A 115343-nucleotide genomic window follows, 5' to 3' on the forward strand; every position below is an offset into this window, starting at 1 on the left:
AGACGCTTGGATAAACCGGAGATGCTCATTCTTATGTACGAAGCGAAACGACGCGAAGAGCTATTCTTCGCCCATCACCGATATGACGGCAGTGCTCTCATAGAGCCCTCACTTCGCACTGGCAACAAAAACTAATATATTGGAATTATTACAATTTTTATCTACGGGAGACCTTAGAAGACGATGCCCGTCTATCTCCGCACGACTTGAAACGGCTCACCGACCTCTCGGAAAAACGGAGCGGACGTGCGTTGCGTCCGCTTCCCGACAAGCACGGCGGGCCCAGAGGAAGAGCGGCGGATACCCGATGGGATCTGATCGCCGCTCTATACATGCGAATGAGCATCGCGCTTATCCGAAGATCTTTTCAAAGCTTTCGGCTCGCGCTCCGTCACTATGTTTTCATACGCTTTCAGCGAATATAAACGAGCTTTCGCTCACCAACCTGGCAGGAAGGCCCACGACGTAAACATCGGCGCCGTCCGCGAAGCCGATCAATACATTTTCGCCATGCGTGCCATAGGGTGTAAAGCTCATCTGCGACATCTCGGTTATGCCAAGTGCGGAGACATCGATCAGGTCCTTCGAGAGCTCGAAGTCGTAAATCTTGTCGCTGCCGCCATTCGGCCCGAAGGCAAAAACATCGCTGCCTGTCACCGCGCCCGGCGCGATATCGGCTGCGTCGCCCCACATCTCATCGTCGCTTTCGCCACTGACGATGCGGTCGTTCCCGCCCGTCGCGCCCGCTTCAAGCGTCTCACCGTCACCGTAAAGCCGGGTCTTGTTGCCCGAGGCGCCTCCAATGATGGTATCGTCACCGCCCTTGGCGTTATCGGACAAAGTCTGGGCATCGCCGTACACCACCTGCGGCGCGCCCGAGAAGCCCGAGCCGAGCGCGATCGTGTCGTTTCCTCCGACCGCGTTCTCTGACATGACGCGCGCATCGCCATGAACCGTGGCGAGGCTGTAATCGCCCATAGTGATGGTATCGTTGCCGCCGCGCGATGACCCCGACATGGTTTCAGCGTCACCAAAGACGATATTCTGGCTGAGAAAACTTCCGCCAAGGATCGTATCGTTGCCGCCCACCGCCTGATCGCGCATGGTCATCGCGTCGCCATACATCATATTGCGCGCGAGGCCACCGTTACCGCCCTCGATGTGATCGTTACCGCCCTGGGCCGCGTCCGCGAGAACAAGCGCATCGCCGATGAGGTGGTTCGTGGTGGAATAGGTGGAGGCGCCAGCAAGTCCGACAAGGCTGTCCTCGCCACCGGCACCCTCGCCAACAATATAACGCGCGTCGCCGATCAGCCAATTCTGCGAAGCTGCCTCCACATTGACCGATATACTGTCATTTCCACCGCGCGCCTGATCGAGGATCGATTGGCCAGCATCACCGAAGATCACGAGATTGGCACCGGCATCGGCAAGCGTCTGGTTTCCACCCACCTGAGATCCACTCAGGTCGCCAGGCGTATCGCCATAGACATAGGTGGGGTTTGGGCCCCACGGGTCGGGGATGAACCAGCCCGCGGAATCGACGAGGGTGTCCGAACCATCCTTGAATTCCTGACCCTCGACAAAAGCCTTGGCGATCGCCACGAAATCGACGCCGCCCTGGACATGGCTGGCCCAGAAGCCCACACCACCGGCATCGCCCTCGCGTCCGAGCAAGGTGCTGTAGATGTCGGATACCAGTTCGGCCGGCGTCAGCGCGGCAAGACGTGCCTGGTGCTCCGCCGCGCCCGCGATCTCCTGGGCGATCTGCGCGAAGGTCGCGCCGGCAGCGCTCCGACCGACCCAATAGGCCATACCATCGGGATCGGGATCGCGATTGAGCAGCGTGCGATAGAGCGCCACGATCTCGGTCTGGTCCGTCGCGAACAGGTCCACGGTATGGTCGGAGAAGGCAAGCTTCTGGACATTGGCGATGGTGTCGGTCGCGCCCGTCACCTTGTCGGTGACATAGGCCACCGCGCCATCAACGACGATCAGATAGCGCGTGCGCGGGCCCTCATAGGTCAGCGTATCCGCGCCCAACCCGCCATCAATGAAGTTGCTGCCCTGCAGGTTCGCAAGCGTATCGCCATCCGCGGAACCGGAGATATCACTTATTCCTAAGGTCTGAGATGTAATCGACATGACTAGTCTCCTGGGAGCGCCTTGATCGCGAAGGGCCCATCAATCCCGTCCACCATCGCGGCGAAAATGACTCATCGCGTGCGACAGCGGCCCCGTCGAGCACCATCGCTTGCTGTAACCATATGTTATAGAAGGATTATCAGAGACAATAGGCGGCGCGTCTCAATGTTGGTCAGACGATCTCAGCGGGCATGACTTGCTGCCTGCCACACGCCAGTCGGCGTAAGGCTTTGACTGCGCCGACATTCCTCAACCACGGAAATAATCACAAACGCGTGTAAAAATGAAAAACTTACTTATAAATACTTACACATATTATTACACCGACGCCACACTATGAATTGTTTTTAATCTTCGAGAAAGATTAAACGCCAACATTCCCATTCGTCGAAACAAGCGCGCGGGGCCGCTCGATCTCCATCCGCCAGTCCCGCGGGGAAACACCAAAACGCGCCTTGAACAACTTCCCAAAGGCCGACAAATCCGGAAAGCCGCAGGCCAGAGCTATGGTGCCGACGTTGCCGCCTGTGGCGGCCTCGAGCTTCCTGCGTGCCTTCTGCATACGCAGTTCTCGCAGCGCATCCATAACGGTCGTGTTGTGCTCGGCAAAGGCGCGGTAGAGCGTCGCGCGCGAGCATCCCAACGCATGGGCAATCATGACAGGATCGAGATCACGATCGGGATAATGCGCCGCCATGAACTGGATGGCGCTGGCGTAGAGACCTTTCGTGAGCAACTCCGCTCCAGCTTCTGCGTGCTGCGTGATCCCGCGCAGCATCAGCAAGGCCGTCTCCACCGTCGCGTCGAGCATGGACGCCAGTTCGTTGCGCGCCAAGAAATGCCCGTGCTCTTCAAGGCTCATCATCTGTGTACGCAGGAACGGCGCAAGGCGTTGCCGCTCGAGCGGAAGCGACAAGCCATCCAAAGCGCCACCAATAGCCTCAAGGGCTGCTTGCCGCGGCAACAGAAGATAAAGATCCTTGCCTTTGCTCCAGTGGTAGTGCATCGGCCGGGCCACGTCGTAAAGCGCCATCGAGCCGCTCTCGGCGATCATCCGCGCGTCACCTGGCCCCTCCAACGCGACACGACGGTCGGCCAGCAAGGCGATGACCATGCATTCGCCGAGCCCGGCGCTGCGCGCTTCACGCGAAAACACCGTTTGATAGCCTGATCCTTGGTGACTGCCGAACACGCCGGACTTGCCACGGACGAATTTGACGGTGCCTCTGAGTTCCTCGTCCGGTGGCAAAAGATCAACGGAATGATAGGCGGCCGCGCGCCAGGCCTCATAAAGCGTCGCGGGCTCGAAATCGTCGGTCGAGAGACGATCGAACCTGTAGAGTTCGGGAGCGGGAACCACGGGCTGCGACATGAGAACGCCTGGCACTAAAAGCTAAGCCACAGAGATCATAGCTGCAGCCGGGCCGTTTTGCACGAGCCTCGCTTAGCCGTTCCTGCCTTAATATCAGACGCTTCGCGCAACGACCAAGCCTAGAGGGGACCGCGACCTCCCGCCCCACTCAGGACCGGATTCGCGAGCTATCGGTCCATGGGCTCCCGGGCCGCACCACCCAAGAAATCACGACCGACACCGCATGTCTGTTTGAGCGTCATGCTCCACAAAAGGCACGAGCTTGTCGGCTAGGATCAGCCGCCCTTCACCGCTCCCGCCGTCAATCCGGCGATGATCTGGCGTTGGGCAACAATTGTCAGCAGGAGAACAGGCAGGGTCACGATGAGGGCCGCCGCCGCCAGGGGCCCCCAGCTCAATTGCTCGAAGGAGATCATGTTGTAGACCGCGACCGGCAGGGTGCGTGTCTCCCGGCCCGCGAGCACGATGCCAAACACGAAGTTGTTCCAGGAGAAGATCACCGCCAGGATGAAGGCGACCGTGACACCGGGCTTGGCGATGGGCAGCGCCACGTGGCGAAACACCTGCCAGCGGTTGGCGCCGTCGATGGTCGCCGCCTCCTCGAGTTCCATCGGCGTCGTTTCGAAATAGCCGATCATGATCCAGATGATGATGGGCACGGTAATGACGAGATGGATGATGATCTGCGGCCAGAGCGTACCCATCAGGCCCAGCCACTGGAACAGCAGGAAGAGCGGGATGAGGTAGGACAAGCCCGGGGTCATGCGCGCGATGAGGATGACGATGGCGGAGCGGGTCGCCTTCATCCGCGCGATGCCGTAGCCCGCGGGCACGCCGACGATCAGTCCGAGCAGCGTGGCCGTGCCCGTGACGATCAGGCTGTTGCGGAAGAACAGCGGGAAGCGGTTGGACTCAAGGACCGATGCGTAGTTCTGCCACGCGAAAGTCTCGGGGATCAGGATCGGCGGATACGCCGCGTTGTCGACCTCGTATTTCAGTGACAGCGACAGCATCCAGATGAAGAAGAACAGCGCCGGCGAGACGATGATCGCCACGGCAACCATAAGGAGGACCCGGTCGAGAATGGCACGCAGTGTCATAGGGCGCCTCCCACCTCGGTCCATTTCGTACGCTGCCTGAGCGCCAGCAACAGCACCGACAGGCCAATGACGAGCGCGAAGAAGACAACGGCGATCGCCGATCCATAGCCGATGTCGTAGTAGGCGAAGGCAACGCTATAAAGATACAGATTGATGGTCTCGGAAGCCGTTCCAGGCCCCCCTTGCGTGATCGCATAGATGATATCGAAGCTCTTCAACGCGTCGATGGTGCGGATGATGGCGGCGACCATAAGGAAGGGAGCGATCATCGGCAGGGTTATGTAATAGAACATCTGCCAGCGGCTGGCGCCGTCGATCAATGCGCTCTCATAAGGCTCCGTCGGGATGGCGGCGAGCCCGCCGAGCAGAATGAGCATGACGAGCGGCGTCCACTGCCAGGTCTCCACGAGCACGAGCGAGGGGATGACGGTCCTGGGCTCGAAGACCCAGAGCTGTGGCGGAATGCCGACAAGAGACAGGAGATAGTTCAGCACGCCCAGCTGTGGATGGAACATCATCGTCCATACCAGCGCGATCGCGACCGGCGTCGCCATCATGGGCATGACGAAGATGCCGCGCAGAAAGCCGCGCAGCGGAAACCGCGCGTGGAAGATCACCGCCGACAGGGTGCCGAGCAGAAGCGGAAGCAACACGGAGAGGACCGTGTAATAGAGCGTGTGGATGACAGCGTCCGCGAAACGCGGATCGCGCGGCAGACGCAGGTAATTCGTCAAGCCAACGAAGCTGGAGGATCCGCCGACGGTCCATTCGTGCAGGCTCATCCACAGGGTGAAGACCCACGGAAATACGATGACCGCGCTGACCGTGATGATCGCCGGCAGAACGAACGGCCAATAGGACGGGGGGCGCCAATGCCTGTTGGCGGATTGATGCGTGGTGGAGGCCGGGGCCTCCCTCATGGTGAGCTCACTCATGCGTCACTTGTGCTTGTTGCATCATAAGAATGACGATCGCCCCTCCGACGATCGCCCCCTGCCCGATCGGGGACATCGCGCCGGCGAGAAGCGGCGATCCCACCATCACCGCGCCGTCGTGCAGAATGAGGCGAGCATGCCCCGTCTATCGGCCCGATAGACCCCACCCCAAGGCCATCGGGGCATGCTCGCTGGCGACCCGGCGACGTGGATCCCGCGGATCTGACACGCGCCGATGCCGGGCCGCCCGGTGGCTCAGCCGCGTTCGCTGCGTTCAAGCACGGGCTTGAACTGCTCGGTCGCCTTGGCGAGCTCGGCCGCCGGATCCGCCCCCGACAAGGTGCTCGTCAGCGCCGTGCCGATGATGTCGCGGAACTCCGTGACCGGAATGACCACCGGCAGGCCGAGCCGACTGACCTTCGCCGATCCGACAACCGCATCGACCCAGGCCGCAGGCATTTTCACACCGCCGCGAACCTCCTTGTCATCGAGGATGGAGTTGCGGAACGGCACGCCACCACCAGCCTGCAGAAGGCGCGCGCCCATGAGTTTCGATACGGCCCATTGGCAGTAGAGATAGGCGGCCTCCTTCTTGGTCGACGCGGCGGTGACACCAATGCCGTCCCCGAAGGTGGCTGAAGCCTGCAGCTTGGGACCAGCGGGCATGACCCCGTAGCCGACCTTGCCGACGATGCGCGACTTGGTCGGATCCTCGAGCGGGGGCGCGAAGCCGACGCCATCGAGCCACATGCCGACCTTGCCCTGCAGGAAGGCCGACTGGCACTCCGACCAGTTGAAGCCGGCAACGCCGGGCGGTGCGGCCTTGGTGAGCAGGCGCTGATAAAGCTTGGCGCCCTCGACGGCCTCGGGCTTGTCAGTAAGGAGATTGCCGCTGGCATCGAGGAAATTGCCGCCATAGCCGAGCAGGAAGCTCGCCCATACCGGCACATTGGCATTGCGCAACCCGCGGGCGACGAAGCCATAGGTACCATCCGACGGATTGGTCAGGGCCTCGGCGGCCTTCACCATCTCCTCGAAATTGGTGGGATAGCTCAGGCCCTTCTTTTCAAAGAGGTCCTTGTTCCAATAGACGATCCAGTAGTCCACCGAGAACGGCAGAGAGCGCATCGCTCCGCTCTGGTCCTTGGCGTAGAGCAAGCCGGCGGAGGAGAAATCGGCCTCGGTCAGATCCGGGGCCGTCAAATCCGGATTCTTCATGAACGGCGTGAGATCGGCCAGCCACCCCGCCTTCTCGAACTGCCGCTTCTGCACGTGGTAGCTCAGATGCACAACATCGAAGCTCGGCTTCCCCGAAGTCAGCTCGATAACGGCCTTCTGGCGCTGCTGCTGCTCCGGGATCTGCTCCGACGCGACCTCGATGCCGGTGAGATCCGTGAACTCCTTGACGTGTTTCTCAAGAACCTCGCCCCGCGGGCTCTTGATAAGATTGACCTCAAGCTTCGTGCCGGCAAACTTCTTCCATTGCGGATCGGCGAAGGCCGGCGTTCCCGCCAGACCCAGAGCACCGGCCGCCAAGCTTCCCTTGAGCACCGAGCGGCGCGAGATGCCGTTGTCGAACATCGCTTTCCTCCCCTTTCATTTCATCCCTGACGCGGCACTTTTTTGAGCAGTACCGTCATTCATCACCCAAAAAGGCCAACCCGATAGCCAAGCTGCCGTTTTGATTCAATCTGCAACCCGGCGATGGATTGGTCACCACATCCTTTAGACCTATAGCGAAGGTCAGACGCCGATCCCCGCGAAGACGATGAAACGCCGGGATGTCAAAAACACTTGGACTTCGCATCAGCCTGTCAGGCACCTCCACATCCCAATCAATTACACAAAAAAGAACTGCCGAAGGGCCCCTCTGTCCGCGCGCGTGCCGGCACACCAAGAGCTGAGCTTACGCACTCCTCATGAGACCCGCCCCATCCCGCTGATCCGCAGCAAGCAACATCCGACATGCATGTGTCCAAGCCACGCCGGTGCAGATCCTCCGCAATCGGCACGATCTATTGTTGATCAGGCTGGACGGCCCTTGCAAGCACATTTTCATCCGACTAACATGTTAGTGTGCAGTCAATACAAGCGGGATCTGTTTATCATGCCTGGTCAATTCGGCCTCTCGGTGGCTCTTGCAACTCCTTTTCAGCTTTCTGGAGCGGTCGATAATGGTCTCCTCACGGAGCAGGCATCCTGGTGTCTGGCCAGAGGCTGCAGCAGCATCACCCTGTTCGGCACGACCGGCGAAGGCGCGTCGATTGGGCTTTCGGAGCGCGAGGCAACCTTCGCCGCGCTCGCCAGGGATGGCATCGCCGGGGATCGCATCGTGGGCGGCATAGCCGCAACAGCTGTCACCGACGCGGTCGCGCAGGCAACTCTTGCGCTGGATCACGGCTGCCGCGCGCTCCTCGTTCCACCTCCCTACTTCTTCAAGGGTGTGGCGGAGGACGGGGTTTTCGGCTGGTATGCCGCACTGGTGGAGCGCCTTGGATCCCGGGCGCGTAATATGTTGCTTTACAATATCCCCCAGGTGACAGCGGTTGCGATGCCGTTGTCCTTGATCACACGGCTCATTCGCGCTTTCCCGGAGGCGTTCATCGGCGTCAAGGATTCAGCCGGAGACTGGGCTTATACGGAACAACTCCTGGAGGCGCATCGCGACCGTGTCATTCTGGTCGGTGATGAGCGCAGCCTGGCTCGCGCCGTGAGAAACGGCGGCCAAGGGGCGATATCGGGGCTGGCAAACATATGCCCAGATGCGCTATTGCCCCTAGTGGTGGAGGGGCGCCCCGATCAGCGTGTCGACCTCTTGGTCGAGACGGTCCTTGGCTATCCGGTCATGGCAGCGATCAAGGCGCTCGTCGCCCATCGCAGCGGCGAGCCCGGATGGTTGACCATGCGGCCGCCGTTAACCGCATTGTCGCGCGCCGAGATGGCCCAGCTCGGAGAACGCTGCGATCGGATCTTTTCTGCAACGGCCGCTTGAGAGGAGTGTCGGATGGAGAGGACGGGCGAAGAGCGCGAACCTCCCAAATTGCGCGAGATAGCCTACGACAGCTTCACCCGGCACCTGCTTGCCAACGCCGTACGGCCGGGCCAGTTCGTTTCCCAACGAGAGCTGGTCGAGCTGACGGGCCTGACACTCGGCGCGATCCGTGAACTCGTCCCCCGGCTCGAAGCCGAGGGACTGGTGAAGACGGTGCCGCAGCGCGGCATGCAGGTCGCGCATATCGATCTCGGCCTCATCCGGGATGCCTATCAGTTTCGCCTCTTTCTCGAAAAAGAGGCCGTGGCCCTTTTCGTCGAGACGGCCTCGGATGAGACGATCGCCGCAATCCGCGCCCGGCACGAGGATATCCTCCGGCGTGCGGAACAGGGCGTGACCAGTCCCGATCTCGCCGCGGAGGCGCAGGCTGTCGACTGGGGCTTCCATGACACGATCATCGATGCCTTGAGCAATGAGATCATCGCCAAGGCCTATCGGGTGAACTCCATCAAGATCCGGCTGATCCGGCAGGAGTTGACCCGGATCGACGGTCTCGTCGTGCCTGTCATGAACGAGCATCTCACCGTGATCGCCGCGATGGAGACGCGCGATCCGACCTTGGCCGCAAGCGCGCTTGCCAAACATATCGATAGCGCGCGGCGGCGAGCGCTAGGGTTGCGGTAAGTCTGAACGGACTTGACCGCCGAACTGAAGCGGGGCCTTGACCGGCGGCGCCTGCCACCGGCTCGCACAATTCCGAGCCGGCCACTTCGATCGGGTCGCGATCGGATGCCGAAGCCGTGTTACCCATTGACAGAAAGATAAGCGCCTACCATCTCTTCGCGATGCGCGGAGGAGATCGGGGAGCTCGCCGATGCGCATGGAATTCTTCATGAGGGCCATCGCGCCGCAACGCTGCGTATGCCCTGCATGTGATGAGAGCTTCGTGATGACCGCGCGCGTTTTTGCAGTTACGTCGGCCGTGCTTGTCGCGCTTCTGGCGGCTCCGGCTTTAGCCCAGTCCCGCCCGGCGGATACGACCACACCGGCCCGGCAGCGTCCCACCAGCGAGGACTGGACCAAGCCCACCCGGTCCGAAAAGGATATGGCGGCGCGCTATGCCACATGGGATCGCAAGGCGCGGGAATCGACCAGCGGCATCTGCACGGGCTGCGATGCGTCAACTTCGCTGAAGGCGACGCCTGTGAAGTCACCACGGCAGGCTAGAAAATCCAGACGCTGACAGGGCATTCCCTGCTGGTCCATGGATGCGAATCGGGGCCGATGCATCGCTCGGCCCCGTAGCAGTCGATCTTAGACCTGCTGCAGGTTGACGGCCGCGTCCTTGCCGGTCCGGCGGTCCGCTTCAACCTCATAGGCAATCTTCTGACCTTCGGTAAGGCCTCTCAGGCCCGAGCGCTCCACCGCGCTGACATGGACGAACACGTCCTTGCCGCCATTGTCCGGCTGAATGAAGCCATAGCCCTTTTGGTCGTTGAACCACTTAACTGTTCCGGTAGCCATCTTGTCGTCCTTCTGCAGCGAGCGCCGAGTTGCGCCTGCCTCAACGCGACAGATAGCCCGTGCGTGCGACAATGCCAAATCCTCAATTGTGGCGATGTGGATGTCGGAGCGAGTTTTATCGCCGGAAAGCCTCTTTCCCATGGGCCCTACCGGATTGACGCGATCCATTCCAAAGAAGAATTCGCACTACGATATCAGCAATTTAATTGCATGTTCGGCACGTCACCGCAGAAAACACCGCGAAGATCGCTCGCCATTCCAATTTATCGACGAAATCCCTCTCGATCGCGGAAATGACGGCGCGCCCCGTTGGTTTTGGCCCCGAACAACCACCGCCGGGCACTTCACAATCATATCAGACTGCTTCGAGCCAGACCGTTCAACTCCACGCGGCGCCCGGCAAGGCATCAAGTGGGAATTTGAGATAGCGCCGTCCATTGCTTTCGGGCTCAGGCAGGCGTCCGCCGTTGGTGTTGACCTGCAGCGCGTGGAGAATGAGCTTTGGCATGGGGAGGGTGCGATCGCGCGCCTCGCGGAGAGTCACGAAGTCGCTTTCCGACGCGCTCTTGGCGATATGGCTGTTGCTCTCCCGCTGCTTCGCCACAGAGCTTTCCCAGAGGGCGTCACGTCCGCCGGGCCGATAGTCGTGCCCGGTGAATAGCCGGGTCCCATCCGGCAGGGACAGAATGTCCTGGATCGAACGCCACAAGGCACTGGCGCTGCCGCCCGGAAAATCGGCGCGCGCGGTGCCGCTATCCGGCATGAACAGCGTGTCATGGATGAAGGCGGCGTCGCCGATGACATAGGTGATCGACGCCAGCGTATGGCCGGGCGAGAACATCACGCGCCCCTCGAGGCTACCGATCGCGAACCTGTCGCCCTCGGCGAAAAGCCTGTCCCATTGGGAACCGTCGGTGGGGAGCTCCGGCCAGTTGTAGATCTCCTTCCACAACTGCTGCACATCCCGCACGTGTTCCCCGATCGCGGTCGGCGCCCCGGTCTTCTCCTTTAGGTAACTCGCGGCGGAGAAGTGATCCGCATGGGGATGCGTATCGAGAATCCATACGACCTTGAGCCCATGCTCAGCCACGTAGTCAAGCAAGCGGTCGGCGTTGCGTGTAGCAGTTGCCCCTGACTTCTCGTCGAAGTCCAGCACCGGATCGATGATCGCACAGGACAGCGTCGCGGGGTCGCTGACGACGTACTGGATCGAGCCCGTTATGGCATCGTAGAAGCCCTGTACCTGCGGCTGGCCCATCATCTGTCCCCCCTATGTCCTTGCGGAAACTTTATCCCGGACGCCTGCGAGGCGCGTGCAAGCGTGTGAGGCAAACGGAGCGCGCGGCGTCGACGCCGCGCAAGCGTCGCTTACGGCTGGTTTGCGAACCAGCGATGGACGCCGGAAAGATCGAAGCCGTAGCTCTGACCAAAGGCGTCAACCTCATCGATGGCCATGCGCCCATCGAGGACCTCGCCAATCGCCCAGATTGTCAAGGAGCGCGTGCCAGAACGGCAATGTGCCACAACCGGACCGGGTTGCGCCGTGAGAGCGGCCTGATGTTGGCGCACGAATGCCTCATCGAAGCCATAACCCGCGAACGGCAGATGGCTGTAGGCAAGCCCCAGCGAGGCCGCAGTTGCCGCCGCCTCCGCCGCTGTCGGCTGGCCGGGCTCCTCGCCGTCCGGGCGGTTGTTGACGACGGCCGTAAAGCCGCGCTCCTTCAACGTCGCGAAATCGTCGGGATCAATTTGCGGAGCGACCCACAGCATTTCGTTGATCTGAACTAGCTTCATCGTGAACCTCTCACAAGGTATTGATCACTCGGCGTTTGCGGTTCCGCCGATGGTCGCGCCCCTCAGGCGGCAGTCCATTCGATATGGGCCCGCACAGCGCCGCTGCCCGGCTCCACCCAGCCATGCTTTTCGGCGAAATGGATCATGCCCGAAACCCCATCACGCCACGCCGGATCATCCTTAGGCCCCAGCGCGTTCAGCGCGGTCTGATCGATCCAGACATGATCGGCCCCGTCCACTTGCCCGATTCCGGTGAAGGCGCGGGCCAGCCGCGCGGTATCGCGGGCAGTCCACGGCACCGACACCTTGAAGCCGCGAAAATTCATTGCATCCTCAAGTGTGATCCGATCGTCATGCCCGACAGCGATGATCATCGGCGGCTCCTTTCGCACCTCAAGGTCCGTGCCCGCATCCAGGCGATATCGCCCGGGTTGAACAGTCCAGGGCCGGGCGCCCCATCCTTATCGTGAGCGTATTTCAGCCGAAAGGCGCCAACCGATGGCGCCCGCTGGACACGCCCCGCATGAGGCATAAGTGAGCCCGGCGCCAGCCGCAAGCCTTGGTGCAGTTCCCCCTATCCCAGCGGCCATGCTGCAAACAGACGGACGATGCGCCAAGTGCATGACTTATGCGGCGAGCCGATAGGAGCCATCCTTTCCGGGCATGGCGTTGCGCCGTCTGGTGCTGTAGCGAAGCATCGTTTCAATCGCATAGCCTAGCAGGACATATTGTGATGGCCGACGCCGTTGCCCCGCGACCTCTGACCAGAGGCGATGCCAAGACGCTCGCACTGGCTTCCCTCGGAGGCGCCCTCGAGTTCTACGATTTCATTATCTACGTCTTCTTCGCGGTAGTGATCGGCAAGCTGTTCTTCCCGCCGGACATGCCCGAATGGCTCGAGCAGCTGCAGACCTTCGGCATTTTCGCGGCCGGCTATCTCGCTCGCCCTCTCGGCGGCATCATCCTGGCGCATTTCGGCGACAAGACCGGCCGTAAGCGCATGTTCACGCTGTCAATCTTCATGATGGCGCTGCCAACGCTGATCATCGGCGTCCTGCCGACCTACGAATCGATCGGCTATGCCGCGCCGTTGCTGCTGCTCGTCATGCGCGTGTTCCAGGGGGCGGCCATCGGCGGCGAGGCGCCCGGCGCTTGGGTCTTCGTGTCCGAGCACGTGCCACAGAATCGCGTCGGCCTCGCCTGCGGGTTGCTCACCGGCGGTCTGACGGGCGGCATCCTGCTCGGCTCCCTGATGGCGACACTCATCAACTACGTCTATACCCCGGGGGAAATCCACGATTTCGCCTGGCGCCTGCCGTTCATCCTCGGCGGCGTGTTCGGCTTCGTGGCGATGTATCTGCGCCGCTGGCTGCATGAAACCCCGGTGTTCGAGGCGATGCGGGCCCGCAAGGCGCTCGTGGAGGATCTGCCGTTGAAGCAGGTGCTCCGCGGCTATCGCCCGGCCGTCGTCGTCTCGATGCTGGTGACATGGATGCTGACCGCCATCGTGGTGGTCGTCATCCTGATGACGCCGACCCTGATGCAGCGTCTCCACGGCCTGCCCGCCCTGACGACGCTGGTCGCCAGCATCGCCGCGACGCTCGGCATCACCCTGTCCGCCTTCGCGGTGGGCGCCTTCATCGATCGCTTCGGGCTGGTGAAGGTGACGCTTGCCGGCGGTCCGTTCTTCATCATCACGGCCTATGCCCTCTACATGGGCACCGCGATCAACACCGACTATCTCATCCCCCTGTCGGCGCTCGCCGGCCTCGGCGCGGGTCTTATCAACGTGGTGCCCTACACCATGGTCAGGGCTTTCCCCGACAACGTGCGCTTCACCGGCGTCTCGTTCTCCTACAACGTCGCCTACGCGATCTTTGGGGGGTTGACGCCGGTGGCCGTGCAGCTGCTGCTCGTCACCGATCCGATCGGCCCCATCCACTATGTCGCGGGCGCGACCGTCATCGGCGTCGTCGCCATTGTCGCCTATATGCGCCGGCCCGCCCTCGTCCATGTGGTGAGCGCGACACTGACGCCGGAGCCTGCGACCCGCTAAGCCCTGCGGCCGCTCCACAAATGAAGAGCCCCCCGCGTCAAACGCGGGGGGCTTTTTTCGTTGCGGTTTGACCGGAGCGCGTCACCCGCGCCCATCACGCCCGAGACTATGGCTTTTCTGCCTTCTTTCTCTTCGCGTCGTCTTCGGTGAGTTCGTACCACATGGCATTGAGAACGGCGAAGGCCGCTGCCAGGGGAAGGCCGAGAAGCCAGGAGAAGTACCACATAGCGACTATCCTTTCCCTTGATCAGTAAGCGTGGCCGCTCTCGTCGCGGATGGCCTGTTCGTCGACCTTGCCCCACAGCACCCGATAGACCCACGCGGTATAGGCCAGGATGATCGGCAGGAAGATCACCGTCACGACCAGCATGATGAAGAGCGTGAGGTGGCTGGAAGAGGCGTCCCAGACCGCCAGGCTTGCCCGCGGATCCACCGAGGAGGGAAGGATGAACGGGAACATCGAGACACCGACCGTCGCGATGATCCCGAAGATCGACAGCTTGCTCCACAGCAACGTCCCGATCTCGCGTCCGGCCCTCGCGTTGAAATAGCAGGCGATGGCGCCGATGAAGCCGGCCGCGGGCGCGATCATCATCCATGGGTGGGCGCTGTAGTTCGCGAACCAGCCGCCGCCCCTCTCCACCGTCTTGAGCAGCGGATTGGACGGGCCGACCATGTCGATCGGGCTGGTGATGCGATAGCCGCCGACGAAGAGCCACAGCGCGACGCCGCCGAGCGCGAACAGCAGGATCGTGAGCAGCGAGGCTACCTCACCGACCCGCCGGGCACGCCGTGCGACCGGCCCCTCGGTCTTCAGCACGATCCACGCTGCCCCGTGCATGACGAGCATGGCGACCGACACCAGGCCGCACAGCAGCGCGAAGGGGTTGAGCAAGCCGAAGAACGTGCCGTCGTAGAAGATCCGGAGTTCGTCGTTCAGGCGGAATGGCACGCCCTGCAACACGTTGCCGATGGCCACGCCAAAGATCAGCGCCGGCACGAAGCCGCCGATGAAGAGCGCCCAATCCCAGCACGCGCGCCAGCCGGGGTCCTCGATCTTCGAGCGATACTTGAAGCCGACAGGGCGCAGGATGAGCGCGAACAGGATCGCGAACATCGCGAGGTAGAACCCTGAGAAGGATACCGCATAGAGCTGCGGCCACGCCGCGAAGATCGCGCCGCCTCCCAGGATCAGCCAGACTTGGTTGCCCTCCCAGACCGGGCCGATCGTATTGATCACCACGCGGCGCTCGATATCGTCACGCGCGACGAAGGGCAGGAGTGTCCCGACGCCGAGATCAAAGCCATCCGTGACGGCGAAACCGATGAGGATGACGCCGAGCAGCGCCCACCAGATGACGCGGAGAATGTCGTAGCTAATCAGTTCATGCAGGATCATTGGTATTACTCCGCGGCGACCAGCTTGGCGGGCGCGAGCACCGCTTCGGGCTCGTCATCCGGTTCCGGGCCCTTGCGAATGGCGCGCAGCATCAGCTTCATTTCGATGATCAGCAGGACGGTGTAGATCGCCACGAAGCCGATGATGGTGAGAAGGACCGTGGTGACGCCGAGATCGGAAACGGCGGCCGCTGTCGGCAGAACACCCTCGATGATCCACGGCTGGCGGCCGTATTCCGCGACGAACCAGCCGCATTCGATAGCGATCCACGGCAGGACGATGGACCAGACCGCGACCTTCAGCAGGAACGGGTAGTGGTCAAGCTTCCGGAGAGCCGAGAGCACGAAGAACGTCCCGCTGAGAAGGATGAAGAACATGCCGAGGCCGACCATGATGCGGAAGGTCCAGAACAACGGGGCGACCATGGGCACAGTGTCCCAGGCTGCCTTGTCGATCTGCTCGGGCGTGGCGGTACGCGGATCATCGACGTAGCGCTTCAGGAGGAGCGCATAGCCGAGCCGTGTGCCGTTCTCCTCGAAGGCATTCCGCACGTCAGCCGGGATATTTGTCGTCGAGCCGGCAGCGCGGATCTTCTGCAAGGCGTCGTAGGCCTGGATGCCCTGGTGAATGCGGAGCTTGGCGAGTTCGACCTGCTCCTTGATGCCGGGAATCTCTTCCGTCAACGTCCTCGTGCCGATGAGGCCCATGACCCACGGGATACGGATGGCATAGTGGGTCTCACGTGCTTCCTGATCCGGAATGCCAAACAGGGTGAAGGCGGCGGGCGCGGGCTCGGTCTCCCACATCGCCTCGATGGCGGCGAGCTTCATCTTCTGGTGTTCGGAAGAGAGGTAGCCGCTTTCGTCACCGAGCACGACGACCGAGAGCGAAGCGGCGAGACCGAAAGAGGCCGCGACGGTCATCGAACGCTTGGCCAGTTCGACATGCCGGCCCTTGAGGATATACCAGGCGGAGATGCCGAGGACGAAGAACGACGCGGCGACATAGCCGGCCGAGACCGTATGCACGAACTTGGCCTGCGCCACGCTGTTGAAGAGTACTTCGTAGAAGTCGGCGACTTCCATGCGCATGGTCTGCGGATTGAACTGGGAACCGACGGGGTTCTGCATCCAGCCATTGGCGATGAGGATCCACAGGGCCGAGAAATTGGAGCCCGCCGCGACGGCATAGGTGGCGATGAGATGGCCTACCTTGGACAGCCGGTCCCAGCCGAAGAAAAACAACCCGACGAATGTTGCCTCAAGGAAGAAGGCCATCAGGCCCTCGATCGCCAGGGGCGCGCCGAAGATGTCACCGACATAGTGGCTGTAATAGCTCCAGTTCATCCCGAACTGGAACTCCATGACAATGCCCGTGGCGACGCCCAGCACGAAGTTGATGCCGAAAAGCGTTCCCCAAAACTTGGTCATCTGCCGCCATATCGGACGGCCGGTCATGACATAGACCGTCTCCATGATGGCAAGCAGTACCGAGAGGCCCAGAGTGAGCGGTACAAATAGAAAGTGGTAAAGCGCTGTCAGGGCAAACTGCAGCCGTGACAGCGAGACGATGTCGAGTTCCATCTCATTTCCGCCGGCCCCCGGCGGCCTCTCTCAATCACCGGTGCGGGAGGCACCGGCGGCCGTTCCATAGAGGCAAATCTCAATCCGGCCGCAGGGCGGCGAGCACGGCGTCGAAGTCCGGCTCACCGCGATGCATCACGGCGACAATCTGCCCCTGTTCCATGACAATCACGCGGTCGGCGACTTCCGCCTCGCGCCTGATGTGTGTTGCGATGACGAGCGCGCGCTCTCCGGCTTCCCGGCCTAGCCGGATCAGCACATCGCGCGCCGTCGCCCCGTCGAGCCCTTCGGTCGGCTCATCGAGCAACCAGAGGGGCGTATCGCGCAGGAAGAGGCGCGCCAGCGCCAACCGGCGTGACTGGCCGCCGGAAAGGCCAAGCCCTCCCTCCCCCAATGGCGTGTCCAGCCCCTGCGGGAGCGCGGCAACGTCGACACCGAGCCCCGCGGCGTCGAGCACCCGCATGAGCTCGCCGTCTGGCGCGGCGGGCGCGGCGAGGCGCAGATTATCGCGCAGACTGTCCTGAAAAAGTTCGGTCCTTTGCGTCATCAGGGTCGTCGGCACGGCGACCGCCTCGCCCCGTTCGGGCAGGAGTTCGCCCGACAGGAGCGCGAGGAGCGTCGACTTGCCAGCGCCGCTCGCGCCGACGATGGCCACGCGCTCGCCACGTGCGACAATGAGGTCAATGTCCCGCAAGGTCGCGCGCGCCGCGCCTTCATGACGGGCGTCAACGCCGATCAGTTGGACGGCAAGCCCCTGCCGCGCGGCGGCCGGTTCCACTGGGGCCGCCTGGCGCAGGAGCCGTGGTGCGAGGCGCCGCGCGGCGAGCAGCGTGCGCCCGAATTCAAGAGCGCCACGCCGCAGCGCGCCGAAGGGCTCGACGGCGGCAAGCACGATGAGGATGCCGAGTGCCGCGACCGGCGCGCCAATCGTACCTGCCTCGGCGAGCGCCGCCACAGCGAGCAGCATGCCCGCCAAAGCCAGCGCGGAGGCCAAGCCGTAGCCGACAGTTACCCCCGCCTCAATGCGGTTCAACCTGTCGTCGGCTGCTGTGAGGCGACTGTCGATCGCCGCGAGGTGATCGCGCTGCGCGTTGAGACGACCGACCATGACGAGCTCGGTCTGGCCCGCGACGAGATCAATGGCACCCGCTCGCAGCATCTCGACCGCCTGAGCGCGCCGGCGGGCCGGGCGATAGGCCATGCGCGCGGCGACGAGAGGAATGCCGAGCCCCGCGGCGAGCAACCAGACACCGACAGAGACGCCGAGCCAGGGCGCGATGAAGCCGGTCGCTACCGCCGTGCCGATGGCGGCCGCGACCATTGCGCCAACAGGTACGAGCACCCGCAAGTAAAGGCCGTCAAGCGCATCGATGTCCGCCGTCAACCGGAAGAGGAGCTTGGCCGGACGCAGCGCCAGCGCCCGCGCCGCGCGCGGCCCGGCCCAACCCCGGAACAGACGCTCGCGCAGGGCGGCCAGAACCGACAAGGTTGCGTCATGAGTGGTGAGCCGCTCGCCATAACGCGCGCCAGTGCGCAGCAAGGCGAGGAAACGGATGCCGGCCGCCGGCGCGAAGACATCGAAGGCCATGGCGGTCGTCGCGGTCAACCCCGCCAGCGCGGTCGCCGTGATGAACCATCCCGACAGCCCGAGTAGCGCGACACCGGCGAGAACGGTAACGGCGGCAAGGCCGGCGCCGACGAACAGCATGCGCCGACGCTCAGTGATGAAAAGCCTGATGACCGGCTTGAGATCTCGCAGGATCGCACTCATGCCAGCACCTCCAGAACCTGCGCCTCGACGTCGATGCAGCGATCCATGCGCGCCATCAGCCCCGGATCGTGGGTCGCGACGATCAGCGTGCGGCCCCATGCGAGAGCCAACAGCCCTTCGGTGACCATCGCGGCGGTCTCAGCATCAAGATGGGCGGTCGGCTCGTCCACCAGGATGAGATCGATGTTGGGGTCGATGGCTGCCCGTGCCAGCGCGAGCCGCAGCGCCTCGCCACCCGAGAGCCCAATCCCCCCCTCGCCCAGGGGAAGCGAGCCGTGGGCAGTCGCTACATCACGGAGCGCCGCAACATCGAGCGCCTCATTGAGCCGGGCTTCCGTCAGACCGACGCGTCCGAGGGTGATATTCGCGGTGAGGCTGCCGGCGAAGATATGCGGCCTTTGGCCGATCCAGGCCATGCGCGCCCTGAGATCCGGTGCGGAATCCGCATCGAGCGCGCGGCCATCGATGACGATCCTGCCGTCATCCGGCGCGACGAGCCCGGCCATCAGAGCAAGTAGGGTCGATTTGCCCGTACCGCTGCGGCCCGTGAGCGCCACCCGCTCGCCCGGCGCGATCGCGAATGCGGCATCGGCGATCACCTGCCGTCCAGCACCGGCATGCCCGAAGGCGACCTTTTCGATAACCACCGACGGCCCGCCGTGGCCGGCACGCGTTGCGTGGGCCGCCGGCGCATTCGCTCCGGGAAGGGCGACGCCGGTCGCCCTGAGGTTCTCAAGCGCCGCGAGCGCTGCCTCACCCGATGCCCTGTCATGCCAGACAGCCGACAGGTCGCGCAGCGGCTCGAAAAAGGCCGGTGCGATAAGAAGGACAAACAAGCCCTCGGCGAGGGTCAGCTGGCCGCTCCAGGCGCCGAAATTGAGCTGCCCCAAAAGGTGAAACCCCACATAGACAGCCACCATCGCAACGCCAAGCGCCGCGAACAGCTCCAGCACCGCCGACGATAGAAAGGCGACGCGCAGGACAGCCATGGTACGCTTGCGCAGATCCTCAGCATGGGCCCGCAGCCGCGCGGCGGTCATATCCACAGCGCCAAGGGCGCGGATGGTCGTCAGCCCCCTCAACCTGTCGAGCAGAAAGGCGTTCATGCCGCCGATCTCAACCATCTGCGCCTCGCTCGCCGCCTTGGCACGCCAGCCGATCAAGGCCATGAAAACGGGGATGATCGGGCCGGCGATGAGCAGTGTCAGTGCGGCCACCCAGGAAAAGGCGAGCACCACGAGCAGGATGACAAGCGGCACAACGGTTGCCTTGAACCGTGCCGGTTGGAAGCGCGTGACAAACGGCACGATCGCCTCCGCTTGCTCGGCAAGCGCGCTGGCCGCGAGACCGGACGCCGGCCGCCCCCTGTCCAGCGGGGAACGCCCGGCCAGCGCCATGGCTGCCTCGCGCCGCAGCAAGCTGAGCTCAGCGCGCGCGCCGCGAAAGGCCAGCCTCCCCGCCCATCCATCAAGGGCCGCCCGCAGGCAACCGATGCCGAGCACGATTGCCGCGGGGCCGAACGCATTGCTGAAGCCCGCGCCGGCGGCGATGCCGCCGACACTCCATGCGATGAGGCCAGCCTGCGGCAGCCACAGCAACGCGGACAGGGTCTGCACATAACCGGTTGTCCGCGCCGAGGCGCGGACGCCTGGACGTTGCACGGCCCGCTCATGGGGCTTCTGGACATGCGAGGCGGGAGCCGTCTTCGCGGACTTCCCGGAGTGAGAGGACACGACGCGCGTGCCCTGCTTGCCGCCACCATTGCCGCTGCGAGGACAGGCAAGGTCCGTCATGGCGTCCCCCCTGGCTCACCCCTTGGCGCACCCCTTGGCACGTCCCCGTCACGCGAGCGCTTCGTCCGCCCTAGCGAGACGATCCTGTCCTTTGCCTCGAGCAACTTCGTGACTTTGGAACCGAGGGTCAGCAGTGTCGCCAGGCGCGCCGTCTCCAACTGCTTCACGTCGTCATACCAATTGGTGAGTTGCTCGATGAGCCCGTGCATCTCGGCCATCCTGGCCTGGGCGTGGCGTTCGGCCTCGCTGGCGGGTTGCTGCATGAGGATCTCGCGCAGCACGGACAGCGTTGGATCGACCTCGCGCTTCTTGCGCTCTTCCGCCAGGGTGCGCAGAATCTGCCAGACATCATCAGGCGTGGTGAAGAAATCGCGCCGATCGTTTGGAACATGCTTGAGCAGAACGAGCTTCCAGGCCTGCAACTCCCGCAGGCTCATCGACACATTAGAGCGTGAGATACCGAGCGCGTCCACGATCTCATCGGCACAGAGAGGCTGCGGTGACACGTAGAGCAGCGCATAAACCTGGCCCACGGTCCGGTTGATGCCCCAACGCGAGCCCATCTCGCCGAAATGGAGAACAAAGGCTTGCACGAGGGGGGGCAGGTTCATCACTCATTCCCGTATAGACGGTAATTTCAGAAATTTCTGAAATTTACATATCTGCCCGCCGTCTCGCCGGCAAGTCCTTTCCTCAAGACCCGCGCCGCTCCCACACGATCCCACGTCCTCACTCCGATCGAACCGCCCCATTCCAGGATACGGGAAACGCTAGGTGTCCTACCTGAATGGCGGGTTTCAGCCGAAACTTCCACGCAACTGGGAGCGCATCACCAATGAAAGAGCGCACCCGCCATCAACAACCGCCCCCTAGCTCGAGCGGGCGGATATTATGAGAGCCCGCGTCAGTTTGTATTGATTCTCATCAAATTCAACATTTGCTTTATCCATGGAGAGGCTATTGCTTGATAGATACCGTTCAGGCTCACGTCTGCGCGGCGCGCGTCGCCTTCCGGCGGCTATGAAAGGATATCCCGATGCACAGCCACTCCCTCGGCAGGTGGCAACACGAGCACGTGTTTCTTGGCGAACGACACGAAAGCAATGAAAGACGCACGTGGCTCGTCGTCGGCCTGACTGCCGCGATGATGGTCGCGGAAATTGTCGGCGGCACGATTTTCGGCTCGATGGCGCTCGTCGCTGACGGCTGGCATATGTCGACACATGCGGCGGCACTCGCCATTGCCGCTCTCGCCTATCGCTTCGCGCGCACCCACGCCCATGATGCGCGCTTCTCGTTCGGGACCGGCAAGGTCGGGGAATTAGCGGCTTTCGCCAGCGCCATGATCCTCGCATCGGTCGCGCTCATGATCGGCTATGAGAGCGCGCTCCGGCTCGTTTCGCCGGTAACGATCGATTTCCAGCAGGCACTGCCCATCGCTATTGTCGGCCTTCTGGTCAACCTGGCGAGCGCCTGGCTCCTGCACGACGGCGGAAGCGGCCAGGGCCATCACCACGGTCAGGGCCATCACCATGGTCACAGCCATAACCACGATCATGATCACGACGCCCATGACGCGAGCCATGATCACACAGGGCACAACCACCATGGACATGACAGCAATATCCGAGCCGCTTATGTCCATGTGCTGGCCGACGCGCTGACATCGGTTCTCGCGATTATCGCGCTGACCGGCGGCAGCCTCTATGGCCTGACCTGGCTTGATCCGGCGATGGGCCTCGTCGGCACGGCGGTCATTCTATGGTGGTCCGTCACCCTCATCCGCTCGGCGGGTGCCGTGCTCCTGGACATCGTGCCCAATAAGGCACTGAGCGGGCGCGTTCGCGCAGGCCTTGAAGTCAAGGGCGACCGCGTCGCCGACCTGCATCTCTGGAGGCTCGGCCCGGGCCATACGGGCGTTATCGCAACGGTCGTATCCGACGCGCCCGAGGCCCCGGCCGCTTACAAGGAGCGGTTGCGCCATATTCCTGGCCTGTCCCATGTCACGATCGAGGTACAGGCCTGTCCGGACCATGCCCAGGCGCGACCGGTCTGAAGCGCGCGAGGGCAGAGTTGCGCCGTGTCCTGGCCGACACGGCTGATAGGACATCCCCGCCGATGCGGACGGGGATGTCGAAACGGTATTCACGGTGTGTGTCGCGGTGAATACCCGTATTTGCGCTTAAAGTTGCGATAGAAGGTCGAGACATCATTAAAGCCGCTGTCAAAGGCGATATTGATGATCTTTTTCTCGACGGTCGACGCAAGCTCCTTCCGGGCAGCCTCAAGTCGATAGTGGAGGATTGTGTCCCTCAGAGACAGGCCGGAGTCCTCGAATATCTTGTAGAGTTTGCGCTGTGAGACATTGAAATTGCGCGATATCTTCGCCGCACCGAGATCATGAAGCTCGAGATTGTTCTTGATGTAGTCGATAATCTCGTTTGCAAGGCGCGCCTTGTTGCTACCGTCCTCTCGGGCCACCTGATCGCGCAAGAACGCGCGAAGCATTTCAACGATACTTTGGCGAATAGATAGATCGAGATAACGCGATATATCGCCGTTTGCATATTTTATAAAGAAATCGACAAAGAAAGAAATATAGTCACTCAATGCATTTGAGCTGACCATGACCGACTTGTTGCGTATGAGCGATCGTAGATCGGTGACGCTGAACAGCTCGATCCACGAAATCTGCGTATCCTCCCCTACGGGAAGAATTTCGAGCTGAAACGGCACATCTGCGTGAATGACGGCGACCCCCAGCGGGTCAACTGTCATACTGCGACCATCGCTGGTCAGCTTAGCCTGACCACGAAGCACGTTGATGGCAACGAGGCCCGTGGTCTCTGATGAAACAAGCTTGGCATTGCGTGTCAGTGTTCCCGGTGTCAGCGTCGCGCTGATCACACGCGCATCATCAAACAATGCAACTTGCGTCTGTGCTGAGAACGATGACCCCTGATATATCTCAAAGGCCGACCTCAGGATATCGTTACAGAATTCCTCACGAAATGTTCGATCGTACTCAGAGTAGCCTCTTTCCAGTACTTTTCCCACTTCGCTGGTTATTTCCTGATTTTTCATGACATGCCCTGCTACGCCACTTCGCTAATTGCGAGAGAGGGCAGAAAATCTGGACACGGATGGCACTCACAGCAATGCAATTGCTGCACATAGAATTGCAGACATCGCAATTTGACCCCCAATATCGCTATTTTTGCTACAAAATGACCAATGAATTAATTTTATACTGATATTTATGTCGTATTATTGAAATATCATTACTCGACAATATGAAATATATTTCAAATCAATTGCTCAATTATACCAGATACGGTCAACAAGAGACTGAAATTGGCAACCCTTTCGTCCAGCAATCCGCCCGCGAAAATAGTTCGGCTGGAGCCGCGCAGCTTCCTGAAATCGCGCTGCGAATTCGCGCGTCCATCAACCATCCGGTGGACCTCGGTGCCAAAGATGCGCGTTCCAGCCAGACGAAAGTTGCACAACCAAGGCAGGAGGTGAACACTTTTATGCACGCAATGATATAGATATTTTCCTTGACACACCCTGCTGAGTTTTTGCTCTCGCAGAGCCATCCCTTGGTTCCCGGCCGTCGAAGCGCTATCCTGCACATCATCGCGGACAACAAGCCATGTTGCGCCGAAGCCGTGCGCCGATCCTCACTGTGACCGCGCCTGCGACTGGGCGCCGGTCACACTGACGATGACACAGCTCTTTGCCGATGGCAGCAGCATGACCCGCTCGCCACGCACGGTCATGACGTTGCGCACGCCCACGAGACCATCGAGCGCGCGTCCACCTTCCTTGCCGAGGCTGGTCTCGATCGCTTCACAGCTTCGTGGGCTGGGAATGACCTGCACCAGAACGCCCTCGCATTGGCTCTCGCCGATCGGCGAGGCCACGAGAATGCTGCTGGCCTTGTTGAGCCCGGGCCGGCCCGTATAGTTCAGTCCCATCAGCTGCCAGAACATATGGGCGTTTGGCCGGTCACGATTCCATACCGACTGGACCGCATAATCCGTATCAGCGGCCATGTTTCCAAGGTGGTTGACGATCGGCGCACAGTTCTGCAGCCCGGCCTGCAAGGCGTGCTGGGTATAGAGGGGAACTTGCGCCTGAGGAGGCTCGGCCGCCTCGGCGACGGGCCGGGGGGCGTCGGCCCTTGCCTCCTCCTCAGGCTCGCTTTCCTCCACGGGCGGAGCCAGTGGCTTGGCGGGCGCCGCTGGCTTTGCCTTGACGACAGGCTTTTTGGCGGGCTGAGCCTGTGCCTGTGCCATCTGCTGCGGCACAGCGTCAATGGCGGTCGCATCCTGCGCCATAATCACGGCACCGACCGTACATAAGATAAGGGCAATATAGGCTGTGTATTTGATGATCTTGGGCATTATCCGATCCTTGCGCCATCAGCCGCGCCTTTCGAGGGCGTAAGCGACAAGCCATCCATGCGGCGCACATGCAACTTAAGGTTGATTAACGTTGATCGCACATCCACGCGGATTGCGTGGCATCATCCGCAATCGACATTGCGGGATGCGCCAGCAGCTCGCGATCGCCCCAGAGGCCCACAGTTCGGTCACCATCGGCGATCAACGCCGTTGATCGGGACCGGGCATGTGCGGATCCTGGAGGGAGACGGGTTCGTGCCGTGTTGGACGTTTGCCACGGTGGCAGAATCGGAATCTCCGCCGTGTGATGGTTGGGCGACCTGTTCCGAAAGAGCCGGCTTCGCTCAATGTGGGATTGCCCGTGCGGCATCACGACCCGCGTTCTGCATCTTGCGCGCGAGACATCCGGTGCCCAAGACGTATAAAGTCGATGTTTTGGAACGAGACCTTGTGTCGGCGACCGTTTGAGCAGGCGACAGTCGAGATCACGCTGAAAGACAGCGGCATTCGCAACCAAGGCATGGAATCATGAGCGATATCCCGTTTGACCAGGGCTTTGAGGTCGAGGCTGGCGTCACGATCGAGGTCGCTCCTGGCATCCGGCGCGTGCTCGCGCCGAACCCTAGCCCTTTCACAGGCAAGGGCACCTGCAGCTACATCATCGGGCACGGCCGGGTCGCCATCATAGATCCCGGCCCCGACGACGCGCGCCATGTCAGGACGCTTCTCGCCGCCGTTCGCAACGAGACCGTCACTCACGTGGTCATCACGCACACCCACCGCGACCACTCGCCGGCCGCCGCCGCGATACAGGAAGCGACGGGCGCGACCGTCGTCGGCTGCGGCCCCCATCGGCCATCCAGGCCCTGGGCCGAGGGTGAGGAGCCACGCGGTGAGTCAGGCGCTGACCGTGCGTTCCGGCCAGATGCGGAGATGCTGGACGGCGATGAGATTTCCGGTCCCGGGTGGCATCTGACCGCCGTCGCGACGCCTGGCCATACAGCCAATCATCTCGCTTTCGCCTTTGCTGAAGGGAATGCGCTTTTTTCGGGCGACCACGTCATGGCGTGGTCAACAACGATCGTCGCCCCTCCGGACGGCTCGATGACAGACTACAAGGCATCGCTGGTACGTTTGCAGGAGCGCTCCGAGGGCATCTATTGGCCCGGACATGGCGGGCCAGTGCGCGAGCCGCAGCGTTTCCTTCGGGCGCTCATCCATCACCGTCTGCAGCGCGAGGCCGCAATCCTGGGCCGCATCAGGACCGGCGACAGCTCCATCGCTGATATCGTGCCCCGACTTTACGATGGGCTCAATCCGGCCCTTCTGCCCGCAGCGGCCCTCTCCGTCTTCGCCCATGTCGAGGATCTCGTGGCGCGCCGCCTCGTCGTGACAGACGGACCGGCCACGCTCACGGCGCGGTATCGGCCTGGCGATGCCTAGGACCGTCTGATCTTGCAAGGCCATTGCCAGCCCGGAACGGTCAGCTCGCGGTGCCCCCCTCTCCTTCTTCCGCCGCGTCAGACAGGGCATCAAGGAACTGCTCGATGCGTTCAGCACCGACGGCGAGCGCAAAATCGGCGATGCTGTGGCGCACGACGGTACGAACGTCGACACGCACGCCCTGCGCGCGCGGGAGGAAGCGAATCGTGATGTCCACGGGCAGCCTCAGGAATGGCGTGTAATTGACGGCGTCGATACGGCCGATATCCACACGCCCTGTGCCAGGGCTGACCTCCACGATGTCCCAGCCCAGATCACGGGCCACCTTCAGGGCCGCATTGACAGCCTGAGCCATCGAGACGTCGAGCTCAAGCGGCTCCACGGGGCCCTTGCCCGGTATGGACGCTTGCCGCACCACGCCGGCGGCCAGCGACGGCGTGGCACCGCCACGGGCGGCCAAGGCAGCACGCGAGAGGGAAAAGGACGGTGGCCGGCTCACATCCGTCGCAACATCCTGCGGCCGGCGCTCGCGCAGCCCCTCCACAAGGACGTAGCCTGGCCCAGCCAGCACGACGAGTGCCAACACGATGCCCGCCAGTGCCGCGCCAAGGCCCCGCGCTCCGTCACGCCAGATGACGAGAAAGGCGACCAACGCGAACAGGACGGCCAGCACGGCAATTGCGGGGGCCACCATCATGACCGCGAGGGCGTCCGTGAGCGCGACATGGCCGAAGCGCAGGAGCCCTATCCCGAACACCATTACAACGACTGCGAACAGGCCGATCCAACGACTGGCCAACGCCATCCGTGAAACCGGCTCGTACAACGGTACGCGTCGCATTCCTCTACTCCACATCCGCCGCCCAACCTTGATCCCCCAAAACCGGGCAATCAAGCATCGCGGCTGATCCGCAGCCACGCCTATCCGCGGAAAGCAGGCCTTCAGACCCAGGCCCGCCGAGCCCCATGGCAGATCATTCAAGCAAGGGTTTTAACCAACAGTCGTGGATGGCGCGTGAACAGGATGGTCGAAAAGGATGATACCGACAGCCGAGCGCGCCCGGGCCTCTCTCAAGGTTAAGAAAAAGTAATGCCTGAGGACATCGCGATCGGAACACCGCGCGAATCTTCCACCGACCGGCTCCATAAACCATTCATTATCGATAGGGCGCAAAAAATCAGAAATCCGAAGCTTTCGCCTCCGGATTGCCCAAACTCTGCCAATCCCTCGTCAGCATCATCGGCGATCATCACTGCGACGTGATTGGCGGATGAGCCGCCATCAGCGTCTGTTTGGAATGAAAGACTGGGACAATGACCACCCATACTGAAAAGAACCGCCCTGCCGCGCAGGGCTACCAAGCCCGCCACGCCGAGCGCGTTCCGACGTTCGGATCCATCGGTATTCCGGCGGTAGCGGCGGCGGCAACCGTCACGAAGGGGACGACACCGCGCAGCGTCGACGCGCAGCGCACCCGTTCGAACGGACAGACCGGCTCGCGCTTCGCCAACTGATCGACGCAGCGTCCCTCGGTGTCAGATGCGCGGCAAACGGCCGGGGCGGCGCCCCTGAGTGCGTTGCAACGATCGTTCGGCGACAGGCACAATCGGCGTGATTACATCACCACAACGCGGGAGCCCGGCTCGACGCGGTTGTAGAGATCGATAACGTCGAGATTGCGCATGCGGATGCAGCCCGAGGACACGGCCTGGCCAATCTTGTCGGGCTCGTTCGTGCCGTGGATGCGATAGAGAGTGTCGCGGCCCTTGTCGTCGTAGAGATAAAGCGCGCGCGCACCAAGCGGGTTGTTCGGACCACCAGCGGTTGCGCGCACATGCGGCCAGCGCTCCTTCATCTCGGCAGGCGGGTTCCAATTGGGCCATTCCGCCTTGCGCTGCACGGTCGCGTTGCCGGTCCACCCGTAGGCCTCGTCGCCGACCGCCACGCCATAGCGCATCGCGCGCTTGTTCGGCAGCACGTAATAGAGCTGACGCTCCTTCTGCTTGACGACGATGGTGCCGGGCTTCTCTCCCGTCGGGTCATCGATTTCATAGCGAGCGAAGAGCGGATCGACTGGCGCTTTTGGCATCTGCGCCATCCATTCCGTATCGCGGCTCGATACCGCCGGATCCGGAACCGTCTTGAAATTGCAGCCGGCGAGGACAGACGCTGACAGGAGAACAGCGAGGGACGTCTTGAGGCGCATGTTGGCGGCGGCTCCATAAGGGTGGCGAAACAACCGATTCGCGAATCGTCAACTATGTTTATCAGGCATGTATTACTGTTATGGTTAACGAAACAATCGCCACCGGCACGCGGGTGGCCTGCGTGACGGGCATATCGAAATTCTGACAAAGGCGAATTAAGGACACATCCCCGTTCGTCTCCTCGTCGGAGCCATGGAAGCATCCGGGCAAACGATCGTAAAGTAACCCGTTTGTTCTGGAAAAGGCCAACGGCAGCGGCCAGTTGCCCAGGTTCCGCTATCGACGGCGTGTGTTTTCTGCTCAGTTCGATGCGCCATTAAGCTGTGAAGCGCTGGTCGCGGAGGTGAAGGTGTGACGCTGTATATCACCCATCCAGCCTGTCTCGAACACCGGGTAACGGCTGGGCATCCAGAACGGCCGGATCGCCTGAGGGCGTTGGAGGCGGCCCTGTCGACGGCGCCGTTCGCAAGCCTGCAGCGTGCCAGCGCTCCACGTGCCAGCGAGGACGCTGTCGCACGCGCCCATTCTCAGGCCTATGTCGAGGCGATCGCTCGGCGGACGCCCCAGGAGGGCCTGGTCCAGATCGATTCAGACACGACGCTTTCGCCAGGCAGCTATGAGGCCGCTCTTCGCGCGGCAGGTAGCGTCTTACTGGCGGTGGATGAAGTCCTGCAGGGGCGGACGCGCAACGCCTTCTGCGGCGTGCGGCCTCCGGGGCACCACGCCGAGCGCGAGAAGGCGATGGGCTTCTGCCTGTTCAACAATGCAGCGATCGCGGCTTGCCATGCGCGGGACATCTACGGCCTTGATCGCGTGTGCATCTTCGATTGGGACGTCCATCACGGCAACGGCACGCAGGACATCTTCTGGAGCAACGCCAACGTGCTGTATTGCTCGACCCATGAAATGCCGCTCTACCCTGGAACCGGCGCCCGTTCGGAACGGGGCGAACACGACACGATCGTCAATGTGCCGCTTGCGGCCGGCGACGACGGGGCGGCTTTCCGGGAAGCATGCGACGTCGTGATCCTTCCGCGGATATCGGACTTCAAGCCGGATCTGATCATCCTGTCCGCCGGCTTCGACGCCCATTGGCGCGACCCCTTGGCGAGCCTCAATTTCAACGAGGATGATTTTGCCTGGGCAACGCGAGAGATCATGACCCTTGCCGCGCGACTGTGCGATGGACGCGTGGTTTCTGTCCTTGAGGGTGGGTATGATCTCGAGGGGCTTGCCTGCTCGGCCGCGTCGCATGTCGCGACCCTGATGGAAGCCACCTGAAGGGGACCGCCGTGGCGGCCCCCGGAGCGGCTGAAGGCAGCTAGCTCAAGCCACGTCGACCGGTTCAGTCGATACGATCTCGATTCCAAAACCGGCAATGCCGATATAGGTGCGCGGACCCGAGGCGAGATTGCGGATAGAGGACACACCGAGGTCCTTCAGGATTTGAGCACCAAGGCCGATCTCACGCCATTGCTGCAGGCGCTGCTCTTCGGAGCTTGCCCGGCCAGCCGCGTCGCCAGCGAGGCTGGTTGGCACCCCGGCGGTGCCGTCACGGAGATAAACGAGCACGCCGCGTCCAGCCGATTTGAAATGCTGGAGCGCCGCGTTGATCACCCGTGCGCCTCCGAGAACGTCGGAGAGAATGTCACAACGGTGCAGACGGGTCGGAACCTCCCGGCCGTCGCTGATGTCGCCGTAAACGAAGGCGTAATGCTGCACCGGGTCCATCGACGTCATATAGGCATAGCCCGTGAGCTCGCCGATATCCGTGTGCACGGGGAATGTGGCAACCCGGTCGACGAGTTTTTCGCGCATGCGGCGATAGGCAATGAGATCAGCCACTGAAATGCGCAGGAGATCATGCTTCTCGGCAAAGGCCGCGACCTGCTGGCCGCGCATCACGGTGCCGTCGTCATTGACCAGTTCGGCGAGCACGCCAACCGGCGGCAAACCCGCGAGTTTGCACATGTCGACGCAGGCCTCGGTATGGCCGGAACGCATGAGCACGCCACCTTCGCGCGCGATCAGCGGAAAGACATGGCCAGGCCGCACGAAGTCGTCCGGCGCCTTGTTGTGATTGGCGATCGCCCGCACCGTGTTGGTGCGCTCCTCGGCGGAGATGCCCGTCGTCAGGCCGTCGCGCACATCGACGGAGACCGTGAAGGCCGTGCCGAGCGGCGCGTCGTTGAAGGTCACCATCGGATCGAGCCGCAGCCGCCGTGCCTCGGCCTGCGCGAGAGGGGCGCAAACAATGCCGGAGGTATGCCGGACAATAAATGCCATCTGCTCCGGGGTGCACAAGCTCGCCGCGACGAACAGATCGCCTTCATTTTCACGATCGTCATCATCCGTCACGACAACCATCGCGCCACGACCAAAAGCTTCGATCGCTTCCAAAACGCTATTACGCAAGCGCGCCTCCTCGCTCTCTCGAGCATCGGCTAGAAAATCGTTGGGTGTTACAGCTCCCCGCGTCTCGCGAAAGATCAAACGCGCGGTTTCGCGGCTGAGCCAGGCCGCCTCATTGTTGCAAAGCTGAGTCACCGCAGCGGGAGTGACGCCGATGCGGCGCGCAAACTCCGCCCGGCTCACCCCGTTGAGTGAGATCCAATCGACCAATTTCATCGCAACCGACGCTAACGCCGGCTAACATTTAATGCAAATAAAATTGCACGCCGTGTCATTCGGCGGGTCGTTAAGTATCACTAAATGCCCTGAGGCGCTTGTGGCCATGCTGGCGCGGCCCCAACCTGGCCGCGATGCCGTAGAAAATGGTCAGCCAATACGCAGGCGACCATCGCCTCGCCGACTGGCACGGCGCGGATGCCGACACAAGGATCGTGCCGCCCCTTGGTCATGACATCAACCTCCCGCCCGAAGCGATCGACGGACTGGCGCTCGTTGAGGATCGAGGATGTCGGCTTGACCGCGAAACGCGCGACCACGGGCTGGCCGGTCGAAATGCCACCGAGAATCCCACCGGCATGGTTGGACAAAAACGTCGGCCCGTCATTGCCAGGGCGCATTTCGTCGGCGTTCTCCTCGCCCGACAGCGCCGCGGCGGCGAAGCCCTCACCGATCTCGACCCCTTTGACGGCATTGATGCTCATCAGTGCGGCGGCGAGATCGCTGTCGAGCTTGCCATAGATCGGCGCGCCGAGCCCCGGCGGCACACTTTCCGCCACGACCTCGACGACGGCCCCGACGGACGAGCCGCGCTTGCGCACATCATCGAGGAAATCGGCGAAACGCGCGGCCGCCTCGGCATCGGGGCAAAAGAAGGGATTACGGTCGATCTCGTCCCAATCCCAACGGCTCCGATCGATCGTGTGCGGGCCAACCTGCACAAGCGCGCCGCGCACGGTAAGCCCGGGCACGACCCGTCGCGCGATGGCGCCCGCCGCGACCCGCATCGCGGTCTCGCGCGCCGAGGAGCGCCCGCCGCCGCGATAATCGCGGATGCCATATTTGATGTCATAGGTGAAATCGGCGTGGCCCGGCCGGTAGCGATCCTTGATCTCGCCGTAGTCCTTGGAACGCTGGTCGACGTTTTCGATGAGAAGGCCGATCGAGGTTCCTGTCGTCACCTGCTCGCCAGTCACCTCGTCGGCGAAGACCCCGGAAAGGATCTTGACCGTATCCGGCTCACGCCGCTGCGTCGTGAAGCGGGACTGCCCCGGGCGGCGGCGATCGAGCTGCGCCTGAATATCCGCTTCGGTCAGGGGGATGCGGGGCGGGCAACCGTCCACCACGCAGCCGATAGCCGGTCCATGGCTCTCGCCGAATGTCGTGACGCGAAACAGGTGGCCAAAGCTGTTGTGAGACATGAAGCCCTCTCGATCCCGCGCTTCATAGCGAAGCAGAGGCCAGCGGGTCAAATCGGCGTGAAGCCTCGTGCCCCTATTTCACGGTGAGGACGAAATCTTGGCCGCCGCCGCTCTTGCCACCGCCATCATCGGAATCATAGGTGTAGCGATAAGAAAAGCTATCCTCACCACGGTATCCCTTGTCTGGCGTATACTGCACGACGAGGCCCGGGTAGGACTTGCCATAACAAGGGTGCTTCGGATCCCTGAACCCACGGTTGCCCACCGCGAATGTGACCTTGCCGTGTGCCGGTGCCTTGGTCAGACGCGCCTCAGGCACGGCGCCGCCCAGACAAACCTGCTCGTAAAACACAAAAACCGCGTCCACGGTGGTCGTCTTTCCCGCCGGAACGGAGCCACGCTGTTCGGCGGCCACGGCCACGAGCGGAGCCATCGCTGCTGCGACCAGCAACGGCGTCATCTTCCAATTTTTCACTTATTCCCCCAATACAAATACTCTCGGGCGAGCGGACGTCGCGGCCGATATCAACTGGCGTTGACTTAAGCGCGGCTTGCGGCCATCGCAAGCGTGTTGCCGCAGATCGCATGTGCGTCGGACGCATGACACATGGGAGAGGATATCGGCTGGGCCGGAACAATCGGCGCCCACTGCGCGATACAATCTATACGTCCATTACGGCCAGACTCGTTGAAGATCGGCCGCCTGATACCCACTCATGTCAAGATCAAGGTTTCACATTCGGACCTGGAGCTTGGCAAGCCGCGAGGAGGAAACGAACATGCGGATAGGATTGGCGCGAAGTATCGCGGCTATCGGTATGAGCGCCTTAATCGGCGCAGGCGCCTTGACAGCCCTGACCGCCGCGAGCGCCACCCCGGCGCGGGCGCAGTTCATCAAGCCAGTCCAGGCGCCGCCGGATCCATCGCTCACGGAAGTCCAGTGGCGTGGCCATGGCGGGCCAAGAGGGCCAAGGGGTCCCCATGTCGGGCCGCGTCCGGGCGGGCCACGTTATGGTGGTCCGGGCGTGCGCTACCGACCGCCGCCGCCGGGACGGTATTACGGGCGCCGCTATGGTCCCCCGCCCCGCTACTACGGCCGTCCTTATCCCGCGCCCGGCTATTACTACGGCCCTGGCTACAACCCGGGCGCGGCAGCGGCCGCCGGTGCCGCGGGACTTGCGGCGGGCGCGCTCATCGGCGGCGCGATCGCCTCACAGCAGGCCGCCCCGGTTGTACAGGGCGACACGAACTGGATCGCCTATTGCTCGTCCAAATACAGGTCCTTCGACCCGGCGAGTGGAACCTATCTCGGCTACGACGGCAGACGTCACGTCTGCCAGTGATATCCGCCGGCAGACGGTTCATGACCTGGATCAGGCCGCGAGAGCGGCCTGATGGATTGATGCGGCCGCGGGCACCGCTTGCACCTTCGGCTCCGCGGGCGCTCCGCACCAGGCGCTGTGCGCCGGGATAGCCTCGCCTTTCATGACGAGGGTCAGGGGGCTGAGGCGCGCGAAGTCGCCGACCGTCGTGGCATAGAGCACCGTCGATCCCGCGCCGATGCTGACGCCCTTGCCGATACGGACACATCCGACCTTCATGACCCGGTCCTCATAGAGATGGGTCTGCAGGGCGGACAGGCCATTGATGACGGTAAATTTACCGACATGCACGCAATCGAACTCGGTGACGTCGGTCGTGTCGAGGAATACGCCCTCACCGATCTTGCAGCCGAACACGCGCAGCGCCCATGGCAGGAACGGCGTGCCGCGCAGATGGTCCAGGAGCACCTTGCCGGCGAGGCCCCAGTACATCACGGCGACCGCCTCCGTACGCATGGCCCACCATGACCACATGGGCTTCACGACTGGACGGTAGGTGCCCATCAGTGCCCATTTGATGCCCGCCACGACGAGCATCATCGCGCAGGAAATCACCACGCTGGACGCCACGAACAGGAGCGCCGCCGTGCCGTAGCGGCCGTCGAGCGCCGCGGGCCCCAGCACCTCCACCGCGTAGGTGCCGAAGGTGATGAACAGGGCCATCGGCAAGGACAGGTGGAAGGCCTCGAACACACCACGGCCGAGGCGGCGCCAACGCGAAGGCTCATAGGTCCATGTGGCGCCGACATCGCCGAAGGTCTGGCGGACCGGCAGGCGGATCGGTGGGCTGCCGAACCAGGTATCGCCCGCCGTCATGGCTTCATTAGCCGGCGGCTTGGATTTGATGCCGATCAAGGCGCCTTCAGGAATCACCGCGCCGGGAGGAACAACCGCGTCGTTGCCCACGAACACACGCGCGCCGGTCTTGATGGGCCGCAACGTCATCCATCCGTCCCGGATATCCTCGTCGCCCAGCACCACCTCGTCGGCGATGAAACATTTCTCGCCGATCTCGGTGAGGTCGTAGCGGCCGGCGAGATTGGTCGAGATCTCCGCGTCCTTGCCGATCTTGGCGCCCATCAGGCGGTACCAGCCGCGCATATAGACGGTGGCATAAAGCGACGAGAGCGTCTCGAGCGTCACCTCGGCGGCCAGCGCCACGGTCCATTTGCGCAGGTAGAAGCCGCTATGGACGGAATAGGTGCCGGGGGTGACGCGCGGCAGCACGATCCACCGCAGCGCGACAATCAGCATCACCGTCACGCCGATGAGCGCCATCGCCGTCGGCCAGGCCAGGAACGGCACATAGTAGAGATAGTTCACATGGACGGCCGCGCCGAAAATCTCGTCGAGCCGGTCAAACAGATAGAAGGCCGGGAAGATCGGCAGGAGGCTGATCGGCGGCAGCACGAGAAGTGCGAGCATATACACGACGGCGTTGATACGCCTGCGGACACCGCTCGCAGCCGGCGGCTGGCTCAGTTCAGCGGGATTGACCATCCCGACCTGCCTCGCCGGCGATCCGTCCCAGCTCTCATAGGCTGGAATGGTTGTGCCTTCGCCGACGGATGAGAGATCGGCGAGTTCGACGCCTGTCCCGACATCGACATTCCGGCCGATCACGCACGAGGTACCGATATAGGCGCGCTCGCCGACGGCGATCTCCCCGATGATGAGCTCATTGCCGACGACTTCCGCGTTCGCGAACTTCACCTTGCCGCCCGTGGACGCGCCTGCGCCGATCGTCACAAGATCAATGGCGCCGACCTCGAATTCGCTGATCAGCGCGTCGTCCCCGACCTTCGCGCCGAGCGCCCTGAGGTACACCCGCATGATCGGCGAGCCCTGGAACCACTTCATGTGGACGAGGGAGAGGAGGCGCTGGGTCAGCCACCAGCGAAAATAATAGGTGCCCCATAGGGGGTAACGACCCGGTTTGGTGCGGCCCATCACCAGCCATTTGCCAGCGATCACGATCGCCACCGTGGCGATATTGATCGCGACATAGACACCCAGAAACGTCGAGGCATCGACGAGGAAGGGCGCATCCGCCGCCGTGATCAGCATGTAACTGACGAAAACGCCGAGCCATTGCGCGGTCATCAGTGCCAGAATGAATGGAAGGACCGCCGCCTGGGCGAGACCACAGAGGAAACGGCGCAAGAGAGGCGGCGGCGTGAAGCTGAGATCGAGAGGCTCAGCCGAAGGCCCGGCCGGACGGCGCAGATCGAGATTTGCCGCCATCGCGCGCAGCGTGCGCTGTCCATAGACGTCGTTGAGGGTGAGCCCCGCCAGCGCCGGCGTCTCGCGCACCGCCGACACGAAGCGGGCGGCAATCAACGAATGGCCACCAAGCTCCATGAAGAAATCGGCGTCGAGCGGAATCGCGGTATTCGGGAACACCCGTTTCGCCGCTGCCATGAGGGTCGCCTCGGTCTCGCTCCGCGGCTCGTCATCGACCTCGGCGGTCGCGGCGGCCAGCGGCATGGCCCGCAGGACCTTGCGGTCGATCTTGCCGGACGACATCGTCGGCAATTCACCGACCATCTCGATATGCGAGGGCACCATGTAGGCCGGCAGGCTCGCGCCGAGGGCAAGGCGAAGCCCCGCACCCGTCATCACCGCGTCGGGATGCTGCACGACGAAGCCGACGAGGCGCTCAATGTCATTGTCGGTCCGCAGCACGACGGCCGCCCGCGCCACGCCGGGCTCGGCGACCAGCCGCGCCTCGATTTCCCCAAGCTCCACACGGAAGCCACGGATCTTGACCTGATCGTCGATACGGCCATGGAAATGAATGCGGCCCATCTCGTCGATGCTCGCGGCATCGCCCGAGCGATAGAGGATCGGGTCCTGGCCCGCGAATGGATTGGCGATGAACTTCTGCGCCGTCAGTTCCGGCCGCGCGAGATATCCCTGCGCCACGCCGGGTCCCCCGATCAGGAGTTCGCCAGGCAGGCCGACCGGCAGGAGATTGAGGTCCTCATCGACGATGTAGCAGCTGTAGTTCGGCAGGGGGCGGCCGATAGTGACCACCTCTCCCGGGTGCACGTCGGCAAGCGTCGCCACCACGGTCGCTTCCGTCGGTCCGTAGCTGTTGACGATCCGCCGGCCGGGCGCCGACCAGCGGGTGGCAACCGACGGCGGGCAGGCTTCGCCACCCAGAATGATCAGCCTGAGGCTTGGAATGTCGCGGGTGAGCATCGACAAGAGGGTCGGCACCGTATCGAGCACGGTGATGCCGTTCTCAGCCATCACGTCGGGAAGCCGCTCGGGATCGTCCATGATCGCGCGGGTCGCCACGAAGAGGGTGGCTCCAACGAGATAAGGAACCCAGATTTCTTCCATGCTGAGGTCGAAGGCGACCGACGCGCCCTGAAAGACGACGTCGTCCGCATCTATACCGTAGACGTCACCGGCCGAACGCAGAAAATGGCAGATGTTGCGGTGGGTGATGACGATGCCTTTGGGCGTCCCCGTCGAACCCGAGGTGTAAATGAGGTAGGCCGGGTGATCGGGCGTCAGGCCACGGCGGCGCGGCTCTGGCGGCGCGCTCTTGGTGGTATCTGCGATGGCGACCCCATCCCAGACGGGGCAATCAACGCCACCGAGACGCGACGCCCAATCCGCCGAAGTCAGTATGCCTCTCGCCTTCGCGTCGGCAAGACACACGGCGATGCGCTCGACCGGCGCGTCGGCGTCGAACGGCAGCCAGGCAGCCCCCGCCTTCGTGATGGCGATCTGCGCAATGAGCAACGCGGCCCCTCGCGGCATCCACAGACCGACCACATCACCCGGACCACAGCCATGCGCCATCAAGCCGTAGGCGATGGCATTGGCCTTAGCCTCCACGCGGCTGTAGCTCCATACCTCCGCGCCATCGATGATGGCGATCCGGTAGCCCCGCAGGCGCACGGTATTGCTAAAAATATCGCTCAGCGTCTCATCGCGCAGAAACTCCGGCCGCTCGTCTCCAAAAAGACACGAACTCGGGAGATCAACGACTTCCGCTTTCATTTCAGGCGTATGGCTGGGCGACATATTGTTCATAACACTTGGCCTTTTAAGAGATTTGGCGCACGCAAACGCACCCCGATCGCTGGAAGCGAACGCGAATATTGATCTCCAGACTCTCGGGATTGCCGATAACTTCGCGTCGGCGGCGCCGTCACCTCATATCAGTCGGCCCATCAAGGATCGTGACAGGCACCCATGCGCACTGATCGATATGACCAGCTCGTGCCTCATTCTTGAGCTCGGCCGGCTGAACACTGCATGAACGAAGTCGATCTCGGCCGTTCATCTTGGCGCATGAGAAAAAGGCCGCGCAACGGTGGCGCGGCCCGAAACATCATCGCAATACTGGAAATATGTCGCGCTGCCGATCAGCTTTCCGGGGTCCAATGGGCGGCGCCATCGCGGAAGACCAGCACCCGCCCCTGCCAGATTGGCACCGAGGGGGCCTCGGCCGTGGAGAGATCCGTCAACATTGTCAGGAGCGCGCGTGCGACACCGCCATGCGAGACCACAAGGGTATCCCGCGTGATATCCGCGATGAACGGCCTCAGCCGTTCGACGACCATCACGTAGCTCTCGCCGTTACGCGGCATGAAGCCGAAGCGGTCCTTGTCGCGGGCGGCAGCACCGGCATTGTCGCGGGAGCGGACCTCTTTCCAGGTCATACCTTCCCAGATGCCGAAGGAGACTTCCCGCAAACGCTCGTCCCGGCGGAAATCGTCGACCGGAAGGCCGGCGGCAGCCCGCAGGCGCTCCATCGTCTCGCGGGTGCGCGAAAGGGGGCTCGCGACATAGTCGAGCTCGGCGAAGCCGGGCACCAGATCCGGCAGGAAGCGCCCAACCTCGTCCGCCTGGCGGCGTCCACGATCGTTCAGCGATGTATCACGCTGCCCTTGCAGGCGACCCTCCGCATTCCAGTCGGTCTCGCCGTGGCGGACGAAATAGATCGTCGGGGCCACGCCTCAATCCTTGCCGAGCACGATATCGGGCGCGTCGGGGTTCTTCATGCCGACGACATGGTAGCCCGCGTCCACATGGGTCACCTCGCCGGTGATGCCGCGTCCCATGTCGGAGAGCAGGAAGGCAGCGCTTTCGCCCACCTCCTCGATGGTAACCGTGCGTCTCAGGGGCGAGTTGTACTCGTTCCACTTCAGGATGTAGCGGAAATCGCCGATGCCGGAGGCCGCGAGCGTCTTGATCGGCCCGGCCGAGATCGCGTTGACGCGGATGTTCTGCGGGCCGAGATCGGCCGCCAGATAGCGAACGCTCGCCTCTAGCGCTGCCTTGGCGACGCCCATGACATTATAATGGGGCATCCATTTCTCGGCGCCGTAGTAGGTCAGCGTCAGGATGGAGCCACCGTCGGTCATCAGCTTCTCCGCCCGCTGGGCCACCGCCGTCAGCGAATAGCAGGAGATGAGCAGCGACTTGGTGAAGTTCTCCTCGCTCGTGTCGAGATAGCGCCCGGTCAGCTCGTCCTTGTCGGAGAAGGCGATGGCATGCACGATGAAATCGAGCTTGCCCCATTTTTCCTCGATCGCCGCGAAGACAGCGTCGATGGTGGCACCGTCCGTGACGTCGCAATGGCCGGCGACGAAGGCCCCGAGTTCGGCGGCCAACGGCTCCACGCGCTTCTTCAGCGCGTCGCCCTGATAGGTCAGGGCAAGCTCTGCACCATGGGCACGGGCGGCCCTGGCAATACCCCAGGCAATCGAGCGGTTGTTGGCAACCCCCATGATCAATCCGCGTTTACCGGAGAGGATGGACGAAGTGCTTTGGGTGTTATCAGCCATGGCCATGAAACGTTGTGGATACGAAGGGCGAGGAATCAACGATCGTCGACAGAAACGCAAGGCATCATTAGCTGAGGGTTGCCGACGACGGAAGCCTCAGCGGCAGCTCCGCCGTTCACAGCATGCGACCATCTGCAACAGTCGATCACGAATTTGGCCGCGGTCGACATTTTCCTCCCTTTTCGCACAGGTCTTTCGTTCGCTTCAGCGCCAATAAGGATTTGTTAATAATCAAGGGGCGTGGCTTCGCACCTGTCATGCGCCCATTGCAGAGGCCGCCGTTAATGGGAATGCTATAAGCGCGCCATAAATAATTGTGCAATGCAACATAACGTATCCTCATCATGTCTCATGCCGTAGCCGGCCAGCAAACCAATGCCGGCGCCGCGTCGACGCACCAGGCAGGCGCGTCGCCCCAGTCCCTCCTCGCGCTCGCGCTCGGAACCGCAGGGGTCGTCTATGGCGATATCGGCACGAGCCCCCTCTATGCCTTTCGTGAGGCGCTGGCCCATGCCGGGCCGGGCGGACTGGAGAACAAGGTCCTCGGCGTGCTTTCGCTGATCCTGTGGACGCTCGCCCTCGTCGTCACCGTTAAATATGTGATCGTGCTGCTGCGTGCCGACAACAATGGCGAGGGTGGAACGCTGTCCCTGGTGGCGCTTCTGCAGCATGCGAAAGGCGGCCGCAGTGGTTTCGTCATCCTGCTCGGCATCATCGGCGCTGCTCTGTTCTATGGCGATGCTGTCATCACGCCGGCGATTTCCGTGCTCTCGGCCGTGGAAGGCCTGAAGCTGATCACGCCGGTATTCGAGCCCTATATCCTGCCGCTGACGGTCGTTCTACTCGTTGCGATTTTTGCCATTCAGTATCGGGGCACGGCACGCGTCGCCGCGCTGTTCGGGCCGATCATGGTGGTCTGGTTCCTGATCCTTGCAGTGGGCGGGCTTGGCGGCCTCGTGTCGAACCCGGAGGTGCTGGCCGCGCTTGATCCGCGCTTCGGGATCGCGTTCCTTGCCGAGCACGGCACGATCGGCTTCGTCACTCTCGGCGCGGTCTTCCTCGCCGTCACGGGCGCTGAAGCGCTCTACGCGGATCTCGGGCATTTCGGCCGGGCACCCATCCGGCTGACGTGGCTCGGGCTCGTCTTCCCGGCGCTCGCCCTCAACTACCTCGGGCAGGCCGCCGTCGTTCTGGACGATCCGAGCGCCGCGTCCGATCCGTTCTTTCTTCTCTTTCCCGAGTGGGCTCTCATCCCGGTCGTCGTGTGCGCGACGGGCGCCACTGTCATCGCGTCGCAAGCGGTGATCACCGGCGCATTCTCCCTCAGCCGCCAGGCCATTCAGCTCGGCCTTATCCCGCGCCTCACGATCAGCCACACGTCCGATAGCCATGCCGGGCAGATCTACATGCCGCGCATCAACATGATGCTGCTCGTCGGCGTGCTCTGCGCGGTCTTCGCCTTCCGCTCCTCGGCGGGCCTCGCATCCGCCTATGGCATCGCCGTGACCGGCACGATGGTCGTCACGACCATGCTCGCCTTCCTCGTCGTCTGGCGGGTCTGGCGCTGGAGCTTCCTCGCCACGGCCGCCCTGTTTTCACCGCTGTTCGTGCTCGACGTCACTTTCCTCTCCGCCAACCTCAGCAAGATGGGCCACGGCGGTCTCTTCCCGCTCGTCGTCAGCGCCGGCCTCATCGTCGTGATGCTGACCTGGCGGCGCGGGGTGCGGGTGGTCTCCGAGAAAACGCGCCATGCGGAAGTCTCGATGGAGGAACTGGCACGGCTGCTGGAACTCAGCCATCCGCATCGCGTCAAGGGCACCGCCGTGTTCCTGACCGGCGAGCCGGAGACCGCTCCGCGCGCGTTGTTGCACAATCTCAAGCACAACAAGGTCCTGCATGAGAAGAACGTCATCCTGACGGTGACGACGTCGGATCGTCCACGCGTTCCCGACGCGGAGCGCATTGAGATCACCCCCGTCAACGACGATTTCACGCAGGTCACCATGACCTTCGGCTATGCGGAAACGCCGAACGTGCCCCAAGGCCTCGCCATCGCACGGACATGCGGCTGGCGCAGCGACATCATGTCGACGTCGTTCTTCCTGTCGCGACGCTCGTTGCGGCGGGGGCCGCAATCGAAACTGCCGCGCTGGCAGGCCGCGCTGTTCATCCATCTGGCGCGCAATGCGGCTGATGCGACGGACTTCTTCCAGATCCCCACCGGCCGCACCCTGGAAGTGGGTGTGCAGGTGCCCCTGTAGGGCAATCGACAATCAGCTGTGGATCCGTTTCCGGCCCGCTTACCTCTCCCCGGCGGGGAGAGGTCGCGCCGAAGGCGCGGGTAAGGGGGACGCCTACCGGAGAACGCAATCCCCTCACCCCAACCCTCTCCCCGGCGGGAGAGGGAGAAACAGCGGCCTTCTCACATCAGATGGACGATAGCGGCACCCCGCTCAATCGGCGGTCTGCTCTGTATCGGCGCGGCGTTTGCGCATCAGGCTCTCAAGCTCGAGATCCGGCTCCTTCGGCAGCTCGATATCGATCGTGACGATCAGGTCGCCAGCTCCGTCCTTCGTCGGAAGGCCCTTGCCGCGCAGGCGGAAATTGCGTCCCCCGCTCGAACGTGGCGGGATGGTCATGTCGACCGCGCCTTGCAGGGTGGGCACGCGGACCGTCGCCCCGAGAACAGCATCCTCCAGCTTGACCGGCAGGCGCGTGCGCAGGGTCGTCCCATCCACCTTGAAGCGCTCATGGGGCGCGATGTGAACCGTCAGCAACGCGTCGCCCGCCTCGCCGCCGAACGGGCTTTGCTCACCGAGACCCTTCAGGCGAATGACCTTGCCGTCCGTGATGCCCTTGGGGATCGTGACTTCGATCTCTCGGTTCGGCGGCAGCAAGATGCGGCGCTTGGCGCCGGACACGGCGTCTTCCAGCGAGACAGTCAGGCTCGCGGCGACATCCTGACCGCGTGGCGGCTGGCGGCGGGCGCGCTGGCCGCCGGCTGCGCCGGAACGCCCCGCCCCCTCCCCGAACAGGTCAGCAAATATATCCTGGGGATCGAAGCCACCGGTCGAACGGCGGAAACCATGGCCACCGCCGGTCGAGAAGTTGAAGTTCTCAAAGCCGCCGTCATGGGGACCCGCGCCAAAACCCTCGAATCCTTGGAAGCGGGGCTTGCCCTCGGCATCGATCTCGCCACGGTCGAACTGGCCGCGCTTCTCGCTGTCGCTCAACAGGTCATAAGCCGCCGTCAGCTCGGAGAATTTTTCCTGCGCCTTGGGGTCGCTCGTGTTGCGATCAGGATGATAGGTCTTGGCAAGGCGCCGAAACGCCTTCTTGATGTCCGCCTCGGTCGCCGTTTTACTGAGCCCGAGAATATCATAAGGGTCGCGCATGGGTCCTCACTGCCGTGCAACCTGAAAGGCTGGCACCGGCCCCCATATGGGGCGATTGTTGCACAAATGCAACGCGTCTTACGCGCCCGAATGGCTTTATGTCGGCTTTTTTGCCGGCCCGGCCTCAACGACCGACCATTCTCCTCCCGATGGACGGCACGCCTTACCTTGCAGCTTTCGCGGCCCGGTCTGCAAGACGAGATCCGCAAAAAAATCGCGGCAGACGTCATCGCCCTTGACATACGGCTGACCGGCAGGCGCGAAACTGCCGGACAACGCCGTCTCCGGATTGCTCCATGGGGCCGCTTCACCGTTGCCGATAGGGTCGAGGGCAACGGCCATCGCGCTTTTCGCCCGGCGCCAGTCCTCCGCCGTCAATTCCGGTGAAAGCGGTGAAGGCTGCTGGGCCGCCGTCGGGACCGAAGCCGTGACGTCGTCGTCCATCAGGCCAGCAACGGGAAAAGAAAGGCTGCAGCCACCAGCGATAAGTGAAATAGCGATAGCGCTGAACGCCAGAACAGGCCGCCTTATTGTCTGCCTTGCCTCGCCACGCTTGCTATTTCCCTTATAATCCAGCACTGACAGACTGCGCATAACGCGCCCTTCCACGCACTCTACATCCAAAGGAATTTAGGCTTTGGAACCGTTAATTAGCCGTGACTTTTCGGGCGACAACGACCCTTTCCAGCTCTTTTCATCCTGGCTGAGGGACGCAGAGGCGAGCGAGCCGAATGATCCAAACGCGATGGCCCTCGCGACGGTTGACAGTGACGGTTTGCCAGACCTCAGGATGGTCCTTCTGAAGGGGCATGACGAACAGGGGTTCGTCTTCTACACCAACGAGGACAGCGCCAAGGGGCGGGAACTCACGGACAATCCGCGCGCCGCGCTGCTGTTCCACTGGAAGAGCCTGCGCCGCCAAGTCCGCGTGCGCGGCCCGGTCGAGGCCGTCCCGGACGCAGAATCGGATGAATATTTCGCGTCCAGGCCCCGCGGCAGCCAGATCGGCGCCTGGGCCTCGAAGCAGTCACAGCCCCTCGAGAGCCGCTTCGCCCTTGAAAAGGCGGTTGCGAGCTTCACGGCTAAGTTCGGCCTCGGCGCGGTGCCTCGGCCGCCGCACTGGCACGGTTTCCGGCTCGTGCCATCGGCCATCGAGTTCTGGCACGATCGCCCGTTCCGGCTGCATGACCGCATCCGCTTTTCCCGCAGCGCGAAGGATGCGCCGTGGAGCAAGGACCGGCTCTACCCCTGAGATCAGTCAAAAGAATACACCTTTCGGCAGCGCGGATGCGCATCCTGAGACGGAAGGCCTCACGGCCTGACGGTGGCCTCCGGGGTCGAATTCGCGCATTCTACGCGGCAGCAACCAGCCGCGGCCGGTACGGTCGACAGGCGAGCAGAGAGCGATGGCCCAGATGTCCAACCAAGCACGGCGCATCATGCTGCTGACGGGAGCCAGCCGCGGCATCGGCCACGCGACGGTCAAGCGTTTCTCGGCCGCAGGTTGGCGCGTCATCACCTGCTCGCGCCACGGGTTTCCGGAGCAATGCCCCTGGGAAATGGGGCCAGAGGATCACATCCAGGTCGACCTCGCCGACACTGACAATACCGCGGCCGCGATCGCCGAGATCCGGCATCGGCTCGAAGCCGAGGGCGGCGTGCTGCACGCGCTCGTCAACAACGCCGCCATTTCGCCCAAGGGCGACGGAGGCAGCCGGCTCGGCGCCCTCGAAACCTCGATCGAGGATTGGCAGCGCGTTTTCCGCGTGAATTTCTTCGCCCCTATCATGCTGGCGCGCGGGCTCGCTGATGAACTGGCGAACGCCCGCGGCTCGGTGGTCAACGTCACGTCCATTGCGGGCAGCCGTGTCCATCCTTTCGCCGGTTCGGCCTACGCGACATCAAAGGCGGCGCTCGCCGCCCTGACGCGGGAAATGGCGGCGGACTTCGGCCCCTTGGGCATTCGCGTCAACGCGATCTCACCGGGCGAGATCGACACGTCGATCCTCTCGCCAGGCACCGAGAAGCTCATCGGCCAGATCCCCATGCGCCGGCTCGGCACGCCGGACGAAGTCGCGAAAGCCATCTATTTCCTGTGCACGGACGCGTCGTCCTACGTGGCCGGCGCTGAATTGCACATCAACGGCGGCCAGCACGTCTGAGGCCGGCCGGCCGATGGAAGGGATCGCGCAATGACCGCCTCCGCCGGAGACCCGGCCTCGGGCCGGGAGAACGGCCGGCTCTATCCGGCAGCGCCCCGGCTCGCGGCAAGCGTTGCGGTGTTTCGCGACGGCAAGGTCTTGCTCGCTGCGAGGCGATATCCACCCATGGCGGACGTCTGGAGCCTCCCGGGCGGCCACGTGGAACTTGGGGAAACCCTGGAAGCCGCCGCGCTGCGGGAGCTCGTGGAGGAAGTGGGCGTCAGGGCGACAATTCTCGGCTTCGCCGGTCATGCGGAGGTCATTGAGCGCGACAGCACGGGCGTAAAGCGCCATTTCGTCGTGGCAGCCTTTGCGGCAAGCTGGCAAAGCGGTGAAGGAGCCGCGATCGCGGAAGTCGCTGCGGTGGACTGGGTTGACCCGTATGATCTCGGGGAGCGGGCGGTCACACCGGGGTTGCGTGATATCGTGGCCCGCGCCGCTCTCATTGTTGAACGTGGCGCGCCGATAGCCGGGCGCCATGATGGGTCCATTTGAAACGCCAGGTTTTTGAAACGCCAAGTTCGAGGCCAGATCGAGTGCACGAACGTCACGCGACCCCCTTGCGGCCGCTGAGCCCCCGGCCCCATCGCAAATGGAGCGGCTATCCCGTCCCGGCGGCTGTCGCGGTCGCCTTCCTTATCGCGCTGCCGACGCCTGCCGCTTTGGCGCTCGGCCGCGGCGATGGCCCCTCCTTCGGCACGGCGAGGTCGGAACCGGCTCTCGCGGCCAACACGGCTCCAGCCGCGCGGGATAAAAGCGCGCAGGAGCAGGGTAACGGCAAGAACGGCGCGGCATCGCCGCCGGCGGATGCCCCGGCGTCCGCGCCCGAGGAGCGGCCACTCTATGAGGGCCAGATGCTGCGGCTCGCCGAGGTGCTGGGCGCCCTCTCCTTCCTCCGCAATTTGTGTGGCGCGAACGATGCTCCACAATGGTATGAGAAAATGCGCGCGCTGATCGACGCCGAGGCGAGTACCGCCGCGGAACGCGAGCGTCTGGCGGGAGCGTATAATCGCGGTTTCAACGGCTACGCCCTCACCTACAGGCGCTGCAACGCATCGGCGGAAGCGGCCATCACGCGTTTCCTCGATGAGGGCGCGCGGCTCGCAGCCACCATAAGCTCGCGCTTTGGTGGTTGAATAAGGTCATTTCCAGGCGCCAAGCCGCGTGACTGTCGTTTTTATGCATCAGGGTAAACATGTTTGCGGCGCGCCGGCCGATTTCCTGTGTGTCGTTAACCGCCTCGCAACAACTGGCTGGCGCCGGTCATGCTTCCTGCGTAAGCTCGAATCCGTTGCGTTTTTTCCCTCTTCAGGACCATCGGTTTCACGCATGGACGATTCTCAGCCCCATCTCGATATGATTGACACGAGCGAGGAAAAGCGGGCTGCCCTGGCTTATCTCAGCGAGGCCTTCGCGGAGGCACAGCTCGACGGCCTCGATGGCGACTGCGTGGCTCACGCCGCCTTGTTCACCGCCTTCCACGAACTCGTCACGACCTATGGCGAGGAAGCCGTCGCCCGATTCGCGGAAAATCTGCCGACCCGCATCCGTGGCGGCGGGTTTACGAGCGGCTTGAGGCATTAGAAGCCGTCAGGGTCATATCCGACGCTTTCTTCCCGAAGCTTGAGGTTACCGATCGCTAGACCTATGTGTCAGCGACCATGCCGCTTCGTCGCATGGTGCTCGTCGGTCAGGCCCAGTCGTGGAAGGAGTTCATCATGCCGTCAGCTTTCCTGGCGGATCGCGGAGTCATCCGCATCTCCGGCGCCGATGCCCTCGATTTCCTGCAGAACATTCTAACCTGTCGCCTGGACGATCTTGAGCCGAACGTGGGCCGTCTCGGTGCCCTGTTGTCGCCCCAGGGCAAGATCTTGTTCGACGGCTTGTTCACGCCAGCCCCCGAGGGCGGGTTCTTCGTCGATACGACACAAGCCTCGATCCCTGATTTTCTCAAGCGCCTCACGCTTTACAAGCTGCGCAGCAAGGTTCTCCTCGAGGATCTGTCGGCGACGCTCGCGATCGCGGCCGGATGGGACGGCGCGGAGGCGCCGATCGGCACCCTGCTGACCTATGACGACACCCGCGCCCCAGGTCTCGGCCGCCGTTTCATCGGCGAGCGGGCAGCCTATGCCAACGCGAGCCTCCTGGATGCGAGCGCCTATCATGCCCATCGCATCGCCACGGGCGTCCCGGAAGGCGGACAGGATTTCGCCTTCGGCGATGCCTTCCCGCACGAGACGATGATGGATCAGATGGGCGGTGTTGTCTTCGACAAGGGCTGCTACATCGGCCAGGAGGTCGTTTCACGCATGCACCACCGCGGCACCGCGCGCACGCGCATCGTGATCGTCACCTTTGCGGATGGCGACGCGCCCGTCGGACAAACGCCGGTGGAGGCTGGCGGCAAGCTGGTCGGCCATCTCGGTTCTCATGCGGGCTCCGTCGGGCTCGCCATGCTGCGGCTCGACCGGGTGGTCGACGCGCAGGCCGCAGGCCTGCCGCTTTTAGCCGACGGACGGCCGCTGACGGTCGCCTTGCCCGGCTATGCCAGCATCGCCTTCCCCACAACCGCCGCAAACGATGGGCCGGCGCCATGAATGACACCACGGACAATGCCGCCCCCAATGGGCTCGTCGATCATCCCGACGGCAAGCGGCGCTGCTGGTGGCCGGGTTTCGACCCGCTCTACGTCACCTACCACGACACCGAATGGGGGGTGCCGGAGTTCGACGACCGGGCCCTGTTCGAGAAGCTTATTCTCGACGGCTTTCAGGCCGGACTGTCCTGGATCACCATTCTCAGGCGCCGCGAGGGCTTCCGCGAGGCCTTCGCGGGCTTTGACCCGGAGGTGATCGTTCGCTTCGACGAGGCCAAGCGCGCGGCGTTGATGGAGGACACCCGCATCATCCGCAACCGGGCCAAGATTGAGGGCACCGTGAAGAGCGCGCGCGCCTGGCTCGACATCATGGAAAACGGTGGTTTTTCACGGTTTCTCTGGGATATCGCCGGGGGGCGGCCGCAGCAGAGCAATCTCCGCTCGCGCGCCGAGGTGCAGGCGGAGACGGAGACCTCGCGCCGGATGTCGAAAGCCCTGAAGGCGGCGGGCTTCACCTTCTGCGGCCCCACCATCACCTACGCCTTCATGCAGGCGGTCGGCATGGTCAACGACCATCTGGTGGGCTGCTATCGCCACGCCGAATGCGCGGAGCTCGCCGACCATATGCCCGAGGGCTTCCGTTCGTGACAACACAGGGCGGATCGTCGGGGACGCGGTCGGGAAGCAAGGCGGCGCGCGCCTGGCAGCGCATGCTGTCCGGCCGGCGGCTCGATCTGCTCGACCCATCGCCGCTCGATATCGAGATCGAGGACATCGCGCACGGGCTCGCGCGGGTTGCCCGCTGGAACGGCCAGACCAGCGGGCCGCAGATCTATTCCGTCGCCCAGCATTCCCTTCTGGTCGAAGCCATCGCCTGCCACATGGTTTCGTCCAAGACCGCCTCTGCTGCGCATTGGCAGCTTGGCGTGCTGCTGCACGACGCCGCAGAATATGTCATCGGGGACATGATCTCGCCCTTCAAGACAGTCATGGGCGGCACCTATCGCGAGGTGGAGGCCCGACTCATGGCCGCCATCCATCTGCGCTTCGGCCTGCCGGCGACGCTCAGGTCCGACGTGCGCGATCTCACCAAACGGGCCGACCAGCAGGCGGCCTATCTGGAAGCGACACGGCTTGCCGGCTTCGACCGCGCCGAGGCCGTGAAATTCTTCGGCCGGCCGGCCGCCCTTCCGCAGTCCGCCCTGTCCTATCTCGCCCCGTGGAGCGCGGATGAGGCGAAAGCGCGCTTTCTGGCACGCTTCCAGAGCGTGAGCGCAACAACCGGCCTAACGCTTAACAGCGGCCCCGTCGCGACTTCTGATTGAAACGGAAACGCGGCTTTATAGATGCGTGCATGGCCCCTTAATCCCATGTTGCTAAACCAATCCCTTCTAGAGATCTGACCGTACACACGAATCGCCTTATGGTCGCACCTTGACCGCTTTGAATGTGACCAGTTTGGATCGACCCATGCCTGCCATCCATGTCTGCCCCTTGTCCCGCCTCTCGGAGACTGTGGCGGCCTCCTCAGCCAGTCATCTCATTTCGCTGACGAGCGGCGATACCACCACGGCTACCCCAGACGCCATCGCGGCCGGCCATCATCTCAGCATCCGTATGAGCGACATCGTCGCGCCTCTCGATGGCCATGTGCTGCCCGACGTCGAACATGTGGACGCCTTGCTCGCCTTCGTCCACGATTGGCCGCGCGAGCACCCGCTCGTCATTCACTGCTTCGCGGGCATCAGCCGTTCCACGGCCGCGGCTCTCGTGTCGTTCTGTGCCCTGAACGCCAATCAGGACGCAGAAGAGGCGGCCAAGGCCTTGCGTCTGGCCTCCCCGTCCGCGACGCCGAATATCCGTTTCATCGAGGTTGCCGATGCGCGCCTCGGCTATGAGGGACGACTGGTCGCCGCCACCAATGCCATCGGCCGCGGCTGCGAGGCGTTCGAGGGCGAGCCCTTCGTCCTTCCGTTGCATAACGCCTGAGCGCGAAGCGAGGTATGGAGCCCTCCACCCCGTTGTCCACAGCCATCGAGATCGGCCTCGCGGCCGCGATCGTCGTGGTCAAGGGAGATGTGCCGCAAATCCTCGTCGCACGTGGCGGCGATGCGACGCCGGGCCTGCCGTTCGGTGTCTTCGATCCGCTCGCCCATCGCACCTTCGAGATCGGCCTCAGGGCCTGGGTGAAGGAGCAAACCGGCTTCAGCCTGGGCTATGTCGAGCAGCTCTATACCTTCGGTGATCGTGGCCGGCACGCCCGGCGCGGCGATGGCGAGCCGCACGAGGTGTCGGTGGGCTATCTCGCGTTGACCCGCCTCGGCGCGGAGGCCAGCGAGGTGCCGACGACCGCACGCCTCCTGCCCTGGTATCATTTTTTCCCCTGGGAAGACTGGCGCAGCGGCAAGCCCGAATGCCTCGCCGCGATCCTCCCGGCGCTCGATGAGTGGGCCGCCGACGCCATCGCCGACCGGGAGGAGATCGAGCGGCGCGGCCTGTCCCGCCGCGAGCGGCTGAAGCTCAGCTTCGGCACGGCAAGCATCCCCTGGGACGAGGAAAAGGCGCTCGACCGCTATGAACTGCTCTATGAAGCCGGCCTTGTCGGGGAAGCGCTACGCGACGGGCGGCGGAGCGCCGAGGCGCGCGCTAGCTTGCCTCCGGCGGGCGAGATGATGCGCTACGACCACCGCCGCATTCTGGCGACCGCGATCAGCCGTCTGCGCGCCAAGCTCAAGTATCGACCGCTCATCTTCGAGCTGATGCCACCCACTTTCACGCTGACCGCCCTGCAGCGCACCGTCGAGGCCATCGCCGGCCGGCACCTTCACAAGCAGAATTTCCGGCGCTTCGTAGAAGGCACCGCGCTCGTCGAGCCGACGGGCGACATGGCGCCGACGGCGGGGCGTCCGGCCGCCGTGTTTCGCTTCCGCCGCGAGGTGCTGCAGGAAAGGCCTTCGCTTGGCCTGCGCCTGGGCGGGCGGGGCTGACGCGGTGCACGGCGGCACCATGAATTTCGCGGGTTTGAGGTAGAACGAAGCCATGGAATGGGTACTGCTCGGGCTCCTGATATTGGCCCTGCCGATCATGACGATCGCCAGTTTCATCATGGCGTTAGGCCTCAGGCAGCGCACGCGTCTCCTCGAGGAGAAGGTCGAGGGGCTGGAGCGGTCTCTCGCTCTCGGCGAACGCCCCGCGCAAGCACCAATCGTGCCCTCCCCGACGCAGGAAGAGTTGGAGCCGCCCGCAGAGGAAACGGCAGAGGCGCCGGAGGCAAAGGCGGACGCCGTCCCGCCGGAGCCCGCGCCTGAATCCGATGCTCCCGAATGGTCGCAAGCCGCCCGCGAGGACACCCCCGACGAACAGGCTGCAGCACCTGCGGAACCGCGGCCCGGTCTGGAGGAGCGGCCTGGCCTAGAAGAACGGCTTGGCTCGCGCTGGGCCGTGTGGGTCGGCGGCATCGCGCTGGCGCTCGGTGGTTTCCTGCTGGTGCGCTTTTCCGTCGAACAGGGCTATTTCGGCCCTGGCGTGCGCGTCATGGGCGCCGCCCTTCTCGCGCTCGCGCTGATCGCCGCCGGCGAATGGTTTCGCCGGCGCGAGCGCGCGGAAGCGTTTGCGGGCATCCCCTCGGCGCATGTGCCAAGTGTGCTGACGGCGGCGGGAACCGCCTCGGCCTTCGCGACGGTCTATGCGTCCTACGCGCTCTACGACTTCATCAGCCCCGCGACAGCCTTCGTGCTGCTCGGCCTCGTCTCCCTGGCGACGTTGACGGCTTCGGTGCTGCATGGTCCGGCGCTGGCGGCTCTCGGGCTTCTCGCCGCCCTCGTCTCACCGCTTCTCGTCTCCACGGAGGAGCCCGAGCCCTGGGCGCTTGTCATCTATCTCCTCTTCCCCGTAGCGGCCTCCTATGCCCTCGCACGCTTGCGCCTGTGGAAATGGCTCGCGGTCTCGGCCGCGATAGGCGCCTCGCTCTGGGGCGCCTTCCTCGTGCTCGCCTTCACGACGGGTCATGCACCGGCCCTGCTGACGCATATCGTCCTCCAGGCCCTGCTCGCCGTCGCGCTTCTTGTCGTGGACCCGAACCGCGGCGTGGACGACGAGAGAGCCTACCCGGACAGGCTCGGCCTCTTGGTGCTGGTCGTCTTCGCGGCCCTGGCGGGGCTCGCCATGACGGTATCGCTCGACGGCGGCACCCGCGCGCTCTTCGGCGGGATCATGGTCGCCCTCTACATGATGACCGCGGTCCGCATCGCGCCGGCAGCCGGCGCGGCCGCGCTCGCCGCCGCCATAGCCGGCGCCGGGCTCTTCCTCTGGCCCGTTGCCAGGGAAGCCCTCGCCGAACCGCAGAACGTGCTGCCCGGCGGCGCGGGCAGCGTGCCCATGCCCGAGGCGCTCAACCTCTATCTCACCTTCGCGATAGCCAGCGGCGCGGCCGTGGCGCTGGCGAGCCTCTGGCGTATCCTCGTCGGCGCACGCCTGCCCGTCGTGACGATCGCCTGCTACGCGGGCGCGGCGACGGTCGGGCCGCTTGCCCTTCTCGTCATCGCCTATTGGCGTGTCGCCGGTTTCGACAAGAGCATCCCCTTCGCCTTCGTCGCGGCCGCCCTTGGCCTTGCCGCGACCTATGCCGCGCGCCTGACGCGCTCACGGGAAACGGAAGCGCCGGTCCTGGCGCTCGGCACCGGCGCCTTTGCCTCCGCGGCCGTCGCGGCGCTGGCGCTCGGCCTCACCTTCGCGCTCGACAAGGGCATGCTGACGGTCGCCTTCGCGCTCGCGGCGATCGGCACCGCCTGGATCGGCTGGCTTTGCCGCATCCCGGCCCTGCGCTACGTCGTCGGCGCGATCGGCGCCCTTGTCCTCGGCCGCGTCATCTGGGACCCGGCCATCGCAGGCAGCGATCTGGGCACCACGCCGATCCTGAACTGGCTGCTCTGGGGCTATGGTGTGCCGGCGGTCAGCTTTGGCCTCGCCGCGGTCGTGCTGGCCCGGCATCGCCGGGACGCCATCACGCAGCTCTGCGAAAGCCTCTCGATCGTCTTCGCGGCGCTGCTCGTCTTCTTCCAGATCCGCCATGCGCTCAATGGCGGCGACATCCTGCGGGAATCCTCCAGCCTGATCGAGGCGGGTTTGATGGTGACATCGAGCCTGCTGTTCTCGCTGGTAATGGTGCGCTTCGACGCGCGCCGGAGGGACCCGGTCTATCGCATCGCTTCGCTGGCTTTCGGCGTTTTCTCGCTGGCCGTGTCCTTCGGCCTGCTGGCCGTCATCGATAACCCGGCCTTCTCGGGCGATCCCATTCCGGGCGGGGCGATCTTCAACGGGCTTCTGCTGGGCTATCTCATCCCGGCGATCGCCGCCTTCGCGGTGGCCTGGTATGCGCGGCCGAGCAGACCGACGTGGTATGTCTACACCGCTGCCGGGCTCGGCCTCTTCCTGCATCTCCTCTATATGCTGCTTGAGATCCGGCGGCTGTTCCAGGGACCGGTGGTCAGCCTGTGGCGCATGACCAGCGAAACCGAGCTCTGGGTTTATTCCCTGGCGCTGCTCGCCATGGGGGTCCTGCTACTCGCCATCGGGCTTATCTGGCGGCTTCGGCTCGCCCGGCTTCTCTCCGGCGCCTATATACTGACCGCCGTGCTCAAGGTCTTCCTGGTCGACATGGCGAATTTGGAGGGCGCGCTCAGGGCACTTTCCTTCATCGGGCTCGGCCTCGTCCTGGTCGGCATCGGCCTAGCCTACCAGAAGCTTCTCCTGAGGGCACGCCCTCATAATCCCATGCCACAGCCAGGCACGCAGCCGCCCGCGCCGCCGCAATAATGCCGCGTGGACCAGCGACAAGGTGGAACGGCTCCAAGCTTGCAACTTGGGGCCTAAACGGGCGATAACGCGCACCATGACCAAAGACGTTTCCAAGGATCCATCCCCTCGCGCTGCCAACCAGGCCGACCTTGCCGCCCTTCCTTTCGAGCGGGCGCTGGCCGAGCTGGAGCAGATCGTCGCGCGCCTCGAGCGAGGCGATGTGGCGCTTGAGGAATCGCTCACCATCTATGAGCGTGGCGAGGCTCTGAAGGCGCATTGCGAGGCCCTGCTCCGACGGGCCGAGCAGCGCATCGAGAAGATTACCCTGTCGTCCGACGGGCGCGCGACGGGTACGGAACCGCTCGACGTCGAGACATAACCAGTCGTCCGACCGGATCGCCCTCCCTTCCAGCCAGGCGGGCCGATCGTTTTTTGCGTGAGGACCATCGCCGTGCCGGCAGCCACCCCACTTCTGGACACGATCGCCCTGCCCGAGGACCTCAGGCGCTTGCCTGACTCGGCCCTGCGACAGGTCGCCGACGAGTTGCGGCAGGAGACGATCAGCGCCGTCTCGATCACCGGCGGCCATCTCGGCGCGGGCCTCGGCGTCGTCGAATTGACTGTCGCGCTCCATCACGTGTTCGACACGCCGCGAGACCGGATCATCTGGGACGTCGGCCATCAGGCCTATCCGCACAAGATCCTGACCGGACGGCGCGATCGCATCCGAACCTTGCGCAAGCCCGGCGGGCTTTCCGGCTTCACCCGCCGCTCCGAGAGCGAGTACGACCCCTTCGGCGCCGCCCATTCCTCGACCTCGATTTCCGCCGGCCTCGGCATGGCCGTCGCGCAGACGCTTGACGATGCGGGCGGCAAGGTCGCGGGTGAAAAGCCGCGCAACGTGGTCGCCGTCATCGGCGACGGGGCCATGTCGGCGGGCATGGCCTATGAGGCGATGAACAATGCCGGCGCCATGAACGCGCGGCTCATCGTCATCCTCAACGACAACGACATGTCGATCGCGCCGCCGGCCGGCGCCATGTCGGCCTATCTCGCGCGCCTCGTCTCCGGTGGTACCTACCGCTCCATCCGCGAGGTCGGCAAACAGCTCGCCCGTCACCTGCCGAAGTTCCTCTATGAAAAGGCACAGCGCGCCGAGGAGTTCGCGCGTGGGTTCTGGACCGGCGGCACGCTTTTCGAAGAGCTCGGCTTCTATTATGTCGGCCCGATCGACGGCCACAACCTCGACCATCTCCTGCCGGTGCTGCGCAACGCGCGCGACGCGACCTCCGGGCCGATCCTCGTCCACGTGGTTACCCAGAAGGGCAAGGGCTACGCGCCGGCCGAGGCCTCGGCCGACAAATACCATGGAGTCGGGACCTTCGATGTCGTCACCGGCGTCCAGGCCAAGCCCAAGAGCAACGCGCCCGCCTATACCAAGGTCTTCGCGGAGAGCTTGATCGCGGCCGCCCGCGCGGATGAGAAGATCGTCGCCGTCACCGCCGCGATGCCGTCGGGCACGGGGCTCGATCTGTTCGGCCAGGCCTTCCCGACGCGCACCTTCGACGTCGGCATCGCCGAGCAGCATGCGGTCACTTTCGCGGCCGGCCTCGCGACGGAAGGCTACAAGCCCTTTTGCGCCATATATTCCACCTTCCTGCAGCGCGCCTATGACCAGGTGGTCCACGACGTCTCCATCCAGAAGCTGCCGGTGCGCTTCGCCATCGATCGCGCCGGCCTCGTGGGCGCCGACGGCGCGACTCATGCCGGCTCGTTCGACATCGCCTTCCTCGGCTGCCTGCCCGACATGGTGGTGATGGCCGCCGCCGACGAGGCGGAACTCGTCCATATGGTCGCAACCGCCGCCGCCTACGACGAGGGGCCGATCGCCTTCCGCTACCCGCGCGGCGATGGCGTGGGCGTCGACATGCCGGAGAAGGGCGTGCCGCTCCTCATCGGAAAAGGACGCGTCCTGCGCGAAGGTACGCGCGTCGCGCTGTTGTCGCTCGGCACGCGGCTCGCCGATTCCCTGAAGGCGGCCGAGATTCTCGAGGCGCGCGGCATCTCCACGACCGTCGCCGACGCGCGTTTCGCCAAGCCGCTGGATCTCGACCTGATCCGCCGGCTCGCCCACGCGCATGAATGCCTCGTCACCATCGAGGAAGGCTCCGTCGGCGGCTTCGGCGCCTTCGTGCTGCAGAGCCTCGCCGCCGAAGGCGCGCTCGACCGTGGCCTGAAGGTGCGCACCCTCACGCTGCCCGACGCCTATATCGACCACGGCAGGCCGGAGGCGATGTACGCGGATGCGGGCCTCGATGCGGCGGGTATCGTTGCGCAGGTGTTCGCGGCGCTCGGGCAGGCCGAGGTGGCGCGCAGCGCGTGAGGATACAGGGATGGCCACGCGGCATCGCCCACGTCCGCAGCCACTCCTCCCAACTTGCAATGTCTTGCCTCACGCTCCATTCTTCCTCTCCGGCACGAGGAAGAAAGCCATGGCCCTCAACATCAAATCCGCTGAGACCGAGCGGCTTGCCCGCGATGTTGCGGCCCTGACCGGCGATACGATTACGGAAGCCGTGCGCAAGGGCCTTCTCTTGTTGCAGGAGGAGGCGCGTTCCGCGCGTGAGGCCGAGATTGAGCGCAAGATGCAGGCGATCCGCGACATTCAGGAGCGCGTGCGGAAGAAGCTTGGTGGTCAGAAACTCGTCATCACCAAAGACGATTTCGACGCCCTATGGGATGAGTAGCCAAGGTCGCCCGATACCATGATCGTCGTCGATTCTTCAGCGCTGATCGCCATCCTGCTGAATGAGGACGGCGCGTTGGACTATATGCGGATATTGATGACATCTGCTGTCGGCCTGTCGGCTTTCACGTGGTTCGAAGCACGCACAGAGTTGTGGCGTTCGCGTGATCCATCGCTTGTGGAAGATCTCGACACACTCTTCGACTAGTTGAGCGCGACGCTCCACCCGTTTGATAAGCTTCAATCGGAAGCTGCCTTCAAAGCCTACCAGACGTATGGCAAGGGAGCCATCCAGCTAAGCTCAATCTCGGAGACTGCGCATCCTACGCCCTCGCCATATCCCTCGATGCCCCCTTGCTCTATAAGGGCAATGATTTCGCAAAGACCGACGTGCGCAGCGCGCTTACGGACTGATAAGCATATTAGCGGATAGTGCCCGGATCGAACGAACGGTCCTGAACCGCACCGCAACGGCCGGATGGCCCATCATGAACGAGACACCATGAACGCGTGGCTCCGCTCCCTCGCGGTCTATTCGGACCCGCGCATCATCGCCATCCTGTTCCTGGGCTTTTCCTCGGGCCTGCCCTTGTCGCTCGTCTACGGCACCCTGTCGGCGTGGCTGGCGGAGGCCGGCGTGTCGATGACGATGATCGGCCTGTTCTCCTGGGCCTCCACGGCTTACGGCTTCAAATGGCTGTGGTCGCCACTGGTGGACCGTCTGCCTATCCCTGTGCTCACCGGCCTGCTCGGCCAGCGCCGCGCCTGGATGATTGTCGCGCAGGCGCTGACGGCGCTTTGTATGATCGGGCTCGGCTCAAGCGATCCCGCGCATAACCTCCTGGCGACCGCAGGCTGGGCCGTGGCGCTCGCCTTCGCCTCCGCCACGCAGGACATCGTCATCGACGCCTACCGGGTCGAGAGCCTGAAGCAGAAGGAGCTCGGCGCCGGCGCGGGCAATATCGTGCTCGGCTATCGCCTCGGGATGATCGTGTCCGGCGGCGGCGCGCTGGTGCTGGCGGAGCTCTTCGGCTGGTTCACCGCCTATGCTGCGATGGCGGCGTTAATGGGCATCGGCGTGATCACCGTCCTCTTAAGCCGGGAGCCGGCGCGCCCGGACGTCGAGGAAACCTCCCTGTCCGCCGATCCGCTGGGGTGGATTCGCAGCGCCGTCGTCGCGCCGCTCGCCGATTTCGCGCAGCGGCCGCATTGGGTCGCGATCCTCCTCTTCATCGCGCTCTACAAATACGGCGACGCGCTGATCGGCGTGATGGCCAATCCCTTTTATCTCGCGATCGGCTTCACCAAGGCGGAGATCGGGCTCGTCTCGAAGTCCTATGGCGTGATCATGACGATCGCCGGCGGCCTCATCGGCGGTGTCGTCGTCGCGCGGCTCGGCATCATGCGCGCGCTCCTCATCTGTGGCATCCTGCAGGCGGCCAGCAATCTCGTCTTCGTCGTGCAGGCCATGGTCGGCGCCAATCTCTCGGTGTTCATCGTGACGATGAGTGTCGAGAACCTGGCTGGCGGCATGGGAACAGCGGCCTTCGTCGCCTATCTCTCCTCGCTCTGCAACGTGGCCTATACGGCGACGCAATACGCGCTCGTCAGTTCTTTCATGGCCTTCACGCGAACCATTTTCGCCTCCGGCGGCGGCTGGCTCGCGGACCAGGTGGACTGGACGACCTATTTCCTGATCTCGACGGCAGCCGCCCTGCCGGGCCTTGCCCTGCTCTTGTGGATGATGCGCGCCTTCCCCACCGGCCAGACGGCCGGCATGGCGCCGGGACGCGCCTGAGCGGGCGACGGTCATGGCGGGTGAGAAGACAAGAGCGGACAAGCTCCTGGTCGAACGAGGCTTCTTCGAGACGCGGGCGAGGGCGCAAGCCGCCATTGCCGCGGGCCTCGTCACCGCCAATGGCATCACCGTACGCAAGCCCTCCGACGGCCTCGCGCCGGATGCGGCCATCACGGCGAGCGCGCCACATCCCTATGTGTCGCGCGGCGGGGTGAAGCTTGAAGCGGGGCTGGAGGCCTTCGCCCTCTCGCCGACCGGGCGGATCTGTCTCGACGTCGGCGCCTCGACCGGAGGCTTCACGGAGGTGCTGCTCGGCCGTGGCGCCTTGAAGGTCTATGCCGTCGACGTGGGGCATGGCCAACTGCATCCGAGCGTGGCGTCCAATCCCCGTGTCGTCTCGATGGAAGGGACCGATGCGCGCAAACTCACGCGTGAGGCGGTGCCCGAGCCCGTGGGCCTTGTTGTCGCGGATGTCAGCTTCATCTCGCTCCGGCTGGTGCTGCCGCCGGTCATGCCCCTGCTCGCCGACGAAGCGGCACTTGTGGCGCTGGTGAAGCCCCAGTTCGAGGCCGGGCGCGCGCATGTGGTGAAGGGCATCGTGCGCGATCCCGCCATTCACGCCCGCGTCTGCGATGAGATCGCGGATTTTGTCAGCGGGCTCGGCTTCGATGTATTGGGGCTGATCCCCTCGCCGATCGCCGGCGGCGACGGCAACCGTGAATTCCTCATCGGCGCGCGCCGGAGATAGCCATGACGACCAGTCTCACGATCGATCGCCTGGGGCGGCGCGGCGACGGCGTCGCCCTGTATGAGAACGCGCCGGTGCATGTGCCCTACGCGTTGCCGGGCGAGACCGTGTCCGTGGCGCTTGACGGCGAGCGCACCGAATTGCTCGCAATCGACGAGGCGTCGCCAGCGCGACGCGCGCCGGAATGCTCCTATTTCACCCAGTGTGGCGGCTGCGCGACCCAGCATATGGACGAGACGCTCTACCGCCGGTGGAAGCGGGAACTGCTCGTCTCGGCGCTGGCCTGGGCCGGGATAGAGGTATCGGTTGACGATCTCCTCGACGCACACGGCGAAGGCCGGCGGCGCGTCACCTTCCATGCGCGCCTCGTGGACGGCAAGGCGGCCGTGGGCTTCATGGCGGCACGCAGCCATACGCTCGTGGCCATCGACCATTGTCCCGTGCTCACGCCGGGCCTGGCGCGCGCTCCGGCTGTCGCCAGGGCGCTCGCGGACGCCGTCGGCGTCCGCAAGCCTCTCGACATCCAGCTCACGGCAACGAGCGGCGGGCTTGATGTCGACATGCGCGGGCTCGGGCCGGCACGCGACAAGGAGCGCCTGGTCCTGACCACGCTGGCTAGCCATCTCGATCTCGCCCGCCTGTCCCTCCATGGCGAACTCATCGTCGAACGCCGGCCGCCAGGCATCATGATGGGACGCGCGCTCGTGTTGCCACCGCCCGGCGGCTTTCTTCAGGCGACCGCGATGGGCGAGGACACGCTGGGCCGGCTCGTCAGCGAAGCCTGCCAGGGCCGGAAGCGCGTCGCCGACCTTTTTGCGGGCTGTGGCCCCTTTGCGCTACGCTTGGCCGAGCGCAGCACCGTCCATGCGGTCGAATCCTTCGCCCCCGCGCTCCAGGCTCTCGACAAGGCGGTTCGTGGCAAGCAGGGCCTGCGCCCGATCACCACCGAAAAAAGGGACCTGTTCCGCCGCCCGCTCCTGCCGCTCGAGCTCAATCGCTTCGACGCGGTGGTCTTTGATCCCCCGCGCGCCGGTGCGGAAGCGCAGGTCCGGGAAATCGCCGCCAGCAAATTGAAGCACGTGGTCGCCGTCTCCTGCGACGCGCAGACCTTCGCGCGGGATATGTCTGTTCTGATCGCGGCAGGTTTCTCGCTCCAGCGCGTGATACCGCTGGACCAGTTCCGATATTCTTCGCATATGGAAATCGTCGGAATTCTGAAACGTTGAGTAAAAGGCAGCGGCCGATGGACAATGCGACTGTGATCGAGGCTCTGACGGCGATTGTCGGCGCGCCCTATGTGCTGACGGCATCTGAGGACATGGCCCCGTTCCTTCACGAACCCCGGGGGCTCTTCCACGGCACGGCGCGTGCGATCGTCAAACCGGCCTCGACGACGGAAGTCGCCGCTGTCATGCGGCTCGCCAACGACCTCGGCCTTGCTGTCGTACCGCAAGGCGGCAACACCGGCCTTGTCGGTGGCCAGACGCCGGACGCCCAGCGTCCCGCCATCGTGCTGTCACTGCAGCGCCTCGATCGTATCCGCGAGGTCGATGCGGTCACCGATACGATCACGGTGGACGGCGGGGTCACGTTGCTCAAGGTGCAGGAGGCGGCTGAAGCTGCTGACCGGCTGTTTCCGCTGTCGCTCGCCTCGGAGGGCTCCTGCACGATCGGCGGCAATATCGCCTCCAACGCCGGCGGCACGGCCGTTCTCGCCTATGGCAACACGCGCGATCTGGTGCTGGGACTGGAGGTAGTGCTCGCGGACGGGCGTATCCTCAACACCCTCGGCAAGCTGCGCAAGGACAACACCGGCTACGACCTGAAGAATCTCTTCATCGGATCTGAAGGCAGCCTCGGCATCGTGACAGGGGCGGTGCTCAAGCTGTTCCCCCGACCACGCCAGCGCATCACGGTGTTCTGCGCGATTCCCTCGCCGGACGCCGCCGTGCAGCTTCTGGCGCGGGTCAAGTCGGAGATCGGCTCCAGCCTGACGACCTTCGAGATCATGCCGCGCATCGGCATCGAACTCGTCGTGCGGCACGCGCCCGGTGCGCGCGACCCCTTCGCCGAGCCACATCCCTGGTATGTGCTGATCGAGCTGTCATCCCAGATCGAGGGCGATCTCGATGCCAAGCTTGAGCATTCCCTCGGCGGCGCTATCGAGGATGGCCTTGTACTGGACGCCGTGCTTGCGGCCTCGCTGGACCAGCGCCTTGCCTTCTGGGGCTTGCGCGAACACCTGTCGGAAGTGCAGGGTCGCGAGGGCGGCTCGATCAAGCACGACGTCTCGGTCCCGATCGCGGAAATCCCGATACTGATCGAGGAGGCGAGCGCCGCCGCCGAGAAGCTGATCCCGGGCATCCGCCCCGTTCCCTTCGGCCATATCGGCGACGGCAACATCCATTTCAACTTCAGCCAGCCCGTCGATTGGGACAAGCAGGCCTTCCTCGACCGCTGGCATGACCTCAACGAGGTCGTTCACGCCATCGTCATCCGCCATGGCGGATCGATTTCCGCCGAGCATGGCATCGGGCGTCTCAAGCGCGCGGCGCTGCCCGCCGTGAAGGACCCGGTCGCCATGGAACTCATGCGCACATTGAAGGCGGCGCTCGACCCGTCCGGGATCCTCAATCCAGGCGTAATCGTTTAAATCTGAGATCGTTAGCGGCGCTGGCTGCGTGACATCACGCAGCCGCTTCCGCGACGCGGTCACCCCCATTGATAGGATGGGCACTCCTGCCCGTGTGGCTTGCAACGTGGCCACCCCCTATCCATGGTGTTGCGTGACATGCGTATTTTGCGATCGGTTCTGGCGGCTGCTTTCCTCGTGGCCGCGGTTTTTCCGGCCTTGTCGGCCCCGCAAAGCCAGCGCAAGGCAACAGCCGTATCGTCGCCGTCATTTCAGACAGAGGCGGCCCTGAAGGCCGAGACGCCAAGGCGCGGCAAGACGGGCGAGGCTTCCAAATCGCCAATGCCGCAAGGCGGCAAGGGGAAGCCCGCCCCTAGCGCCTCCCCTGGTAAAATCTCCTGTCAGGTCGAGAGAATCTGCCAGGAAATGAAACGTCCGGTGCGCGAAGTCGTGACGGCCTGCTCCATGATCAAGCCCTCCCCCGACGTGCCGCCACGGCGGCTCTGCACGGAGAAAGTCGCGAGCGGAGAACGCTCAGGGCCCGAATTGTGCCGATCGGCGAAAATCTGCAAAGCCCGCTAGGGCGTTAACCTGATCCGCGGAGAAAATGAATCACAGGCGTCAGGGGCAAACGCCTGCACGCGGCGATGATCCTGATTCAAGCCCGCGATCTATCCCCTTGCGCCACCAGCGCAATTTCCGCCAGCCCCGTTGATAGATAGACAAACCGCCTCATCCGCCGAAATCGGAACGAGGCCGTGGAAACCTTTCGTTAACCATAAAAATCAACGATTTACGTCGGTTTGCGCAGATACTGATTCAAGCGTCATCACGTCAGTCGCTGTACCGACGCGCCTCAGGACAACCGCTACAGCCAGCGCTTCCAGCGGAAGAAGAGATAAGGCGCGACAGCTGCCGCGATCATGAAGCTGATGGCGAGGGGATAGCCGAACTCCCATTGCAGCTCGGGCATGATCTGGAAATTCATGCCGTAGATCGAGGCGACCAGCGTCGGCGGCATGAAGATGACGGCCACCACCGAGAACAGCTTGATGATGTTGTTCTGCTCGAGATTGACGAGGCCGAGGGAAGCATCGAGCAGGAACTGGATCTTGTTGGACTGGAAGGTAGCGTGTTCCTCGAGGGACTGGAGATCGCGCAGCGTGGTGCGCACCTGCTCCCTGAGCTCCTTGGGCGCCTTGGTTGTCCGGTAGCTCGCGGAGAGGAAGAGGAGCACGCGCTCGATCGACACCAGGCTCTCCCGGCTCATCGAGATCAGCGTGCCATAGCGACCAAGAGCCTGCAGGGTGTCATAGTAGTCGCCGCGCTTGCGCACCATGCCCGGCGCTTTCTCGAAGATGTCCTGCGAGACGCGATCGATGCGGTCGGCCGTTGCCTGCAGCACCTCGGCGGCCCGATCGATGACCGTTTCCAGCAAGCCCACGACGATGGCATCGGCTGTCGGGCCACACCCGCCCGGCCGCGATGCGCGATTGGCGAACATGGCGAAGGCCTTGGGCTCGTCATAGCGCACCGTCACCAACGCGTTGTCCTTGACGATGAAGGTGACGCCCGCCATCTGCGGCTCGTTCGCGACATTGAACAACAGCCGTGCCGTCATGTAGCGCGCGCCATGCTCCAGATAGAGCAGTTCCGAAGGCTCGATGTCGTCCATGTCCTCGCGGGTCGGAATCTCGATGCCGAGATGCTGCTCCACGAGTTTGTCCTCGACCGCGGTCGGGCTGACCAGATCCAGCCAGAGCGTGCTCTCCGGAATAACGCCGTCGGCCGGCACGACGCTGCGCTCCAGCCGCATCTCGACATCACGAGTGAAATCCTGAGGCGCTCTATAGGCTACGAGCATGGTCTCTCCCTGGCTTCAATCGGCTGGCGTGAAGACATGAACCACCTCCGGCGCCTTGCTCAATCAGCAGAAGCCCGGTCTCACCTGATCGTCTATCACATCTCTCTATATGCGATATGTGACAAGTCTCTGCGCCTGGTACTCCCCCACCCTTACCTCTCCCGCAAGGCGCCGCAAAGGGAAGGAGGGAATCGTTGCACCTCGCGCCTTTGCAATTGTCCCGCTGCGACGCAACCCTTGACCTTTGAATCTCCAACATTACCGCTCCCCTGCCCCTTGCGGGGAGGGGTAAGAGGTGGGGGTAGCCGGCGCCTCAAGCGAACAGCACCGCCTCACCCTCCCCGAGCACGCCGGCGCCTCCCATGACCTCGGCCGCCAGGCCATCCGCCCCGATGGTGATATGGTCCGCGAAGAAGCGCGCCAGCGCTTCATGGGTGGCGCTCCCCGGCGCATCGTGGTCGTCGGCAAGCGCGATGTCCGCGAGTGAGGCCAGCCCCTGTACGATCGCGAACAACCTAAGATAGGGCGTCGCGCCTGCCAGCGCATCGTCGGTCCGGCCGCCCTGCAAGACCGACAGGAGGTAGCTCGTCGCACGGTCGAGACTTTCGACCGCGCCGCGCAAGCGCGCCGCCGTCACCCCAAGGCCCGGCCGATTGGCGGCGAGGAGGCGTGTGCCGGTGCGGCGGATGGCTGCGATCTGGGCGTGGACGGCCGCCCCGTCCGACTGGCCGATCTTGCGGGTGACGAGGTCGATAGCCTGGATGCCATTCGTTCCCTCGTAAATCATGGCGATACGGGCATCGCGCAGATGCTGGGCGGCGCCGGTCTCCTCGATGTAGCCCATGCCGCCATGGACCTGTACGCCGAGGGACGCGACCTCGAAGCCGATATCGGTCGAAAAGGCCTTGGCGATCGGCGTCAGCAGCGAGGCCGTCTCATGGGCGCGCTGGCGCTCGGTCGCGTCGGGCGCGAGCCGGGCACGATCGAGCGCGCTCGCTGTGAGGTAGCAGATGGCGCGCGCGGCCTGGGTGAGCGCCTTCATGGTCATCAGCATCCGGCGGACGTCCGGAAATGCGATGATCGGCGCGGACTGGCCGGGCGGGGTGTCCGGACGCCGCCCCTGGCGGCGCTCCCGCGCGTAGCTCAACGCCTGCTGACAGGCCCGTTCGGCCACGCCGACCCCCTGCAAGCCGACGGCGAGACGCGCATTGTTCATCATCGTGAACATGCAGGCGAGGCCCCGGTTCTCCTCTCCCACCAGATAGGCCGTGGCGCCGCCGTTGTCGCCAAAGGACATAACGCAAGTGGGAGACCCATGAATGCCGAGCTTGTGCTCCAGGGATTGGCAGACGACGTCATTGCGCGCGCCGAGGCTGCCATCCGGGTTCACAATGAACTTCGGCACCAGGAACAGCGAGATCCCGCGATTGCCGGGCGGGGCATCGGGGAGCCGGGCGAGGACCATATGTACGATATTGTCGGTGAGATCGTGCTCGCCATAGGTGATGAAAATCTTCGTTCCCGTGACACGGTAGGTGCCGTCGGCCGCGCGCTCGGCCCGCGTGTTGAGCGCGCTGAGGTCGGTGCCGGCCTGAGGTTCGGTGAGGTTCATGGTGCCCATCCACTCGCCCGACACGAGTTGGGGCAGATAGAGCCTGCGCAATTCCGACGTGCCGTGGATGTCGAGCGCCTCTATGCCCGCCGCGGTGAGGGTTGGGCCGATCGCGAAAGCCATGGAGCCGGAGTTCCAGAGTTCGAGGCACGCTACCTGCACCAGCATCGGCAGGCGCTGCCCTCCCCACTCCTCCGACGCCACGAGACCGTTCCAGCCGCCGGCCGCCCAGACGCGATAAGCGTCGCGCCACCCCGGCGTGGTCACGACCCGGCCGTCGATCAGCCTGGCCCCGTCGGTGTCACCCGCGCGATTGAGCGGCGCAATCACCTCTTCCGCGAAGGTGCCCGCCTCCCCAAGAATGGCGGCGATGAGATCCACCGACAGATCGCCATAGAGGCCTTCCCGAATCGCCTCGTCGCAGCCAGCGGCGTGACGCATGGTGGCCATGATATCTGACAAGGGCGCGCGATAAGTCATTGGATCCCTCCCACCGGCATTCAGTCGTCAAGCATTTCCACGAGTGTGCCGTTCGCCGAAATGCCCCAATTCCTTGCTTGATCGCATTTCCCTCACGCGAGCCGGAGTCCATTTCGCGTGAAAATGCTCTATGGCTTGACGGCAGCGCAGGACGCCGCGTAAGCCCCACCTCATATCATGACAGCAGTTGCAGAAGTGAGAAGCGGCCCATGGCGACCAGCGTTCCCCCTGTGGCGACGGAATGCCTGGCGGTCGACGCGGCGGGCATCGCCCGCGCGGCTAGTCTTCTGAAGGCGGGGCGGCTTGTCGCCTTCCCGACGGAGACTGTCTATGGCCTTGGCGGCGATGCGACCCAGGGCGCGGCCGTCGCAGCGATCTATGCGGCCAAGGGCCGGCCCCAGTTCAATCCGCTGATCTCCCATGTCGCCGACTTCACGGCGGCCCGCAAGCTCGGCCAGTTCAACGCGCTCGCCTGCAGGCTCGCCGATGCCTTCTGGCCGGGTCCGCTGACCCTCGTCGTGCCCCGCGCGCCGGACTGCCCGGTATCGGAGCTCGCGAGCGCCGGGCTCGACAGCATCGCCATCCGCATCCCCGCCCATCCCGTCGCGCTCGATCTGCTGCGCACTGTCGGGTGTCCACTCGCCGCGCCCTCCGCCAATCCCTCGGGCGGCGTGAGCCCCACGACGGCCGCCCACGTGCTGGGCGATCTCGATGGGGTCATCGCCGCCGTGATCGATGGCGGCGCGACGGTTGTCGGTCTGGAGTCGACGGTCGTGTCGTGTCTGGAAGACAGACCTCGCCTTCTGCGGCCTGGAGGCACCAGTCGCCGCGCGATCGAGGAGGTGCTGGGCATGGCGCTGGACACGCCCGACGAGGCTGATGCGACAGCGCCGCACTCCCCCGGGCAGCTCGCCTCGCACTATGCCCCTCATGCGAGCCTGCGCATGAACGCCACAACGATTGTACCCGGCGAGGCCGTGCTTCTTTTCGGCCGCGAGCGGCCTGCCGGCCTTGAGCGTGCGGCGATGGTGCTGAACCTCAGCGAGACCGGCGACCTGATCGAAGCCGCAGCCAACCTTTTTTCCCACCTGCGCCGGATCGATGCGACACGGCCGGCGGCCATCGCCGTCACCCCCGTTCCCGATCATGACCTGGGCGAGGCCATCAACGACCGGCTGCGGCGGGCCGCGGCTCCGCGCTGAACCTCGCGAAAAAGACAATGGCCGGGACGAGCCCGGCCATGATCGAAAGACGGTCCAGCGTGCGGTTAGAGCGCGTTTCGATCTGATTGCATCACATCGGCGCTCTAACCTCATTTTTTCAAGCATAATCTTATCGACCCTCGTTTCACTCGGGTCGGATCATGCTCTAGCCAGCGAGCTTCGCGGCGATCGTCGCAACATGCTTGCCCTGGAAGCGAGCGCCATCGAGCTCGACGGCGGAGGGCTGGCGGCTCCCATCGGCGCCGGCGATGGTCGAGGCGCCGTAGGGTGAGCCACCCTTGATCTCTTCGAGGCCCATCTGGCCGGCGAAGGCATAGGGCAGCCCGACGACGACAAAACCATGATGGAGAAGCGTCGGCAGGAAGGTCAGGATGGTGGATTCCTGGCCACCATGCTGGGTGGCCGACGAGGTGAAGGCAGAGCCCACCTTGCCAACCAGGGCACCCGTGGCCCACAGCCCGCCGGTCTGGTCGATGAAGGCGCGCATCTGTGAGGCAAAGCTGCCGTAGCGGGTCGGCGCGCCGAAAATGATGGCGTCATACTCAGGAAGCTCGGCGACGGTGGCGACCGGGGCCTGCTGATCGAGCTTGAAACCCGCGCCCTTCGCGGTTTCTTCGGGCACAGTCTCCGGCACACGCTTCACGACAACCTCAGCACCCGCCTCCCGCGCGCCCTCGGCAACCGCCTGGGCCATGGCCTCGATGTGGCCGTAGGAGGAGTAGTACAGGACAAGAACCTTCGCCATCATTCGATCTCCGTGATCGTCTGTCACCAGGGTCCGCCGCTACAGACATCGCCGGCGACCTCATGAGGGAAGATATACCTCGTACGGATGCAAGACGAAGCGCGAAGCTTGCAAGACTGACATTGCATTGGCGCAATATCAGTCGCACGTCGTGCAATCAGGCCGGCTGTGGCCGCGACACCGCGCGCTCCTTGATCGGGAGGTTGATCACGGCGGAAGCCACCCCCAGAGCCACCGACAGCCACCAGACGATCGCGTAGGAGCCGAAGCTTTCATAGAGCACGCCGCCCAGCCAGACGCCCAGGAAGCCGCCGACCTGGTGGGAAAAGAAGGCGAAGCCATAGAGCATCGCCATGTAGCGCGCGCCGAACATCAACAGGACGAGCGCCGAGGTCGGCGGAATGGTCGACAGCCACAGGATGCCGGTGAGCACGCCGAAGGTGATGGCCGAGGCCGGCGAGGCCGGCAGCATGATGAAGGCGACGGTGACGGCCGAGCGCAGGATGTAGATCAGCGACAGGATCCAACGCTTCGGCATGCGACTCGTCAGGTAGCCGGACAGCAACGAGCCGGCGACATTGGCAAGACCGATGGCGGCCAGCGTCCAGCCCCCGACCCAGCCCGGCAGCCCCATGTCCTCGAGATAGGCTGGCAGATGCACGGTGATAAAGGCCAGCTGAAAGCCGCAGGTGAAGAAGCCGATGACCAGAAGGACGTAGCTCGGGTGACGAAACGCTTCCGTCAGCGCCTGGCGGACAGACTGGCTGGCGGCCGAAGCCGTGGCGGTGGTGCCTGCGGCCGTGCCGCGCGTCGCGAGCGCCATGGAGAGCGGCAGGATCGGCAGGAGGCTGCCCGCGAAGATGAGCAGCGTCATCTGCCAGCCGAAGCTCTCGATGAAGAAATGTCCGAGCGGCGGAAACAGGAACTGCCCGAACGACCCGGCCGCCGTGCCGGCGCCGAACGCCATTGGTTTCCACCGGTCCGGCAGCAGCTTGCCGAAGGCGCCGAGCACGAGGTTGAAGGAGCAGCCGGACAGGGCAAAGCCGATCATGACGCCGGCAGAGAGATTGAGCATCCCGGGCGTCGAGGCCTGCGTCATCAGTGCAAGGCCGAGCACGTAGAGAATGGTGCCCACGAAGAAGACCCGCACGATGCCATAGCGATCCGCGATCGCGCCAGCGAAAGGCGAGCCAATGCCCCAGAGCAGGTTCTGAACGGCGAGCGCGAGGCTGAATACCTCGCGTCCCCAGCCGTAGTCCGCGCTCATCGGCAGCAGGAACAACCCGCTCGCGGCGCGGGGACCGAAGGAAATGAGCGCGATCAGACACCCTGCCAGGATGATGATCTCAGGCGCGGCAGGTCCTTTTGCCGCGGAGGTCCCGGCAGTCGACGGTGATGTGGCCATGGAACGTTTCCCGAAACCCGGCTGGGCTGGCTAGACATGGTGTTTTTGGGGGTAACCCGCCCAAACGCAGATAACGTGATCACTTCTAATGGCCTAGAGCATGCTCCAGAGCCGGTTGGACGATACGCGACAGACTTTCCGGTCCGGAGAACCCCGGATTGCGCAACTCCGTTTGCGAAGCGCGGACAGAACTTACCGTCGCCCTTCGCATCACGACAATGAATAATTATTGCGTGAGACATCATCGATACCGATGCGAGAACGAGCTGGAAGGCCTGGAAGTACCAATAAAGGCTTCGCCCGGCTGTTCGCCGTTCGCGGAAAAAACGGTCTAAACGACGCGAAAATCATGGTTTGGAGCGAAACTGCCCCTTCAAAGGAGACGCGTTAGGACCAACATCTTGATAGCCTCGGTGTCATCAGCAGCTTGCGCAGCCAGCATGGCACCCGAGCGCCAGTCGCATAAGAATGAGTTGTTTGCCTCTGGAAAATATCGAGTGTGAGTGCTACAATCCTTATGCTCGTAATGAGCATAATACGCGGCAGAGAGGGCTGTCGCGCATTTTTAGTCGGCATATATGCTCAAATTGAGCAAAAGGAAACGCCAATGACCGGCCATGTTGCAACTCGGATCAATGTCTCCTCCGAGTCCAAGGTCACCTCTGGGGCCAAGGTCACCTCTGGGGCCAAGGTCACCTCTGGGGCCAAGGTCACTTCTGCGGCCAAAGGGACTTCCGAGACGAAGCGCACAGCGCGCCGTTTCCCACCCGTCGCGGTGCCGGACCTGACCTACACGCCTCAAGTCGAGGCCGCGACCGCTCATCTCTACGAGCGCGTCAAGTCGGTGATCCCGCCGGTCGAATGGCCGTTCTTCGCGCCTTACGTCAAAGCCATCAACGAGCTCAAGAAAGAGCGCAACGCGGTCATCCTGGCGCATAACTACCAGACGCCGGAGATCTACAACTGCGTGGCGGACGTGGTGGGCGACTCCCTGCAACTCGCCCGCCTCGCGGCCAAGGCCGAGGCGGATGTGATCGTCCAGGGCGGCGTGCACTTCATGGCCGAGACCTCGAAGCTCCTCAGCCCCGAGAAGACGGTCCTCATCCCGGATGCCGCCGCAGGCTGCTCGCTGGCCGAGTCCATCACCGGCGCGGACGTCCGTCTTCTGCGCGAGCGTTATCCCGGCGTGCCCGTGGTCGCCTATGTCAATACCTCGGCCGAGGTGAAGGCGGAGGTCGATATCTGCTGCACGTCCTCCAACGCCGTCCAGGTCGTGGAGAGCCTCGGCGTGGACCGCGTGCTCTTCGTGCCGGATCAATATCTCGCGAAATATGTCGCGTCCCAGACCAAGGTCGAGATCATCGCCTGGAAGGGAGCCTGCGAGGTGCATGAGCGCTTCACAGGCGCCGAACTGCGCGCCTACCGCGACGCGGACCCGTCCGTCAGCATCATCGCGCATCCGGAATGCCCGCCGGACGTGATCGCCGAAGCGGATTTCGCCGGCTCGACCGCCCATATGATCGACTGGGTGAAGACCCACCGCCCGCGCCGCGTCGTCATGGTCACGGAGTGCTCCATGGCCGACAATGTCGCGACCGAGACACCCGGCGTCGAATTCGTCCGACCGTGCAATCTCTGCCCGCATATGAAACGGATCACCCTGCCGAAGATCCTCGACAGCCTGATCCATATGCGCGAGGAAGTGGTGATCGAGCCCGAGCTCGCCGCCCGCGCGCGCCGCTCCGTCGAGCGGATGGTCAATCTCAAGAGCTGATGAGCGCCGCCCTGATCCTCCCCTGAAGGGGGAGGTGGCGCAGCGAAGCTGCGACGGAGGGGGAACACACCGCCGGCTGTGCCCCACCCGGCTCCGAGCTTCGCTCGGATCCACCCTCCCCCAGGGGGGAGGGATCAGGGCCCGCGCTTTACGTGAAAAGCGTTCCGGCGGTTCCCGCTCAACAGAACGGGCGCCTCGTGGGCTCAGCTCTGGTGCTGAAACAGCCGTCAAGGCGGCGATTGGCCGACCTCTCCCTTAAGGGAGAGAGGACAAGCGGGGTGACCCGCTACTGAAAGGCAGATCATGTCCCAGCCCGATATCGTCATCATCGGTGGCGGGCTCGCCGGCCTCTTCACGGCCCTCAAGCTCAGTCCCCTGCCCTGCCTCGTGCTCTCGCCGCGCCCCCTCGGGGAAGGCGCGGCATCGGCCTGGGCGCAAGGGGGGATCGCTGCGGCGATGGCGGAAGGCGACAGCCCCGAGAGCCACGCGGCCGACACGATGGTCGCCGGCGCCGGCCTCGTTGACGAAGCGGCCGCGCTGTCGCTGGCGCAGGAAGCCCCCGAGCGCATCTTCGAACTGCTCGACTATGGCGTGCCATTTGATCGCGACCTGGAAGGCCGCCTGCTGCAATCCCGCGAGGCCGCGCATTCCTTCCGGCGCATCGTGCGCGTCGGTGGCGACACCGCCGGCCATGCCGTGATGCAGGCCCTTATCGCGGCCGTCCGCAACACGCCTTCGATCAAGGTCCTCGAGGGGTTCATCGCTGAGGATCTGGTGGTTGTCGATGGGCGCGTCGGCGGGGTCTTCGCCAGGGGCGAAGGCGGCGCGGTGGATAAGGCTACATTCTTTCCCGCGCGCGCCGCCGTGCTCGCGACGGGCGGTGCCGGCCATCTCTATCGGGTCACGACCAATCCGCCGGAATCGAACGGCATCGGCCTCGCCATCGCCGCGCGCGCCGGCGCCGTGATCGCCGACACGGAATTCGTGCAGTTCCATCCCACCGGCATCGACATCGGCCGCGATCCGGCACCGCTCGCGAGCGAGGCCATCCGGGGCGATGGCGCGGTGTTGATCAACAGCGCCGGCGAGCGGTTCATGCTGCATCTGCACGCGGACGCCGAACTTGCCCCGCGCGATGTGGTGGCGCGCGGCGTCTTCGCGGAGATCGCCGCCGGTCGCGGCGCTTTCATCGACGCGCGCGAAGCGCTCGGCCGTCATTTCGCCGAGCATTTCCCAACCGCCTATGCGGCCTGCGCCGGCGTCGGCATAGACCCGGCGGTCCAGCCCATTCCGATCGCGCCGGCCGCCCATTACCATATGGGCGGCGTCGTCACCGACGCGCAGGGACGTACGTCGCTGCCCGGCCTTTGGGCTGCGGGGGAAGTCGCCTCCACGGGCGTCCATGGCGCCAACCGCCTCGCCTCGAACTCGCTCCTCGAGGCGGTTGTTTTCGGCGCCCGCGTGGCGGCCGATCTGAAAGGGCTCGACGCGCGCCCCGCGACGACCGTGGTGCCGCTGCGGCAGCCGCGCGCCGGCCTGCCGACCGCGCGTGACAGGGAGGCGATCAGCCGGCTGCGCGCCGTCATGCAGGCCGATGTCGGCGTCGTCAGGGACGATGCCGGGCTGAAGCGCGCGATCGCCACGATCATGGACATCGACGCCGGTGCCGAGAGCATCATGCTCGCGCATATGGCGACAGCCGCCTTCCTCGTCGCCGCGCCCGCGCTCCTGCGGCAAGAAAGCCGTGGTGGACATTTCCGCGCCGACTTCCCACGGATCGACGACGCCTGGGGCCGCCGCACCATGACGACGCTGACGGCTCTCGAGACTGTCACCGCGACCGAACTCGGCCTCACGCGCAAGCGCGCCGCAGGAGAATGACGACGATGCAGGATCTCGTGCTCAATCCGCTGACGGTGCGCGAAGCGGTGACGCTCGCCCTGGCCGAAGACCTTGGCCGGGCGGGCGACATCACCACCAATGCCTGCATTCCGGCGGGAACGCCGGCATCACTCGTGATCGCATCACGGGCGACCGGTGTGATCTCCGGCATCGACGTGGCGGAGGAAGCTTTCCGCCAGATCGACGCCAGCGTTGAGTTCACGGCCGAGGTGCGCGATGGCGGACGTGTCGAGGCCGGCACCGTGGTGGCGCGGGTAACCGGGCCGGCGCGTTCCATCCTGTCCGCCGAACGCGTGGCGCTCAACTTCATGGGCCGGATGTCGGGCATCGCCTCGCTCACGGCCCGCTATGTGGAGCGCGTGGCGCATACCCGCGCGCGCATCGTCGACACGCGCAAGACGACGCCGCTGCTGCGCGCGTTCGAGAAGCACGCCGTGCGCTGCGGTGGCGGCATGAACCACCGCTTCGGCCTTGATGACGCGGTGCTGATCAAGGACAACCACATCGCGGTCGCCGGCTCCATCGCCGCCGCGCTGCGCGCCGCCAAGGCCCACGCGGGCCATATGGTGAAGATCGAGATCGAGGTCGATACGCTCGCCCAGCTCGTCGAGGTGCTCGACGAGGGCGCCGACGTCGTCCTGCTCGATAACATGTCGCCGTCACTCTTGCGTCAGGCCGTCGACATGGTCGGCGGGCGCATGCTGACCGAGGCTTCCGGCGGCATCAATCTCGACACGGTCGCCGCCGTCGCCGAAACCGGCGTCGACATGATCTCCGTCGGCGCGCTCACCCACTCGGCGCCCGTCATGGACCTCGGCCTCGACGTGAAGGTGGGGTAAGGCGGGTTCGTTTTTACCCTCACCCTGTCCCTCGCCCACGCAACACGGCTGTGGTCGCGTTGCGCTCAGCAATGCCAACTCGGCAACAGCCGAGTTGGCTCGAGAGGGGCGCCCACGATTGACCGCGCGGTCTGCATAACGCGAAACACCTCTCCCGGCGGGAGAGGTCGGACGCGCAGCGTCCGGGTGAGGGGCTACGGCCTCTCGGATAAAAGGAACTACGTTGATTCCGTTGTCATTCCGGGGCAAGTCGCAGGCTTGTGCCCGGAATCCATGAACACTGTCGGTCATCCATCATGACACGCCGTGGTCATGGATTCCCCTTCCCGACCGGCTTCGCCGATCGCCGGGGATGACAACTCCGTCTTGATTGTCGCGATGGCACGGACCTGCCGAGCCATCTTTTAAGTCTGCCCGGGCCTCAGCTTGTAGAAGATGTGCCGGCCGATGACGTCCATCTTCTTGAGGCGTTTCGCCCAGTAGGGGCGCACGTAGTCGGCATGATAGTGCGTCGAGCCGCCAACCTCCGAGAGATAGACCTTGCCGCGCAGCACCTCGCTGGCGACGCGCCGGGCCCGTTGCCAGGGGCCCTGTTCAGTGATGCGGAGTGACCGTCCCTCGCAAGCGAACGAGAACTGGCAGGCCTTGTAGCGGTGGCGGTTCTGGTAGACGACGCCGCAGATGGTCGAGGGATAGAGGCCACTCTTGGCGCGGTTGAGCACGACCTGCGCGACCGCCGCCTGCCCCTGGTCCGTCTCACCCCGCGCCTCGAAATAGACAGCCTCGGCCAGGCACTGTTCCTCGGCTACCCCGCGGGCGCTGTCGACAAGGCTGGCATAGTTCGGCCGTGTCCCATCCGATTTGGCGATGGTGCTCATGTTCTGCCCGCCATCGACGCCGAACGGCGGCAGGGACACCGGCGCTGCCGCGATCTCCATCGGCGTCGCGTCGGCGGGCGCGGGTGTTGTCGAGGCCAGCACCGCGGCGCGCGGCGCGGCGGGGGTGGCGCCGTTCTCGCCGACAACCGTGCGCGTGCCGCCGGCCCCCGTCACGCTGGGGGAACGCGGCGCCGTCGCCTGTTCGGTCAAGGTCAGATCTTCGGGCGACAGAGGCTCGAAGGCCAGCATATCCTCATGGGCGGGGATCTCCGTGGACCCCGGCATGAAGATGGTCTGCGGCAGAACCCGCTCGTTCTGCGAGAAGACAACGTCGAACGGCGTCTGCGGCCGCGCGGGCAGGACGGGTTGGGTGCGGCTGAGCCCGGGACGCAGGCGCACGATGGGGTCTCCCTTCGCACTGCGATCAAGCTGGGGATAGCCTTCGTGAGACGCCTTCAGCTCATCCTTCGGGGGGATTTCCGGCCGTACCGGGCGGATATCGAGCGGCATCTCGAAGGACAGGCTCGCCGTCTGCAGGCCCTCGGGCCCCAAACCCGGCAGGGCGATCATCGGCGCGACCTGCCGCGACTGCACGGCCTGAATCAACACGGCGCCATCGTTGATGAGCGCGGAGCGCACAGGCGAGAACGCGACTTCGGCGGTGAGGTTCTGGCCGGCGCTGGCCGTGAAGGATACCAGCATACCGCATGCGAGCGCCCACGGAGCAACAGTGCCCAGGGCCCAGGCAGCTCCAATGGTCAAGCTGGATCGACGACGCAAACGCATACCGGCACAATTTCCGCTGAGGCAACCCCGGAGGCCTGCCTTACCAGGCGCAGCAACCCGTTACCTCCCCCACGCAACGGGAAAGCGAAGCCGCGCCATCACGGAAAAAATAATCGCCCGGTAACGTAAAAAGGGCGTTAAAGCCGGATGCCTGTAGATGGCACCCGGCTGGTCCATTTCGGAGCAATCGGCCTGGTGTCTTAAGCGCTCTTCGCCTTCCGGCCGGCGAGAGCAGCCTGCGCGGCGGCGAGACGCGCGATCGGCACGCGATAGGGCGAGCACGACACGTAGTCGAGCCCGACCGTCTCGCAGAAGGCGACGGAGGCGGGATCACCGCCATGCTCGCCACAGATGCCGAGCTTGATGCCCGGGCGCTCGGCGCGACCCCGCTCGGCCGCGAGCTTCACCAGCTCGCCCACGCCCTCGACGTCGATCGTCACGAAGGGATCTGCCGGCAGGATGCCCTTGGCCGTATAGGAGCCGAGGAAGGAGCCGGCGTCATCGCGGGAGATGCCGAGGGTCGTCTGGGTGAGATCGTTGGTGCCGAAGGAGAAGAACTCCGCCGTCCCGGCGATGTCGCCCGCCTTGATGGCCGCGCGTGGCAGCTCGATCATGGTGCCGACCTGATAGGCGACGGTGACGCCCGTTTCACGGGCGACCGCCTTAGCCATGGCGTCGATGCGCTCCTTCGTCAGGTCGAGCTCGGCCCTGGTCATGACGAGCGGCACCATGATTTCCGGAGTCACGGGCTGGCCGGTGGCCTTGCCCGCCTCGACCGCCGCCTCGAAGATGGCGCGCGCCTGCATCTCGGCGATCTCGGGGAAGGCGACAGCGAGCCGCACGCCACGGAACCCGAGCATGGGGTTGAACTCGTGCAGCTCATGCGCGCGCGCGTTCAGCTTGGCGACGCTCGTGCCCGTGGAAGCAGCGACTTCCGCCACTTCCTCGTCGGTGCGCGGCAGGAACTCGTGCAACGGCGGATCGAGCAGGCGGATCGTCAGCGGCAGGCCCTGCATGATGGTGAACAGCTCGACAAAATCGGCGCGCTGCATCGGCAGGAGCTTGGCGAGAGCGACGCGGCGGCCGGCTTCGTCGTCGGCCAGGATCATCTCGCGGACGGCGAGGATGCGCTCGCCGTTGAAGAACATGTGCTCGGTGCGGCAAAGGCCGATGCCTTCGGCGCCGAAGGTCCGCGCCGTCCTGGCATCGAGCGGCGTCTCGGCATTGGCGCGCACCTTCATGCGGCGCACCTTGTCGGCCCAGCCCATGAGCGTGCCGAACTCGCCTGACAGTTCCGGCTCGAGCATCTTGACCTTGCCGTTGAGCACCTGGCCGGTACCGCCGTCGATCGTGATGATCTCGCCTCGCTTCAGCGTGACGCCGGCAGCGATCATCGTTCCCGCTGTGCCGTCAACGCGCAGGCTGCCGGCGCCGGAGACGCAAGGCTTGCCCATGCCGCGCGCCACGACGGCGGCGTGCGAGGTCATGCCGCCGCGCGTGGTGAGGATGCCCTCGGCGGCGTGCATGCCGTGGATGTCTTCCGGGCTCGTCTCGACGCGCACGAGGATGACCTTGCGGCCGGCCTTCTTGGCTTCTTCCGCTTCTTCCGAAGTGAAGACAATCTCGCCGGAAGCGGCCCCCGGTGAAGCCGGCAGGCCGGTAGCGAGCACCTTGCGCTCGGCCTTCGGATCAATGGTCGGATGCAGAAGCTGGTCGAGCGCGGCGGGCTCGACGCGCGTCACGGCCTCTTCCTCGGTGATCAGCCCTTCCGCCGCGAGTTCAACCGCGATACGCAGCGCGGCCTTGGCGGTGCGCTTGCCGTTGCGGGTCTGCAGCATCCACAGCTTGCCGTTCTCGATGGTGAATTCGAGATCCTGCATGTCGCGGTAGTGCTTCTCGAGCAGGCCATAGATGCGCACCAGCTCCGCATAGGCGGCCGGCATCTCCTTCTCGAGAGAAGGCTTGTTCGAGCCGGACGCGATACGCGCGGCCTCGGTGATGTCCTGCGGGGTGCGGATGCCGGCGACCACATCCTCGCCCTGGGCGTTGATGAGGAATTCGCCATAGAGGGCGCGCTCGCCCGTCGAGGGATTGCGGGTGAAGGCGACGCCCGTCGCCGAGCTGTCACCCATGTTGCCGAACACCATGGACTGCACGTTGACGGCCGTGCCCCAGCTCGACGGGATGCCATGCAGCTCGCGGTACTTGTTGGCGCGGGCGTTCATCCAGGAGCCGAAGACAGCGCCGATGGCGCCCCACAGCTGCTCGGACGGATCCTGCGGGAAGGGCTTGCCCAGCTCCTTCTGCACGATGTCCTTGTAGCTCTTGACGAGGACCTTCCAGTCCTGCGCGGTGAGATCCGTGTCGAGGTCGAGGCCCTTGCGCTCCTTGTAGAGCTCCAGCGCCTCCTCGAAATGGTGATGGCCGACGCCGAGCACGACGTCGGAATACATGGTGATGAAGCGGCGGTATGAGTCCCAGGCGAAACGCTCGTCGCCGGCTGCCTTGGCCACGGCCTCGACCGTCACGTCGTTGAGGCCGAGGTTGAGCACCGTGTCCATCATGCCCGGCATCGAGGCGCGGGCGCCGGAGCGAACGGAGACGAGCAGCGGATTGGCCTCATCACCGAAGGTCTTGCCAGCGAGCCCGCCGACATGGGCGAGCGCGGCGTCGACAGCGGCGGTGAGATCCGGCGGGTAGCTCTGGCCGTTCTCGTAGAAGTAGGTGCAAACCTCCGTGGTGATCGTAAACCCCGGAGGCACGGGAAGTCCGAGATTGGACATTTCCGCGAGGTTGGCACCCTTGCCGCCGAGCAAGTTCTTCATGCCCGCCTCGCCCTCGGCGCGACCGTCGCCGAAAGTGTAGACCCATTTTGCCATTGCTAGCCTGCCTTCCACACTCGTTACTTTAATCACCTCACGGCACGTGGAGGCTTGGCGCATCTGACGCCAAAAGGCAATGCGATGCGGTGCACAAAATGAACCTGCCTCGTGAAGGCCTTAATTGAGCAGCGGACCGATCCGGTCGCCGAACAGGCCGACCACGCCGATGAAGATCAGGTACAGCGCGACGATGAAATTCAGGAGGCGCGGCATGACCAGAATGAGGATACCGGCGATCAGCGCGACCAGGGGCTGAATGACAATGAGGTTGACGCTCATGGATTTGTCTCCTCGCCGCCGAGCGCCGGCCGCGGCATCGCGGTGATGTCGCAGATCAAGCCGGCTCCGGCGAACTAGGCCTTAACGTGCCCGAGGAGATTTAAGTTTCGCTGGAAAGTCACACATCGCCTATGTCAGGGCCTGCACATTGCGCTCCCTGCCACGCTTATCCCGCGATCTGCGAGAAATCCGCCACTGTGCGCGTCGCGGCGCGGATGGCGTTGAGGAGCCTGAGCCGGTTGGCGCGGACGACAGGATCATCGACATTGACCGTGACCTTGTCGAAGAAGGCATCGACGGGCGCGCGCAGCACGCTCAGCGCCTTCATGGCGCCCTCGAAGTCTTCCTTCTCGACGGCGGCCTTGGCTTCCATCTCGGCCACGCGCAGCGCCTCGATCAGCGCCCGCTCCTCTTCCTCGCCGGCATTGAGAATGAGGGCGGCGTCCGGCGCCTCGTCATAGGCGCGGCCGTCCTTCTTCTCCTCGATGCGCAGGATATTGGCGGCGCGCTTGGTGGCGGCGAGCAAGTTCTTGCCGTCCTCGGTATCGAGGAAGCGCCCCAGCGCCTCGACGCGGCGGACGATCATGAGGAGGTCGTCTTGTGCGGCCTCATCCTCGCCCAACGCCAGCACGGCATCGATCAGGTCATGCCGCGCACCCTGGTCGCGCAGATAGACCTTCAGGCGATCGTGGAAGAAGGAGAGGAGGTCACGGACATTCTCAGAGTCCCCCCAAAACTCAGGCGCATCCTCTATGGGTACCGCTTTCACGCTTCCCGCTTCACGAATTGAGAGATCGTGAAGTTCATCACTGCCCATCTTCCGAGCAACAATCTGCAAATCGGTGTGGTTTGCTTCAGCCGCAGCATAGTAGCGATCACGTCCAACTTTAGCGCTTGCGGATTTGAGAAATTTCTCAAGCGACATCCGCACCCCATTCTCCAGCACCAGCCGGATCACACCGAGCGCGGCGCGGCGCAGCGCATAGGGGTCCTTGGAGCCGGTCGGCTTCTCGTCGATGGCCCAGAAGCCGGCGAGCGTGTCGAGCTTGTCGGCGAGCGCGACCGCCACGCTGACAGGATCGGTCGTCACGCGGTCTGACGGACCCAGCGGCTTCCAATGATCCTCGACGGCAGCGGAGACAGCGGCGTCCTCGTCTTGCGCCTCAGCGTAGTAGCGCCCCATCAGGCCTTGCAGCTCGGGGAATTCGCCGACCATCTCGGTGACGAGATCGGCCTTGGCGAGCCGTGCGGCACGCTCGGCCGTGTCGGCATCCGCGCCGACGACCGGCGCCAGCTCACGCGCCAGCGCCGCGATGCGCTGGATCCGCTCGCCCTGGGTGCCAAGCTTCTCGTGGAAGATGATGCCGAGGTCTTCCAGCTTCTTCAGCCGCTGGTCGAGCGGTTTGAGGCCGGAGCCGGCATAATCCGGCAGCGGCCTCCTGTCGGTCTCCCAGAAGAAATTGGCATCCGACAGGCGGGCGCGCACGACGCGGGCGTTGCCGGCGGCGATCGCCACGCCCCCGTCCTTCGCCTCGATATTGGCTGTGATGATGAAACGGTTGGCGAGCTTGCCGGTCTTGGCATCCCGCAGCACGAAACATTTCTGGTTGGCGCGGATCGTCGCGCGGATCACTTCCGGCGGAATGTCGAGGAAGGCCTCCTCGAAGGTGCCGACCAGAACGACGGGCCACTCGACGAGACCGGCGACTTCTTCCAGCAACCCTTCGTCCTCGACCACCTCCAGCCCCAGCGCGAAGGCCATGGTCTTGGCGTCATTGAGGATGCGGCGCTTGCGCTCGTCCGCGTCGAGCACCACCTTGGCGCGCTCCAGCGCGGCCACGTAGTCCTCGAAGCGGCGCACGAGGATCGGGTTCGGCCCGGCCAGGAAACGATGTCCGCGCGTCACGTCGGACGAGACGATGCCGTCGACCTCGAAGCGTACCACATCGGGCGTTTCCGTTTCCGGCCCGAAGGTGGCGAGGATGGATTGCAGCGGGCGCACCCAGCGCAGCGAGCCGGCCTCAGCGGACGCCGCGCCCCAGCGCATGGATTTCGGCCAGGGGAAATTGCGGATGATGCCCGGCAGGATCTCGGCCAGCACCTCGGGGGTTTGCTTGCCCGGCCGCTCGGTGATGGCGACGTAGAATTCGCCCTTCTTGCCGTCGCTGACGACCCTGGCCTCATCGATCGAAGCAAGGCCCGCGCTCTTCAGAAAGCCCTGGATAGCCTGATCCGGCGCGCCGACACGCGGTCCCTTCTTCTCCTCGCGCAGGTCCGGCTGGCGGGGCGGCAAGCCGATGATGCTGAGCGCGAGCCGCCGCGGGGTCGCGAACCCTTGCGCGCCCTCATAGACGAGGCCCCGCTCGACCAACGCGTCGGTGACGCGCTTCTTGAGATCCTCCGCCGCCTTGCGCTGCATGCGCGCGGGGATTTCTTCGGAAAGGAGTTCAAGGAGAAAATCGGGCATGGGAGGCTCTCAGGCCGACGGCTGCTGGGCCAGAATGGCATCAACGGTGGTCACGACCGCAAAGCGATCGGCGAGCTCGGCAAGGGCCGCGCGATGTACGTCCGCGGCGCTAAGGGGCGCGCCGCCGAGCGGGTCGGGCAGATCCCTGGTGGTCACGGCATCGGCGGCAATGGTCGTGCGATAGCCAAGGTCGAGCCCGGCGCGCACGGTGCTGCTGACGCACATATGCGTCATGAAGCCTGCGACCACCAGCGAGCGGCGGCCAGCCTGGGTCAAGACTTCATGCAGATCCGTCCCGGCAAAGGAGTTGGGGAGCCCCTTCTCGATGACGCGCTCCCCGGCAACGGGCACCACAGGCTCGGCAATGGCAAAACCAGGGCCGGCCGGATCGAAGGGACCGCCCGCCCCTCCCTTGTGCACCACGTGGATGACGACCGCGCCGGCCTGGCGCGCCGCGTCCAGCAGGCGGCCAGCGGCCGCAAGCGCAGCCTCGATGCCGGCGAGGGGTAGGAGCCCGGTCACATATTCATTCTGCGCATCGATGATGACGAGCGCGGACTCGCTGAGCTGCGGCGGTGAAAGATCCGCGCCGGCGAGTTGCAGCAGCGTCTTCGGGATTGCTGTCGCCTCGGTCATGCCCCGCCGCCTTCCGTCTTGAGCCAGGCCGCGCCGCAGGCCTTGGCCAGTTCGCGCACGCGCAGGATATAGCTCTGGCGCTCGGTGACGGAGATCACGCCGCGCGCGTCCAGTAGGTTGAAGACGTGGCTCGCCTTGATGCACTGGTCATAGGCCGGCAGGGCAAGCTTGTGGCGCTGATCATTGGCGTCCGGCCCGGGCTCACCGAAATCGAGCAGGCGCTTGCATTCCGCCTCGGCATCCCGGAAATGCCGGAAGAGCAGTTCCGTGTCGGCATATTCGAAGTTGTGTCGCGAGTATTCCTGCTCGGCCTGCAGGAAGACGTCGCCATAGGTGACCTTCTCGGCGCCGGTGCGGCCGTTGAAATTGAGGTCGTAGACGTTCTCGACACCCTGCACATACATGGCCAAGCGCTCGAGCCCATAGGTCAGCTCACCGGCCACCGGCGCGCATTCGAAACCCGCGACCTGCTGGAAATAGGTGAACTGCGACACTTCCATGCCGTCGCACCAGCATTCCCAGCCCAATCCCCAGGCGCCGAGCGTCGGGCTTTCCCAGTCGTCCTCCACGAAGCGGATGTCGTGGAGCGCCTGATCGACGCCGATTGCCTGGAGCGAGGCGAGGTAGAGCTCCTGCAGATTCGGCGGGTTCGGCTTCAGGATGACCTGGAACTGGTAATAGTGCTGCAGGCGGTTGGGATTCTCGCCATAGCGGCCATCCTTCGGCCGGCGCGAGGGCTGCACATAGGCCGCCTTCCAGGGCTTCGGCCCGAGCGCGCGCAGCGTCGTCGCCGGGTGGAAGGTGCCCGCGCCGACTTCCATGTCGTAGGGCTGCAGGATGGCACAGCCCTGGGCGGCCCAGAACTGCTGCAGCGTCAGGATAAGCCCCTGAAAGGAGCGCGTCGGGTTCATGAAGTCGGGCGCGTTCATCGCCGGGCCTTGCACGCATCGAGAAATGGGAGCTTCGGGGGAAGCCGGCGCACCCTAGCCGTGGGTTCGACCAAGTCAACTCCCCATTGGACAACTCGCTATCGAGGGTTCCCGCCCCGTAAGTCCGCGCCTCGCAGCCAGGGCGTAACGGGTAAAGAAGTGGTCGCCGTCGCAAGCTCCGCCGCCGCCGCCCTGTTTGCTGGCAACGGGCGCAATCCCGCCGATAGCGCGGAACAACCACAGGAATATATCAGTTCACGGCACACGCGCTGATTGTGCACCTGCAAGGCAGGAGGCATGCCGTGCAGCACAGGCGCTCGTTTGCGTGGGGATATTGCAATGACGAAAACCTTGTTTCGCGCCCTGGTCGTTTGTGCCGGCGCAATCGTGACGACAGGCTCTGCGGCGGTCGCCGCGCCTGCGCAACCGGCCTCTGGAGGCCCGGCCTTCGCGCAGTTTGACGGACCCAGCTTCGACACGCGTCAGGATAGCCGCGAGCGCTTCGACCGACGCAACACGCGGGAGCGTGACTTTGACGGCCGCGATCAGCCCAGCCGCTTCGACGAACCCCGGCGCGGCGACCGTCGTGACGCGCGCGAGCGCGACTTCATCGGCCGCGATCAACCAGCCCGCTACGATGAGCCCCGACGGGAGCGCCTCGACCGGCGAGACCGCCAGCGGCCGCTCATCACGATCACACCCCCCAATCTGATGCCTTTCGGGCGAGATCGAGGCCGGAGCGACCGCTGATCATAGGGTCAGGACGGCATTCCCGCGGTTCACCGCCTCCATCTCGGCGGTGAACCCTCCCTCCGGCGCATGCAGTATGATGCCGGGCAACAGGCTGAGCGGCGCGCGGCTGCCCTTGATCGCCGCCACGAGAAGGCGCACGGCCGGCTCGCCAGCGCGCGGGTGCGCCGGCATCAGCGATACCGCGCCGAAACGTCCCGCCAGGGCCGACAAGACCAAGGCGAGGGCATCGGCGCGATGAATCATGACGAGCCGTCCGCGTGGCTTCAAGAGATCTGCGGCGGTCCGCACCCACGGGTCCAGCAGATCGTCGTCCATCGCATGGGCGCGGCTGCGGCCTGCATCGGGCGAGGTCCGGAAACGGCCCGGCGCGTAGAAGGGGGGATTAGTCACCACGAGATCCGCCATCGCGGGGACAAGGCCGGCGGCGTGACGGGTCCTTGCCGGCGCGAGCACATCCGCCTCGATCACGCGGGCCCTGTCGTCCAGCCCATTGGCGGAGCAGTTGCGCCTGGCAAGGGATGCGAGGGCGGCCTCGCTCTCGACGAGGACGGCGCGGGCCGAAGGTGAACGCGCCGCGATGGCAAGCCCGACCGTACCGACGCCGGCCCCGAGATCGACGACGGTACCGTCGCTGGCATCGCCGGCCGCGGCGGCCAGCAGTACCGCATCCGTCCCGGCTCGGTGCCCCTTGCGCGGCTGCGTCAGAGTGAGGCGGCCGCCGAAAAGCGCATCCACGCTCAAAGTGCTGTCGGGGACACCGCCCGCGCCAGGAGCGGCCTGCCCGCCCCGCGCCTCAGTCGACACGCAGCTCTCCGCCAAAACCGGCCTCGCGCAGCAATTGCCGCGCCTCCTCCGCCTGGTCTGCGGCGACGAGCAGGCGGCGCTGCAAGGCCCCGACCGATCCTTCGAGGACGCTCATATACCCGTCTGCAACGAAAACATGGATTCCAGCCTCCTTGAGGAAGGCCTCGACGGCGCCCAGAAGAACGATGTCATTGGTGCGGATGAGTTCGATCATCACAACCTTGTGGCATGTCCACACGGCCCTGTCGCCAGCCATTCCTGCGTGTCCCTGGCCCATAATCCTCAGAAATCCGCCTTTCTACCGGAGTCGGCGGGGGTTGTGGCAAAGCGCATGGTTGCGGCGAGCGTCATCGGCGTGCATGGTCGGCGGCGCCGGTTGCGTTTTGCGCCCGGCACTCAAGCGTATCGTGTGGAGGGCCGAATCGTGGGCGTCGTCGTCCCCTTCGAGGAAAAGTCGGATGATCGTGGCAGCATCGATGGGCTCATCCATCTGGTCGCTGGCCGCATGGAACGTGTGAACAGCCTCATCCTGTCGCGCACGGGATCGGATGTCACGATGATCCCGGAGGTGGCGAACCACCTCATCTCATCCGGCGGCAAGCGCCTCAGGCCCATGCTGACGCTCGCGACCGCCCTGCTCACGGGCTACAAGGGCGAGGGCGACATCAAGCTCGCGGCCAGCGTGGAATTCATGCATACGGCCACGCTCCTGCACGACGACGTCGTCGACGAGAGTGACATGCGCCGTGGCAAACTCGCCGCCCGCATGCTGTGGGGGAATGAAGCGAGTGTGCTCGTCGGCGATTTTCTTCTCGGCCAGGCCTTCAAGATGATGGTCGAGGTCGGTTCGCTCGAGGCGCTCGGCGTCCTGGCCAATGCGGCGGCTGTCATCGCGGAAGGCGAGGTCTGGCAGCTCTCGGCCGCCAAGAACACCGCCACCACGGAAGACGACTATCTCGCCGTCGTGCGGGCGAAAACGGCCGCTCTCTTCGCGGCGGCGGCGGAGGTCGGCCCTATCATCGCCGAGCGCCCGAAGGCGGAGCGCGCCGCCTGCCGCAGCTACGGCACCAATCTCGGCATCGCCTTCCAACTCGTCGACGACGCGCTCGACTATGGCGGAACCTCGGACGCGCTCGGCAAGAATGTCGGGGACGATTTCCGCGAAGGCAAGATCACGTTGCCGGTCGTGCTCTCCTTCCGCCGCGGCACCAACGAGGAGCGCGAGTTCTGGCGCCGCACGCTCGAACAGGGCGAGGTCAACGACGGCGATCTGGAGACGGCCATCGCCATCATGCGCCGCCACCGGGCGCTTGAGGACACCATCGAGCGCGCGCGCCACTATGGCGCGATGGCACGCGACGCGCTCGAGCTTTTCCAGGACAGCCCCATGCGCCGGGCGCTGCTCGAAACCGTAGACTTCTGTATCGCCCGCGCCCACTGATCCCTCATGCTCGCTAACCCGCAATCCCACGGCTTGTGGGAGACTACGGCGCCGGCGGCGCCCGCGACATCTGTCGCGCATGGCGCCTTCGAGGCGAATGTCGTCGTCATCGGAGCGGGCTATACCGGCCTCTCCTGCGCCTTTCGTCTCGCCCGTGGCGGCGCCAAGGTCGTGGTTCTGGAGGAGCATGAGATCGGCTTCGGCGGCTCGGGCCGGAATGTCGGGCTCGTCAACGCCGGCATGTGGGTCATGCCGTCCGCCCTGCCGGCGGCCCTTGGCGCGGACTACGGCGAGCGCCTCCTGACCCTGCTGGGCGACGCGCCCCGGCTCGTCTATGCGATGATCGAGAACAACGCCATCGATTGCGAGCTCGTGAAGGCGGGCACGCTCCATTGTGCTGTCGGCAAGAAGGGCCTGGAGGAGATCCAGCAGCGCGCAGACCAATGGCAATCACGCGGCGCACCGGTGACGATGCTCGGCGCGGAAGAAACCGCGCGTCTCGTCGGGTCCACCACATATGCGGGCGCCCTGCTCGACCGCCGGGCCGGAACGATCCAGCCGCTCGCCTATGTCCGGGGCCTCGCCGATGCCGCGATCAAGGCAGGCGCCCAGATCTACACGGCAAGCCCCGTCACCAGCACCGAGCGCGCGGGCCCGCGCTGGACGATCCGAACGCCCCAGTCGTCGATCCGCGCCGACTGGATCGTGGTGGCCACCAATGCCTATACCCATGGGCCGTGGCCGACGATCCGCCAGGAGCTCGTGCACCTGCCCTATTTCAACATGGCTACGGCGCCGCTCAGCCAGGAACTGCAAGAGAGCATCCTGCCGGAGCGGCAGGGCGCCTGGGACACGCGTTCAATCCTGAGTTCGTTCCGCTTCGATCACACGGGGCGTCTGGTGTTCGGGAGTGTCGGCGCCTTGCGCGGTACCGGCCGCGCCGTGCATGAAGCCTGGGCCAGGCGTTCTCTCGTCAAGCTGTTTCCGCAGCTCAAGGGCGTCAACTTCGAGAGCCAGTGGTACGGGCAGATCGGCACCACCGTCGACAACCTGCCCCGCTTCCACAAGCTTGCGGAAAATGTGATCAGCTTCAGCGGCTACAACGGCCGTGGCATCGCTCCCGGGACGGTCTTCGGCCATGTCCTCGCGGAGCATATCTCAGGCGGCATCGCCGAAGCGGACCTCCCGCTGCCGGTCACCGAGCCGGCGGCCCAGCCGCTGCGTCAGGCCAAGGAGATCTTTTACGAGGTCGGCGCGCAGGCTGCCCATCTCGTGGATGGGTATTTCTAGACGGGTGGGGGAAGCCCACAGCCAAAAAAGCTAACGCAACACTGTCGCCTTCACCCACCACCCGGGTTCGGCCGTAGCAATGGCCTGGCGCGCCGCAGCGGCGGCGTGGCAATCATCGAACAGGCCGAAAACCGTGGCGCCGGAGCCGGACATCCGGGCAAGCCAGCAGCCGCGCTGGGCGCGGAGCTGATCCACAACCGCGTCGATGACGGGAGCCACGGCCCTTGCCGGTGGCTCTAGATCATTGCGGGCGGCGAGCAGGGCGGCCTTGAGATCGGCGCGCGCCTGAGATGCGCCACAGACGGCCGCGGATAGATCGGGATGGGCCGCCCCGCCACATCGATCGCCGGGGTTCAGACCCAACGCCCGGAATACGGACGCGGTCTCCACAGCGACACCGGGGTTCGCGAGCACGGCATAGAGGGGAGGCAGCGCCAGCACCGGCCCGAGGTTGTCCCCTGCCCCGCGCATCATGCGCGCTTCGCTGGCGAGACAAACCGGGACATCGGCGCCCGTGGCGCGGGCCGCCGCCATGAGCCGCGCGTCGTCGCGGGCCAATCCGTTATGCCTGGCGAGAAGCCGCAGCGCCGCAGCCGCATCGGCGGAACCGCCGCCGATGCCCGAGGCGACGGGCAAGCGCTTCACGAGGTGGAAACGACCGAGCGCGAGGCCGGGGACATGCGTGGCCAGTGCACGTGCGGCCTTCAGCACCAGATTGTCAGAATTATCGCCGAGGCCACCATCAGGGCCAAGTGCGCCATCAGGGCCAAGTCCGCCACTTTGGCCAAGTGCACCCGCGCGCGGCCCGCTCACCGTGAGCGACAGACCGGGTCCGGGCGTCAGGGACAGTCCATCCCCGACACCGGCGAAGACCACGAGGCTCTCCAGGTCGTGATAGCCATCGCCGCGACGGCCAAGCACATGCAGCGAAAGGTTGATCTTCGCCAGCGCGCGCGTGTCCAGTCCGCCGTTTTCGCAGCTGATCTCGCCACGCGCCGCCATCTCAAGTGCCGCCGAGCGGAACGACGGCGTCAGCCGCCGTTCTTGTCCGTCTTCGGCGCCTCGGCCGCAGCCGGCTTGTCATCGTCCGGCAGGCCGGCCTCGATCTTCTTCAGGATCTTGGTGAGATCCTCGGGCTCGGGGTTGAGGTCCCGGGCGTGGTTCCACTGGAACTTCGCCTCCAGCCTCCGGCCCACCTTCCAATAGGCATCGCCGAGATGGTCGTTGATCGTGGGGTCGGCAGGCCTCAGATCGATCGCCTTCTCAAGCTCGCGCACGGCGTCGTCATAGCGGCCGAGGCGGTAATAAGCCCAGCCGAGGCTGTCGACGATATAGCCGTCACGCGGGCGCAGCTCGACCGCGCGCTTCAGCATCTGGAAGGCCTCGTCGATGTTGATGCCCTGATCGACCCAGGAATAGGCAAGGTAATTCAGGATCAGCGCGCGATCCCGGCCGATGGATTCGGGGGCGAGCTCCAAAGCCTTCTTGAAGTCTACCTCCGCCTTCGGCCACTGCTTGGAGCGCTCATAACCGATACCGCGCGAGTAAAAGAGCGGCCAGTTGCCGGTCTCAGGCGTCCCGATCTGCTCGATCGCCTTGGAATAGACCTCCGCCGATTCGGCGAATCGCTTGCGTTTCTGCAGGATGCTGCCGAGAGCCGCCAGCCCTTCCACATCGGTCGGATTGCGCTCCACGTCGGCCTTCAGATAGGCGATCGCCTCGTCCGTCTTGTCGAGCGCGTCGAGCGACAGGGCGACCTGCACCTCGCCGTGAGGCTTCAAGGGTGAATCAGCGGGCAGAGACTGGTAGACCTCGATGGCCTGTTCGTACTGCTTCAGCCGTTCCAGGATGTCGCCAAGCGTGATCTTGGCAAGGTCGTGGTTAGGGTCGAGGAACAGGGCCAGCCGCAGATAGATCATCGCGGCGACTTCATCCCCCTGACTGTTGCCGGCCGCGCCCAGGCCATAGAGCACCTCCGCGGCACCCTGCTGCGGCGTCGCCACAAGCGGCTTGAGGCCCTTGCCGGCATTGAGATCCTTGAGGGCGGCGCGCACCACCGGATGGCGCGGCATCAGCTTCTCGAAGGCTTCATACGCCGCGACGGCGTTATCCTTGCGGCCCTGGCCGGCCTCCAGCCGCCCATAGGCATCGACGACCCTGAGCGTCGTACGCTCGGCATTGTAGGACGCCGAGAGGCGGCTCTCGGCTTCCTTCGGATTGCCGCGCATGGCCGCGATGAGGCCCGCGTGATAGTCGCGGAAGACGTTGTAGGAGCTCTCGCCCTTGAGACGATCGACGGTTTCGAGGGAACGCTTCAGATTGCCCGAACCCGCCCAGGCCCACGCTGTGAGGAGCGTCGCCGTGATGTCATTGGCATAGCCGCGACCGCCACGCGCGAGCTCACGCCGCGCCGTCGAATATTGCTTCGCTTCAAGAGCCTTCACGCCCAGCGCCAGGCGCGCGAGGCCGTTGTTCGGCTCCCGCTTGATGATCTGCTGCGCGGCGCGGAACGCTTCCGGCATGTCGCCATCCGCGAGAAAGGCCACGAACGCCCGCTCGATGAGCTCGGCATTGCGCGGATCGTCCCGCAAGGCTTCGCGGAAATAAACGGCGGCCGCGCCGGTATCCCGCGCCGAACCGGCGACGATGGCGGCTAGAAAATTGCCCTCGAGGCTTTGCGCCTCGGGAAACTCGACCGTGACGACCGGTTTCTCGGCTGATCGCGCGGCCGACACTGGCAGTGGCACTGCCACCGCACTCGCGACAAGAAGGGAAGCAATGACAGCAAGGCGCCGACGCGCCGACGATCTGATCACGTGACTTTTCCGAAATCGCACGCCCAATGGGCTCGGGACTCTATGATGCGATCAGCATGACGATTTTGGCGGGTGGGGGCAAGGCGCCGTGCTGTCGCTCCCGCCCCTTTTGTCATCACATGTTGGGGTAATTAGGGCCACCACCGCCTTCCGGCGGAACCCAGGTGATGTTCTGCGCCGGATCCTTGATGTCGCAGGTTTTGCAGTGCACGCAGTTCTGCGCGTTGATCACGAAACGGGGGTCCTTGCGGTTCGCCTCGTCGTCATAGACCACCTCGTAGACACCCGCCGGGCAATAGAGCCGCGCCGGCTCGCCATAGAGCGGCAGGTTAGAGTTCACGGGAATGTTCGGGTCCGTCAGCCGGAGGTGAACGGGCTGGTCTTCCACATGGTTGGTGTTCGACAGGAACACCGACGACAGCTTGTCGAACGACACGACCCCGTCGGGCCGCGGATAGGTAATCGGCTTGACCTGGTCGATCGGCTTCAGGGTGGCGTAGTCGGGCTTGCCATGCTTCAGCGTGCCAAAAGCCGAGAACCCGAAGAGCTCGTTCGTCCACATGTCGAGGCCGCCGAGCGCCACGCCCATCATCGTGCCGAAGCGCGACCACAATGGCTTGACGTTGCGCACGCGCTTGAGATCCCGCCCGATGGCCGATGCCCGCCAGCCGTTCTCATAGCCCGAGAGCTCGTCACCCCGGCGTCCGTCGACCAGCGCGGCGAACGCCTCATCAGCGGCCTGGATGCCGGAGAGCACGGCGTTATGGCTGCCCTTGATACGTGGAACGTTGACGAAGCCCCCGGCGCAACCGATGAGCGCTCCGCCTTTGAACGTGAGCTTCGGCACCGATTGCCAGCCGCCCTCGGTGATGGCGCGTGAACCATAGGCGATGCGCTTGCCTCCCTCGAACACCTCGCGGATGAAGGGGTGCGTCTTGAAGCGCTGGAACTCATCGAAAGGCGACAGCGTCGGGTTCTGATAGTTGAGATGCACCACGAAGCCGACGGTCACGAAATGATCGTCGAAATGGTAGAGGAAGGAACCTCCGCCGGTGCTGTTGTCGAGCGGCCAGCCGAAGGAATGCTGAACGAGGCCGGGCTGGAAGCGCTCCGGCTTCACCTGCCACAATTCCTTCAAGCCGATGCCGAACTTCTGCGGATCGCACCCCTCATCGAGGCCGAAACGCTTCAGGAGCTGTTTCGTGAGGCTGCCACGCGCGCCTTCGGCGAAGAGGGTGTAACGCCCCCTCAGCTCCATGCCGCGCGTGTAGTCCGCCTTGGGCTCACCCTCACGGCTGACGCCCATGTCGCCGGTGGCGATACCGGTGACCTCGCCGTTTTCCCCGTACAGGATCTCGGTCGCGGCGAATCCCGGATAGATCTCGACGCCAAGCGCTTCCGCCTGGGCCGCGAGATAACGCGCCACATTCCCAAGCGAACCGACGAAATTGCCGTGATTGTCCATCAGCCGCGGCATGGCGAAATTCGGAAGCCGCACGCCACCGGCCGGGCCGAGATAATAGAACTTGTCGGCCGTGACCTCAGTGGTCAGCGGCCGTTCCGGATCCTCGCGCCAATCGGGCAGCAGCCTGTCGAGACCGATGGGGTCGATCACGGCGCCCGACAGGATATGGGCGCCGACCTCCGAACCTTTCTCCACGACGACGACGGAAACCTCATGGCCTTTCTCGGCCGCGAGCTGCTTCAAACGAATGGCTGCCGCCAATCCCGCCGGGCCAGCGCCGACGATGACGACGTCGTAGTCCATTCCCTCGCGCTCGGGCAGCTCCATGCGTCCGTTCCTCGCTCTTCGTTGCAGATGTGGTTCCTCGACCCCATGCTGCTTAGCTATTTCAAATGGTATCCCGCATCGCCCTCTCTAACGGGCAGCTTTCGACGGAACAACAAATTACTTCAATCACTTGAAGCATGACCTCATGAGGAAAACCGATAAGATCGACTTACCATGGCCCCGACAGGTGTCACCATGGCATTCGCAACACGTCCTCACGCGAGAACTTGCATAGTTTCGAGTCTTTCAAAAGCAGGACGGACAGGCTTAGTGCGAAGGGGGAGCTCATCGCCACCAACTGCGACGGAATGCCTCACGCCGTTGGTCTCTCGGAAAGGGGGCGTTCGCAACGGAGCGCCATCTCGCGGAGATGGTTTCATCGCGAATATGGCTTCTTGGCCATTCACGGGCGCCGACGTATCATGCGGCATGACCTTCGACACCTACGATGCCAGGGCGCTTGAAGCGCTGCTCGACTTTTATGTCGAGGCCGGCATCGATTTCGCGCTCGACGAGGAACCGCACGACCGGTTCGCGGATACGGCTGCCGAGGCGGCAGCACGGGCTGAACACCGCGCCCGAGTGAGCGACGATGACCGCCCGCCCCTGCCCGAGCGCGCCGCCCCATCGCGAGAGCAGACGGAGCTCCCGCGCGCCGCGGCGGTGCCCGCTTTCCCGCAGGGCACGGAAACGGCGGATGAAGCTGCTCTTTCAGCGAGAAGCGAGGCCCGCAGCGCGCGCACCATGGATGAGCTGCGCGATCGCCTCGCCGCGTTCGAGGCCTGCGCGCTCAAGCGCACGGCAAAATCCCTGGTCTTCGCGGATGGCAATCCCTCGGCGCGTGTCATGCTGGTCGGCGAAGCGCCCGGCCGCGACGAAGACCTCCAGGGCCTGCCCTTCGTCGGGCGCTCCGGCCAGCTTCTGGACCGCATGCTGGCGGCCATCGGGCTCAACCGGGAAAGCGTCTATATCGCCAATATCGTGCCCTGGCGGCCGCCGGGAAACCGCACGCCGACACCCCAGGAAGCCGCCATCTGCCGGCCGTTCATCGAGCGGCAGATCGAACTCTGCGATCCGGACATTCTCGTTTGCCTCGGTGGCCCCTCGGCCCAGGCGCTGCTCGGCATCAAAGAGGGTATCCTGCGCAGCCGGGGCAAGTGGGTGGAATACCACACAGGCACGCGCGCGATCCGCGCGCTCGCGACCCTGCATCCCGCCTATCTGCTGCGCCAGCCGCTGCAGAAGAAGCTTGCCTGGCGGGATCTACGCGCGTTGCGCCATACGCTCGACTCGCTGAAACGGCCTGAAACCTCCCAGCAGTCCTGACTGGCGAGTGGGACTTGAGGCGGGAGCTATGGGGGAGCCTTGGGGCAATCACCCCGCGCGTCGCTGCAAGCCGGCGGATAGCCGGTGTATCCTGGAAGCGTCCGCAAAGCCTTGTTCGATGGCGCCACGCGGTACGATCATTCCGCTGGTCAAAGCGCGCCGCCCCTTGAGCCGGCTCACCAGGCCGCCGGCCAGCCCCCATATCCCGCTGGCCTCGTCACGAAACAGCGCGGAGCCATCATTCCGCGCGGAACGGGTGAAATGATCCGCGGCGGCAATCCAGTTCGGCCCCGGTACCTCACCCGCCGACAACAGAAGGAACCAGGGACCTCTGACGGAACCAACCCCAGCCCGCCATGGGTTATCTGCCGAAGCACCGCCGCCGTCCCAGGTCACATAAGCCGCGCCCGCGGCCTCGGCGAGGTCTTGGGCATCCGAATCAGCGCCACCATCCACGACCACGGCGTCCCGCAGAACGCCTTCGGCCACACCGGGAACGAGCGCGGCCAGCGTGAAGGCCAACGCCTCCACATGACCCCGGGCGCGAATCACCGCTGAAATCATCTCAGCGGCCACCGGAAACAGGGAGCGCCCGTTCGCGCCGTCCCAAAACGCACACGGCCTCGCTTGCAATGTTCACTATTTGTTCCCATAATCGAAGCCATGGATTGAAGCCACCGAGGGATCATCATGGCTCAGCGAGCCTTGATCAAGGGCCTTTCATCGACTGCATCGGCGCGCGTCCAGTCACCGCTGCCGGAGGAATTGGCGGCACGGGCCAAGCGCGCATCGCGCAAGCCGCGCGTGGTGCCGCGCGAGCCGACACCGGAGGAAGTCGAGCGTCGCGACCCGGCGTTCAGCGCCCTGCCCGGCCAGCACGACCAGGCCATCGAGGGCGAACGCCGACGTGGGCGCGGCGCCGTGACGAACCCCGCCGCGCGCTACGAGCCCATCCAGCGCGAGGATGTGGACGACGGCTGGGGCACGATCGATGAACTGCCGCCCTTCAAGACCGAGGTCGGCATCGAGAAGGCACGGCGCATCATCACGCGCAACAATTCGCCGGATATCTCCTTTGACCGATCCATCAATCCCTATCGCGGCTGCGAGCATGGTTGCGTCTACTGCTTCGCGCGGCCTACCCACGCCTATATGGGTCTGTCACCCGGCCTCGATTTCGAATCGAAGCTCTTCGCGAAGCCTGAAGCGGCCGTCCTCCTGAAGCGGGAACTCGCGGCGACGGGTTACCAGCCTCAGACACTGGCCATCGGCACCAACACGGATCCCTATCAGCCGATCGAGCGACAGTACGGGATCATGCGGAATATCCTGGAGGTGCTGGCCGAGACGAATCATCCGGTCGGCATCGTCACGAAATCGGCCCTCGTCACCCGGGATATCGACATCCTCGCGCCGATGGCGGCGAAGGGCCTCGCCAAGGTCGCGATCTCCGTCACGACGCTCGATGCCAAACTGGCCCGCAGCATGGAACCGCGCGCCGCGACGCCCTCGAAAAGGCTGGAGACGATAGAGCGCCTGGCGGCCGCCGGGATCCCGGTCACGGTTCTCGTCGCGCCCATCATCCCCGCCATCAACGAGGCTGAAATCGAGACGATCCTGGAGCGCACCCATGCCGCTGGCGCCCGCGAGGCCGGGTATGTGCTGTTGCGCCTGCCCCTCGAGATCAAGGACATCGTCAGTGACTGGCTCATCGCCAACCATCCGGGCAAGGCGCGCCACGTACTGTCGCTCATCAGATCAACGCGCAACGGCAAGGACTACGACGCGCGCTGGGGCGAGCGCATGGTCGGCAACGGTCCCTATGCCTGGATGATCGGACGACGTTTCGAGATCGCCGCGGCCAGGATCGGCTTCAATAAGCAGCGCAGGCGGCTGCGGACAGATCTGTTCACGCCGCCGAAACCGGCAACCGAGCAACTCAGTTTGTTCTGATCGAAGCGCTGTCCAGAGAGGAACAGGAGAGGTTCATGACGACATCGCCGACACCACTCGCTCCGAAAGTGAATCTGATCACGCTCGGGGTCAGCGACATCGCGCGCAGCACAACTTTCTATCAGCGGCTGGGCTGGCGCAGGTCGGAAGAGGCGAGCACGCAGGATGTGAGCTTCTTCGCGCTCGACAATCTGGTCCTTGCCGTATGGTCCCGGGACCGGCTGGCGGAGGACGCAGGGCTCGCGCCAACGCCGCCGGGTTTCGGCGGCTTCACGCTTGCCCAGAACCTCCCCAGCGAGAGGGATGTGGATCTGGCCGTCGAGAACGCGGTCGCGGCTGGCGGCCGCCTCCTGAAGAAGCCCGCGAAGACGTTCTGGGGCGGCTATTCCGGCTATTTCGCCGATCCCGACGGTCATCCCTGGGAGATCGCCTATAATCCCTATTTCCCGCTTGATGAAAACGGGCTGGTTGCCTTGCCGGCGTGATGCGCGGGCCCGCCACTTTTGTTGGGTCTGAGGCTTTTTGACGACTATGAAGCTTCTCCGTGGCGCTGGCGGGAATCTCGCCAGTGCCGATGATTGACAGGGTGTCGTGTCCCCATATTCTCAGCCCCTCGCATGTGGGGATGATGGCAATGCCGGCTGTAACGCAGCATATGATTGGTCGTGGCGATGGCGCGGCCGTTGAACTTTTCGTAGCCCGCAACGCGGATGTGGCGCCCAAAGGCGCGATACTGTTTGTTCACGGCAACCAGGGCGGGACGCTTCTGGGTGGAAAGGAGGCGGTCGATGACGGATCTCTGCTCCGGTTTGCCTCTCGCCTGGGCGTCACGTCCGCCGCGGTCTCGCAGCCAGGCTTCGGCGCATCCGAGGGCCCTGCGGATTTCTGCGGTCCGAACACGCAGCAAGCAATCGTTGCGGCCCTGAGCTACCTCAAAGAACAACCTTCGGTCGATCCTTCGCGCGTCGTCGTTTACGGCAACAGTCGCGGCGCGGTTGCGTCAGCGATGGTCGCCGCTCAAGTGCCTGATCTTCGCGCCATTATACTCTCCGGCGGTGTCTATGATCTGCGAGAAGCGTACCATAACAGTTCGCGAGGTTTGCAGCAGGCTATGGAGATAGAGGCAGGTCTTTCCAGCAATGCTTTCCTCGATCGCTCTGCTCTCCATCATGCGCATAGAATCCACGCCGAGACAGTGCTGTTGCACGGCAGGTACGATGACCGTGCGCCGGTTGATCAGGCTGAGAGGTTTTCGGCAGCCCTCACGGAGGCGGGAAGACCGGTGAGCCTGCACATCTTCGAATGCGGCCATCGCATCCCGCGTGAACAGGCCACGCCGGTCCTGCGGGACGTTCTCACGAGGATATTCGCGTCCACCGTCACCTACCACTGAATCATTGGCCGTATTCGGTTGATGCGGGAAGTCTGCATGGAGCGCCGAAATCGAGACCGCGACTTTTTAGGGCTTGAGAATAGGGGCGTAGCGCGCACCATGGCGGCATGAAACGTCCGCGCCGCTCCGATTCGCCCGCTGTTCCCGCCCCAGCCTCCGACAGCATCGCCCTGCCGCTCGTCATGCCGGTCGGGCCGACATATGATCGCGAGTTGCGGCTTAAGGCGCGCGGGCTTTGGCCTGTCGCCGGCGTCGACGAGGTCGGTCGGGGACCGCTGGCGGGGCCTGTGGTGGTTGCCGCCGTCATTCTTGATCCCGACCGCATTCCCGACGGCCTGGCGGATTCGAAGATACTGGATGCGGCCGAGCGCGAGCGCCTGCACGACATCATCGTCACGACGAGCCATGTCGGCATCGCCAGCGTCTCCGCAGGCGGCATCGATGCCATGAACATTCGTCAGGCGACGCTGAGCGCCATGTCGCGCGCGCTGGCCGCGCTGCCCATCGCGCCGATGGTGGCGCTGGTCGATGGCATTGATCGTCCCCCGGCGCCCTGCGAGGTGGAAGCTGTCGTCAAAGGCGATGCCAATGTCGTTTCCATCGCCGCCGCAGCGATCGTCGCCAAGGTCACGCGGGATCGCATGATGAAGCGGCTATGCGGCCGTTATCCGGCCTATGGGTTCTCCCGCCATAAGGGATACGGGACGGTCGAGCATCGCGCCGCCATCGCGGCGCACGGCCCCTGTCCCTTCCATCGCATGAGCTTCGCGCCGCTCAAAGTCTCACTGGGCGCCGAGGCTGATGCTTCGCCGGTCGCCGCGCTGGCGGTGTAACGCACGCTTGGTCAGAGCGTGCTGGGTTCGGATGGAAACCCGCCGTCATTCCGGGGCCTCGCATCAGCGAGGAGCCCGGAATTTACGGACATGAGACATGACGAGAAGACGCGTGGGACTGCGTCGCCCTCTTGGTTCACCGTCTTGCTCATGGGTTCCGGGCTCGGGCCTTTCGGCCCGCCCCGAATGACAATGTGGGTCCGTATTACAGTCGGCGTGCCCCCTATTGCATCCGCCGGCCATCACCAAAAGAAAAGCCCCCGGACATCATCCGGAGGCTTGCGGATCAAAAGCGCGTCAGAGCTTGGCGAGCAGCGCCTCGGCGCCGGAAACCTCGGCCTTGCTGGCCGTTTCCTCGACATTGAGCTGCTCGACGACACCGTCGTTCACCACCATCGAATAGCGCTGGGAGCGGGTGCCGAGGCCGAAGCCCTTGCCATCGAAAGCAAGCCCGATGGCGGTCGCGAATTCCGCGCTGCCGTCCGAGAGAAACTCGATGGTGCCTTCGGCGCCGGTCGCCTTCGCCCAGGCGCCCATCACGAACACGTCGTTCACCGCGGTGACGAGGATCGCATCGATACCCTTGGCCCTGATTTCGGAGGCCTTGGCCAGGAAGCCGGGGAGATGGTTGTTGTTGCAAGTGGGCGTGAAGGCGCCCGGCACGGCAAACAGCACAACCCGCCGCCCCTTGAAAAGGTCATCCGTGGTCTTGGCCGCCGGGCCATCCGACGTGGGGATGCGGAAGGTCACCTGGGGTAGCGGATCACCGACTTTGATGGCCATGCGATGGAACTCCTGATCATGAACACCCTGGCGGGCGTAAAACGGCGGCCCCATCAGAACGCGGGACCCGGCACGCGCGAAACGCGCCGGACCATCAGTTACCGCGCAATGGCGCTGACGTCGAGGTCGGAGACCACCTCGATGGACCGGCCCCCGACCACCAGGGTCAGCAACAAGGGAATCTTGGTGGCGGAGATGTGTTTCGGCTTGTCGCTCAATGGCACGCTGAAGCGAAACTCGCCGCCCTCCAGCGCCTCGCGCTCCGGCCTGCCGAAGAGCCAGCCATCCGGCCCTTCCACGAAGAGATTGCCTTCCACCGGGCTGCCTTCCTGCTGCGGAATGCGCGCCTTGACGACCAGGGCTTTGACCGGGCCCTCGACGGCGGCGATGGCGATGCCGTCCACCGCCTCGCCAAGCCCGACACGGCGTGGAATGTTACCGGCGAAGGGGTCCGCCAAAGGCAGCGACACGGCCTCGCTGGCCGCGGGCAGACGGAGGCTCGCCTCTGCCTTCGCCGGAATACAGATGTCCTTGCAAACGGCGTAGTCGAGGTTGAGCTTCAGAACGACCGGCTTGTCCTTGTCCTGCGCCACCACCGAAACGGGAAAGCGGGCACGGCCCCCATAACCGATGGCATAACCGCTGCCGTCGAAGAACCATTTCGGTGCCGGCCATTTGATGGTCACGGCGCCGAGGTTCTCGGACTTCGACCAATCGAACGTGGGCGGAACCCCCGAATCACCCGGTGTGCGCCAGTAGGTCTTGTACCCGGGCTGCAGGGCGATATCGACGATCACCTCGCGATTGGGGCTGTCTGGCGGAATCGCCACGGGGTCCAGCCTGACCGTGGAATGCATGGGGGCCTTGGCGACCGGACGCCAGACCGCATCCTGCGCCATCGCATTTGCCAGAAGGCCTATCCAGACGATTGAGGCAGACGCCAGAGGGGCAAACCTGCTCATATGTCGCTCACAATCCTTTGCATGCCAACGGCCACCTCAGCCAAGGTCCCCTCCCCGGCCCCAGCATGACCCAAGCCATGCCACCGAATGCGAACTCCGCCTTATCGATACGGGCAAACGCGATATCCCCGAAATTCTGTATAGCCGGGATTCTCCGGATACGAGCCAATTCTCTGTGAAGGCTAGAAACTCGATCGATGCGAAAAGCGTTGAAAAGCGTACCTATGGTCGTAGCATAGGCGAAAAGGACCCCTTGATGCGATCTGTGCAGCCAACGAACGACGACATGGGCGGCTATCTCGACGGGCAGCTGCTCATCGCCATGCCCGGAATGAGCGACGAGCGTTTCGCGCGGAGCGTGATCTATGTCTGCGCGCATTCCGAGGAAGGCGCCATGGGCATCATCGTGAACCGCCCCGCCCCGGACCTGAGCTTTCCCGACGTGCTGGTGCAGCTTGACATCATCCCCCCTGAGGACGTGATCCGGCTGCCGACCCGTGCGGAACATATCCAGGTTCTGCGTGGCGGACCCGTTGAGACGGGACGTGGGTTCGTGCTGCATTCCGATGACTTCTTCATCGACAACTCAACGTTGTCGATCGACGATGGCATCTGCCTAACGGCGACTGTCGACATTTTGAAGGCAATCGCACGCGGCGAGGGGCCATCGAGCGCCATGCTCGCGCTCGGCTATTCCGGCTGGTCTCCTGGTCAGCTCGAAAGCGAGATACAGGCCAACGGCTGGCTGAATGGTCCGGCGGACCTCGATCTTCTGTTCGGAGCGTCCATAGAAAGCCGATACGACCTTGCCTTGCGCAGTCTGGGCATCGAACCCGGCATGCTCTCCGGCCAGGCCGGGCACGCGTAGCGGCCAGCAGGCCCGAAGGCCTCCAGCCATTGGTTTCAAGACCGACGGCTATGAGAGTGAACGCCGCCTCGAACCGCCTCAGGCGGCTTCGGGCGCCGCACCCACCAGGCGGCGCGCGTCATGGGCTGTCATCGGCTCGCCGAAGGCAAAACCCTGAGCATATTCGCAGCCGAGCTGCGCGAGCTCGACCGCATCGGACTCGTTCTCCGCGCCCTCCGCGACCACTTCCATGCCGAGATCATGGGCGAGCGAGATGATCGCGCGCAGAATGACGGGACGTGTTCCGTTGCCGAGTTGGCGCACGAAGGACTGGTCGATCTTGATGGTGTCGAAGGGGAAGCGCTGGAGGTAGGACAGCGCGGAATAGCCTGTCCCGAAATCGTCGAGGGAGAGCCCTGCCCCGAGATCACGGATGCGCGACATCATCTGCGCGGCATATTCCGGGTTCTCCATGACCAGGCTTTCGGTGAGCTCGAGCTTGAGCGAGCCCGGCTCCACCGGCGTGCGGGCAAGCACCGTCTTCACGTCATGCAGGAGGTCGTGCCGCAGCAACTGGCGGCTGGAGATATTGACGCTGGCGAAGATCGGCGGATGCACTTCGAGGGCGCGTTGCCAGACGGAGAGTTCGCGCGCCGTGCACTCCAGCGCGAAGGCGCCGAGTTCCGCGATCAGCCCGCTTTCTTCCGCAATGGGGATGAAGTCGTGCGGCATCAGCCGGCCCTGGCGCGGATGGTCCCATCGCAGAAGGGTCTCGAAGCCCGCGATCGTCCGATCCTCCAGCCGGACGATCGGCTGGAAATAGACTTTCATCTCACCACGCTCGAGCGCCCGGCGCAGGTCGCTCTCGATGGCCAGCTTGTCCGTGCCCTGCCCGCGCATGCCGGGCCGGAACACCTCGATCCGATCCCCACCTTGACGCTTGGCGTGGATCATCGCGATCTCGGCGTTGCGCAGCATCTCCTCGCCCTTCACGTCGTCCTGCGAGTCGTGCAGGGCGATGCCGATGGAAGCCGTCAGGAAGATCTCGCGCTCGGCGAAGGTGACAGGTGTCGTCACCGCGCGCCGGATCATATCGGCGAAGGCGATGATGCGGTCGGACTCGCGTTCCGACACCAGGATCAGGGCAAGCTCGTCACCCGAGATCCGCGCGAGACTGTCCTGAGGCCGAAGCAGCCGTCCAAGGCGGCGCGACAGCGTCAACAGGATGGCATCTCCCGCCGAAAGACCGACGGATTCGTTGACCGCCTTGAAGCGATCGATATCGACGACGATGACCGTCGGGCGGATGATTCCGCCACGGCGGCTCAGCACGAGCGCGCTGTCGAGCCGGTCGTGGAACAGTTCACGGTTCGGGAGGCCCGTGAGATTGTCGTGCACCGCGTCGTGCAGCAACCGCTCCTCGGCGTTGCGATGCTCGGTGACATCGCTCAGCGTGCCGACGACGCGGATCACCTCGTTGTCGCTGCCGACCACCGGTCGGGCTTTCAGATTGAACCAGAAATACTGCCCGTTCGCGGCCCGCAGCCGGAAATCGAGCGCGATGCGACCGCGCTTCTGCTCCAGAACGGCATCGAGCGTCGCCCGGTAGCGGTCGGCATCGAAGGGGTGGATGATGTCGAGCCAAGCCGAGGCCGGCCCCTCCAGACTGCCGCGGCGCAGCGACAGAAGCTGCTCGACCTCGTTGCTCACGAAGATGCGGTCGGCGGACACGTCCCAATCGAAGACGATGTCGCCGGATCCCGCGATCGCCAGCGCCTTTCGCTCACTGTCGCTGACGAGGCCCTGCGCGAGAGCGCCGCCGGCAAAGGCATGCTGCATGACCGTGAAGCCGATGAGCAGGACGATGAGGACGAGGCCGCCGATGAGCGCTGGCGGCACCAGATCCCGCGACAGCTCGCCGAGAACCGTGAAGCTCGTGGCGGCGACCCAGACCAGCAGCAGCAACCAAGCCGGGATGAGCATCACCGCGCGGTCATAGCCATGGCTCGCGAGATGGACCACCAGCGCGAAACCGACAGCGGCGATGGCCGCGATCGATATGCGCGCGACACCGGCGGCGATCGGCGCATCGAAGACCGCCAGGCCGACGAGGGCACCGAGAAAGAGCAGCCAGAACAGCGTGACGTGGCTGTAGCGGACGTGCCAGCGACTGAGATTGAGATAGGCGAAAAGGAAGACGAGGAGCGTCGCCGCGAGCACCGCCTCCGCCGCAGCGCGGTAGATGCGCTCCGTCGCCGCCGCGATCGGAAAGATCTGCTGGAAAAAGCCGAAATCGATGCAGGCATAAGCCAGAACGGCCCACGCGAGCGCCGCGGCCGCCGGGAAGATCACCGCGCCCTTCACCACGAAGACGACCGTCAGGAACAGCGCGAGCAGGCCGGCGATGCCAATGATGATGCCCTTGTAGAGGGTTAGCCCGTTGACCTTGTGCTTGTAGGCCTCCGGTTCCCACAGATAGAGCTGCGGCAGGTTGGACGTGTTGAGTTCGGCGACGAAGGTCACCGTGGTGCCGGGATCGAGCGTGACCGTGAAGATGTCCGCGTCGGAGCTGTCCTCCCGCTCCGGCCGGATGCCCTGGCTCGCGGTGATGGCGGCGATGCGCGAGGAACCGAGATCCGGCCAGACGACGCCCGAGCCGACGAGGCGGTAGTGCGGCGCCACCAGGAGCCTGTCGATCTGCTCGTCGGTGTCGTTGGTAAGCGCGAAGACGATCCAGTCCGGCCGCGTGCCGCCCTCGCGCGCCTTCACCGCAATGCGGCGCACGATGCCGTCTGGCCCCGGCGCCGTCGAAATCTGGATAAGGTCGCCCTCGGACTTGTAGTGCTCGACGACGGGAGTCAGATCGACCGCCGCCGCATCGAGCGTCACCCTGACAGCCTCCACAGCGCTGGCGGGCGACGCTGCCAAAGCGAGCCACAAGCTGCAGACAATGAGGGTGAGAACGCGGATCACACGCAACGCAGAACTCTCATGCGGATAGGCGCCCGGCTCATATTTCACTCGTACCCGTGCAGCCAAGCCTACGCAAGGCGAACCGACGCGCCATCCCCATTTTGTCGAGAAGCGGCCGGGTTCAGAGGACGAGGTCATCTTTGAGACAGGCGAAGAGAAGATGATCTTGCCATACACCGGCGATACACAGATATCGCCGCGCATAGCCCTCCCGCTGAAAACCGGCTTTTTCAAGAAGCCCGATCGACGCCATGTTGCTCGGCAGGCACGCGGCCTCGACCCGCTGCAGTCCCAGATCGATGAAGGCAAAGCGGAGTGCGGCCTTAACTCCCCGCAGCATATAGCCTTTTCGGGCATGACGCATGCCCACCCAATAACCGAGCGTGCAGGCCTGCGCGACGCCGCGACGCACCAAGCCCAAGGTCAAGCCGCCGAGGAGCGCGTCGTCCCCCTCTCGGAACAAGGGGAAGGGATAGGCGACATCCCGGCGCAGGTCATCCTGGTAGCGCCGCACGCGCCGACGAAAGGCGGCCTTCGTCAGGTCGTCCGGTGGCCAGATCGGCTCCCATGGCTCCAGGAAGGCCCGGCTCTCCTCACGCAGCGCCGCCCAGGCCGCGTGGTCCGACATCTGCGGAACTCGGAGATAGACCCCGTCGCCTCTGATCGCCGGTGGCGGTTCGTGGATCGGCGCAAAGCGGAAGATCACCATCACCTCTCTCCAAGCGAACCGTCGGCAGCCGCGGCGGGGAACAGCCGTTCTGCTATTCTCCCCAGCGGTGGCAGCCCCTCAAGCGCGCCGATTGCCGCCAGGATCGGGGACGAGGCCGTGAGAGCGGTGGCCGCCTTGCGCACATCCGCCGCCGTGACCGCCTCAAGCCGGGAGACGACCTCGGCGCTGGGGATGACGCGATCAAGTGCGATGAGCTGCCGGGCAATCTGCTCGACGCGGCTCGCCGGTGACTCGAGCGCGGTGAAATGGGCGACGCGAAGCTGGGCCTTGGCCCGCGCGATCTCCACCTCGGTGGCGTTGTCGGTGGCCTCGCGCAGACAATCGAGCGCGACGGGCATCAGCTCCGCCAGATCCTCCGGGGCAGTCGCCGCCGACAGGCCGAACACGCCCGCATCCGCGAAGGACCAATGGAAGGCCTCCACCGCATAGGCAAGGCCACGCGCCTCCCGCACCTCCTGGAACAGGCGCGACGACATGCCCCCGCCGAGGAGATTGGCGAAGACCTGCAGCGGATAGAACGCCTCGTCGAGAAAGGATGCGCCGGCGAAGCCGATGAGCAGGTGCACTTGCTCGAGATCGCGATCGAGCCGGACCTCCGTGCCGCCCCGATACTGCGCGGGCGCGGGCGCCGCAGCGCGGCCGGGCGGCAGGGCGGCGAACAGCCGTTCGACGGAAGCGACGATGGCCTCATGGTCAACGGCGCCCGCCGCCGCGACGACCATCCGGCCGGCGCGATATTCGCGCGTCAGAAAGCGCTTTACCGCATCAGGATCGAAACTGGCGACCGTCGCCGGCGTGCCAAGGATTGGCCGGCCGAGCGGCTGGCCGGTGAAAGCGCCCTCCAGGAACAGATCATTGATGAGATCGTCAGGGGTATCCTCGACGGCCCCGATCTCCTGGAGAATGACCGCTTTCTCACGTTCGAGCTCGGCGGCGTCGATCACGGAATCGATGATGATGTCGGCGAGGATGTCGAGCGCGAGGTCGACATCACCCGCCATGACACGCGCGGTATAGGCGGTGTGCTCGATGCCTGTCTCGGCGTTGAGGTCGCCGCCGACCGCCTCGATCGCCTCGGCGATGGCGCGCGCGGAGCGTCGGCGCGTGCCCTTGAAGGCCATGTGCTCCAGCAGATGGGACAGGCCATGCTCGCTCGCCCCTTCATGTCGCGAGCCCGTGCCGACCCACACCCCGACCGCCGCTGTCGCCACATGCGGAAAGTGCTCGGTCGCGACCCTGAGCCCGCTGGCGAGGGTCGTGACACGGACGTTGGTATCGATCTGCGGCGGGGAGCGCAGGCTCATGCGTCGCTCACTGCAGGGCTCGCGCGCGATCGCGAATGAAGGCCTCGATGGCGGATGCATCATTTGCCACGACGGTGAAATGCTCGCGCCCACCAAGGAGATCGGCCAGGTGCTCGGGAAGCGGCGGACGAACGCCAGAAGCCCGCTCCACGGCATCCGGGAACTTGGCAGGATGGGCCGTCGACAGCGCCACCATGGGCACCGAGGGATCCGTGGGCTGCACACGCCGCGCGGCCGCGAGCGCGACCGCCGTATGCGGATCGGTGAGGTAGCCCGTCGTCTTCCATGTCCGCGCGATCTCTGCGCTGGTCTCCTCCTCCGACACCGCCTCGGCGCCGAACTCCGATCGGATGGCGGCAAGCGGCCGGTCGCCGATGGTGAACGAGCCAGCCTGCGCGAGATGCGCCATCAGGCGGCGCACCTCAGCCGCATCGCGCCCGCAGGCGTCGTACAGGAGGCGTTCGAAATTGGACGACACCTGGATATCCATGGACGGCGAGGATGTCGGCTTGACGCCCGTTACCGTGTAGCTGCCCGTTGCCAGCGTGCGCGCCAGAATGTCATTGGCATTGGTGGCTATGGTGAAACCGGCGATCGGCAATCCCATGCGCTTGGCGGCATAGCCGGCGAACACATCGCCGAAATTCCCCGTCGGCACGCTGAAGGCGACCGGACGGTGCGGCGCGCCGAGGCTGACGCCCGCCGTGAAGTAATAGACCGTCTGGGCGACGATGCGCGCCCAGTTGATGGAATTGACCCCCGAGAGCTTCAATGCGTCCCGGAAAGCGTGGTTGTTGAAGAGCCCCTTCAGGATCGCCTGGCAATCATCGAACGTGCCCTCCACGGCGATGGCGTGGACATTCGGCGCATCGACCGTGGTCATCTGTCGCCGCTGGACCTCGGATACGCGCCCGTGCGGGTAGAGGATGAACACGTCAACCCGATCGAGCCCGCGGAAGGCCTCGATCGCGGCCGAACCGGTGTCGCCGGAGGTCGCTCCCACGATGGTCGCGCGTTCGCCGCGTGCCTTCAGCACGTGGTCCATCATGCGGCCGAGGAGCTGCATGGCCACGTCCTTGAAGGCGAGTGTCGGGCCGTGGAACAGCTCCAGCACGAAGAGGTTGTCATCGAGCTGCACAAGCGGGCAGACGGCCGGGTGTCGGAACGTGGCATAGGCGTCGTTGATCATGCCCGCCAGAACGTCGTCCGGCATGTCTCCGTCCGTCAGGCGGCCGACAACCGTCGCTGCAATATCCTCATAGGTGCGACCCGCGAAACCCGCGATCTCTTGCCCCGACAGGGCCGGCCAGTTCTCAGGTACATAAAGGCCGCCGTCACGCGCGAGGCCGGCAAGCAAGGCTTCCGTGAAACCGATGACGGGTGCTTCGCCCCGGGTCGACACATGCAGCAAAATCCGTCTCCTCGAACACTCGCCGGACACTACGCCCGTGTCATTCGTGAGACAAGAAAGTCTTACGTTTCAGCGATCTCCGCGAGGTCGTTCACGGCGATCACCCGGGCTATCGGCGCCGCAGCGCCCACGCGAGGAACACGGCGACGAGCGTGGCCGCCAGGCCAAACCAGGTCAGCGCATATTCGAGATGGCGGTTCGGGAAGGTGAGGACTGTCAGTCCCCCGCGCGGCCAGGCCGGCCCGCCTTCCACCAACGCCTCATCGATGAGGAACGGCGCGACACGCTCCAGCCCGAGGGAGGCGCCGATGCGAACGGGGTCCCGCGTGAACCAGTCCCCCTGTGTAGGATCATCCCGCGAGGGTCGGTCCTCCGGCACGAACCACCCCTGCTCCTGTGGCGCGCGCAGGAGGCCGGTGACGGCAACCGGGACCGTGGCGGCGTTCGCGTCGAGTTGCACACTGTCGCGCAATTCCCGTGGGACGAAGCCGCGATTGACAATGACAACGCCACCATCCGCAAGCGCGAGCGGCGTCAGCACCATATAGCCGAGCGTTGCGCCACCCTTGGGGCGCAGCTCCGCGTTCGCTGTCACATAAACGGTCTTGTCGTTGAGGAAGCGGCCCTCGGCCCTGACCGGCCGATATTCATCCTGCGCCGCCGACCAGCCAGCCCAGGCCGATTCCGGCGGCAATGCGACCGGCGCGTCATGGATGCGCGCGCTGATCCGGCTGATCAGCTCTTCCTTCCATTGAAGACGCTCCACCTGCCAGAAGCCAAGTCCGAGCAGGATGGCAAGTGCGACCAGGGTGCACAGGCCGGGAACAAGCAGTTGCCGGAAACGGCTCATCAGCGCTCCAACCGTCCTTCCTCAGCCTTGTTATGGTATTGAAGCGCCACCATCACGCCCTTGAACGGACGCAACAGGCCGAGGCACACGATGAGCGCGACCGGCAGGGTGGTGAAAAGATGCACCCACCATGGCGGCTCGTAGGACACCTCCAGCCAGAGCGCCAGACCGCAGACGATGAAACCGCCGATCAGCATGATGAATACGGCCGGGCCGTCGGCGGAGTCGGCGAAGCTGTAGTCAAGCCCGCAGGCTTCACACCGGGGCTTCAGCGCGATGAAGCCATTGAACAGCTTCCCCTGGCCGCAGCGCGGGCAACATCCGGCAAGACCCGTCGCAATCGGCGACTGCGGAGGATAGTCCTGATCGCTCATGACGTGCTTCCTTCGTGATGGTCCATTGTCCCTCGCGATGGTCCCTGCGCGGCCCTGAATGCGGCAAAGGCGCGGCCCGCGAGGCGGCCGCGCCTTTGCCAATGACTGACCCGCCCGCCACGCGGTACCGGATCAGAACCGGCCCGGCTGTGCTTCTATCGCCTCAGACTTGGGAACTCCGCGCCATCCCGAGGCGAACAAGACCCCCGACGAAGGGCCAGGCGTACTGTCCGATTCAAGACCCTCGCCGCCGGTCAATGGCTCGGGCCAGCACCCCAGACATAGATCGCCGCGAACAGGAAAAGCCACACGACGTCGACGAAATGCCAGTACCAGGCCGCGAACTCGAAGCCGAGATGCTGCTGCGGCGTGAAATGGCCGAGGTACATCCGGTAAAGGCAGACCGCCAGGAAGATCGTGCCGATGATGACGTGGAAGCCGTGGAAGCCGGTCGCCATGAAGAAGGTGGCGCCATAGATGTTCCCGGAGAAGCCGAACGCCGCGTGGCTGTACTCGACCGCCTGGACAAAGCTGAAGAGAAGCCCGAGCGCCACCGTGAGCCACAGCGCCTGCTTCACGCCATCCCGATCCCCATGGATCATGGCATGGTGCGCCCAGGTCACGGTCGTGCCCGACGTCAGCAGGATGAGCGTGTTGAAGAGCGGCAAATGCCAGGGATCGAAGGTCTCGATGCCCTTCGGCGGCCAGACACCTCCCGTGAATTCCGCACGGGCAAACTGAATCGCCTCGTGGGGGAACAGGCTCGCGTCGAAATAGGCCCAGAACCAGGCAACGAAGAACATCACCTCCGAGGCGATGAACATCATCATCCCGTAACGGTGATGCAGCTGCACCACGCGCGTGTGGTCACCGGTGTTGGCCTCATGGACGACGTCCGTCCACCACGAGAGCATCGTGTAGAGTACGGCGATAAGCCCGAAACCGAAGACCAGCGGTCCGGCGTGCAGGCCGCCCACCGCCATGTTCTTCATCCACATCACGGCGCCCACAGCCATGATGAAAGCGCCGAAGGAGCCGATGAAAGGCCACGGGCTCGGGTTGACCAAGTGATAATCGTGATGCTTGGCGTGCGCCTCAGCCATGACCTAGATCTCCGGTGCCTCGTTCGAGCGTGGGGCCGGCGCCCTCACAGTTGTGACTTGTCGTTACCCTTACCCTTGTCGCCCTCGGCGTTGGCCAGCGGAGCGCCATCCTTGGAAGGGAACATGGTGTAAGACAGCGTGATCGTGGACAGATCGCGCAGATTGCGGTCCTTGGCGAGGGCGGGGTCGACATAAAAGACGACCGGAGCCTCGATGACCTCACCCGGCTGCAAAGTCTGCTCCGTAAAGCAGAAGCACTGGATTTTCACGAAATAGGCGCCCGCGAGATCCGGCTGAACATTGAAGCTCGCGATGCCCGTCGTGGGGCGGGTCGAGGTATTGGCGATCTTGTAGAAGACGGTCTTCGTCTCGCCGAGCTTGACGTCGACGGTGCGGACCTCCGGCTTGAATTGCCAGGAGACGCCCTGCGACGTGTTCGCGTCGAAACGGACGGACATGCCGCGGTCACTCACGGTATCGGCTGGCCCGGTTCCCACACGGGGCGTGCCGCCGAAGCCGGTGACGCGACAAAAAAGGTCATAAAGAGGAACGGCCGCAAACGACAGACCCGTCATCACAGCCACCACGCCGCAGCAGACGACGGCGGTCCGCCGCGCCGCACGCTGGGCCGCAACGCGACGCGCCTCTTTTTCCTCTGGCGTGTATGCGAGTACCGGCGCTGTGGTGCTGGGATCGGCGGGCGTGGTCATCAGCGTCCTCCCTCCATCACAGCGGCCGGTTCATGACGTTGGAACCGAGGCGCGCGAGCGTCATGACGTAGAACAGGATCACGAGCGCGCCGAGCGTCAGGGCGATGGCGATATTGCGGGTCCGCCGACGGCGCAACTCGGCCGGGCTCAGCACAATGCCGTCGTCTTCCTTGCTCGCCTTGCCAGCCAGACGTTTCGAGGCGGACGGCGTCTGCTTCGAGCCATTCTTTGCCGCGGACTTGGTATTGGCAGGCTTGGTATTGGCAGGCTTGGTATCTGCAGGCTTGGCACCGGCGCTCATGACAGGCTCCCCGCCACCCACTGCCAGAGCTCGACGACACGCGGGAGGTCCAGGCTCGCACGCCCACCAAGGCCGAACAGGTGCTCGACCAGAAGCGTTGCAAACAGAAGAAAGAGATAGACAATCGAGAAGGCGAACAGCTGATAGGCTGCGCGCGTGGCGACCGGTTCGACGCGATGCCGGTAAACCCGCCAGGCCAGCACGAACATGGCCGCGCCGCTGATCGCGGCGATCACCGCATAGACCGCGCCACCGAAGCCGAGGATGAAGGGCAGCATGCCGCAGGGCACGAGTATGAGCGTATACAGGAGGATCTGGAAACGCGTCGCATCCGGGCCAGCCACATTCGGCAGCATCGGGATCCCAGCCCGCGCGTAGTCCTCGGACTTCACCAGCGCGAGCGCCCAGAAATGCGGCGGCGTCCAGAGGAAGATGATGAGGAACAGCGCCAGCCCATCCAGGCTGACCTGCCCCGTGACGACCGCCTCACCGATCATCGGCGGGAATGCGCCCGCGGCCCCGCCGATCACGATGTTCTGGGGGGTCGAGCGCTTCAGCCACATCGAATAGACGACGGCGTAGAAGAAGATCGTGAAAGCGAGGAAGGCGGCGGCGAACCAGTTCGAGGCGAGCCCCAGCACGACCACCGAACCGCCCGCCAGCATCATCCCGAAGGATAGCGCTTCGCCCGGCATGATGCGTCCTGCCGGGATCGGCCGGTCGCGGGTCCGCGACATCACGGCGTCGATATCGGCGTCCCACCACATGTTGAGGCAACCGGACGCGCCGGCGCCGATTGCGATCGCCAGGATGGACACGAAACCGAGTACGGGATTGACGTGGCCAGGCGTCACGATCAGGCCGACCAGGGCCGTGAAGACGACAAGAGACATGACCCGCGGCTTGAGCAGGCTGACGAAATCACGGATCTCGCCCGTCGACATCGTCGAGAGCGCCGCACCATGCGTATCGCCTGAAACTGCAGCGCCACCGGCCTTCACGAACTCGTCCCTCACAACTGCCATATTGCCAAACCCGAGGGCCGGCACAGGCCGGCCCTGAGACCTCATCTTGTTTCAACGGTGCCGACTGCCCGGGCAGTCGGCGGGACCTTATCACACAGTGGGCATGCGGCGGCGAGTCCTCCCCGCCGCGCGTCCCATTTCGCTCAGTGGCTCGACCCCGTGATACGAGGCAAGGTCTCGAACTGATGGAAGGGAGGCGGCGACGACAGCGTCCATTCCAGCGTCGTCGCACCCTCGCCCCACGGATTATCCGCCGCGCGTTCCTTGCGGGCGAAGGCAACGAACACGCCATAGAAGAAGACGAGAAGGCTGAATGCGAAGATGTAGGAGCCAATCGACGCCACATAATGCCAACCCGCATAAGCGTTGGGATAGTCGACATAGTGGCGCGGCATGCCGGCGAGACCGAGGAAATGCATCGGGAAGAACAGGACGTTCGCGCCGATGAAGGCGAGCCAGAAGTGGAGCTTGCCGATCCAGTCCGGGCAGATGTAGCCCGTCATCTTCGGGAACCAGTAGTACCAGCTCGCGAAGATGCCGAAGACAGCGCCGAGCGACAGCACGTAGTGGAAATGCGCGACCACGTAGTAGGTGTTGTGCAGCTCGCGATCGATGCCGGCGTTGGCCAGCACGACGCCGGTGACGCCGCCGACCGTGAACAGGAACACGAAGCCGATGGCCCAGATCATCGGAGCGGTGAAGCGGATCGAACCGCCCCACATCGTCGCGATCCACGAGAAGATCTTGATACCCGTCGGCACCGCGATGACCATCGTCGCGAACACGAAGTAGCGCTGCGTGTCGAGCGACAGGCCAACCGTATACATGTGGTGCGCCCACACGATGAAACCGACGACGCCGATCGCCACCATGGCATAGGCCATGCCGAGATAGCCGAAGATTGGCTTGCGGGCGAAGGTCGAGATGATGTGGCTGATCGCGCCGAAGGCCGGCAGGATCATGATGTACACTTCCGGATGCCCGAAGAACCAGAACAGATGCTGGTACAGCACGGGATCACCACCTCCCGACGGATCGAAGAAGGTTGTCCCGAAGTTGCGGTCTGTCAGCAGCATGGTGATGGCGCCAGCGAGAACCGGCAGCGAGAGAAGCAGCAGGAACGCCGTCACCAGCACGGCCCAGGCGAAGAGCGGCATCTTGTGCAGCGTCATGCCCGGCGCGCGCATGTTGAGAATGGTGGTGATGAAATTGATAGCGCCGAGGATCGACGATGCGCCGGCCAGATGGAGAGCCAGGATGCCGAAATCAAGCGCCGGCCCGGGATGCCCCGAAACGGACAGCGGCGGATAGACCGTCCAGCCGCCGCCGAAGCCCGCCGTGCCCGGCGCGCCCTCCACGAACAGCGAGATCACAAGCAGGCTGAAGCCGGCTACCGTGAGCCAGTACGAAATGTTGTTCATGCGCGGGAAGGCCATGTCCGGCGCGCCGATCATGATCGGGACGAACCAGTTGCCGAACCCGCCGATCAACGCCGGCATGACCACGAAGAACACCATGATCAGGCCGTGGCCCGTAACCACGACGTTGTAGGCCTGACCGTTGGCAAATATCTGCAGCCCGGGCTCCTGCAGCTCGATACGCATCAGGATCGACAGGAACCCACCAATGATCCCACCGCCGAGAGCGAAGAGCAGGTAAAGCGTGCCGATGTCCTTGTGGTTGGTGGATAGCACCCACCGCCGCCATCCCGTTGGGTAGGCATGACCGTCGTGCGCCTGCGCCGCCGTCGAAGCCATTGAGCTTACTCCGTCCATCTTCTAGGGGGCGCCTCCCTTGGGGGCGCTCAGTCTCTCTTATTCCGCGCTCAGTACTTCAGTCCGCGAAGCCACCGCCAGGGGGGCCTTGCCGGTCGAAGCGAATTTCTGCTTCGCCTCCGTCAGCCACGCAGCGTACTGCTGCTCGCTGACGATGCGAATCGCGATCGGCATGAAGGCGTGGTTCTGGCCGCAGATCAGCGAGCACTGGCCATAGAAAATACCTTCCTTCTCGGCCTTGAACCACGTCTCGTTGAGGCGGCCGGGGATGGCGTCGATCTTGAGGCCGAATGAGGGCATCGCGAAGGCGTGGATCACATCAGCGGCAGTCACCTGGACGCGGACGGTCTTGCCGACAGGCAGAACGACCTCGTTGTCCACCGCGAGGAGACGCGGCTGGCCGTTGGCATCCATGTTGGAATCAAAGCTGAAGCCGCCGTTCTGATCCTCAGGATATTCATAGGACCAGTACCACTGATGGCCAGTCGCCTTGATGGTGATATCGGCCGGCGGCGTCACCAGCTGGAGGCGCAGCAGCCGGAAGGACGGCACCGCGATGACGACGAGAATGAGCACGGGGATAATGGTCCAGGCCACTTCCAGCAGCGCGTTGTGCGTCGTCTTCGATGGAACGGGGTTGCGCTTCTCGTTGAAGCGGTAGCCCACGTAAATGATCAGGCCGAGCACGAACAGAACGATGATGCTGATGATCCACAGCAACCCGTCGTGGAACCAGTGCATGAAATCGGCGACTTCGGTGACGGGAACCTGCAGCCCCATCTGCCACGGAGATGGCTGGCCGACACCCGCAAAGGCCGCTCCCGACTGCACGACAAGCGCAGCCGCAGCGGCTAGTGCGGCCAGGAACCGCAAACGAAAACTATCCATTCCCATCGGTCGTCCGAAGCTCCCATGGCCAGCGAAGCGTTGCACGCCGTCCCATCGGGCAAGGCCCCTTACGGCTCTTCCCCCATGAGCAGGCGTTACGCTTCTACGCCACCTACCTACTTGACCCAACTCAGAAATCACAAGAGCGCCTTCCGTGCAACGTCGTTCGGCGCGGCCATTCGTGCGGCATAAAAGCGCGAACATCGACAATGCTTGCAGACCTTAGTGTAGAACGCTTCAAAGCTTCACAAGCCTCTTCGCCATGCTCGCGTCACATTCCCCAGTGGTTGTGTTTCTTGACACCGCGCCAGCGGCGTGGTCGGAACACAGCACATGATTGCGGCTCCGGAGACACAGGCGATTCGCTCCGGAGGCGCGTTTTGGTCAGCTCAGCGCATCCCAGGGGGAACCGCTCCACATGCATCGCTGGAAAGCCCGCCTCATTCTGGCCAGTTTCGCGTTCCTCAGCTCTCTCCTCGGCATTGGTACGATGAATGCGGCGATGGCGCAGGGCGCGGTTCGCGGCAGCTATGGCGAATGGCAGATGCGCTGCGAGGTGCCACCCGGCGCCAAGAACGAGCAATGCGCCCTCGTCCAGAGCGTGGCCGCCGAAGACCGCCCGAATGTCACGCTGCTGGTCATCATCCTGAAGACCGCCGATAACAAAAGCCGGCTATTGCGCGTGGTCGCGCCGCTCGGTGTTCTGCTGCCCGCGGGGCTCGGCCTCAAGATCGACCAGACCGACGTCGGCCGCGCTGGTTTTGTCCGCTGCCTGACGACGGGGTGCGTCGCCGAGGTCGTCATGGACGACAATCTCACCAATCAGCTCCGAACCGGCAAGGCCGCGACCTTCATTGTCTTCCAGACGCCCGAAGAAGGCATCGGCATTCCGGTATCGCTGTCCGGCTTCGACAAAGGCCTGGAAAGCCTCCCCTGACGACGGCCGGCCGGGATAGCGGTGAGATCCGTTCCCGCCGCCGATCGCGTCTTTGAAGGGCTGGACGACGAGCCGCCTACAAGGTCCTGGCCAGTCGCGGCCAGGAGCGCCTGGGGAAACCGTGGCGGAGACGGTACCAGATGCGAACAACACCGCGGGCGCCTCGCCAGGCTAGCAACACGCTGCCTCCCGCGATCAATCGCACAGACGCCGGCAAACGCGTCCAGTAGCCATGCGCCTTCAACGCGCCCCGCATGAAGCGACTCTCGGGCAGGCGGACGGTTTGATATTGCTCCTTGAACTGGCGGGCTTCGCTTTCCGCGGTTGCCGCGGCGCAAATCGCCAGGAACCTGCCACGGTCGTGCAAGCTGCCGGCGGCACCACCGCGCATCATGTCATGGACGAGCATCGGGCGCGTTCTGGTATCGGCCTCGCATCGCGCGATCATCGATTCAGCCCGGCGGCGATAGTAGAAATAGACGCCGGTGGTCACGAGGCAACGCACGTCCGCCTGAGAAAGCCTGAGATAGAGATCCCAGTCCTCATAGGCGCGCAACTCCTCCCTATAAGGAAAGCGCTGCAGCAGCGTCTTCCTGAAGACGGCTGTCGCGGTCGAGAACCGGTTTTCGGTAAGGCCCGCGATGACCGCCTCGCCGGTGAAGATCGCGTAGTCGATAAAATTTGACGGCTCCCCCGGCAGCGGAATTTCATCGGCTTCCCTGAAATATCCCGCCTGGGGGACGACGAAGTCATGCTCGGGATTCCGCTCCAGAGCATCGACCGCGAGCGACAGAAAGCCGGGGTGCAGAAGATCGTCCGCATCAAGCGTCAGGATGTAATCTCCCGCCGCGTGGGCGACACCGACGTTGCGCGCGTTGGCCAAACCGCGATTACACTCCAGCGCGACGACCTTCAGCCGCGGATCCTCCTTCCGCCGCAGCTGCCCGATCATGAAACGGCTGTGCTCGTCGGTCGACGCGTCGTCGACAACGACGATCTCGAGGTTATCGTAGCTAAGATCGAGAACGCTGCGGATGGTTTCCGCCAAATAGGCGCCGAGATTGAAGTGAGGGATGACGACGGAGACGAGAGGCTCGCGGGTCGCGGCGTCTCGGGCAGTGACAGGAGACGGGTTCTCCCAGGGCCAGGGGTCCGTGGGCGGCTGCAAGGGCCGCAGGTGGAGGGACGGCGAGAGAATACGCTCCAGCGCGTTGGTGAGGCCCAGGGCCGTGCCGTCGAACTTCACGCAGTTCTCGCCGTCGATCCAGGGCGTATCAGGCCCGAAAGCCGGATTCGCTCCATTCAGCACCACGCGCGCGCCGAGAAGCGACGCCTCGTAAGCCGCGAGGCAGAAGGACTCGATATCGCTTGGCACGACGACCGTGCTTGCCGCGATCATTGCCTGACGTTGGCGGTCTCCCGGATTTGCGGCGGCATCGAAGCGAGGCCTGAGGTCTGATGGGATCAACGAGTCGATATAGCGGCGGTAATCCGGCTCGAAGGCGTGGGCGTTGAAGGCGGCCGAGCCGGTGTAGCCGGAATCGCGGCGCATGAAGCCTGCGACGCCCCGCACGAAGAGGTCCGGCCGCTTGACGGGTTGCACCTTGGACGTGAAGCGGATCGATTGGTTGGAAGCGGGCGGTATCGTCTCGCGCGCCGGCTCACGCCCGTCGAGCAGCACCGGCGGCGTGTGAATGACAAGACGCCGCTCCCAGTCCACCGCATCAAGCGCAAAGATCTCGCGCGTCATATCCGCGAAGGGTCGCAGCTGGCCAACCACGACATCGCAATCGCGCAGGCATTTGCGCTC

General features: G+C 64.4%; 101 protein-coding genes and 1 pseudogene (2 of these 102 cut by a window edge). 44 read left to right on the forward strand and 58 right to left on the reverse strand.

Annotation, left to right across the window (positions count from 1 at the left end):
- From KIO74_RS09200 to KIO74_RS09225, 6 genes are all read right to left on the reverse strand, one after another.
- Positions 1–29, reverse strand: the 5' end (the start) of a protein-coding gene (locus tag KIO74_RS09200; protein WP_213331719.1) for an ABC transporter permease. Its footprint begins 754 nt before the window's first position; the window shows 29 of its 783 coding nt (coding positions 1–29); its start codon is at positions 27–29; its stop codon lies off the left edge, out of view.
- A 373-nt stretch (positions 30–402) separates the two neighbouring features.
- Positions 403–2145 carry a DUF4214 domain-containing protein gene (locus KIO74_RS09205; protein ID WP_213331720.1) on the reverse strand — a complete coding sequence of 581 codons (1743 nt, stop codon included), beginning with the start codon at positions 2143–2145 and terminating at the stop codon, positions 403–405.
- Between the two features lie 364 nt (positions 2146–2509).
- The gene (locus tag KIO74_RS09210) at positions 2510–3517 is read right to left on the reverse strand and encodes a helix-turn-helix transcriptional regulator (protein WP_213331721.1); all 1008 of its coding nucleotides are present in this window, start codon (positions 3515–3517) and stop codon (positions 2510–2512) included.
- A 275-nt stretch (positions 3518–3792) separates the two neighbouring features.
- Positions 3793–4617, reverse strand: a complete 825-nt coding sequence (locus KIO74_RS09215; RefSeq protein ID WP_213331722.1) for a carbohydrate ABC transporter permease — start codon at positions 4615–4617, stop codon at positions 3793–3795.
- Entirely contained in the window at positions 4614–5552 is a 939-nt protein-coding gene (locus tag KIO74_RS09220; protein ID WP_213331723.1) for a carbohydrate ABC transporter permease, read from the reverse strand. The genes KIO74_RS09215 and KIO74_RS09220 overlap by 4 nt, the downstream gene beginning before the upstream one ends.
- 255 nt (positions 5553–5807) lie before the next feature.
- The gene (locus KIO74_RS09225) at positions 5808–7133 is read right to left on the reverse strand and encodes an ABC transporter substrate-binding protein (RefSeq protein ID WP_213331724.1); all 1326 of its coding nucleotides are present in this window, start codon (positions 7131–7133) and stop codon (positions 5808–5810) included.
- 526 nt (positions 7134–7659) lie between these two features.
- Here KIO74_RS09225 and KIO74_RS09230 point away from each other — a divergent pair.
- The 3 genes from KIO74_RS09230 to KIO74_RS09240 all read left to right on the forward strand — a co-directional run bounded on the left by KIO74_RS09230 (position 7660) and on the right by KIO74_RS09240 (position 9787).
- Complete coding sequence (locus tag KIO74_RS09230; protein ID WP_213331725.1) at positions 7660–8544, forward strand: dihydrodipicolinate synthase family protein; 885 nt, start codon at positions 7660–7662, stop codon at positions 8542–8544.
- 12 nt (positions 8545–8556) lie between these two features.
- Positions 8557–9228 carry a GntR family transcriptional regulator gene (locus KIO74_RS09235; RefSeq protein ID WP_213331726.1) on the forward strand — a complete coding sequence of 224 codons (672 nt, stop codon included), beginning with the start codon at positions 8557–8559 and terminating at the stop codon, positions 9226–9228.
- Positions 9229–9493: 265 nt separating this feature from the next.
- Positions 9494–9787 (forward strand): hypothetical protein, encoded by a 294-nt coding sequence (locus KIO74_RS09240; RefSeq protein ID WP_213331727.1) that lies wholly within the window; start codon positions 9494–9496, stop codon positions 9785–9787.
- A 71-nt stretch (positions 9788–9858) separates the two neighbouring features.
- Here the strand turns inward: KIO74_RS09240 and KIO74_RS09245 are convergent, their stop codons facing one another.
- The 3 genes and pseudogenes from KIO74_RS09245 to KIO74_RS09255 form a co-directional block, all read right to left on the reverse strand.
- A complete protein-coding gene (locus KIO74_RS09245; RefSeq protein ID WP_110376366.1) occupies positions 9859–10068 on the reverse strand; it encodes a cold-shock protein in 210 nt (69 codons plus the stop codon).
- Between the two features lie 379 nt (positions 10069–10447).
- Positions 10448–11838 (reverse strand): annotated as a pseudogene (gene blh, locus KIO74_RS32445) (bifunctional sulfur transferase/dioxygenase Blh).
- A gap of 86 nt (positions 11839–11924) precedes the next feature.
- The gene (locus KIO74_RS09255) at positions 11925–12236 is read right to left on the reverse strand and encodes a hypothetical protein (protein WP_213331728.1); all 312 of its coding nucleotides are present in this window, start codon (positions 12234–12236) and stop codon (positions 11925–11927) included.
- Between the two features lie 359 nt (positions 12237–12595).
- Between KIO74_RS09255 and KIO74_RS09260 the strand changes: the two genes are divergently transcribed.
- The gene (locus KIO74_RS09260; protein ID WP_213331729.1) at positions 12596–13918 is read left to right on the forward strand and encodes an MFS transporter; all 1323 of its coding nucleotides are present in this window, start codon (positions 12596–12598) and stop codon (positions 13916–13918) included.
- A 106-nt stretch (positions 13919–14024) separates the two neighbouring features.
- On the opposite strand, the gene cydX is transcribed toward KIO74_RS09260, so the two are convergent.
- From cydX to KIO74_RS09290, 6 genes are all read right to left on the reverse strand, one after another.
- Positions 14025–14144 carry a cytochrome bd-I oxidase subunit CydX gene (gene cydX / locus KIO74_RS09265; protein WP_213323820.1) on the reverse strand — a complete coding sequence of 40 codons (120 nt, stop codon included), beginning with the start codon at positions 14142–14144 and terminating at the stop codon, positions 14025–14027.
- A gap of 21 nt (positions 14145–14165) precedes the next feature.
- Positions 14166–15317, reverse strand: a complete 1152-nt coding sequence (cydB, locus tag KIO74_RS09270; protein ID WP_213331730.1) for a cytochrome d ubiquinol oxidase subunit II — start codon at positions 15315–15317, stop codon at positions 14166–14168.
- A 5-nt stretch (positions 15318–15322) separates the two neighbouring features.
- On the reverse strand, positions 15323–16900 hold the full coding sequence (locus tag KIO74_RS09275; protein ID WP_213331731.1) for a cytochrome ubiquinol oxidase subunit I: 1578 nt from the start codon (positions 16898–16900) through the stop codon (positions 15323–15325).
- A gap of 79 nt (positions 16901–16979) precedes the next feature.
- Positions 16980–18671, reverse strand: a complete 1692-nt coding sequence (locus KIO74_RS09280) for an amino acid ABC transporter ATP-binding/permease protein (protein ID WP_213331732.1) — start codon at positions 18669–18671, stop codon at positions 16980–16982.
- Complete coding sequence (gene cydD, locus KIO74_RS09285) at positions 18668–20464, reverse strand: thiol reductant ABC exporter subunit CydD (protein WP_213331733.1); 1797 nt, start codon at positions 20462–20464, stop codon at positions 18668–18670. Before cydD ends, KIO74_RS09280 begins: the two co-directional genes overlap by 4 nt.
- Complete coding sequence (locus tag KIO74_RS09290) at positions 20461–21075, reverse strand: GbsR/MarR family transcriptional regulator (RefSeq protein ID WP_213331734.1); 615 nt, start codon at positions 21073–21075, stop codon at positions 20461–20463. Before KIO74_RS09290 ends, cydD begins: the two co-directional genes overlap by 4 nt.
- A 425-nt stretch (positions 21076–21500) precedes the next feature.
- On the opposite strand from KIO74_RS09290, the gene dmeF reads away from it, so the two are divergent.
- On the forward strand, positions 21501–22520 hold the full coding sequence (gene dmeF, locus KIO74_RS09295) for a CDF family Co(II)/Ni(II) efflux transporter DmeF (RefSeq protein WP_213331735.1): 1020 nt from the start codon (positions 21501–21503) through the stop codon (positions 22518–22520).
- Between the two features lie 89 nt (positions 22521–22609).
- Here the strand turns inward: dmeF and KIO74_RS09300 are convergent, their stop codons facing one another.
- Entirely contained in the window at positions 22610–23548 is a 939-nt protein-coding gene (locus tag KIO74_RS09300; protein ID WP_213331736.1) for a helix-turn-helix domain-containing protein, read from the reverse strand.
- 209 nt (positions 23549–23757) lie between these two features.
- Between KIO74_RS09300 and KIO74_RS09305 the strand changes: the two genes are divergently transcribed.
- Positions 23758–24015, forward strand: a complete 258-nt coding sequence (locus tag KIO74_RS09305) for a hypothetical protein (RefSeq protein ID WP_213331737.1) — start codon at positions 23758–23760, stop codon at positions 24013–24015.
- 132 nt (positions 24016–24147) lie between these two features.
- Here the strand turns inward: KIO74_RS09305 and KIO74_RS09310 are convergent, their stop codons facing one another.
- Positions 24148–24873, reverse strand: coding sequence for a hypothetical protein (locus tag KIO74_RS09310; RefSeq protein WP_213331738.1), 726 nt, complete (start codon positions 24871–24873; stop codon positions 24148–24150).
- 528 nt (positions 24874–25401) lie between these two features.
- On the opposite strand from KIO74_RS09310, the gene KIO74_RS09315 reads away from it, so the two are divergent.
- Positions 25402–26316 (forward strand): MBL fold metallo-hydrolase, encoded by a 915-nt coding sequence (locus KIO74_RS09315; protein ID WP_213331739.1) that lies wholly within the window; start codon positions 25402–25404, stop codon positions 26314–26316.
- A 40-nt stretch (positions 26317–26356) separates the two neighbouring features.
- Here KIO74_RS09315 and KIO74_RS09320 read toward each other — a convergent pair whose 3' ends face one another.
- Complete coding sequence (locus tag KIO74_RS09320; RefSeq protein ID WP_213331740.1) at positions 26357–27157, reverse strand: DUF1499 domain-containing protein; 801 nt, start codon at positions 27155–27157, stop codon at positions 26357–26359.
- 473 nt (positions 27158–27630) lie between these two features.
- On the opposite strand from KIO74_RS09320, the gene KIO74_RS09325 reads away from it, so the two are divergent.
- Complete coding sequence (locus tag KIO74_RS09325) at positions 27631–27831, forward strand: hypothetical protein (RefSeq protein WP_213331741.1); 201 nt, start codon at positions 27631–27633, stop codon at positions 27829–27831.
- Between the two features lie 101 nt (positions 27832–27932).
- On the opposite strand, the gene KIO74_RS09330 is transcribed toward KIO74_RS09325, so the two are convergent.
- Entirely contained in the window at positions 27933–28523 is a 591-nt protein-coding gene (locus tag KIO74_RS09330; protein ID WP_213331742.1) for a L,D-transpeptidase, read from the reverse strand.
- 352 nt (positions 28524–28875) lie between these two features.
- On the opposite strand from KIO74_RS09330, the gene KIO74_RS09335 reads away from it, so the two are divergent.
- Complete coding sequence (locus KIO74_RS09335) at positions 28876–29805, forward strand: histone deacetylase family protein (RefSeq protein WP_213331743.1); 930 nt, start codon at positions 28876–28878, stop codon at positions 29803–29805.
- Between the two features lie 45 nt (positions 29806–29850).
- Here the strand turns inward: KIO74_RS09335 and ribB are convergent, their stop codons facing one another.
- From ribB to KIO74_RS09350, 3 genes are all read right to left on the reverse strand, one after another.
- Positions 29851–31152: a 3,4-dihydroxy-2-butanone-4-phosphate synthase gene (gene ribB / locus KIO74_RS09340; protein ID WP_213331744.1), complete on the reverse strand. Its 1302-nt coding sequence runs from the start codon at positions 31150–31152 to the stop codon at positions 29851–29853.
- Positions 31153–31232: 80 nt separating this feature from the next.
- Entirely contained in the window at positions 31233–32354 is a 1122-nt protein-coding gene (gene aroC, locus KIO74_RS09345; RefSeq protein ID WP_213331745.1) for a chorismate synthase, read from the reverse strand.
- A gap of 73 nt (positions 32355–32427) precedes the next feature.
- Positions 32428–32814 (reverse strand): hypothetical protein, encoded by a 387-nt coding sequence (locus KIO74_RS09350; protein ID WP_213331746.1) that lies wholly within the window; start codon positions 32812–32814, stop codon positions 32428–32430.
- A 358-nt stretch (positions 32815–33172) separates the two neighbouring features.
- On the opposite strand from KIO74_RS09350, the gene KIO74_RS09355 reads away from it, so the two are divergent.
- Complete coding sequence (locus KIO74_RS09355; RefSeq protein ID WP_213331747.1) at positions 33173–33697, forward strand: BA14K family protein; 525 nt, start codon at positions 33173–33175, stop codon at positions 33695–33697.
- 30 nt (positions 33698–33727) lie between these two features.
- Here KIO74_RS09355 and KIO74_RS09360 read toward each other — a convergent pair whose 3' ends face one another.
- The 3 genes from KIO74_RS09360 to fabI form a co-directional block, all read right to left on the reverse strand.
- A complete protein-coding gene (locus KIO74_RS09360) occupies positions 33728–37777 on the reverse strand; it encodes a Pls/PosA family non-ribosomal peptide synthetase (protein ID WP_213334722.1) in 4050 nt (1349 codons plus the stop codon).
- Positions 37778–38121: 344 nt separating this feature from the next.
- Positions 38122–38712 (reverse strand): histidine phosphatase family protein, encoded by a 591-nt coding sequence (locus KIO74_RS09365; RefSeq protein ID WP_213331748.1) that lies wholly within the window; start codon positions 38710–38712, stop codon positions 38122–38124.
- A gap of 3 nt (positions 38713–38715) precedes the next feature.
- Positions 38716–39546 carry an enoyl-ACP reductase FabI gene (gene fabI, locus KIO74_RS09370; RefSeq protein ID WP_213331749.1) on the reverse strand — a complete coding sequence of 277 codons (831 nt, stop codon included), beginning with the start codon at positions 39544–39546 and terminating at the stop codon, positions 38716–38718.
- 344 nt (positions 39547–39890) lie between these two features.
- Between fabI and KIO74_RS09375 the strand changes: the two genes are divergently transcribed.
- Positions 39891–41807, forward strand: a complete 1917-nt coding sequence (locus KIO74_RS09375) for a potassium transporter Kup (RefSeq protein ID WP_213331750.1) — start codon at positions 39891–39893, stop codon at positions 41805–41807.
- Positions 41808–41999: 192 nt separating this feature from the next.
- Here the strand turns inward: KIO74_RS09375 and KIO74_RS09380 are convergent, their stop codons facing one another.
- A complete protein-coding gene (locus KIO74_RS09380; RefSeq protein ID WP_213331751.1) occupies positions 42000–42941 on the reverse strand; it encodes a DnaJ C-terminal domain-containing protein in 942 nt (313 codons plus the stop codon).
- A 96-nt stretch (positions 42942–43037) separates the two neighbouring features.
- Positions 43038–43535 carry an RT0821/Lpp0805 family surface protein gene (locus tag KIO74_RS09385; RefSeq protein ID WP_213331752.1) on the reverse strand — a complete coding sequence of 166 codons (498 nt, stop codon included), beginning with the start codon at positions 43533–43535 and terminating at the stop codon, positions 43038–43040.
- A 43-nt stretch (positions 43536–43578) separates the two neighbouring features.
- On the opposite strand from KIO74_RS09385, the gene pdxH reads away from it, so the two are divergent.
- From pdxH to KIO74_RS09480, 19 genes are all read left to right on the forward strand, one after another.
- Positions 43579–44193 carry a pyridoxamine 5'-phosphate oxidase gene (gene pdxH / locus KIO74_RS09390; RefSeq protein ID WP_213331753.1) on the forward strand — a complete coding sequence of 205 codons (615 nt, stop codon included), beginning with the start codon at positions 43579–43581 and terminating at the stop codon, positions 44191–44193.
- A 154-nt stretch (positions 44194–44347) separates the two neighbouring features.
- Positions 44348–45103: an SDR family NAD(P)-dependent oxidoreductase gene (locus KIO74_RS09395; protein WP_213331754.1), complete on the forward strand. Its 756-nt coding sequence runs from the start codon at positions 44348–44350 to the stop codon at positions 45101–45103.
- A gap of 30 nt (positions 45104–45133) precedes the next feature.
- Positions 45134–45637: an NUDIX hydrolase gene (locus KIO74_RS09400; RefSeq protein WP_213331755.1), complete on the forward strand. Its 504-nt coding sequence runs from the start codon at positions 45134–45136 to the stop codon at positions 45635–45637.
- Between the two features lie 41 nt (positions 45638–45678).
- Positions 45679–46278, forward strand: a complete 600-nt coding sequence (locus KIO74_RS09405; RefSeq protein ID WP_291955235.1) for a TIGR02301 family protein — start codon at positions 45679–45681, stop codon at positions 46276–46278.
- A 193-nt stretch (positions 46279–46471) separates the two neighbouring features.
- Positions 46472–46726, forward strand: a complete 255-nt coding sequence (locus tag KIO74_RS09410; protein ID WP_213331756.1) for a hypothetical protein — start codon at positions 46472–46474, stop codon at positions 46724–46726.
- A 134-nt stretch (positions 46727–46860) separates the two neighbouring features.
- Positions 46861–47739: a CAF17-like 4Fe-4S cluster assembly/insertion protein YgfZ gene (gene ygfZ, locus KIO74_RS09415; protein WP_213334728.1), complete on the forward strand. Its 879-nt coding sequence runs from the start codon at positions 46861–46863 to the stop codon at positions 47737–47739.
- Entirely contained in the window at positions 47736–48386 is a 651-nt protein-coding gene (locus KIO74_RS09420) for a DNA-3-methyladenine glycosylase I (protein ID WP_213331757.1), read from the forward strand. Before ygfZ ends, KIO74_RS09420 begins: the two co-directional genes overlap by 4 nt.
- A 62-nt stretch (positions 48387–48448) precedes the next feature.
- On the forward strand, positions 48449–49063 hold the full coding sequence (locus KIO74_RS09425; RefSeq protein WP_249731236.1) for an HD domain-containing protein: 615 nt from the start codon (positions 48449–48451) through the stop codon (positions 49061–49063).
- A 145-nt stretch (positions 49064–49208) separates the two neighbouring features.
- Positions 49209–49727, forward strand: a complete 519-nt coding sequence (locus KIO74_RS09430; protein WP_213331759.1) for a tyrosine phosphatase family protein — start codon at positions 49209–49211, stop codon at positions 49725–49727.
- Between the two features lie 14 nt (positions 49728–49741).
- On the forward strand, positions 49742–50725 hold the full coding sequence (locus KIO74_RS09435; protein ID WP_213331760.1) for an NUDIX hydrolase: 984 nt from the start codon (positions 49742–49744) through the stop codon (positions 50723–50725).
- A 52-nt stretch (positions 50726–50777) separates the two neighbouring features.
- A complete protein-coding gene (locus tag KIO74_RS09440) occupies positions 50778–53552 on the forward strand; it encodes a DUF2339 domain-containing protein (RefSeq protein WP_213331761.1) in 2775 nt (924 codons plus the stop codon).
- A 76-nt stretch (positions 53553–53628) separates the two neighbouring features.
- Positions 53629–53913: an exodeoxyribonuclease VII small subunit gene (locus KIO74_RS09445; RefSeq protein ID WP_213331762.1), complete on the forward strand. Its 285-nt coding sequence runs from the start codon at positions 53629–53631 to the stop codon at positions 53911–53913.
- Between the two features lie 66 nt (positions 53914–53979).
- Positions 53980–55917 carry a 1-deoxy-D-xylulose-5-phosphate synthase gene (dxs, locus tag KIO74_RS09450; protein WP_213334741.1) on the forward strand — a complete coding sequence of 646 codons (1938 nt, stop codon included), beginning with the start codon at positions 53980–53982 and terminating at the stop codon, positions 55915–55917.
- 109 nt (positions 55918–56026) lie between these two features.
- On the forward strand, positions 56027–56281 hold the full coding sequence (locus tag KIO74_RS09455) for a type II toxin-antitoxin system VapB family antitoxin (RefSeq protein WP_213331763.1): 255 nt from the start codon (positions 56027–56029) through the stop codon (positions 56279–56281).
- 18 nt (positions 56282–56299) lie between these two features.
- Positions 56300–56488: a type II toxin-antitoxin system VapC family toxin gene (locus tag KIO74_RS09460; protein ID WP_213331764.1), complete on the forward strand. Its 189-nt coding sequence runs from the start codon at positions 56300–56302 to the stop codon at positions 56486–56488.
- Between the two features lie 294 nt (positions 56489–56782).
- Positions 56783–58078 (forward strand): AmpG family muropeptide MFS transporter, encoded by a 1296-nt coding sequence (locus KIO74_RS09465; RefSeq protein WP_213331765.1) that lies wholly within the window; start codon positions 56783–56785, stop codon positions 58076–58078.
- 13 nt (positions 58079–58091) lie between these two features.
- Complete coding sequence (locus KIO74_RS09470) at positions 58092–58826, forward strand: TlyA family RNA methyltransferase (protein ID WP_213331766.1); 735 nt, start codon at positions 58092–58094, stop codon at positions 58824–58826.
- Between the two features lie 2 nt (positions 58827–58828).
- A complete protein-coding gene (locus KIO74_RS09475; protein ID WP_213331767.1) occupies positions 58829–60052 on the forward strand; it encodes a class I SAM-dependent RNA methyltransferase in 1224 nt (407 codons plus the stop codon).
- A 17-nt stretch (positions 60053–60069) separates the two neighbouring features.
- Positions 60070–61479, forward strand: coding sequence for an FAD-binding oxidoreductase (locus tag KIO74_RS09480; protein WP_213331768.1), 1410 nt, complete (start codon positions 60070–60072; stop codon positions 61477–61479).
- A gap of 847 nt (positions 61480–62326) precedes the next feature.
- Here KIO74_RS09480 and KIO74_RS09485 read toward each other — a convergent pair.
- Together KIO74_RS09485 and KIO74_RS09490 are read right to left on the reverse strand one after the other, a co-directional pair.
- A complete protein-coding gene (locus KIO74_RS09485) occupies positions 62327–63322 on the reverse strand; it encodes a magnesium transporter CorA family protein (RefSeq protein WP_249730923.1) in 996 nt (331 codons plus the stop codon).
- Between the two features lie 313 nt (positions 63323–63635).
- Positions 63636–65414 (reverse strand): acyl-CoA dehydrogenase family protein, encoded by a 1779-nt coding sequence (locus KIO74_RS09490; protein ID WP_213331769.1) that lies wholly within the window; start codon positions 65412–65414, stop codon positions 63636–63638.
- 209 nt (positions 65415–65623) lie between these two features.
- On the opposite strand from KIO74_RS09490, the gene KIO74_RS09495 reads away from it, so the two are divergent.
- On the forward strand, positions 65624–66616 hold the full coding sequence (locus tag KIO74_RS09495) for an L-threonylcarbamoyladenylate synthase (protein WP_213331770.1): 993 nt from the start codon (positions 65624–65626) through the stop codon (positions 66614–66616).
- Between the two features lie 166 nt (positions 66617–66782).
- Here the strand turns inward: KIO74_RS09495 and wrbA are convergent, their stop codons facing one another.
- Both wrbA and KIO74_RS09505 read right to left on the reverse strand, forming a co-directional pair.
- Positions 66783–67382, reverse strand: coding sequence for an NAD(P)H:quinone oxidoreductase (wrbA, locus tag KIO74_RS09500; RefSeq protein WP_213331771.1), 600 nt, complete (start codon positions 67380–67382; stop codon positions 66783–66785).
- Between the two features lie 157 nt (positions 67383–67539).
- Complete coding sequence (locus KIO74_RS09505) at positions 67540–68787, reverse strand: MFS transporter (RefSeq protein ID WP_213331772.1); 1248 nt, start codon at positions 68785–68787, stop codon at positions 67540–67542.
- A 607-nt stretch (positions 68788–69394) separates the two neighbouring features.
- Between KIO74_RS09505 and nadA the strand changes: the two genes are divergently transcribed.
- The 3 genes from nadA (at position 69395) to nadC (ending at position 73302) form a co-directional block, all read left to right on the forward strand.
- Entirely contained in the window at positions 69395–70561 is a 1167-nt protein-coding gene (gene nadA, locus KIO74_RS09510) for a quinolinate synthase NadA (RefSeq protein ID WP_213331773.1), read from the forward strand.
- Positions 70562–70864: 303 nt separating this feature from the next.
- Positions 70865–72442 carry an L-aspartate oxidase gene (locus KIO74_RS09515; protein ID WP_213331774.1) on the forward strand — a complete coding sequence of 526 codons (1578 nt, stop codon included), beginning with the start codon at positions 70865–70867 and terminating at the stop codon, positions 72440–72442.
- Between the two features lie 5 nt (positions 72443–72447).
- Positions 72448–73302: a carboxylating nicotinate-nucleotide diphosphorylase gene (gene nadC / locus KIO74_RS09520; RefSeq protein ID WP_213331775.1), complete on the forward strand. Its 855-nt coding sequence runs from the start codon at positions 72448–72450 to the stop codon at positions 73300–73302.
- A 404-nt stretch (positions 73303–73706) separates the two neighbouring features.
- Here nadC and KIO74_RS09525 read toward each other — a convergent pair whose 3' ends face one another.
- From KIO74_RS09525 to KIO74_RS09550, 6 genes are all read right to left on the reverse strand, one after another.
- Complete coding sequence (locus KIO74_RS09525) at positions 73707–74942, reverse strand: cell wall hydrolase (protein WP_249730924.1); 1236 nt, start codon at positions 74940–74942, stop codon at positions 73707–73709.
- Positions 74943–75166: 224 nt separating this feature from the next.
- A complete protein-coding gene (gene ppdK / locus KIO74_RS09530) occupies positions 75167–77845 on the reverse strand; it encodes a pyruvate, phosphate dikinase (RefSeq protein WP_213331777.1) in 2679 nt (892 codons plus the stop codon).
- 120 nt (positions 77846–77965) lie between these two features.
- The gene (locus KIO74_RS09535; protein ID WP_213331778.1) at positions 77966–78127 is read right to left on the reverse strand and encodes a DUF3096 domain-containing protein; all 162 of its coding nucleotides are present in this window, start codon (positions 78125–78127) and stop codon (positions 77966–77968) included.
- 166 nt (positions 78128–78293) lie between these two features.
- Positions 78294–80594: a glycine--tRNA ligase subunit beta gene (gene glyS, locus KIO74_RS09540; RefSeq protein ID WP_213331779.1), complete on the reverse strand. Its 2301-nt coding sequence runs from the start codon at positions 80592–80594 to the stop codon at positions 78294–78296.
- Between the two features lie 9 nt (positions 80595–80603).
- Entirely contained in the window at positions 80604–81230 is a 627-nt protein-coding gene (locus KIO74_RS09545; protein WP_213331780.1) for a cysteine hydrolase family protein, read from the reverse strand.
- Positions 81227–82141, reverse strand: coding sequence for a glycine--tRNA ligase subunit alpha (locus tag KIO74_RS09550; RefSeq protein WP_213334746.1), 915 nt, complete (start codon positions 82139–82141; stop codon positions 81227–81229). Before KIO74_RS09550 ends, KIO74_RS09545 begins: the two co-directional genes overlap by 4 nt.
- 357 nt (positions 82142–82498) lie before the next feature.
- Here KIO74_RS09550 and KIO74_RS09555 point away from each other — a divergent pair, with 357 nt between their 5' ends.
- On the forward strand, positions 82499–82909 hold the full coding sequence (locus tag KIO74_RS09555) for a hypothetical protein (RefSeq protein WP_213331781.1): 411 nt from the start codon (positions 82499–82501) through the stop codon (positions 82907–82909).
- Here KIO74_RS09555 and KIO74_RS09560 read toward each other — a convergent pair whose 3' ends face one another.
- Positions 82910–83716, reverse strand: a complete 807-nt coding sequence (locus tag KIO74_RS09560) for a tRNA1(Val) (adenine(37)-N6)-methyltransferase (RefSeq protein ID WP_349629170.1) — start codon at positions 83714–83716, stop codon at positions 82910–82912.
- The gene (locus tag KIO74_RS09565; protein WP_213334753.1) at positions 83706–83930 is read right to left on the reverse strand and encodes a putative signal transducing protein; all 225 of its coding nucleotides are present in this window, start codon (positions 83928–83930) and stop codon (positions 83706–83708) included. Before KIO74_RS09565 ends, KIO74_RS09560 begins: the two co-directional genes overlap by 11 nt.
- Before the next feature lie 210 nt (positions 83931–84140).
- Between KIO74_RS09565 and KIO74_RS09570 the strand changes: the two genes are divergently transcribed.
- On the forward strand, positions 84141–85157 hold the full coding sequence (locus tag KIO74_RS09570; RefSeq protein WP_213331782.1) for a polyprenyl synthetase family protein: 1017 nt from the start codon (positions 84141–84143) through the stop codon (positions 85155–85157).
- A 6-nt stretch (positions 85158–85163) separates the two neighbouring features.
- Positions 85164–86447 carry an NAD(P)/FAD-dependent oxidoreductase gene (locus KIO74_RS09575; RefSeq protein WP_213331783.1) on the forward strand — a complete coding sequence of 428 codons (1284 nt, stop codon included), beginning with the start codon at positions 85164–85166 and terminating at the stop codon, positions 86445–86447.
- Between the two features lie 30 nt (positions 86448–86477).
- Here KIO74_RS09575 and KIO74_RS09580 read toward each other — a convergent pair whose 3' ends face one another.
- The 3 genes from KIO74_RS09580 to KIO74_RS09590 form a co-directional block, all read right to left on the reverse strand.
- Positions 86478–87449 (reverse strand): 4-(cytidine 5'-diphospho)-2-C-methyl-D-erythritol kinase, encoded by a 972-nt coding sequence (locus KIO74_RS09580; protein ID WP_213331784.1) that lies wholly within the window; start codon positions 87447–87449, stop codon positions 86478–86480.
- Positions 87450–87478: 29 nt separating this feature from the next.
- The gene (locus KIO74_RS09585) at positions 87479–89263 is read right to left on the reverse strand and encodes a tetratricopeptide repeat protein (protein WP_291979434.1); all 1785 of its coding nucleotides are present in this window, start codon (positions 89261–89263) and stop codon (positions 87479–87481) included.
- Positions 89264–89378: 115 nt separating this feature from the next.
- Positions 89379–91055 (reverse strand): electron transfer flavoprotein-ubiquinone oxidoreductase, encoded by a 1677-nt coding sequence (locus KIO74_RS09590; RefSeq protein WP_249730926.1) that lies wholly within the window; start codon positions 91053–91055, stop codon positions 89379–89381.
- Positions 91056–91442: 387 nt separating this feature from the next.
- Between KIO74_RS09590 and KIO74_RS09595 the strand changes: the two genes are divergently transcribed.
- Positions 91443–92381 (forward strand): uracil-DNA glycosylase, encoded by a 939-nt coding sequence (locus KIO74_RS09595; protein WP_502762041.1) that lies wholly within the window; start codon positions 91443–91445, stop codon positions 92379–92381.
- Between the two features lie 48 nt (positions 92382–92429).
- On the opposite strand, the gene KIO74_RS09600 is transcribed toward KIO74_RS09595, so the two are convergent.
- Entirely contained in the window at positions 92430–92945 is a 516-nt protein-coding gene (locus tag KIO74_RS09600; protein ID WP_213331785.1) for a glycosyltransferase family 2 protein, read from the reverse strand.
- Between the two features lie 126 nt (positions 92946–93071).
- Here KIO74_RS09600 and KIO74_RS09605 point away from each other — a divergent pair, with 126 nt between their 5' ends.
- The 4 genes from KIO74_RS09605 to rnhB all read left to right on the forward strand — a co-directional run bounded on the left by KIO74_RS09605 (position 93072) and on the right by rnhB (position 96560).
- On the forward strand, positions 93072–94334 hold the full coding sequence (locus tag KIO74_RS09605) for a PA0069 family radical SAM protein (RefSeq protein ID WP_249730927.1): 1263 nt from the start codon (positions 93072–93074) through the stop codon (positions 94332–94334).
- A gap of 35 nt (positions 94335–94369) precedes the next feature.
- A complete protein-coding gene (locus tag KIO74_RS09610) occupies positions 94370–94819 on the forward strand; it encodes a VOC family protein (protein ID WP_213331786.1) in 450 nt (149 codons plus the stop codon).
- 140 nt (positions 94820–94959) lie between these two features.
- Positions 94960–95727 carry an alpha/beta hydrolase family protein gene (locus KIO74_RS09615; RefSeq protein WP_213334802.1) on the forward strand — a complete coding sequence of 256 codons (768 nt, stop codon included), beginning with the start codon at positions 94960–94962 and terminating at the stop codon, positions 95725–95727.
- Between the two features lie 107 nt (positions 95728–95834).
- Positions 95835–96560: a ribonuclease HII gene (gene rnhB / locus KIO74_RS09620; protein ID WP_213331787.1), complete on the forward strand. Its 726-nt coding sequence runs from the start codon at positions 95835–95837 to the stop codon at positions 96558–96560.
- Between the two features lie 297 nt (positions 96561–96857).
- Here the strand turns inward: rnhB and KIO74_RS09625 are convergent, their stop codons facing one another.
- Entirely contained in the window at positions 96858–97343 is a 486-nt protein-coding gene (locus KIO74_RS09625) for a peroxiredoxin (protein WP_213331788.1), read from the reverse strand.
- Positions 97344–97441: 98 nt separating this feature from the next.
- Complete coding sequence (locus KIO74_RS09630) at positions 97442–98305, reverse strand: protein-disulfide reductase DsbD domain-containing protein (protein ID WP_213331789.1); 864 nt, start codon at positions 98303–98305, stop codon at positions 97442–97444.
- Positions 98306–98561: 256 nt separating this feature from the next.
- Here KIO74_RS09630 and KIO74_RS09635 point away from each other — a divergent pair, with 256 nt between their 5' ends.
- The gene (locus KIO74_RS09635; RefSeq protein ID WP_213331790.1) at positions 98562–99173 is read left to right on the forward strand and encodes a YqgE/AlgH family protein; all 612 of its coding nucleotides are present in this window, start codon (positions 98562–98564) and stop codon (positions 99171–99173) included.
- Positions 99174–99251: 78 nt separating this feature from the next.
- Here the strand turns inward: KIO74_RS09635 and KIO74_RS09640 are convergent, their stop codons facing one another.
- The 12 genes from KIO74_RS09640 to coxB all read right to left on the reverse strand — a co-directional run bounded on the left by KIO74_RS09640 (position 99252) and on the right by coxB (position 112596).
- The gene (locus KIO74_RS09640) at positions 99252–102131 is read right to left on the reverse strand and encodes an EAL domain-containing protein (protein WP_249731241.1); all 2880 of its coding nucleotides are present in this window, start codon (positions 102129–102131) and stop codon (positions 99252–99254) included.
- Positions 102132–102246: 115 nt separating this feature from the next.
- The gene (locus tag KIO74_RS09645; RefSeq protein WP_213331792.1) at positions 102247–102834 is read right to left on the reverse strand and encodes a GNAT family N-acetyltransferase; all 588 of its coding nucleotides are present in this window, start codon (positions 102832–102834) and stop codon (positions 102247–102249) included.
- Entirely contained in the window at positions 102834–104159 is a 1326-nt protein-coding gene (locus tag KIO74_RS09650; RefSeq protein ID WP_213331793.1) for a M16 family metallopeptidase, read from the reverse strand. Before KIO74_RS09650 ends, KIO74_RS09645 begins: the two co-directional genes overlap by 1 nt.
- 7 nt (positions 104160–104166) lie before the next feature.
- Positions 104167–105570: a threonine synthase gene (thrC, locus tag KIO74_RS09655; protein WP_213331794.1), complete on the reverse strand. Its 1404-nt coding sequence runs from the start codon at positions 105568–105570 to the stop codon at positions 104167–104169.
- Between the two features lie 109 nt (positions 105571–105679).
- Positions 105680–106420 carry an SURF1 family protein gene (locus KIO74_RS09660; protein ID WP_213331795.1) on the reverse strand — a complete coding sequence of 247 codons (741 nt, stop codon included), beginning with the start codon at positions 106418–106420 and terminating at the stop codon, positions 105680–105682.
- Positions 106420–106794, reverse strand: coding sequence for a DUF983 domain-containing protein (locus tag KIO74_RS09665; RefSeq protein WP_213331796.1), 375 nt, complete (start codon positions 106792–106794; stop codon positions 106420–106422). Before KIO74_RS09665 ends, KIO74_RS09660 begins: the two co-directional genes overlap by 1 nt.
- Before the next feature lie 254 nt (positions 106795–107048).
- Positions 107049–107897 (reverse strand): cytochrome c oxidase subunit 3, encoded by an 849-nt coding sequence (locus tag KIO74_RS09670; protein ID WP_213331797.1) that lies wholly within the window; start codon positions 107895–107897, stop codon positions 107049–107051.
- Positions 107898–107941: 44 nt separating this feature from the next.
- Positions 107942–108607, reverse strand: coding sequence for a cytochrome c oxidase assembly protein (locus KIO74_RS09675; protein ID WP_213331798.1), 666 nt, complete (start codon positions 108605–108607; stop codon positions 107942–107944).
- 16 nt (positions 108608–108623) lie between these two features.
- Positions 108624–108908, reverse strand: a complete 285-nt coding sequence (locus KIO74_RS09680; protein ID WP_213336116.1) for a cytochrome c oxidase system small membrane protein — start codon at positions 108906–108908, stop codon at positions 108624–108626.
- The gene (locus KIO74_RS09685) at positions 108905–109933 is read right to left on the reverse strand and encodes a heme o synthase (protein WP_213331799.1); all 1029 of its coding nucleotides are present in this window, start codon (positions 109931–109933) and stop codon (positions 108905–108907) included. The genes KIO74_RS09680 and KIO74_RS09685 overlap by 4 nt, the downstream gene beginning before the upstream one ends.
- A 143-nt stretch (positions 109934–110076) precedes the next feature.
- Positions 110077–111690, reverse strand: a complete 1614-nt coding sequence (gene ctaD / locus KIO74_RS09690) for a cytochrome c oxidase subunit I (RefSeq protein ID WP_213331800.1) — start codon at positions 111688–111690, stop codon at positions 110077–110079.
- Between the two features lie 57 nt (positions 111691–111747).
- A complete protein-coding gene (gene coxB / locus KIO74_RS09695; protein ID WP_249730928.1) occupies positions 111748–112596 on the reverse strand; it encodes a cytochrome c oxidase subunit II in 849 nt (282 codons plus the stop codon).
- A gap of 418 nt (positions 112597–113014) precedes the next feature.
- On the opposite strand from coxB, the gene KIO74_RS09700 reads away from it, so the two are divergent.
- Positions 113015–113533 (forward strand): invasion associated locus B family protein, encoded by a 519-nt coding sequence (locus tag KIO74_RS09700; RefSeq protein WP_213331802.1) that lies wholly within the window; start codon positions 113015–113017, stop codon positions 113531–113533.
- Between the two features lie 76 nt (positions 113534–113609).
- Here the strand turns inward: KIO74_RS09700 and KIO74_RS09705 are convergent, their stop codons facing one another.
- Positions 113610–115343: the 3' portion of a glycosyltransferase gene (locus KIO74_RS09705; RefSeq protein ID WP_213331803.1), read on the reverse strand. Its footprint extends 516 nt past the window's final position; 1734 of the gene's 2250 nt are visible here — the last part of the coding sequence; its start codon lies off the right edge, out of view; its stop codon occupies positions 113610–113612.

Source organism: Chelatococcus sp. HY11 (genome assembly GCF_018398335.1).
Lineage (GTDB): Bacteria > Pseudomonadota > Alphaproteobacteria > Rhizobiales > Beijerinckiaceae > Chelatococcus.

What these genes read in the sequence shown, in the direction of transcription:
- KIO74_RS09660 (WP_213331795.1), bottom strand. Translation starts at nt 106,420, where the DNA reads ATGAGCCGTTTCCGGCAACTGCTTGTTCCCGGCCTGTGCACCCTGGTC.
- KIO74_RS09425 (WP_249731236.1), top strand. Translation starts at nt 48,449, where the DNA reads ATGCTGTCCGGCCGGCGGCTCGATCTGCTCGACCCATCGCCGCTCGAT.
- cydB (WP_213331730.1), bottom strand. Translation starts at nt 15,317, where the DNA reads ATGATCCTGCATGAACTGATTAGCTACGACATTCTCCGCGTCATCTGG.
- KIO74_RS09630 (WP_213331789.1), bottom strand. Translation starts at nt 98,305, where the DNA reads ATGAGCAGGTTTGCCCCTCTGGCGTCTGCCTCAATCGTCTGGATAGGC.
- KIO74_RS09495 (WP_213331770.1), top strand. Translation starts at nt 65,624, where the DNA reads ATGGCGACCAGCGTTCCCCCTGTGGCGACGGAATGCCTGGCGGTCGAC.
- KIO74_RS09515 (WP_213331774.1), top strand. Translation starts at nt 70,865, where the DNA reads ATGTCCCAGCCCGATATCGTCATCATCGGTGGCGGGCTCGCCGGCCTC.
- KIO74_RS09645 (WP_213331792.1), bottom strand. Translation starts at nt 102,834, where the DNA reads ATGGTGATCTTCCGCTTTGCGCCGATCCACGAACCGCCACCGGCGATC.
- ygfZ (WP_213334728.1), top strand. Translation starts at nt 46,861, where the DNA reads ATGCCGTCAGCTTTCCTGGCGGATCGCGGAGTCATCCGCATCTCCGGC.
- KIO74_RS09625 (WP_213331788.1), bottom strand. Translation starts at nt 97,343, where the DNA reads ATGGCCATCAAAGTCGGTGATCCGCTACCCCAGGTGACCTTCCGCATC.
- KIO74_RS09650 (WP_213331793.1), bottom strand. Translation starts at nt 104,159, where the DNA reads ATGAGCCTGCGCTCCCCGCCGCAGATCGATACCAACGTCCGTGTCACG.
- KIO74_RS09490 (WP_213331769.1), bottom strand. Translation starts at nt 65,414, where the DNA reads ATGACTTATCGCGCGCCCTTGTCAGATATCATGGCCACCATGCGTCAC.
- KIO74_RS09460 (WP_213331764.1), top strand. Translation starts at nt 56,300, where the DNA reads ATGATCGTCGTCGATTCTTCAGCGCTGATCGCCATCCTGCTGAATGAG.
- KIO74_RS09455 (WP_213331763.1), top strand. Translation starts at nt 56,027, where the DNA reads ATGGCCCTCAACATCAAATCCGCTGAGACCGAGCGGCTTGCCCGCGAT.
- nadC (WP_213331775.1), top strand. Translation starts at nt 72,448, where the DNA reads ATGCAGGATCTCGTGCTCAATCCGCTGACGGTGCGCGAAGCGGTGACG.
- KIO74_RS09435 (WP_213331760.1), top strand. Translation starts at nt 49,742, where the DNA reads ATGGAGCCCTCCACCCCGTTGTCCACAGCCATCGAGATCGGCCTCGCG.
- KIO74_RS09225 (WP_213331724.1), bottom strand. Translation starts at nt 7,133, where the DNA reads ATGTTCGACAACGGCATCTCGCGCCGCTCGGTGCTCAAGGGAAGCTTG.
- ribB (WP_213331744.1), bottom strand. Translation starts at nt 31,152, where the DNA reads ATGAAATTGGTCGATTGGATCTCACTCAACGGGGTGAGCCGGGCGGAG.
- KIO74_RS09465 (WP_213331765.1), top strand. Translation starts at nt 56,783, where the DNA reads ATGAACGCGTGGCTCCGCTCCCTCGCGGTCTATTCGGACCCGCGCATC.
- KIO74_RS09600 (WP_213331785.1), bottom strand. Translation starts at nt 92,945, where the DNA reads ATGATTTCAGCGGTGATTCGCGCCCGGGGTCATGTGGAGGCGTTGGCC.
- rnhB (WP_213331787.1), top strand. Translation starts at nt 95,835, where the DNA reads ATGAAACGTCCGCGCCGCTCCGATTCGCCCGCTGTTCCCGCCCCAGCC.
- KIO74_RS09395 (WP_213331754.1), top strand. Translation starts at nt 44,348, where the DNA reads ATGGCCCAGATGTCCAACCAAGCACGGCGCATCATGCTGCTGACGGGA.
- KIO74_RS09300 (WP_213331736.1), bottom strand. Translation starts at nt 23,548, where the DNA reads ATGAAAAATCAGGAAATAACCAGCGAAGTGGGAAAAGTACTGGAAAGA.
- KIO74_RS09475 (WP_213331767.1), top strand. Translation starts at nt 58,829, where the DNA reads ATGACGACCAGTCTCACGATCGATCGCCTGGGGCGGCGCGGCGACGGC.
- KIO74_RS09635 (WP_213331790.1), top strand. Translation starts at nt 98,562, where the DNA reads ATGCGATCTGTGCAGCCAACGAACGACGACATGGGCGGCTATCTCGAC.
- KIO74_RS09375 (WP_213331750.1), top strand. Translation starts at nt 39,891, where the DNA reads ATGTCTCATGCCGTAGCCGGCCAGCAAACCAATGCCGGCGCCGCGTCG.
- aroC (WP_213331745.1), bottom strand. Translation starts at nt 32,354, where the DNA reads ATGTCTCACAACAGCTTTGGCCACCTGTTTCGCGTCACGACATTCGGC.
- KIO74_RS09215 (WP_213331722.1), bottom strand. Translation starts at nt 4,617, where the DNA reads ATGACACTGCGTGCCATTCTCGACCGGGTCCTCCTTATGGTTGCCGTG.
- KIO74_RS09665 (WP_213331796.1), bottom strand. Translation starts at nt 106,794, where the DNA reads ATGAGCGATCAGGACTATCCTCCGCAGTCGCCGATTGCGACGGGTCTT.
- nadA (WP_213331773.1), top strand. Translation starts at nt 69,395, where the DNA reads ATGACCGGCCATGTTGCAACTCGGATCAATGTCTCCTCCGAGTCCAAG.
- ppdK (WP_213331777.1), bottom strand. Translation starts at nt 77,845, where the DNA reads ATGGCAAAATGGGTCTACACTTTCGGCGACGGTCGCGCCGAGGGCGAG.
- coxB (WP_249730928.1), bottom strand. Translation starts at nt 112,596, where the DNA reads ATGGATAGTTTTCGTTTGCGGTTCCTGGCCGCACTAGCCGCTGCGGCT.
- KIO74_RS09590 (WP_249730926.1), bottom strand. Translation starts at nt 91,055, where the DNA reads ATGGAGCTGCCCGAGCGCGAGGGAATGGACTACGACGTCGTCATCGTC.
- KIO74_RS09350 (WP_213331746.1), bottom strand. Translation starts at nt 32,814, where the DNA reads ATGACGCCGTTGCTGGTCGCAGCAGCGATGGCTCCGCTCGTGGCCGTG.
- KIO74_RS09610 (WP_213331786.1), top strand. Translation starts at nt 94,370, where the DNA reads ATGACGACATCGCCGACACCACTCGCTCCGAAAGTGAATCTGATCACG.
- KIO74_RS09355 (WP_213331747.1), top strand. Translation starts at nt 33,173, where the DNA reads ATGAGCGCCTTAATCGGCGCAGGCGCCTTGACAGCCCTGACCGCCGCG.
- glyS (WP_213331779.1), bottom strand. Translation starts at nt 80,594, where the DNA reads ATGCCCGATTTTCTCCTTGAACTCCTTTCCGAAGAAATCCCCGCGCGC.
- KIO74_RS09255 (WP_213331728.1), bottom strand. Translation starts at nt 12,236, where the DNA reads ATGATCATCGCTGTCGGGCATGACGATCGGATCACACTTGAGGATGCA.
- KIO74_RS09575 (WP_213331783.1), top strand. Translation starts at nt 85,164, where the DNA reads ATGCTCGCTAACCCGCAATCCCACGGCTTGTGGGAGACTACGGCGCCG.
- KIO74_RS09680 (WP_213336116.1), bottom strand. Translation starts at nt 108,908, where the DNA reads ATGAGCGCCGGTGCCAAGCCTGCAGATACCAAGCCTGCCAATACCAAG.
- KIO74_RS09565 (WP_213334753.1), bottom strand. Translation starts at nt 83,930, where the DNA reads ATGATCGAACTCATCCGCACCAATGACATCGTTCTTCTGGGCGCCGTC.
- KIO74_RS09545 (WP_213331780.1), bottom strand. Translation starts at nt 81,230, where the DNA reads ATGACCGAGGCGACAGCAATCCCGAAGACGCTGCTGCAACTCGCCGGC.
- KIO74_RS09555 (WP_213331781.1), top strand. Translation starts at nt 82,499, where the DNA reads ATGACGAAAACCTTGTTTCGCGCCCTGGTCGTTTGTGCCGGCGCAATC.
- KIO74_RS09230 (WP_213331725.1), top strand. Translation starts at nt 7,660, where the DNA reads ATGCCTGGTCAATTCGGCCTCTCGGTGGCTCTTGCAACTCCTTTTCAG.
- ctaD (WP_213331800.1), bottom strand. Translation starts at nt 111,690, where the DNA reads ATGGCTTCGACGGCGGCGCAGGCGCACGACGGTCATGCCTACCCAACG.
- KIO74_RS09245 (WP_110376366.1), bottom strand. Translation starts at nt 10,068, where the DNA reads ATGGCTACCGGAACAGTTAAGTGGTTCAACGACCAAAAGGGCTATGGC.
- KIO74_RS09385 (WP_213331752.1), bottom strand. Translation starts at nt 43,535, where the DNA reads ATGCGCAGTCTGTCAGTGCTGGATTATAAGGGAAATAGCAAGCGTGGC.
- KIO74_RS09410 (WP_213331756.1), top strand. Translation starts at nt 46,472, where the DNA reads ATGGACGATTCTCAGCCCCATCTCGATATGATTGACACGAGCGAGGAA.
- KIO74_RS09280 (WP_213331732.1), bottom strand. Translation starts at nt 18,671, where the DNA reads ATGAGTGCGATCCTGCGAGATCTCAAGCCGGTCATCAGGCTTTTCATC.
- KIO74_RS09320 (WP_213331740.1), bottom strand. Translation starts at nt 27,157, where the DNA reads ATGCGACGCGTACCGTTGTACGAGCCGGTTTCACGGATGGCGTTGGCC.
- KIO74_RS09240 (WP_213331727.1), top strand. Translation starts at nt 9,494, where the DNA reads ATGACCGCGCGCGTTTTTGCAGTTACGTCGGCCGTGCTTGTCGCGCTT.
- KIO74_RS09700 (WP_213331802.1), top strand. Translation starts at nt 113,015, where the DNA reads ATGCATCGCTGGAAAGCCCGCCTCATTCTGGCCAGTTTCGCGTTCCTC.
- KIO74_RS09440 (WP_213331761.1), top strand. Translation starts at nt 50,778, where the DNA reads ATGGAATGGGTACTGCTCGGGCTCCTGATATTGGCCCTGCCGATCATG.
- KIO74_RS09330 (WP_213331742.1), bottom strand. Translation starts at nt 28,523, where the DNA reads ATGCGCCTCAAGACGTCCCTCGCTGTTCTCCTGTCAGCGTCTGTCCTC.
- KIO74_RS09470 (WP_213331766.1), top strand. Translation starts at nt 58,092, where the DNA reads ATGGCGGGTGAGAAGACAAGAGCGGACAAGCTCCTGGTCGAACGAGGC.
- fabI (WP_213331749.1), bottom strand. Translation starts at nt 39,546, where the DNA reads ATGGCTGATAACACCCAAAGCACTTCGTCCATCCTCTCCGGTAAACGC.
- KIO74_RS09220 (WP_213331723.1), bottom strand. Translation starts at nt 5,552, where the DNA reads ATGAGTGAGCTCACCATGAGGGAGGCCCCGGCCTCCACCACGCATCAA.
- KIO74_RS09535 (WP_213331778.1), bottom strand. Translation starts at nt 78,127, where the DNA reads ATGAGCGTCAACCTCATTGTCATTCAGCCCCTGGTCGCGCTGATCGCC.
- KIO74_RS09260 (WP_213331729.1), top strand. Translation starts at nt 12,596, where the DNA reads ATGGCCGACGCCGTTGCCCCGCGACCTCTGACCAGAGGCGATGCCAAG.
- KIO74_RS09210 (WP_213331721.1), bottom strand. Translation starts at nt 3,517, where the DNA reads ATGTCGCAGCCCGTGGTTCCCGCTCCCGAACTCTACAGGTTCGATCGT.
- cydX (WP_213323820.1), bottom strand. Translation starts at nt 14,144, where the DNA reads ATGTGGTACTTCTCCTGGCTTCTCGGCCTTCCCCTGGCAGCGGCCTTC.
- cydD (WP_213331733.1), bottom strand. Translation starts at nt 20,464, where the DNA reads ATGACGGACCTTGCCTGTCCTCGCAGCGGCAATGGTGGCGGCAAGCAG.
- KIO74_RS09685 (WP_213331799.1), bottom strand. Translation starts at nt 109,933, where the DNA reads ATGGCAGTTGTGAGGGACGAGTTCGTGAAGGCCGGTGGCGCTGCAGTT.
- KIO74_RS09580 (WP_213331784.1), bottom strand. Translation starts at nt 87,449, where the DNA reads ATGGCGGCGCGTGGCGAGATCAGCTGCGAAAACGGCGGACTGGACACG.
- KIO74_RS09445 (WP_213331762.1), top strand. Translation starts at nt 53,629, where the DNA reads ATGACCAAAGACGTTTCCAAGGATCCATCCCCTCGCGCTGCCAACCAG.
- KIO74_RS09235 (WP_213331726.1), top strand. Translation starts at nt 8,557, where the DNA reads ATGGAGAGGACGGGCGAAGAGCGCGAACCTCCCAAATTGCGCGAGATA.
- KIO74_RS09400 (WP_213331755.1), top strand. Translation starts at nt 45,134, where the DNA reads ATGACCGCCTCCGCCGGAGACCCGGCCTCGGGCCGGGAGAACGGCCGG.
- KIO74_RS09315 (WP_213331739.1), top strand. Translation starts at nt 25,402, where the DNA reads ATGAGCGATATCCCGTTTGACCAGGGCTTTGAGGTCGAGGCTGGCGTC.
- wrbA (WP_213331771.1), bottom strand. Translation starts at nt 67,382, where the DNA reads ATGGCGAAGGTTCTTGTCCTGTACTACTCCTCCTACGGCCACATCGAG.
- KIO74_RS09275 (WP_213331731.1), bottom strand. Translation starts at nt 16,900, where the DNA reads ATGGAACTCGACATCGTCTCGCTGTCACGGCTGCAGTTTGCCCTGACA.
- KIO74_RS09485 (WP_249730923.1), bottom strand. Translation starts at nt 63,322, where the DNA reads ATGCTCGTAGCCTATAGAGCGCCTCAGGATTTCACTCGTGATGTCGAG.
- KIO74_RS09310 (WP_213331738.1), bottom strand. Translation starts at nt 24,873, where the DNA reads ATGCCCAAGATCATCAAATACACAGCCTATATTGCCCTTATCTTATGT.
- KIO74_RS09505 (WP_213331772.1), bottom strand. Translation starts at nt 68,787, where the DNA reads ATGGCCACATCACCGTCGACTGCCGGGACCTCCGCGGCAAAAGGACCT.
- dmeF (WP_213331735.1), top strand. Translation starts at nt 21,501, where the DNA reads ATGCACAGCCACTCCCTCGGCAGGTGGCAACACGAGCACGTGTTTCTT.
- KIO74_RS09670 (WP_213331797.1), bottom strand. Translation starts at nt 107,897, where the DNA reads ATGGCTGAGGCGCACGCCAAGCATCACGATTATCACTTGGTCAACCCG.
- KIO74_RS09675 (WP_213331798.1), bottom strand. Translation starts at nt 108,607, where the DNA reads ATGACCACGCCCGCCGATCCCAGCACCACAGCGCCGGTACTCGCATAC.
- KIO74_RS09480 (WP_213331768.1), top strand. Translation starts at nt 60,070, where the DNA reads ATGGACAATGCGACTGTGATCGAGGCTCTGACGGCGATTGTCGGCGCG.
- KIO74_RS09615 (WP_213334802.1), top strand. Translation starts at nt 94,960, where the DNA reads ATGATGGCAATGCCGGCTGTAACGCAGCATATGATTGGTCGTGGCGAT.
- KIO74_RS09605 (WP_249730927.1), top strand. Translation starts at nt 93,072, where the DNA reads ATGGCTCAGCGAGCCTTGATCAAGGGCCTTTCATCGACTGCATCGGCG.
- KIO74_RS09550 (WP_213334746.1), bottom strand. Translation starts at nt 82,141, where the DNA reads ATGAACCCGACGCGCTCCTTTCAGGGGCTTATCCTGACGCTGCAGCAG.
- KIO74_RS09380 (WP_213331751.1), bottom strand. Translation starts at nt 42,941, where the DNA reads ATGCGCGACCCTTATGATATTCTCGGGCTCAGTAAAACGGCGACCGAG.
- KIO74_RS09430 (WP_213331759.1), top strand. Translation starts at nt 49,209, where the DNA reads ATGCCTGCCATCCATGTCTGCCCCTTGTCCCGCCTCTCGGAGACTGTG.
- KIO74_RS09360 (WP_213334722.1), bottom strand. Translation starts at nt 37,777, where the DNA reads ATGTCGCCCAGCCATACGCCTGAAATGAAAGCGGAAGTCGTTGATCTC.
- KIO74_RS09420 (WP_213331757.1), top strand. Translation starts at nt 47,736, where the DNA reads ATGAATGACACCACGGACAATGCCGCCCCCAATGGGCTCGTCGATCAT.
- KIO74_RS09595 (WP_502762041.1), top strand. Translation starts at nt 91,443, where the DNA reads ATGGCTTCTTGGCCATTCACGGGCGCCGACGTATCATGCGGCATGACC.
- KIO74_RS09290 (WP_213331734.1), bottom strand. Translation starts at nt 21,075, where the DNA reads ATGAACCTGCCCCCCCTCGTGCAAGCCTTTGTTCTCCATTTCGGCGAG.
- KIO74_RS09305 (WP_213331737.1), top strand. Translation starts at nt 23,758, where the DNA reads ATGAAATATATTTCAAATCAATTGCTCAATTATACCAGATACGGTCAA.
- KIO74_RS09205 (WP_213331720.1), bottom strand. Translation starts at nt 2,145, where the DNA reads ATGTCGATTACATCTCAGACCTTAGGAATAAGTGATATCTCCGGTTCC.
- KIO74_RS09325 (WP_213331741.1), top strand. Translation starts at nt 27,631, where the DNA reads ATGACCACCCATACTGAAAAGAACCGCCCTGCCGCGCAGGGCTACCAA.